This window comes from Pseudoclavibacter endophyticus (assembly GCF_008831085.1).
GTDB lineage: Bacteria > Actinomycetota > Actinomycetes > Actinomycetales > Microbacteriaceae > Pseudoclavibacter > Pseudoclavibacter endophyticus.
Genome location: NZ_WBJY01000001.1, coordinates 1,774,757 through 1,887,932, shown reverse-complemented (window position 1 = coordinate 1,887,932; position 113,176 = coordinate 1,774,757). Strand labels below are relative to the sequence as shown.

At 69.8% G+C, this 113,176-nt stretch carries 109 protein-coding genes, 1 tRNA gene and 1 pseudogene (2 of these 111 cut by a window edge); 42 read left to right on the top strand and 69 right to left on the bottom strand.

Features of this window, described 5'->3' with window-relative positions:
- Both paaK and F8O04_RS08495 read right to left on the bottom strand, forming a co-directional pair.
- Window positions 1-757, bottom strand: the 5' portion of a protein-coding gene (paaK, locus tag F8O04_RS08500) for a phenylacetate--CoA ligase PaaK (protein ID WP_158029171.1). 512 nt of this gene lie to the left of the window's left edge; 757 of the gene's 1,269 nt are visible here — the first part of the coding sequence; its start codon is at window positions 755-757; its stop codon lies off the left edge, out of view.
- A 184-nt stretch (window positions 758-941) separates the two neighbouring features.
- A complete protein-coding gene (locus F8O04_RS08495; RefSeq protein WP_158028803.1) occupies window positions 942-1,421 on the bottom strand; it encodes a hotdog fold thioesterase in 480 nt (159 codons plus the stop codon).
- 315 nt (window positions 1,422-1,736) lie between these two features.
- On the opposite strand from F8O04_RS08495, the gene paaA reads away from it, so the two are divergent.
- From paaA to F8O04_RS08465, 6 genes are all read left to right on the top strand, one after another.
- The gene (gene paaA / locus F8O04_RS08490; protein ID WP_158028802.1) at window positions 1,737-2,759 is read left to right on the top strand and encodes a 1,2-phenylacetyl-CoA epoxidase subunit PaaA; all 1,023 of its coding nucleotides are present in this window, start codon (window positions 1,737-1,739) and stop codon (window positions 2,757-2,759) included.
- Window positions 2,756-3,115 carry a 1,2-phenylacetyl-CoA epoxidase subunit PaaB gene (gene paaB / locus F8O04_RS08485; RefSeq protein ID WP_158028801.1) on the top strand — a complete coding sequence of 120 codons (360 nt, stop codon included), beginning with the start codon at window positions 2,756-2,758 and terminating at the stop codon, window positions 3,113-3,115. The genes paaA and paaB overlap by 4 nt, the downstream gene beginning before the upstream one ends.
- Window positions 3,112-3,963: a 1,2-phenylacetyl-CoA epoxidase subunit PaaC gene (paaC, locus tag F8O04_RS08480; RefSeq protein WP_158028800.1), complete on the top strand. Its 852-nt coding sequence runs from the start codon at window positions 3,112-3,114 to the stop codon at window positions 3,961-3,963. Before paaB ends, paaC begins: the two co-directional genes overlap by 4 nt.
- 5 nt (window positions 3,964-3,968) lie before the next feature.
- On the top strand, window positions 3,969-4,556 hold the full coding sequence (gene paaD / locus F8O04_RS08475; protein WP_158028799.1) for a 1,2-phenylacetyl-CoA epoxidase subunit PaaD: 588 nt from the start codon (window positions 3,969-3,971) through the stop codon (window positions 4,554-4,556).
- On the top strand, window positions 4,556-5,797 hold the full coding sequence (gene paaE / locus F8O04_RS08470) for a 1,2-phenylacetyl-CoA epoxidase subunit PaaE (RefSeq protein ID WP_263971333.1): 1,242 nt from the start codon (window positions 4,556-4,558) through the stop codon (window positions 5,795-5,797). Before paaD ends, paaE begins: the two co-directional genes overlap by 1 nt.
- A gap of 77 nt (window positions 5,798-5,874) precedes the next feature.
- On the top strand, window positions 5,875-6,657 hold the full coding sequence (locus F8O04_RS08465) for an enoyl-CoA hydratase/isomerase family protein (RefSeq protein WP_158029170.1): 783 nt from the start codon (window positions 5,875-5,877) through the stop codon (window positions 6,655-6,657).
- Between the two features lie 13 nt (window positions 6,658-6,670).
- On the opposite strand, the gene F8O04_RS08460 is transcribed toward F8O04_RS08465, so the two are convergent.
- From F8O04_RS08460 to F8O04_RS08450, 3 genes are all read right to left on the bottom strand, one after another.
- Window positions 6,671-7,972 carry a M20 family metallopeptidase gene (locus F8O04_RS08460; protein ID WP_188726196.1) on the bottom strand — a complete coding sequence of 434 codons (1,302 nt, stop codon included), beginning with the start codon at window positions 7,970-7,972 and terminating at the stop codon, window positions 6,671-6,673.
- Window positions 7,973-8,073: 101 nt separating this feature from the next.
- Entirely contained in the window at window positions 8,074-9,264 is a 1,191-nt protein-coding gene (locus tag F8O04_RS08455; RefSeq protein WP_158028796.1) for a M24 family metallopeptidase, read from the bottom strand.
- 175 nt (window positions 9,265-9,439) lie between these two features.
- Window positions 9,440-10,951 carry an Hsp70 family protein gene (locus F8O04_RS08450; protein WP_158028795.1) on the bottom strand — a complete coding sequence of 504 codons (1,512 nt, stop codon included), beginning with the start codon at window positions 10,949-10,951 and terminating at the stop codon, window positions 9,440-9,442.
- Between the two features lie 214 nt (window positions 10,952-11,165).
- Here F8O04_RS08450 and F8O04_RS08445 point away from each other — a divergent pair, with 214 nt between their 5' ends.
- From F8O04_RS08445 to F8O04_RS08430, 4 genes are all read left to right on the top strand, one after another.
- Window positions 11,166-11,612 (top strand): hypothetical protein, encoded by a 447-nt coding sequence (locus F8O04_RS08445; protein WP_158028794.1) that lies wholly within the window; start codon window positions 11,166-11,168, stop codon window positions 11,610-11,612.
- A 1-nt stretch (window position 11,613) separates the two neighbouring features.
- On the top strand, window positions 11,614-12,342 hold the full coding sequence (locus F8O04_RS08440) for a M50 family metallopeptidase (RefSeq protein WP_225734921.1): 729 nt from the start codon (window positions 11,614-11,616) through the stop codon (window positions 12,340-12,342).
- A 144-nt stretch (window positions 12,343-12,486) separates the two neighbouring features.
- Window positions 12,487-13,611 (top strand): hypothetical protein, encoded by a 1,125-nt coding sequence (locus F8O04_RS08435; RefSeq protein ID WP_158028793.1) that lies wholly within the window; start codon window positions 12,487-12,489, stop codon window positions 13,609-13,611.
- Window positions 13,608-14,354: a hypothetical protein gene (locus F8O04_RS08430; protein WP_158028792.1), complete on the top strand. Its 747-nt coding sequence runs from the start codon at window positions 13,608-13,610 to the stop codon at window positions 14,352-14,354. Before F8O04_RS08435 ends, F8O04_RS08430 begins: the two co-directional genes overlap by 4 nt.
- A gap of 10 nt (window positions 14,355-14,364) precedes the next feature.
- Here F8O04_RS08430 and F8O04_RS08425 read toward each other — a convergent pair whose 3' ends face one another.
- From F8O04_RS08425 to F8O04_RS14825, 3 genes are all read right to left on the bottom strand, one after another.
- Complete coding sequence (locus tag F8O04_RS08425; RefSeq protein ID WP_158029168.1) at window positions 14,365-15,012, bottom strand: cation diffusion facilitator family transporter; 648 nt, start codon at window positions 15,010-15,012, stop codon at window positions 14,365-14,367.
- Window positions 15,009-15,368: a Cd(II)/Pb(II)-sensing metalloregulatory transcriptional regulator CmtR gene (gene cmtR, locus F8O04_RS08420; RefSeq protein WP_158028791.1), complete on the bottom strand. Its 360-nt coding sequence runs from the start codon at window positions 15,366-15,368 to the stop codon at window positions 15,009-15,011. The genes F8O04_RS08425 and cmtR overlap by 4 nt, the downstream gene beginning before the upstream one ends.
- A 163-nt stretch (window positions 15,369-15,531) precedes the next feature.
- The gene (locus tag F8O04_RS14825; protein WP_188726197.1) at window positions 15,532-15,711 is read right to left on the bottom strand and encodes a hypothetical protein; all 180 of its coding nucleotides are present in this window, start codon (window positions 15,709-15,711) and stop codon (window positions 15,532-15,534) included.
- Between the two features lie 58 nt (window positions 15,712-15,769).
- On the opposite strand from F8O04_RS14825, the gene F8O04_RS08415 reads away from it, so the two are divergent.
- Window positions 15,770-16,147, top strand: a complete 378-nt coding sequence (locus tag F8O04_RS08415) for a MarR family winged helix-turn-helix transcriptional regulator (RefSeq protein ID WP_188726198.1) — start codon at window positions 15,770-15,772, stop codon at window positions 16,145-16,147.
- Between the two features lie 139 nt (window positions 16,148-16,286).
- Here F8O04_RS08415 and F8O04_RS08410 read toward each other — a convergent pair whose 3' ends face one another.
- Together F8O04_RS08410 and F8O04_RS08405 are read right to left on the bottom strand one after the other, a co-directional pair.
- Window positions 16,287-16,826 carry a Clp protease N-terminal domain-containing protein gene (locus F8O04_RS08410; RefSeq protein ID WP_188726199.1) on the bottom strand — a complete coding sequence of 180 codons (540 nt, stop codon included), beginning with the start codon at window positions 16,824-16,826 and terminating at the stop codon, window positions 16,287-16,289.
- Window positions 16,826-17,032, bottom strand: coding sequence for a helix-turn-helix domain-containing protein (locus F8O04_RS08405; protein WP_158028788.1), 207 nt, complete (start codon window positions 17,030-17,032; stop codon window positions 16,826-16,828). Before F8O04_RS08405 ends, F8O04_RS08410 begins: the two co-directional genes overlap by 1 nt.
- Before the next feature lie 157 nt (window positions 17,033-17,189).
- On the opposite strand from F8O04_RS08405, the gene F8O04_RS08400 reads away from it, so the two are divergent.
- Both F8O04_RS08400 and F8O04_RS08395 read left to right on the top strand, forming a co-directional pair.
- The gene (locus F8O04_RS08400; RefSeq protein WP_188726200.1) at window positions 17,190-18,089 is read left to right on the top strand and encodes an AraC family transcriptional regulator; all 900 of its coding nucleotides are present in this window, start codon (window positions 17,190-17,192) and stop codon (window positions 18,087-18,089) included.
- Window positions 18,086-18,490, top strand: a complete 405-nt coding sequence (locus F8O04_RS08395; RefSeq protein WP_188726201.1) for a VOC family protein — start codon at window positions 18,086-18,088, stop codon at window positions 18,488-18,490. Before F8O04_RS08400 ends, F8O04_RS08395 begins: the two co-directional genes overlap by 4 nt.
- Before the next feature lie 21 nt (window positions 18,491-18,511).
- Here the strand turns inward: F8O04_RS08395 and F8O04_RS08390 are convergent, their stop codons facing one another.
- On the bottom strand, window positions 18,512-20,914 hold the full coding sequence (locus F8O04_RS08390) for an ATP-binding cassette domain-containing protein (RefSeq protein ID WP_158028785.1): 2,403 nt from the start codon (window positions 20,912-20,914) through the stop codon (window positions 18,512-18,514).
- Between the two features lie 147 nt (window positions 20,915-21,061).
- Window positions 21,062-22,954 (bottom strand): FAD-binding monooxygenase, encoded by a 1,893-nt coding sequence (locus tag F8O04_RS08385; protein ID WP_158028784.1) that lies wholly within the window; start codon window positions 22,952-22,954, stop codon window positions 21,062-21,064.
- Window positions 22,955-23,194: 240 nt separating this feature from the next.
- Here F8O04_RS08385 and F8O04_RS14820 point away from each other — a divergent pair, with 240 nt between their 5' ends.
- On the top strand, window positions 23,195-23,374 hold the full coding sequence (locus F8O04_RS14820) for a hypothetical protein (protein WP_188726202.1): 180 nt from the start codon (window positions 23,195-23,197) through the stop codon (window positions 23,372-23,374).
- Between the two features lie 74 nt (window positions 23,375-23,448).
- On the top strand, window positions 23,449-23,919 hold the full coding sequence (locus F8O04_RS14815; protein WP_188726203.1) for an SRPBCC family protein: 471 nt from the start codon (window positions 23,449-23,451) through the stop codon (window positions 23,917-23,919).
- 20 nt (window positions 23,920-23,939) lie between these two features.
- Here the strand turns inward: F8O04_RS14815 and F8O04_RS08375 are convergent, their stop codons facing one another.
- Together F8O04_RS08375 and F8O04_RS08370 are read right to left on the bottom strand one after the other, a co-directional pair.
- On the bottom strand, window positions 23,940-24,578 hold the full coding sequence (locus F8O04_RS08375; protein WP_158028782.1) for a riboflavin synthase: 639 nt from the start codon (window positions 24,576-24,578) through the stop codon (window positions 23,940-23,942).
- 2 nt (window positions 24,579-24,580) lie between these two features.
- Window positions 24,581-25,387: an SDR family oxidoreductase gene (locus F8O04_RS08370; protein ID WP_158028781.1), complete on the bottom strand. Its 807-nt coding sequence runs from the start codon at window positions 25,385-25,387 to the stop codon at window positions 24,581-24,583.
- Window positions 25,388-25,459: 72 nt separating this feature from the next.
- On the opposite strand from F8O04_RS08370, the gene F8O04_RS08365 reads away from it, so the two are divergent.
- Complete coding sequence (locus F8O04_RS08365) at window positions 25,460-26,449, top strand: glycerophosphodiester phosphodiesterase family protein (protein ID WP_188726204.1); 990 nt, start codon at window positions 25,460-25,462, stop codon at window positions 26,447-26,449.
- 94 nt (window positions 26,450-26,543) lie between these two features.
- Window positions 26,544-26,909: an RNA polymerase-binding protein RbpA gene (locus F8O04_RS08360; protein ID WP_158028780.1), complete on the top strand. Its 366-nt coding sequence runs from the start codon at window positions 26,544-26,546 to the stop codon at window positions 26,907-26,909.
- Window positions 26,910-27,010: 101 nt separating this feature from the next.
- On the opposite strand, the gene lnt is transcribed toward F8O04_RS08360, so the two are convergent.
- From lnt to F8O04_RS08305, 11 genes are all read right to left on the bottom strand, one after another.
- Window positions 27,011-28,663 (bottom strand): apolipoprotein N-acyltransferase, encoded by a 1,653-nt coding sequence (gene lnt, locus F8O04_RS08355; protein ID WP_225734920.1) that lies wholly within the window; start codon window positions 28,661-28,663, stop codon window positions 27,011-27,013.
- A gap of 41 nt (window positions 28,664-28,704) precedes the next feature.
- The gene (locus tag F8O04_RS08350; RefSeq protein WP_158028779.1) at window positions 28,705-31,143 is read right to left on the bottom strand and encodes a DEAD/DEAH box helicase; all 2,439 of its coding nucleotides are present in this window, start codon (window positions 31,141-31,143) and stop codon (window positions 28,705-28,707) included.
- A complete protein-coding gene (tatC, locus tag F8O04_RS08345) occupies window positions 31,143-31,907 on the bottom strand; it encodes a twin-arginine translocase subunit TatC (RefSeq protein WP_158028778.1) in 765 nt (254 codons plus the stop codon). The genes F8O04_RS08350 and tatC overlap by 1 nt, the downstream gene beginning before the upstream one ends.
- Window positions 31,908-31,981: 74 nt before the next feature.
- Window positions 31,982-32,365 carry a twin-arginine translocase TatA/TatE family subunit gene (locus F8O04_RS08340; RefSeq protein ID WP_158028777.1) on the bottom strand — a complete coding sequence of 128 codons (384 nt, stop codon included), beginning with the start codon at window positions 32,363-32,365 and terminating at the stop codon, window positions 31,982-31,984.
- Window positions 32,366-32,374: 9 nt separating this feature from the next.
- Window positions 32,375-32,731, bottom strand: coding sequence for a hypothetical protein (locus tag F8O04_RS08335; RefSeq protein WP_158028776.1), 357 nt, complete (start codon window positions 32,729-32,731; stop codon window positions 32,375-32,377).
- An 11-nt stretch (window positions 32,732-32,742) separates the two neighbouring features.
- Complete coding sequence (locus tag F8O04_RS08330) at window positions 32,743-33,705, bottom strand: helix-turn-helix transcriptional regulator (protein WP_158028775.1); 963 nt, start codon at window positions 33,703-33,705, stop codon at window positions 32,743-32,745.
- The gene (locus F8O04_RS08325) at window positions 33,702-34,820 is read right to left on the bottom strand and encodes a helix-turn-helix transcriptional regulator (RefSeq protein WP_158028774.1); all 1,119 of its coding nucleotides are present in this window, start codon (window positions 34,818-34,820) and stop codon (window positions 33,702-33,704) included. The genes F8O04_RS08330 and F8O04_RS08325 overlap by 4 nt, the downstream gene beginning before the upstream one ends.
- 67 nt (window positions 34,821-34,887) lie before the next feature.
- Window positions 34,888-35,829: an FKBP-type peptidyl-prolyl cis-trans isomerase gene (locus F8O04_RS08320; protein ID WP_158028773.1), complete on the bottom strand. Its 942-nt coding sequence runs from the start codon at window positions 35,827-35,829 to the stop codon at window positions 34,888-34,890.
- Window positions 35,830-36,846, bottom strand: a complete 1,017-nt coding sequence (locus F8O04_RS08315) for a hypothetical protein (protein ID WP_158028772.1) — start codon at window positions 36,844-36,846, stop codon at window positions 35,830-35,832.
- Entirely contained in the window at window positions 36,843-37,949 is a 1,107-nt protein-coding gene (locus F8O04_RS08310) for a tRNA (adenine-N1)-methyltransferase (protein WP_158028771.1), read from the bottom strand. Before F8O04_RS08310 ends, F8O04_RS08315 begins: the two co-directional genes overlap by 4 nt.
- Complete coding sequence (locus tag F8O04_RS08305) at window positions 37,946-38,617, bottom strand: HAD family hydrolase (RefSeq protein WP_158028770.1); 672 nt, start codon at window positions 38,615-38,617, stop codon at window positions 37,946-37,948. Before F8O04_RS08305 ends, F8O04_RS08310 begins: the two co-directional genes overlap by 4 nt.
- A 165-nt stretch (window positions 38,618-38,782) precedes the next feature.
- Between F8O04_RS08305 and F8O04_RS08300 the strand changes: the two genes are divergently transcribed.
- Window positions 38,783-40,231: a PAC2 family protein gene (locus tag F8O04_RS08300; protein ID WP_158028769.1), complete on the top strand. Its 1,449-nt coding sequence runs from the start codon at window positions 38,783-38,785 to the stop codon at window positions 40,229-40,231.
- Between the two features lie 10 nt (window positions 40,232-40,241).
- On the opposite strand, the gene mshC is transcribed toward F8O04_RS08300, so the two are convergent.
- Window positions 40,242-41,570: a cysteine--1-D-myo-inosityl 2-amino-2-deoxy-alpha-D-glucopyranoside ligase gene (gene mshC, locus F8O04_RS08295; protein ID WP_158028768.1), complete on the bottom strand. Its 1,329-nt coding sequence runs from the start codon at window positions 41,568-41,570 to the stop codon at window positions 40,242-40,244.
- Window positions 41,571-41,715: 145 nt separating this feature from the next.
- Complete coding sequence (locus tag F8O04_RS08290) at window positions 41,716-42,558, bottom strand: undecaprenyl-diphosphate phosphatase (RefSeq protein WP_158028767.1); 843 nt, start codon at window positions 42,556-42,558, stop codon at window positions 41,716-41,718.
- A 301-nt stretch (window positions 42,559-42,859) separates the two neighbouring features.
- Here F8O04_RS08290 and F8O04_RS08280 point away from each other — a divergent pair, with 301 nt between their 5' ends.
- Window positions 42,860-44,557, top strand: coding sequence for an HNH endonuclease signature motif containing protein (locus tag F8O04_RS08280; RefSeq protein ID WP_188726205.1), 1,698 nt, complete (start codon window positions 42,860-42,862; stop codon window positions 44,555-44,557).
- A 62-nt stretch (window positions 44,558-44,619) separates the two neighbouring features.
- On the opposite strand, the gene F8O04_RS08275 is transcribed toward F8O04_RS08280, so the two are convergent.
- Complete coding sequence (locus tag F8O04_RS08275; protein ID WP_158028764.1) at window positions 44,620-45,951, bottom strand: M20/M25/M40 family metallo-hydrolase; 1,332 nt, start codon at window positions 45,949-45,951, stop codon at window positions 44,620-44,622.
- 194 nt (window positions 45,952-46,145) lie between these two features.
- Between F8O04_RS08275 and F8O04_RS08270 the strand changes: the two genes are divergently transcribed.
- Window positions 46,146-46,231 (top strand) — tRNA-Leu (locus tag F8O04_RS08270).
- A 138-nt stretch (window positions 46,232-46,369) separates the two neighbouring features.
- Here the strand turns inward: F8O04_RS08270 and F8O04_RS08265 are convergent.
- The 3 genes from F8O04_RS08265 to F8O04_RS08255 all read right to left on the bottom strand — a co-directional run bounded on the left by F8O04_RS08265 (window position 46,370) and on the right by F8O04_RS08255 (window position 50,362).
- Window positions 46,370-47,266 carry an NAD-dependent epimerase/dehydratase family protein gene (locus F8O04_RS08265; protein WP_158028763.1) on the bottom strand — a complete coding sequence of 299 codons (897 nt, stop codon included), beginning with the start codon at window positions 47,264-47,266 and terminating at the stop codon, window positions 46,370-46,372.
- Between the two features lie 92 nt (window positions 47,267-47,358).
- Window positions 47,359-49,176 carry a DEAD/DEAH box helicase gene (locus tag F8O04_RS08260; RefSeq protein ID WP_158028762.1) on the bottom strand — a complete coding sequence of 606 codons (1,818 nt, stop codon included), beginning with the start codon at window positions 49,174-49,176 and terminating at the stop codon, window positions 47,359-47,361.
- On the bottom strand, window positions 49,169-50,362 hold the full coding sequence (locus F8O04_RS08255; RefSeq protein WP_158028761.1) for an acyl-CoA dehydrogenase family protein: 1,194 nt from the start codon (window positions 50,360-50,362) through the stop codon (window positions 49,169-49,171). The genes F8O04_RS08260 and F8O04_RS08255 overlap by 8 nt, the downstream gene beginning before the upstream one ends.
- A gap of 33 nt (window positions 50,363-50,395) precedes the next feature.
- Between F8O04_RS08255 and F8O04_RS08250 the strand changes: the two genes are divergently transcribed.
- Window positions 50,396-51,430, top strand: coding sequence for an SGNH/GDSL hydrolase family protein (locus tag F8O04_RS08250; protein ID WP_158028760.1), 1,035 nt, complete (start codon window positions 50,396-50,398; stop codon window positions 51,428-51,430).
- Here F8O04_RS08250 and F8O04_RS08245 read toward each other — a convergent pair.
- Both F8O04_RS08245 and F8O04_RS08240 read right to left on the bottom strand, forming a co-directional pair.
- Window positions 51,409-52,035 carry a hypothetical protein gene (locus tag F8O04_RS08245; protein WP_158028759.1) on the bottom strand — a complete coding sequence of 209 codons (627 nt, stop codon included), beginning with the start codon at window positions 52,033-52,035 and terminating at the stop codon, window positions 51,409-51,411. The genes F8O04_RS08250 and F8O04_RS08245 overlap by 22 nt on opposite strands.
- Window positions 52,032-52,865, bottom strand: a complete 834-nt coding sequence (locus F8O04_RS08240) for a TrmH family RNA methyltransferase (protein ID WP_225734994.1) — start codon at window positions 52,863-52,865, stop codon at window positions 52,032-52,034. Before F8O04_RS08240 ends, F8O04_RS08245 begins: the two co-directional genes overlap by 4 nt.
- 121 nt (window positions 52,866-52,986) lie before the next feature.
- Between F8O04_RS08240 and F8O04_RS08235 the strand changes: the two genes are divergently transcribed.
- The gene (locus F8O04_RS08235) at window positions 52,987-53,979 is read left to right on the top strand and encodes a Sir2 family NAD-dependent protein deacetylase (protein ID WP_225734919.1); all 993 of its coding nucleotides are present in this window, start codon (window positions 52,987-52,989) and stop codon (window positions 53,977-53,979) included.
- Window positions 53,980-54,106: 127 nt separating this feature from the next.
- Here F8O04_RS08235 and F8O04_RS08230 read toward each other — a convergent pair whose 3' ends face one another.
- On the bottom strand, window positions 54,107-55,186 hold the full coding sequence (locus tag F8O04_RS08230) for a glycosyltransferase family 4 protein (RefSeq protein WP_158028758.1): 1,080 nt from the start codon (window positions 55,184-55,186) through the stop codon (window positions 54,107-54,109).
- Window positions 55,183-56,154 carry an alpha/beta fold hydrolase gene (locus F8O04_RS08225; protein ID WP_158028757.1) on the bottom strand — a complete coding sequence of 324 codons (972 nt, stop codon included), beginning with the start codon at window positions 56,152-56,154 and terminating at the stop codon, window positions 55,183-55,185. Before F8O04_RS08225 ends, F8O04_RS08230 begins: the two co-directional genes overlap by 4 nt.
- A 69-nt stretch (window positions 56,155-56,223) precedes the next feature.
- Between F8O04_RS08225 and F8O04_RS08220 the strand changes: the two genes are divergently transcribed.
- On the top strand, window positions 56,224-56,910 hold the full coding sequence (locus F8O04_RS08220; protein WP_158028756.1) for an exonuclease domain-containing protein: 687 nt from the start codon (window positions 56,224-56,226) through the stop codon (window positions 56,908-56,910).
- Between the two features lie 167 nt (window positions 56,911-57,077).
- On the opposite strand, the gene F8O04_RS08215 is transcribed toward F8O04_RS08220, so the two are convergent.
- The 3 genes from F8O04_RS08215 to F8O04_RS08205 form a co-directional block, all read right to left on the bottom strand.
- Window positions 57,078-57,338, bottom strand: a complete 261-nt coding sequence (locus tag F8O04_RS08215; protein ID WP_158028755.1) for a type B 50S ribosomal protein L31 — start codon at window positions 57,336-57,338, stop codon at window positions 57,078-57,080.
- A gap of 215 nt (window positions 57,339-57,553) precedes the next feature.
- Entirely contained in the window at window positions 57,554-58,003 is a 450-nt protein-coding gene (locus F8O04_RS08210; protein ID WP_158028754.1) for a hypothetical protein, read from the bottom strand.
- Window positions 57,993-59,432 carry a DUF6177 family protein gene (locus tag F8O04_RS08205; protein ID WP_158028753.1) on the bottom strand — a complete coding sequence of 480 codons (1,440 nt, stop codon included), beginning with the start codon at window positions 59,430-59,432 and terminating at the stop codon, window positions 57,993-57,995. Before F8O04_RS08205 ends, F8O04_RS08210 begins: the two co-directional genes overlap by 11 nt.
- Window positions 59,433-59,545: 113 nt before the next feature.
- Between F8O04_RS08205 and F8O04_RS08200 the strand changes: the two genes are divergently transcribed.
- From F8O04_RS08200 to F8O04_RS08190, 3 genes are all read left to right on the top strand, one after another.
- Window positions 59,546-60,598, top strand: a complete 1,053-nt coding sequence (locus F8O04_RS08200) for a hypothetical protein (protein ID WP_158028752.1) — start codon at window positions 59,546-59,548, stop codon at window positions 60,596-60,598.
- Between the two features lie 119 nt (window positions 60,599-60,717).
- Entirely contained in the window at window positions 60,718-62,193 is a 1,476-nt protein-coding gene (locus F8O04_RS08195; protein ID WP_158028751.1) for a WXG100 family type VII secretion target, read from the top strand.
- A 72-nt stretch (window positions 62,194-62,265) separates the two neighbouring features.
- The gene (locus tag F8O04_RS08190; RefSeq protein WP_158028750.1) at window positions 62,266-63,234 is read left to right on the top strand and encodes a hypothetical protein; all 969 of its coding nucleotides are present in this window, start codon (window positions 62,266-62,268) and stop codon (window positions 63,232-63,234) included.
- A gap of 39 nt (window positions 63,235-63,273) precedes the next feature.
- On the opposite strand, the gene F8O04_RS08185 is transcribed toward F8O04_RS08190, so the two are convergent.
- Entirely contained in the window at window positions 63,274-64,059 is a 786-nt protein-coding gene (locus F8O04_RS08185) for an ABC transporter ATP-binding protein (RefSeq protein ID WP_158028749.1), read from the bottom strand.
- Window positions 64,060-64,110: 51 nt separating this feature from the next.
- Window positions 64,111-65,295 carry a glycogen synthase gene (glgA, locus tag F8O04_RS08180; protein WP_158028748.1) on the bottom strand — a complete coding sequence of 395 codons (1,185 nt, stop codon included), beginning with the start codon at window positions 65,293-65,295 and terminating at the stop codon, window positions 64,111-64,113.
- Between the two features lie 47 nt (window positions 65,296-65,342).
- Here glgA and F8O04_RS08175 point away from each other — a divergent pair, with 47 nt between their 5' ends.
- Both F8O04_RS08175 and serB read left to right on the top strand, forming a co-directional pair.
- A complete protein-coding gene (locus tag F8O04_RS08175) occupies window positions 65,343-66,584 on the top strand; it encodes a glucose-1-phosphate adenylyltransferase (protein ID WP_158028747.1) in 1,242 nt (413 codons plus the stop codon).
- Window positions 66,581-67,306: a phosphoserine phosphatase SerB gene (gene serB, locus F8O04_RS08170; protein WP_158028746.1), complete on the top strand. Its 726-nt coding sequence runs from the start codon at window positions 66,581-66,583 to the stop codon at window positions 67,304-67,306. The genes F8O04_RS08175 and serB overlap by 4 nt, the downstream gene beginning before the upstream one ends.
- Before the next feature lie 189 nt (window positions 67,307-67,495).
- Here serB and F8O04_RS08165 read toward each other — a convergent pair whose 3' ends face one another.
- From F8O04_RS08165 to F8O04_RS08150, 5 genes and pseudogenes are all read right to left on the bottom strand, one after another.
- Entirely contained in the window at window positions 67,496-67,978 is a 483-nt protein-coding gene (locus F8O04_RS08165) for a hypothetical protein (protein ID WP_158028745.1), read from the bottom strand.
- Between the two features lie 420 nt (window positions 67,979-68,398).
- A pseudogene (locus F8O04_RS15060) lies at window positions 68,399-68,587 on the bottom strand (SDR family oxidoreductase); the annotation flags it as partial.
- A gap of 8 nt (window positions 68,588-68,595) precedes the next feature.
- On the bottom strand, window positions 68,596-69,123 hold the full coding sequence (locus tag F8O04_RS15055) for a hypothetical protein (RefSeq protein ID WP_225734918.1): 528 nt from the start codon (window positions 69,121-69,123) through the stop codon (window positions 68,596-68,598).
- A 108-nt stretch (window positions 69,124-69,231) separates the two neighbouring features.
- A complete protein-coding gene (locus F8O04_RS08155) occupies window positions 69,232-69,747 on the bottom strand; it encodes a hypothetical protein (protein WP_158028743.1) in 516 nt (171 codons plus the stop codon).
- A gap of 2 nt (window positions 69,748-69,749) precedes the next feature.
- Complete coding sequence (locus F8O04_RS08150) at window positions 69,750-70,460, bottom strand: beta-ketoacyl-ACP reductase (RefSeq protein ID WP_158028742.1); 711 nt, start codon at window positions 70,458-70,460, stop codon at window positions 69,750-69,752.
- A 151-nt stretch (window positions 70,461-70,611) separates the two neighbouring features.
- Between F8O04_RS08150 and F8O04_RS14810 the strand changes: the two genes are divergently transcribed.
- The 3 genes from F8O04_RS14810 to F8O04_RS08135 are packed head-to-tail and all read left to right on the top strand — an operon-like array spanning window position 70,612 to window position 72,040.
- A complete protein-coding gene (locus tag F8O04_RS14810) occupies window positions 70,612-70,923 on the top strand; it encodes a DUF3099 domain-containing protein (protein ID WP_188726206.1) in 312 nt (103 codons plus the stop codon).
- Entirely contained in the window at window positions 70,920-71,183 is a 264-nt protein-coding gene (locus F8O04_RS08140) for a hypothetical protein (RefSeq protein ID WP_308420184.1), read from the top strand. Before F8O04_RS14810 ends, F8O04_RS08140 begins: the two co-directional genes overlap by 4 nt.
- Window positions 71,180-72,040, top strand: coding sequence for an SURF1 family cytochrome oxidase biogenesis protein (locus F8O04_RS08135; RefSeq protein WP_158028740.1), 861 nt, complete (start codon window positions 71,180-71,182; stop codon window positions 72,038-72,040). Before F8O04_RS08140 ends, F8O04_RS08135 begins: the two co-directional genes overlap by 4 nt.
- A gap of 174 nt (window positions 72,041-72,214) precedes the next feature.
- On the opposite strand, the gene F8O04_RS08130 is transcribed toward F8O04_RS08135, so the two are convergent.
- From F8O04_RS08130 to F8O04_RS08120, 3 genes are all read right to left on the bottom strand, one after another.
- Window positions 72,215-75,187, bottom strand: a complete 2,973-nt coding sequence (locus F8O04_RS08130; protein ID WP_158028739.1) for a fibronectin type III domain-containing protein — start codon at window positions 75,185-75,187, stop codon at window positions 72,215-72,217.
- Window positions 75,188-75,373: 186 nt separating this feature from the next.
- Complete coding sequence (abc-f, locus tag F8O04_RS08125; RefSeq protein ID WP_158028738.1) at window positions 75,374-76,975, bottom strand: ribosomal protection-like ABC-F family protein; 1,602 nt, start codon at window positions 76,973-76,975, stop codon at window positions 75,374-75,376.
- 102 nt (window positions 76,976-77,077) lie between these two features.
- Entirely contained in the window at window positions 77,078-77,713 is a 636-nt protein-coding gene (locus tag F8O04_RS08120; protein WP_158028737.1) for a TetR family transcriptional regulator, read from the bottom strand.
- Window positions 77,714-77,854: 141 nt separating this feature from the next.
- Here F8O04_RS08120 and F8O04_RS08115 point away from each other — a divergent pair, with 141 nt between their 5' ends.
- Genes F8O04_RS08115 through F8O04_RS08105 form a run of 3 tightly spaced genes read left to right on the top strand, consistent with a single transcriptional unit; the run spans window position 77,855 to window position 79,889 of the window.
- Entirely contained in the window at window positions 77,855-78,553 is a 699-nt protein-coding gene (locus F8O04_RS08115) for a biotin transporter BioY (RefSeq protein WP_158028736.1), read from the top strand.
- A complete protein-coding gene (locus F8O04_RS08110) occupies window positions 78,550-79,296 on the top strand; it encodes an energy-coupling factor ABC transporter ATP-binding protein (RefSeq protein ID WP_225734917.1) in 747 nt (248 codons plus the stop codon). The genes F8O04_RS08115 and F8O04_RS08110 overlap by 4 nt, the downstream gene beginning before the upstream one ends.
- Window positions 79,293-79,889, top strand: coding sequence for an energy-coupling factor transporter transmembrane component T family protein (locus F8O04_RS08105; RefSeq protein WP_158028735.1), 597 nt, complete (start codon window positions 79,293-79,295; stop codon window positions 79,887-79,889). Before F8O04_RS08110 ends, F8O04_RS08105 begins: the two co-directional genes overlap by 4 nt.
- Window positions 79,890-79,974: 85 nt before the next feature.
- On the opposite strand, the gene F8O04_RS08100 is transcribed toward F8O04_RS08105, so the two are convergent.
- The 8 genes from F8O04_RS08100 to sufB all read right to left on the bottom strand — a co-directional run bounded on the left by F8O04_RS08100 (window position 79,975) and on the right by sufB (window position 87,410).
- On the bottom strand, window positions 79,975-81,003 hold the full coding sequence (locus F8O04_RS08100; RefSeq protein ID WP_188726207.1) for a carbon-nitrogen hydrolase family protein: 1,029 nt from the start codon (window positions 81,001-81,003) through the stop codon (window positions 79,975-79,977).
- Between the two features lie 83 nt (window positions 81,004-81,086).
- Window positions 81,087-81,974, bottom strand: coding sequence for a helix-turn-helix domain-containing protein (locus F8O04_RS15225; protein WP_188726208.1), 888 nt, complete (start codon window positions 81,972-81,974; stop codon window positions 81,087-81,089).
- 86 nt (window positions 81,975-82,060) lie between these two features.
- Entirely contained in the window at window positions 82,061-83,146 is a 1,086-nt protein-coding gene (locus tag F8O04_RS08090) for an NADH:flavin oxidoreductase/NADH oxidase (protein WP_158028732.1), read from the bottom strand.
- A gap of 118 nt (window positions 83,147-83,264) precedes the next feature.
- Window positions 83,265-83,597, bottom strand: coding sequence for a metal-sulfur cluster assembly factor (locus tag F8O04_RS08085; protein ID WP_158028731.1), 333 nt, complete (start codon window positions 83,595-83,597; stop codon window positions 83,265-83,267).
- A gap of 20 nt (window positions 83,598-83,617) precedes the next feature.
- Window positions 83,618-84,418, bottom strand: coding sequence for a Fe-S cluster assembly ATPase SufC (sufC, locus tag F8O04_RS08080; protein WP_158028730.1), 801 nt, complete (start codon window positions 84,416-84,418; stop codon window positions 83,618-83,620).
- Window positions 84,415-84,753, bottom strand: coding sequence for a non-heme iron oxygenase ferredoxin subunit (locus F8O04_RS08075; protein ID WP_158028729.1), 339 nt, complete (start codon window positions 84,751-84,753; stop codon window positions 84,415-84,417). Before F8O04_RS08075 ends, sufC begins: the two co-directional genes overlap by 4 nt.
- The gene (gene sufD / locus F8O04_RS08070; RefSeq protein ID WP_158028728.1) at window positions 84,750-85,988 is read right to left on the bottom strand and encodes a Fe-S cluster assembly protein SufD; all 1,239 of its coding nucleotides are present in this window, start codon (window positions 85,986-85,988) and stop codon (window positions 84,750-84,752) included. The genes F8O04_RS08075 and sufD overlap by 4 nt, the downstream gene beginning before the upstream one ends.
- 3 nt (window positions 85,989-85,991) lie before the next feature.
- Window positions 85,992-87,410: a Fe-S cluster assembly protein SufB gene (gene sufB, locus F8O04_RS08065; protein ID WP_158028727.1), complete on the bottom strand. Its 1,419-nt coding sequence runs from the start codon at window positions 87,408-87,410 to the stop codon at window positions 85,992-85,994.
- Between the two features lie 267 nt (window positions 87,411-87,677).
- Here sufB and F8O04_RS08060 point away from each other — a divergent pair, with 267 nt between their 5' ends.
- Window positions 87,678-88,694, top strand: a complete 1,017-nt coding sequence (locus tag F8O04_RS08060) for a COX15/CtaA family protein (RefSeq protein ID WP_225734916.1) — start codon at window positions 87,678-87,680, stop codon at window positions 88,692-88,694.
- Window positions 88,695-88,794: 100 nt separating this feature from the next.
- Here F8O04_RS08060 and F8O04_RS08055 read toward each other — a convergent pair whose 3' ends face one another.
- Complete coding sequence (locus tag F8O04_RS08055) at window positions 88,795-89,685, bottom strand: heme o synthase (protein ID WP_158029160.1); 891 nt, start codon at window positions 89,683-89,685, stop codon at window positions 88,795-88,797.
- A 253-nt stretch (window positions 89,686-89,938) separates the two neighbouring features.
- On the opposite strand from F8O04_RS08055, the gene tkt reads away from it, so the two are divergent.
- The 6 genes from tkt to pgl all read left to right on the top strand — a co-directional run bounded on the left by tkt (window position 89,939) and on the right by pgl (window position 98,215).
- Window positions 89,939-92,047 (top strand): transketolase, encoded by a 2,109-nt coding sequence (tkt, locus tag F8O04_RS08050; protein ID WP_158028726.1) that lies wholly within the window; start codon window positions 89,939-89,941, stop codon window positions 92,045-92,047.
- 82 nt (window positions 92,048-92,129) lie between these two features.
- On the top strand, window positions 92,130-93,245 hold the full coding sequence (gene tal, locus F8O04_RS08045; RefSeq protein ID WP_158028725.1) for a transaldolase: 1,116 nt from the start codon (window positions 92,130-92,132) through the stop codon (window positions 93,243-93,245).
- Between the two features lie 2 nt (window positions 93,246-93,247).
- Window positions 93,248-94,852: a glucose-6-phosphate isomerase gene (locus tag F8O04_RS08040; protein ID WP_158028724.1), complete on the top strand. Its 1,605-nt coding sequence runs from the start codon at window positions 93,248-93,250 to the stop codon at window positions 94,850-94,852.
- Window positions 94,853-94,935: 83 nt separating this feature from the next.
- Complete coding sequence (gene zwf, locus F8O04_RS08035; protein ID WP_158028723.1) at window positions 94,936-96,477, top strand: glucose-6-phosphate dehydrogenase; 1,542 nt, start codon at window positions 94,936-94,938, stop codon at window positions 96,475-96,477.
- A complete protein-coding gene (locus F8O04_RS08030) occupies window positions 96,474-97,415 on the top strand; it encodes a glucose-6-phosphate dehydrogenase assembly protein OpcA (protein ID WP_158028722.1) in 942 nt (313 codons plus the stop codon). Before zwf ends, F8O04_RS08030 begins: the two co-directional genes overlap by 4 nt.
- 2 nt (window positions 97,416-97,417) lie before the next feature.
- Window positions 97,418-98,215, top strand: coding sequence for a 6-phosphogluconolactonase (gene pgl / locus F8O04_RS08025; protein ID WP_188726209.1), 798 nt, complete (start codon window positions 97,418-97,420; stop codon window positions 98,213-98,215).
- A gap of 68 nt (window positions 98,216-98,283) precedes the next feature.
- Here the strand turns inward: pgl and F8O04_RS08020 are convergent, their stop codons facing one another.
- The 10 genes from F8O04_RS08020 to uvrB all read right to left on the bottom strand — a co-directional run bounded on the left by F8O04_RS08020 (window position 98,284) and on the right by uvrB (window position 111,452).
- Complete coding sequence (locus tag F8O04_RS08020; RefSeq protein ID WP_158028720.1) at window positions 98,284-98,649, bottom strand: RNA polymerase-binding protein RbpA; 366 nt, start codon at window positions 98,647-98,649, stop codon at window positions 98,284-98,286.
- Between the two features lie 2 nt (window positions 98,650-98,651).
- Window positions 98,652-98,906, bottom strand: a complete 255-nt coding sequence (gene secG, locus F8O04_RS08015) for a preprotein translocase subunit SecG (RefSeq protein ID WP_158028719.1) — start codon at window positions 98,904-98,906, stop codon at window positions 98,652-98,654.
- 120 nt (window positions 98,907-99,026) lie between these two features.
- Entirely contained in the window at window positions 99,027-99,812 is a 786-nt protein-coding gene (gene tpiA, locus F8O04_RS08010) for a triose-phosphate isomerase (RefSeq protein ID WP_158028718.1), read from the bottom strand.
- Window positions 99,806-101,017 (bottom strand): phosphoglycerate kinase, encoded by a 1,212-nt coding sequence (locus tag F8O04_RS08005; RefSeq protein WP_158028717.1) that lies wholly within the window; start codon window positions 101,015-101,017, stop codon window positions 99,806-99,808. The genes tpiA and F8O04_RS08005 overlap by 7 nt, the downstream gene beginning before the upstream one ends.
- 43 nt (window positions 101,018-101,060) lie before the next feature.
- Window positions 101,061-102,062 (bottom strand): type I glyceraldehyde-3-phosphate dehydrogenase, encoded by a 1,002-nt coding sequence (gene gap, locus F8O04_RS08000; protein ID WP_158028716.1) that lies wholly within the window; start codon window positions 102,060-102,062, stop codon window positions 101,061-101,063.
- 216 nt (window positions 102,063-102,278) lie between these two features.
- Entirely contained in the window at window positions 102,279-103,256 is a 978-nt protein-coding gene (gene whiA / locus F8O04_RS07995; protein ID WP_158028715.1) for a DNA-binding protein WhiA, read from the bottom strand.
- A 67-nt stretch (window positions 103,257-103,323) separates the two neighbouring features.
- Window positions 103,324-104,211 carry an RNase adapter RapZ gene (gene rapZ, locus F8O04_RS07990; protein WP_158028714.1) on the bottom strand — a complete coding sequence of 296 codons (888 nt, stop codon included), beginning with the start codon at window positions 104,209-104,211 and terminating at the stop codon, window positions 103,324-103,326.
- 34 nt (window positions 104,212-104,245) lie between these two features.
- Window positions 104,246-106,285, bottom strand: a complete 2,040-nt coding sequence (gene uvrC / locus F8O04_RS07985) for an excinuclease ABC subunit UvrC (RefSeq protein WP_158028713.1) — start codon at window positions 106,283-106,285, stop codon at window positions 104,246-104,248.
- Between the two features lie 2 nt (window positions 106,286-106,287).
- A complete protein-coding gene (gene uvrA / locus F8O04_RS07980) occupies window positions 106,288-109,209 on the bottom strand; it encodes an excinuclease ABC subunit UvrA (RefSeq protein ID WP_158029159.1) in 2,922 nt (973 codons plus the stop codon).
- A gap of 179 nt (window positions 109,210-109,388) precedes the next feature.
- Window positions 109,389-111,452, bottom strand: a complete 2,064-nt coding sequence (gene uvrB, locus F8O04_RS07975) for an excinuclease ABC subunit UvrB (protein ID WP_158028712.1) — start codon at window positions 111,450-111,452, stop codon at window positions 109,389-109,391.
- 99 nt (window positions 111,453-111,551) lie between these two features.
- On the opposite strand from uvrB, the gene F8O04_RS07970 reads away from it, so the two are divergent.
- Window positions 111,552-112,274 (top strand): IMPACT family protein, encoded by a 723-nt coding sequence (locus F8O04_RS07970; protein WP_158028711.1) that lies wholly within the window; start codon window positions 111,552-111,554, stop codon window positions 112,272-112,274.
- Here F8O04_RS07970 and coaE read toward each other — a convergent pair.
- Window positions 112,262-112,894 carry a dephospho-CoA kinase gene (gene coaE / locus F8O04_RS07965; protein ID WP_158028710.1) on the bottom strand — a complete coding sequence of 211 codons (633 nt, stop codon included), beginning with the start codon at window positions 112,892-112,894 and terminating at the stop codon, window positions 112,262-112,264. The genes F8O04_RS07970 and coaE overlap by 13 nt on opposite strands.
- Window positions 112,895-113,038: 144 nt before the next feature.
- On the bottom strand, window positions 113,039-113,176 hold the 3' end of the coding sequence (gene rpsA, locus F8O04_RS07960) for a 30S ribosomal protein S1 (protein ID WP_158028709.1). 1,320 nt of this gene lie beyond the right edge of the window; 138 of the gene's 1,458 nt are visible here — the last part of the coding sequence; the start codon falls outside the window, past its right edge — the gene reads right to left on this strand; its stop codon occupies window positions 113,039-113,041.

Here is a 113,176-nt window from a genome sequence, read left to right as displayed (position 1 = left end):
AGTGGTCCTCCCAGATCGTCGAGCCGTTCTGGTGCTCGAAGGACTCGCCGGCGACGCCGGGCCCGATGACCTCGCTGAGGCCGTAGATGTCGCTCGCCGTGAGGTCGAGGCCCTCCTCGATCTCGGCGCGCATCTGCTCGGTCCACGGTTCGGCGCCGAGCACGGCATACTTCAGCGAAGTCGCACGGGGGTCGAGGCCCTTCCGACGCATCGCATCGAGGATCGTCAGCAGGTATGTCGGCGTACAGGCGATCGCCTGGGGCTCGAAGTCCTGAATGAGCTGGATCTGGCGTTCGGTCTGCCCTCCGGACATGGGGATCACGGTGGCCCCGAGTCGCTCGATCGCGGCGTGCGCCCCGAGCCCGCCGGTGAAGAGGCCGTACCCGTACGAGTTCTGCACGAGCATCCCGGGGCGAACGCCCGCGAGCCGGAAGCAACGCGCGCCGACGGTCGCCCAGTTCGCGAGGTCCCGTTCGGTGTAGCCGACGACGGTGGGGCGGCCGGTCGTTCCCGACGACGCGTGCACGCGCCGCACCTGCTCCATGGGCACGGCGAACGTCTTGAACGGGTAGTTCTGCCGCAGGTCCTCCTTCGTCGTGGTGGGGAACCGGCTGAGGTCACCGAGCTCGCGCAGGTCGTCGGGATGCACGCCGTGCGCGTCGAACTTCTCGCGATACATGGGCACGTTCTCGTAGGCATGCCGCACGGTCCACTGCAGCCGCCGCAGCTGCAGCGCCTCGAGCTCGTCGCGGCTCATGCGCTCTTCGGGATCGAGCAGGTCGTCGTCGTGCTGCGCCGCCTGGATGCCGTGCGTCGTCGTCACTGTCGTCTTCCTTCTCCGGTCGGCGGGTGCCGGCCGATCGCGTTGTCGTGGGTGCGTTCGTGTGTGGGGTTCGCCGGGTGCGGTGTGCGGTGCAGTCTGGAGCGAGGGATGGATGCCGTCAGGTTTCGTCGGCCGGCCTCGGGACGGTGCGGCTGCGGCCGCGGAACAGGGCGACGCGCCGAGGCTCGCGCTCGCCCGGGCGCTGGGCCAGGACCTGGACGTCGTAGACGCCGCTGCGCGCGTCGTGCACCTGCGTGCCGATGGCCGTGAGCGTGTCGCCCTCGCGGGCGGGGCTGAGGAAGGTCACGTCGGCGCCGGAGGCGACCGTCATGGTGTCGGTCCGTTCGGCGTGGTTGCTGGCGAGCTCGAAGGCGGTGTCGGCGAAGGCGAAGATCATGCCGCCCTGCACCGTGCCGAAGCCGTTGAGCATCTCGGGCCGCACGGCCATCTGGATGACCGCATCGCCGCGGGTCGCGCGCACGACGTGCACGCGCATCCACTCGGCGAGGAGGTTCTCGCTGAGCGAGTCGTGCACTGCGGCGAGGTCTCCGAGCGATGGGGGCGTCGCACCATCAGCGAGGGGTGGGGGGGTCTCCATGGCACTCCCTTGTGCGTGCGTGTCGTGCGAGCGGCGGACGTATTTCCCGACCGCTCATGCAGAAAATACCAAACGTCCGACATTGTCAAGCTGATCGGTGGATCCGCGGTGGCTCCGAACGTCGAGATGGGGTGAGGATTCGACTCCCGTCGTCGCGCGCGAGGCTTGACCCTGCCGCGGCACCCACATAAACTGAACGCAAGGTCGGTAAATCGATGTACATCGATCAATACTTCGGCTGCGCCCAGCGTGGGGCGCCGATATCGACACCACTTCCCGCGGGCGAGTCCGGCGGAGCGAAGGAGGAGCAGCGACATGACCGAGAACGTGACGAGACTGCGCGGCGACGCGTCGTCGCGCGAAGCGCGTGAGGCCGCCGATGCGGTGTTCGACACCGAGGCAGCGCAGGCCTCCTTCGATGCGATCATCGAGCAAGACTCCCGCATCGAGCCGCGCGATTGGATGCCGGAGGGGTACCGCAAGACCTTGACGCGGCAGATCTCACAGCACGCGCACTCCGAGATCATCGGCATGCAGCCGGAGGCGAACTGGATCACGCGCGCGCCGTCGCTGAAACGCAAGGCGATCCTCATGGCGAAGGTGCAGGATGAGGCCGGCCACGGGCTTTACCTGTACTCGGCTGCCGAGACCCTCGGCACGCCCCGCGACGTCATGTTCGAGCAGCTCATGAGCGGCAAGGCCAAGTACTCGTCGATCTTCAACTACCCGGCGCGCTCGTGGGGCGACATGGGCGCGATCGGCTGGCTCGTCGACGGTGCCGCCATCTGCAACCAGGTGCCGCTGTGCCGCGCGTCGTACGGGCCATACGGTCGTGCGATGGTGCGCATCTGCAAGGAGGAGTCGTTCCATCAGCGTCAGGGCTGGGAAATCCTCTACGAGCTCTCGCACGGCACGCCCGAGCAGAAGCAGATGGCGCAGGACTCGGTCAACCGCTTCTACGGGCCGGCCCTGCAGATGTTCGGCCCGCCCGACGACGAGTCTCCGAACTCGCAGCAGTCGACGGCCTGGAACATCAAGCGCTTCTCGAATGACGTGCTGCGCCAGCGCTTCGTCGACATGATCGTTCCGCAGGCCGAGGCGCTCGGGCTCACGCTGCCCGACCCCGACCTAAAATGGAACGAGGAGCGCGGCCACTACGACTTCGGCGAGCTCGACTGGGACGAGTTCTTTGGCGTCATCAAGGGCAACGGCCCGTGCAACGCCCAGCGACTCGAGCGCCGCATCGAGGCGCACGAGAACGGCGCATGGGTGCGCGAGGCCGCGGCCGCCTACGCGCGCAAGCAGGCGGAGGCGGCGGAAGCGCAGGTGGCCTCGTGAGCGAGCAGCACCGCGACGCACCGGCCGGGAGCGCTGCGGGCCCAGACACGACCGCGTCGGGCGCTCCGGCATCCGACAACGAATGGATGCTGTGGGAGGTGTTCGTGCGTTCGTCGCGCGGCCTGAGTCACGTGCACGCCGGCTCGCTGCACGCACCGGACGAGGGCATGGCGCTGCGCAACGCACGCGACCTCTACACGCGCCGCAATGAGGGCGTGTCGATCTGGGTCGTTCGAGCGACCGACATCGTCGCCTCCGACCCCGACCACAAGGGGTCGTACTTCGAGTCGCCCCAGGGCAAGAACTACCGCCACGCCACGTACTACACGAAGAGCGAAGGGGTGAAGCACCTGTGAGCGGCCCGGCTGACGGCGGCGGCGGCTTCGGCTCCGCCACGCTGATCTCGGCGGGCTACGCGCTCACTGCCGAGGAGATCGCCGAGCGCGCGGCCGCCGGGGAGGCGCCCGGCGAGGACGTTGCGCAGTACGCCCTGCGCCTCGGCGACGACGCCCTGATCCTCGCGCAGCGGCTGAGCTGGTGGATCTCTCGCGGTCCCGAGATCGAGGAGGACATCGCCCTCGGCAACGTGGCGCTCGACACGCTCGGTCACGCGCGCGTGCTGCTCTCCTACGCCGGCTCGGCGTGGGGGAAGTCGGAGGACGAGCTCGCATACTTCCGCGACGAAGAGGAGTTCCGCTGCGTGCACCTCGTGCAGCTCGAGAATGGCGACTTCGGCCAGACCATCGCCCGACAGCTCGTCTTCAGCGCGTACGCGTACGAGCTGTACTCGCGGCTGCAGGCATCGGGCGACGCGACGCTCGCGGCGATCGCGGCGAAGGCGGTCAAGGAGGTCGAGTACCACCTCGACCACGCGACGCAGTGGGCCCTGCGGCTCGGCATCGGCACCGAGGAAGCAAATCGCCGCCTTCAGGCCGGGCTCGACACCGTGTGGGTGTACCTCGACGAGCTGTTCGAGGACGAGGGGCTGCACGACCGCCTCGAGGGAGTCGCCGTGCGGCCTTCGACGCTTCGCGAGCCGGCGCTCGAGCGCATCGCCGGCGTGCTCGAGGCCGCGAACCTGCGCGTGCCCGAGGTGAAGCAGGCGCGTACGGGGGGCCGCCGCGGCGAGCATCGCGAGGCGCTCGGCTTTCTGCTGGCCGAGATGCAGGTGCTGGCGCGCAAGCATCCGGGCGCGTCCTGGTGAGCGTGATGGCTCACGCTCGACCCGGCGCCGCCGCTCGAACCGCCCTCGAAACGCGGGCCGCTGACGACACGCGGGCCGCGGGGGCGTCGACGCGCCCCGAGGGCGACGAGGACGCGCGGGTCTGGGACGTTGCGGCCACGGTGAACGACCCGGAGATCCCCGTGCTCTCGATCGCCGACCTCGGCATTCTGCGCGGCGCGCGGGCGGACGGCGACGACGGGGCGGTCGTGACGATCACGCCGACCTACTCGGGGTGCCCCGCAATGGACACCATCACGGCCGACGTCGAGCGCGCGCTCGCCGCGGCGGGGTATGTGCGGATCGCGGTCGAGCTCTCGCTGTCGCCCGCATGGACGACCGATTGGATGACCGCGGAGGGGCGCGAGAAGCTCGAGCGCTACGGCATCGCGCCCCCGACGGGGCGCGCAGCCGCGAGGCCAGCTGGTCCGGTTCGCCTCACGATCAGCGTGCGCTGCCCGCGATGCGGCTCCTTGCACACCCGCGAGCTGAGCCGCTTCGGCTCGACCTCGTGCAAAGCCCTGTACTCCTGCCTGGACTGTCAGGAACCGTTCGACTACTTCAAGGTGCTCTAGTGACCGACGAGACGAGCCAGACAGCTCTCGACGCCTCCGCCGACGCCGCCACGGACCCCGTCGACGCCGAGCCCGGGACGAGGACCAGCGACGAGACGGGTGCAGGGCGGCGCCGCGTCACGTTCCACCCGCTCACGGTGGCCGCGGTCCGCCCGCTCACCGAAAAGGCGATCGAGGTCACGTTCGAGGTGCCCGAGTCGCTTCAGCCCGAGTTCGATTACCTCGCCGGCCAGTACGTGGCGCTGCGAACCACCGTCGGCGGCGAGCAGGTGCGTCGCAGCTATTCGATCTGCGCCGAACCGACGCCGGGGGAGCTGCGCATCGCGATCAAGCGCGACCTTGGCGGGCTCTTCTCGAACTGGGCCAACGACAACCTGAAGCCCGGCGACGTGCTCGACGTCATGAACCCGCAGGGTGCCTTCGTGTCGAAGCACCGGCTGACCAGCCTGAACCGGCCGGGCGAGCTCACGCGTGAGATCCGCGAGCAGGGCGAGCAGCACTTCGTCGCCGCAGCGGCAGGCTCGGGCATCACGCCCGTCATCGCGATCGCCCGCACCGTGCTCGCCGAGCCCGGCACGACGTTCGATCTCATCTATGCCAACCGGGCGGCGAGCGACGTCATGTTCCTCGAAGAGCTCGCCGATCTGAAAGATCGCTACCCGACCCGACTCGCGCTCCACCACGTGCTGTCGCGCGAGCAGCGCATCTCGCCGACGCACACGGGTCGCGTCGACGCCGAGAAGCTCGCGCAGCTGCTCGACCGCGTCATTCGCGTCGACCAGGTCGACGAGTGGTTCCTCTGCGGCCCATTCGAGCTCGTGCAGCTGTTCCGCGACGAGCTCACGGCGCGCGGAGTGTCGAGCGACCATGTGCGCTTCGAGCTCTTCTCGACCGGTCAGCCGGGCGAGGGCGCCAAGGGCAGCGCGGGGCGCCCCGTCGTGGTCGACGAGGACGGGGACAACATCGAGATTCAGTTCTCGCTCGACGGATTGTCGGGCCAGGTCAAGAGCCCCAAGAGCGCGCACGAGACGATCCTCAACGCCGCGCTGCGCGTGCGCGGCGATGTCCCCTTCGCGTGCGCGGGAGGCGTGTGCGGCACCTGCCGCGCGAAGCTCGTCACGGGCGAGGTCGACATGGCCGAGAACTACGCGCTCGAGCACGACGACCTTGAGCGCGGCTACATCCTCACCTGCCAGGCGCGCCCGAAGACGGAGCTCGTCGCCGTCGACTACGACGCGTAGGCGCACGCGGCCCGACCGACCGACGCGACTCGACCGACGCGACTCGACCCAAACGAGAGGATGCTCGCATGGCGGGAATGATCGACGTCACGATCGACGGCGGAGTCGCCGAGATCGTGCTGAACGCCCCGGGCAAGCTCAACGCGCTGGGCGCCGACGATCTTCGCGATCTCGACGCGGCCTATGCGGAGGCGGAGGCCGCCGCCGCGGCGGGCGACGTGCGCGCCCTGCTGCTTCGTGGTGAGGGACGAGGGTTCTGCGCCGGCCGGGACATCGCGGGCGTCGACCCGGCGACGGACGACGTCACCGGGTACCTCGACGGGCTCGTCGCGCCGCTCATGCGACGCATGAGCTGCTTCCCCGCGCCGACGTTCGCGGCGGTACACGGGGCCTGCCTCGGCGTGGGGCTCGGGCTCGCGATCGCGACCGACGTCGTGTACGTCGGCGAGCGCGCCAAGCTGGGGTCGCCGTTCGCGAACCTCGGTGCGGCCCTCGACTCGGGCGGTCACGCGCTCTTCGTCGAGCGTCTCGGTGCGCACCGGGCGCTCGACCTCATCTTCACGGGCGAGCTCATGAGTGGGGCCGAAGCGGTCGCGCAGGGGCTGTTCAGCAGGGCCGTGCCCGATGACGAGTTGCTCGAGTTCACGCGCGAGCGCGTGGGGCGGGCGGCTCAGGGCGCGACGCGGGCGTTCGTCGCCTCGAAGCGTCTCGTCGCGCAGGTGCGCGACGAGCGGCTTGGCTTGTGGGCGTCGATGGTGAACGAGAGCGCGACGCAGGCCGAGCTGCGCGACACCGCGGACTACCGGGAGGGCTTCGCGGCGTTCCAGCAGAAGCGCACGCCTGCGTTCAGGGGGCGCTGACCGGGCCGTGGCCTCACGGCGACGAGCTCAGTGAAGGCGTATCGACCGCATGCGGGGGCGGGACGTCGGGCGCGCCGCCGAGGTCCGCGTGGTGACCGACGCGATCTGCGAGAGCGGCGGCGAGGCGCACGTAGGCCTCGGCCGCCGCGTCGAGGTCGCGCAGCGCGACGGACTCGTCGGGCTGGTGCGCCTCGGTCGTGACGTCACCAGGACCGAGCACGATCGTCGGGGCGCCATGCTGGCGTGCGAGGAACCCGCCCTCGCAGGCGGCGGTCCATCGCCGGATCCGGGCATCCGGGATGCCAGAGGCCCGCACCGCATCGAGCGCGAGCCGGGGGAGCGGGTCGTCCTCGTCGGTGAGGAACCCCGGCATGCTCATGTCCAGGCGCCCCGTCACGGTGATCGTGTCCGACGTGATACCGGCGTCGTCGATGGCCGCGAGCAGATCTCGGAGGATCTCATCCGGCTGCTCGTGCGGCATCATTCGACGGTCGACGTCGATCGCGCAACGATCGGGCACGATCGACGTGCCGTGGCCGCCGTCGATGCGCCCGACGTTCCACGTCGGCGCCCAGCTCGTCTCGCCCGCCCGCTGCGCCCAGTCTTCGTGCTCCGCCTGGAGCAGCGCGACAATGCGGCTCGCCGCCACGATGGCGCTCGCACCGTCCGCGGGCCGGCCAGCGTGGGCCGCAACGCCCGCGATGTCGAGGTGCAGATTCGCGGCGCCGCGGCAGCCGACGACGACGTCCAGGTCGGTCGGCTCGGCGACGATGCACGCCACGAACTCGCGGTCGGGCACCTCCTCGAGGTAGCGGCGCACGCCCGTGGCGTAATCCTCTTCATCGACGGTGACGATGAGCTCGACCGGATGCGCGAAGCCGGTGTCTCGCGAGAGCACGTCCATCGCGGCGATCGCGGCGGCGAGCCCGCCCTTCATGTCCGTCGCCCCGCGGCCGTAGAGGCGGCCGCCCTCGACGACGGGCACGAACGGATCGCGCGTCCACCCCGCCCCGGCCGGCACCACATCGCTGTGGCCGAGGAACACGACGGGAGCGGCGGGCCGGTCGCCCGCCGCCACGATGTGGAGGTTGTCGCGGCCGGGGGCGACGGGCTGGCGGGAGACCCGGAAGCCGAGCGCGGTCGCCTCGCGCTCCAGGGCATCCACCGCCAGCAGCTCGAACCAGCCGTCGGGGTCCGGGTTCTCGCTGGGCGCCGCGATGAGGCGGGCCGCGAGCGACGCGAGGCGATCACCCGCCCAGTCTCCCGGCACCGAGGGCGCCGTGCCGGGCAGCGTGATCGGGCCCGTCGCGGGCATGGCCGGTGGGCGGGAGCGAGCGGTCGCCGCGGGCGGTACCCCGGGCAGTACCGCAGGCCGCTCGACATGGCGCCCTGGCCGCGGGGGAGTGGCGTCCGTCGTCATCGCGACCCCGGCCGCCTGATCAGTTCGCGCGGCGCATCCGTGAGCACTTCGACCCCGTCGTCGGTCACGCGGATCGACTCGCTCACCTCGCACCCGTAGCCGCTCATCCACATGCCGGCGATAACGTGCAACGTCATGTTGGGCTGCAGGACGGTCGGGTCCTCCGGCCGGATGCTGATGGTGCCCTCGCCCCAGTCGGGCGGGTAGCCGACGCCGATCGAGTAGCCGAGGCGCGAGTTCTTCTCGAGCCCGTGCCGGCGCAGCCACGACCAGTACACGTCGGCGACCTCGCCGGCGGTGCGGCCCGGCCGGATCGCCTCGAGCGTGCAGTCGAGCCCCTCTGACGTGATGCCCGAGAGACGGTCGAGGTCGCGGGGCACGTCACCGATCGCCACGGAGCGGGCGAGCGGCGCGTGATACCGCCGGTGCACGCCCGCGATCTCGACCGACACGATCTCGCCTTCGACGAGCGGGCTCGCCGTCCACGTGAGATGGGGGGTGTCGCCCGCGCCGCCCGTCGGGAGCATCGGCACGATCGCGGGGTAGTCGCCGTCGACCCCCGGCAGGCCGGCGATCTGAGCGTGCCAGATCGCAGCGACGAGCTCGTGCTGCGGAACACCCGCAGCGATCATGTCGACCGCGACCGCCATGGCATTCGACACGATGCGGCCGGCACCCCGCATGAGCGAGATCTCGGCGTCGGACTTGATCACGCGCAGCCAGCTGATGATGCGATGGCCGTCGGCGAACTCCCACTCGGGCAGCCCATCGCGCAGCGAGAGGTAGGAACGGACCGAGAAGAAGTCGGCGTCGCCCTCGATCGCGACGCGGCCGCCCGCGAACCGCTCGGCCCAGCCGCGCGCACGCAGCTCCTGCGCCGCCCACACGAACGGGTGCGTGTCGCGTCGGTGCACCGTCGACTCGGGGTAGCCGAGCACCTCGTGCGGCTCGAGCATCGCCGTGCGGTGCGCGCCCTTCGCATCCATCTCACGCGCCACGAACAGCACCTCGGCGGTCGTGGCATCGATCACGAGCACCTGCGGCATGTAGAAGGACCACGCGTTGTAGCCGGTGAGGTAGTGCAGGTTGGCCGGGTCGGCGACGACGACGCCGGCGAAGCCCTCACCCCGAGCCGCGGCGGCGGCTCGGGCGATCCGCGCGCGGTGCTCGGCGGGGGGAAAGGTCATGGTGCTCCTCACTCGCCGGCGGTCGCGGCTGCGCGTCGCTCCCCGCCGGACGCGTTGTCGTCGCCGGTGCGTTCGGCCACAATATGGCACCGATCGCCCCAAACTGAACAGGACCCGGGCGCGGATCCCCGCCGTCGCGGCGTCGTCGACGCGGCACGGTCGACGATCCGGGCCTTCAGGCCGTGGGCGCCCGCTGCCCGTCGAGCCGTGCGTCGACGTGGTACCCCGTGTCGATGTCCGTGATGCGGATGTGCACGACGCGGTTCGCGTCGATGCGATATCGCTCCTCGATCAGGGGCCCGCCGTCGGTGCGCCGCGGCTCGAGGGCGGCGAGATCTCGGCCATCGCGCAGGGCTGCGTCGAAGGGGACGTCGATCTCGGTGAACGGGGCGATATCGCCCTGGGGTGCCCCGCGCTCATCGACCCCGGACACCTCGACGAAGCGGAACCGACCGAGGTCATGCGCCGCGCGGTACCTGCGGGTGATCTCGAGGGAGCTGCCGGGCTCCGGCAGCCGTGCCGAGCCGCCGACGACGAGGTCGAACACGATCGATCCGCCGGCGTCGCCCTCGCGGAACACCCCGATACCCCGCGTGAGCCGGTCGAAGAGGCGATACCCCGACTCGGGGTCGGCCGCGATCGCGAGACCGATGGCGGTGGATGCGCTCGGATGCGGTGAGCGATGCACGCGTCGTCCGAACCGTTCGCGCAGGGTGCGCGGCACGAGCGGCAGCCCGCTCGCACCCCCGACGAGGTAGATGCCGGCGAGGTCGGTGTCGGAGGTGGAGTCGAGTCCGCTGCCTGCGAGCAGCGGCTCCATGACGTCGAGCGCACGCTCGACGAGCGGGCCGCACGCCCGATAGAAGTCGTCGAGCGCGACTGTGGCGGGCGCACCGTCGACCTCGATCGTCACCCGCCGGGTCTGCGGCGAAATCTGCTCCTTCACCGCACGCGCCTCATCGAGCAACTCCGCGCTCGGCGACCCGGCGCGACCGGCCGTTCGCAGGGCGGCGCCCGCGAGCACCTCGTCGAAGTCGTCGCCGCCGAGCCTGGGGTCGCCGACCGAGCTGAGGACGCGGTGCTCGCGGCCGTCGACGCGCACGAGCGAGGTGTCGAAGGTGCCGCCGCCGAGGTCGAACACGATGACGTCGTTGCGCCGCGACGTGATCGACCTCGGATAGCGGTGCGTGTACTCGAAGGCGGCGGCGCTCGGCTCGTTCATCATGCCGAGCACCTCGAAGCCCGCGCGCGCGAACGCCTCGAGCGTGAGCATCCGCTGACCGGTCGGGGCGTGCGCCGGGACGCCCAGCACGGCCTGGAGCGCCTCGTCGCCGGTTTCGCCAGCCAGGTTGGATGCCGTGCGAATCGCGCTCTCGAGCGAGGAGGCGAACCCGGCGATGAGGTCGACGAGCGGGAGCGTGACCGCGCCGACGCGGACCGTGTCGTCGAACGAAACGCCCGGGTCGGCGAGGTGGCGCTTGAACGAGCGGGTGACCGGCGCGCCGCCCGCGGCGGCGGCGAGGGCGTCGAACCCGTAGCGCATGACGCCGTCGCGCTCGGCGGCGATCGTTGGAACGTAGTCGACGGCGTCGCCGTTGTGGTCGTCGAACGAGATGGCCGGGTAGTTGCCGCGATCGACGAGGGCCACGACCGTTCGCGTCGTGCCGAAGTCGATGCCGATGCGCATAGGAGCGACGCTAGCAAGCGCCGGCGGCGCCTCGATAGACGGGCGTGTCGGTTCTGGACGCAGGTGGGCTGCGGCGTGTCGGGCGCGGCGACGGGCGAGCGCGGCCGCGAGCGAGCATCGCGACACGCCGAACGCTGCGCCTCACGCACGCCGCGAGGCGGAAATTCGACGATCGGAGGGCGCGGGGCGCGCGAATGTCACTTAGCCTGGTCGAATGGCACCGCTCGACTGGGATCACCTGTTCGTCGACGCTTCCAGACTCGATATGGAGCGCATCGTCGAACCGTGGAACGGTCTCGTGCACGGTCCCATTCGTCCGATCGGGATGTCGATGTTCGGCGACGTGTACTTCGACCGCTCCGACGGTGTCGTGGCGCGCATCGATGTACTCGAGGGTGGCGTCGTCCCGGTCGCTGATGACCGGGCGCACTTCAGGCGCCTCATGAACACGCCGGAATGGGCGCGCGACGCGCTGCTCATCGAAGGAGTCGCCCTGCTTCACCAGCGCGGCATCGTGCCGGGCGCGGGGGAGTGCTACGCCTTCGCGCCGCACCCCATCTTCACGGGCTCGATCAACTGGGATCACGTCATGCTCCTAAGCCCCGTCGTGTGGCACTCGATCTGCGCCCAATCGCTGCGCGCCAGTAGCCGCGCGTCATAGGGTGGCGATCTTCGAGGAGCCCTGGCTCCGAGAACTCTGGGCACGCACCGCGCCGACCGAAGGCGGCGTTTCGCTCGACCCGGCGATCCTGTACGTCGTCCTCGGCGTCGCGGCCGTCGGCATCGGCGCGCCGCCGCTTTGGCGGGTGCTACGCGTCGCCATCACCCTCGTGCACGAGCTCGGTCACGCGCTCGTTGGCGTCCTCGTCGGTCGCAAGTTCACCGGGTTCGTCGTCCGCGGCGACATGTCCGGCCACGCCGTCACGAAGGGTCCGGCGCGAGGCTTCGGGCGGGTGATCACGACCTGGGCCGGCTACCCGGCGCCGGCGGTCGTCGGGGCCGGTCTCGCCTGGCTCGGTGCGAACGGCTGGGCGGCGCCCGCCATCGCGGCGTGCCTCGGCGTGCTCATCGTCTCGCTCGTGCGGGTCCGCTCACTGCTCACGGCGCTCGTCATGTTCGCGGCGATCGCCGCGACGGCCGCCCTGTGGTGGTTCCGTGACGACGCGCTGCAGGCGCCCGTGCTTCTCGGCGCCGGCACCGTGCTCGTCGTCGGCGCCTGGCGGCACCTAGCGGCCGTCTGGGGGAGCGGTGGCCGCTCGAGCGATCCTGGCGTGCTCGCGCAGCTCACCCGCGTGCCGGCGTTCCTGTGGAATACGACGTTCGCCCTGGTCTGCCTCGCCGCCTCCGCCGTCGTCGGTCTCGAGTTCTGGACGGTGCTCCGGCCCTCCTAGCATCCGCGACGGGTGACGACCAGGACCAGCGAATCCGGGTGGGGAGTTCTCTCCATTCCCCGAGACGGGGGATGCGGATAGCGTCACGGTGATGCGCCGCACGGTGGGTGCGCCTCTGAATCGGGGCTTGATGGGGGAGTGACGATGCCGTTGGCGATGTACGGTGCCGACACCGAGGTCTTGCGCGCGATTGCCAGTGAAACGAATCGCATCGCGGCGAGCATCGGGGTTTCGGAGTCCACGGCGACGACGAGTGTCGCTGGCGTCGAATGGACCGGCCCCGATGCGACGCGGTATCACAGCGACTGGGCCGAAACGGCCGGGCGGACGCGGGCGCTCGCCGATGTCGCCGCGGCGTTGGCCGGCGTGTTGCGCCGCAACGCCGACGAGCAGGACCTCGCGAGTGCGGCGGGCGGAGGCCCGAATGGACCGGGGACGCCGCCGTCGCCGGGGGAGGATGGTTCGGGCGAACCGCGCGACCGCGGGCCGCAGCCGGACGATGCCCACGAGCGCAATTGGTTCGATCGCACCGTCGAGGATCTGCTCGACGATGGACGGGTCACCTGGTGGCAGTCAAACAACGGGGAGTGGACGCTCGAGAGCGGTGTCCGCACCATCGGCGGCTTCAGTTTCGGCGCGAACGGCAACCTCTGGGACGGGCAAGAGGCGCGCTGGGACATCTTTGGCGATCAGCGTGGCGGCCGAGTCGGTCCGAAGGACAATGAGGCCTTCCTGATCGGCGAGGGCGCCCTCGGCGTGGGCCTTGACCTCGCGCGCATGGACTACGGAGGGTCAATGGTCGGCGGCTCGGCCGCCGTGACGGCTGAGGCCGCCGCCGCGGCATCGGCGCGCGTGGGCACGGGCGGCGCCGACGCGCGGGTCGGCGTCAGCGCGTTCGCCGGCGCGAAGGCCTCGCTCTCCGCCGCCGAACCGATCCCGATCATCGGCGACTACGTGTCGATTCAGCCCGGGGTCGATGGCCGGGCGGGCGCCGGGGTGGGCGCCAACGCGCGTGTCGGATACAGCGACGGCAACGTCTACGGGGGCTTCCGCGCCTACGCGGCGTGGGGGCTCGGCGCCGGTGTCGACTTCGGGGTCAATGTCGATGTCGCCCGGATCGGGGAGGACGCGTACTCGTTCGCCGAGGGGGTCGCCAACGATGCCGGATGGGGCGACGAGTTCGAAAGGGTCGTCGACATCGGTTCGGGCGTGATCGATGGCGCGGGCGAGGCGATCGGCGACGTCGGTGAGCGGCTCGGCGTGAAATGAGCACCGCGTCATCCGCCGAGGGGGATCGGCCCGCGCCCGACACGGCGCCGGGCACGCCGGCGCCCGACACGGCTCGGGTGCGGTTGACGCATTTCGAGCTGCTGACGATCACCAGAGGCCCCGGCGGATCGGATCTCGAACCTGGTGCGTGGTTGACGATGGAGGCTCTCGGGTACGACGACGCCGACGATGATCCCGCCGTCGCCGATCGGCTCGCGCGCGCCGGCGTCGGCATCCTCTACACCCGCGGCCTGGTCGCCGTGGGCGGGGACGGCGGGCTCGTGGTGACGGGCCTGGCCGCACGGCTTGGCGCGGTGCTGCGCTCGGCGCGCTTCTGGGTGCGCGTGGCGGTCAGGGGAGGGTCGGCGCCTCGCAGCGCGCTGTTCACGCAGACCGAGGACGCATTCGTGCTCCTCGACGCCGACCTCGCCGACACGTGGCGGGTGTACCTGTCAGTCGCACCCGAACTGCCGCTCGCCGGTATGGTCGGCCGCTACGGAGCCACGCTCGCCGACATGCCCGAGTACGAGGAGGTGTCGGTCGACGTGCTCGACGATGATGGCGGGAGCCACACCCGGTTCGTGCGCGATGACCGTGGTGGGTATCGGGAGGCGCCTCCGGACGGGCCGACCGGTGGTGCCGCCGACGGCGCCTCCGCCGATCAGGAGAAGTGTCTCCGGGCAGGCGACATCGAGGCTCGCGTGGGCGCGTTTGTCGAGACGGCGCTCGGCGCGGGTCGCTGACGCGCGTCGATCAATCCTCGTTCCCCAGGTCTTCCAGCACCTCGAAGGGCGATTCGACGTCGCCGCGCCAGGCCTCTATTCCCTCGCGGACCGCGAGGGCCGCGACGACGAGCGCAGCCGCCGAGTCGGCCCACCACCAGCCGAAGAGGCTGTTGAGGATCAGGCCGATGAACACCGCCCCGGAGAGGTAGATGCACAGGATGAGCTGCCTGGCATCTGCCATGACACTCTTCGAGTCGAGCGCGCGGCCCGTGCGCACCTCGAACCAGGCGAGCAGCGGCATGACGACGAGGCTCAGCGCGGTGATCCCGAGACCCAGCGGGCTGTGCTCGGGGCCTTCTTGGGCAACCAGAGCGAGCACGGCATCCACGGTGACGTAGGCGGCCAGGGCGAAGAAGGCGACGCCGATCGCCCGCACCGTGATCTTCTCCCAGCGCTCCGGATCCGCGCGGGTGAACTGCCACGCGATCGCGGCGGCGGACAGCACCTCGACGACCGAGTCCAGCCCGAACCCGATCAGGGCCGCCGAGGAAGCCATGGCGCCGGCCCACAGGGCCACGATCGCCTCCATCACGTTGTACGCGATCGTGAAGGCGACGATGAGGCGCACGCGGCGGTGCAATGTTGCGCGGCGCTCGTCCGTGAGGGATGCGGTCATCGCGTCGTCGCCGCCGCGCAGCAGCCCGGCACCGTGCACGCGGCATCGATGCACGCCGCGTTCTCGTCGACGGCGAGCGTCACGTCGACGAGCGCGGTGAGCGCGGCCGCGAGGTGCGGGTCCGAGATCTCGTAACGGGTCCGCCGCCCTTCGGGCTCGGCGACCACGATGCCGCAGTCGCGCAGGCACGTCAGGTGGTTGGACACGTTCGATCGGGAGAGCTCCAGTGACCGCGACAGGACAGCCGGATAGCTCGGACCTTCGAGGAGCGTCATGAGGATCCGCGAACGGGTGGGATCGGCCATGGCTCGGCCGAGCCGGTTCATCACGTCGATGCGGGAAGCACGTGTCAGCACGGAGTGACTATACAGCCTTGGATGAACTGATGCTCTGCTCGTCCGCAGTGAGGGAGGGCGGCTTCGGAGCGCGACACGGTCGACATCAAACTGTATTGTCATAATGTGCATTATCGGATGCGCCGGGTCGCGCGGGAGCGGGGCGTGCGGTCCCACTTGCGCGTCAGCGCTCGCCTGGACCGTTTGCGGGTGGCTCTGTCGCCGGAGTCGCCTCGGTGTCGGGCGTCTCGGCGCGGAACGTCTCGGAGTCAGCGTCGATGAGCGTCGTTGCACGAGCGCGGATCGTGTCGAGCGCCGAGACGAGCTGTGCGCGGTCGTTCGCCGCCAGGTCTCGTTCGAGCACCAGCCTCAATCGCTCGACGCGTCGTGTGGCTGCCGCATGCTGTGTTGTGCCGACCGCGGTGAACGAGACGCGCCTGCAATCGCGCCTCGCCGAGATCGGCGCGACGGGGTGCGAGATGCGCGTCGTGGCGGTCCTCGACGAGCAGGGACCGATCCCCCAGGTCGGCATCGCCGGCCTCGCCGACATTGACCGCGCCGATCTCTCGACAACACTGGACCGGCTCGAAGCCGGCGGATACGTCACGCGCGAGCCCGACCCCGACGACGGCCGGCGCAAGCTGGTGACGCTGACCGAGGACGGGCGCGCTCGAGCCGCCCAGCTCGCAACCGTCGTCGCCGCGGTGCAGGCCGCCGTGCTGGCACCGCTCACCGACCATGAGCGCGAGCAGTTCGTGTCGCTCCTCCGGCGCCTGCAGCCGGGCGCAGACGACCCCTGACGGCGCTGCGGGGTATTCATCAACCTGGGCCGGCCTACCCGCGCAGGCTGGGCGGGTCCTCGACCTTGCCGGCGCGAGGGGCGAGAGTGCGCGGCACCGGCGCCAATCACTGTGCTCTGCATTCTGGTCCCTCGCCCGGTCACGCGTCCCGTGATCCGGAGGCGTCCGGCTCGTCCAGTGCGCGGCGGAGTTCGTCGAGGTCGACGCCCCGGTCGCTGAGCGCGTCGCGGCCAGGGCCTGCTGCGCGGATCATGCCGAGCAGCAGGTGTCGACCGCCGATGGTCTTGTGTTTGAGGCGGAGCGTCTCGCGCAATGCGAGCTCGAGCGACTTCTTTGCGTCTCGGGTGAACGGAATGTGACCGGAAGCGTGGCCGGCGCGGTCGAGCGCGCCAGGGCCGAAGGTGGCGTCTGCGTGGCTGCGGATGGCGGCGAGGTCGATGCCGAGGCTGGACAGGGCTTTCTGGTCGAGTCCCTCAGTGTTCAGCTCCGAGCGCAGCGCCATGGTGAGCCCGTCGACGTCGACCCCGGAATCGCGCAGCGCTCTGGCCGCCGTGTCGTCGCGCTCCGCCAGTGCCACCAAGAGGTGTCGCGGGTCGATGGTGTGCGACCCGGCCTCACGGGCCACCTCCTGCGCGCCGATGACCGCTTCGCGGGCCTCGCGGGTGAAACGTTCGAACATCAGACTCTCCTGCCGTGCTTTTTGTGGACTGCCTGCCGGGTGACGCCGAGCGCGTCCGCGATCTCCTGCCATGACCAGCCGAGGTCGCGGGCGCGCCTCACCTGGAGGGCCTCGATGCGGTCCGCCAGTTCGCGCAGCGAACCGACCGCCCGGAGGCCGACTCCCGGGTCGTCGCTGGCGGCCGAGTCGACGAATGCGTGCTCCATGTGTCAATGGTGGTTGACACGGTGCGAGTTGTCAACCCACTTTGACATCTCGCGGCGTCTCGTTGAGTTCGTGACGCTGTTGCGGCGCCTGCGGCGCCTGCAGCCCTGCACCCCTGCAATCCTGCTGACGCGGACGTGGCGAGGCTACGCTGAGCCCATGTCGGTGGCGGAACGGCGTGTGCATCCTGGTCTGCGGGGCATCCTCGCGGGTCCGATCGTCGGCTACGACCTCCACGTCGATCGTCGTGCTGTGCACTTCGGCTTGCCGAGCACCACCGCCACGGTGATTCTGGCATTCGACGAGCCGCTCGACACGGGATGGGCCGCGCAGCCCGAGCGCTCGACGCCGTTCTGGCGTCTCGCCGCAGGCCTCCACTCGCGCCCGTCGCTCGTGCACACCCACGGCCGGCAGCACGGCGTGCAACTCGCGCTCACGCCCCTCGGTGTCCGCGCGATTTTTGGTCTTCCCATCGCCGAACTCTCCGAGGGGCTCGCGCACCATGACGAGCTGTCGGCGGGGATCCCCGCGGGCCTCCATGAACGCTTGGCCGACGCGCCCGAGTGGCATGAGCGCCTCAACCTGCTCGAGCGCTGGCTGCTCGCGCGAGTCAAGAACTGGCGAGCGGACGGACATCGCCCGCAGGCGCGCCGAGTTCCCGGGCCGCATTCGCCCGGATTCGACTCGCCCGACCTCGCGCGGGCATGGGCGCTGCTGACCGGCACGCGCGATCGCGTGGAGGCCGTCGCGGACGAGATCGGATGGAGCCGACGGCAGCTCGCCAGACGGTGCACGCAGGAATTCGGACTCAGCCCCAAGCGACTCGTACGGGTGGCGCGCTTCGAACGGTCATGGCGGTCGGCCGCTTCCGGCACTCCCCTGGCCGACGTCGCGGCGCTCGCGGGATACGCGGATCAATCGCACCTCGCCAACGAGTGGCGCGAGCTCGCCGGGCGTCCCCCGCTCGCCGCGCTCGGCGATCCGTTCCCCGTCCGCGCGGATCCCGTCCCATTCCTGCAAGACGCGACCCGCCCGCATCCGGAACCATCGACGTCATGACCACACCACAGCTCTTTCTGACCGTCATGTACCGCGACGCCGACGCCGGCTTTGCCTTCCTCCGGGCTCTCGGGTTCGAGGAGGTGCTCGTGGTGCGCAATCCCGACGATGAGCGTCTCGTCGAGCACTCCCAGTTCCGCTGGCGCGACACGGGCGGCCTCATGGCGGGCTCGGTGCGGGAGGGCGCGTCCCACGCCACCGACGACGCCGTCGGCACAGCGAGCGCCTACCTCGTGGTCGAGACCGACGCCGAGGTCGACGCGGCGCACGAGCGCGCGCTCGCTGCGGGCGGCACGTCCTTCGCGGCCCCCGTCGACGAGCCGTACGGTGGCCGGGGCTGCACGGTGCGCGATCCGGAAGGCAATACGTTCAGCATTGGCTCGTACGCCGGGGAGGCGTAAGACGGAGCGCCGTGTCCACCCCTACTCCCCCACGTACGCCGCGAGGTGCTGCCCGGTCAGCGTCGAGGGGTCGAGCACGAGGTCACGGGGCGCGCCCTCGAAGACGATGCGCCCACCGTCGTGGCCGGCGCCCGGCCCGAGATCGATGATCCAGTCGGCGTGCGCCATGACCGCCTGGTGGTGCTCGATGACGATCACGGTCTTGCCGGCATCGACGAGCCGGTCGAGCACGCCGAGCAGGTTGCCCACATCGGCGAGGTGCAGGCCGGTCGTTGGCTCGTCGAGCACGTAGACGTCACCGTCGCCGCCGAGGTGCACGGCGAGCTTGAGGCGCTGGCGCTCGCCGCCCGACAGGGTCGTGAGCGGCTGACCGAGCTTGATGTAGCCGATCCCGACGTCGACGAGTCGCGCCAGCACCTTGTGCGCGGCGGGTGTGCGTGCCTCGCCCTCGCTGAAGAACGCCGCGGCCTCGGCGACCGACATCGCCAGCACCTCGCTGATGTCGCGCCCGCCGAACCGGTACTCGAGCACCGACGCGTCGAAGCGCCGGCCCTCGCAGACTTCACACGGCGTCGACACCGTGTCCATGAACCCGAGCTCGGTGTAGATGACGCCGGCGCCATTGCAGGCGGGGCACGCGCCTTCGGAGTTCGCGCTGAACAGCCCGGGCTTGACCCCGTTCGCCTTCGCGAACGCCTTGCGGATCGGGTCGAGCACGCCCGAGTAGGTCGCCGGGTTGCTGCGTCGCGAGCCCTTGATGGCGCCCTGGTCGATCGTGATGACCTCCTCTCGCTCGCCGAGGGCCCCATGGATGAGCGAGCTCTTGCCCGACCCGGCGACGCCCGTGACGACCGTGAGCACACCGAGCGGGATGTCGACGTCGACGTTCTGCAGGTTGTTGTCGTTGGCGCCGCGGATCTCGAGGGCGCCGGATGGGCTGCGCACGGCATTTTTGAGGCGCGCCCGGTCATCGAGGTGGCGGCCTGTCAGGGTGCCGCTCCGTCGCAGCCCCTCAAGGGTGCCCTCGAAGCAGATTTCGCCGCCGTCCGAGCCGGCGCCCGGCCCGAGGTCGACGACGCGGTCGGCGATCGCGATCGTCTCGGGCTTGTGCTCGACGACGAGCACGGTGTTGCCCTTGTCGCGCAGGCTCAGCAACAGCCGGTTCATGCGCTCGATATCGTGCGGGTGCAGCCCGATCGTCGGCTCGTCGAACACATACGTGACGTCGGTGAGCGATGACCCGAGGTGGCGGATGAGCTTGATGCGCTGCGCCTCGCCGCCAGACAGCGACCCGGCCGGTCGCTCGAGCGACAGGTAGCCGAGACCGATCTCGGTGAACGAGTCGAGCAGGTCCTGCAGCCCCGTCACGAGGGGCCCGAGGCCCGGCGCGTCGATGCCGCGCACCCACGCCGCGAGTTCATCGATCTGCATGCGGCAGCAGTCGGCGATGCTCTTCCCGTCGATGAGCGACGTCCTGGCGTGCTCGGCGAGCCGCGTGCCGTCGCAGTCGGGGCAGCGGCCGAAGGTCACGGCACGCTCGACGAAGCGGCGAATGTGCGGCTGCATCGCCTCGACGTCTTTCGAGAGCATCGACTTCTGGATGCGCGGGATCAGGCCCTCGTACGTGAGGTTCGTGCCGTCGACCTTGAGCTTTGTCGGTTCCCGGTAGAGCAGGTCGTGCCGCTCGCGCTTCGTGAACCTGCCAACGGGCTTGTTCATGTCGAAGTAGCCCGAGCCGCCGTAGATGCGGCCGTACCAGCCGTCCATCGAGTAGCCGGGCACGAGGATCGCCCCATCGGCGAGCGTCCGCGAGTCGTCGATCACCGCCGCCAGATCGAAGTCCTGCACCGACCCCGTGCCCTCGCATCGGGGGCACATGCCGCCGATGCGGTTGAAGGTTGCCTTCTCGGCGATCGTCTTGTCGCCTCGCTGCACCGTGATGGCGCCACTGGCGGACACCGATGGGGTGTTGAACGCGAACGCGGTCGGCGGCCCGACCTGCGGGTCGCCGAGTTTGCTGAACAGGATCCGCAGGTATGCGTTCGCGTCCGTCGCCGTGCCGACGGTCGAACGCGGGTTGGCCCCGAGCCGTTCCTGGTCGACGACGATCGCGGTCGTGAGGCCCTCGAGCAGATCGACGTCGGGGCGCGCGAGCGACGGCATGAAGCTCTGCACGAAGCTCGTGTAGGTCTCGTTGATCATGCGCTGCGACTCGGCCGCGATCGTCGCGAAGACGAGCGAGCTCTTGCCGGATCCCGAAACACCCGTGAACACGGTCAGCCGGCGCTTCGGCAGTTCGATGTCGACGTCGCGCAGGTTGTTCTCCCGTGCGCCGTGCACGCGGATCGTGTCGTGGGCGTCAGCCGGATGCGCGGCGTCTGCGTGGTCGAGGGTGGTCGTCGTGGCGTCGTCGCTTTGGCCCATGCCGATCACGGTAACGCGATGGCCGGATGCGTGGGCCGATCTCTCGGAATCGGTCAGGATTCGAGAAATCAACCGGGGCATCCGGCCGTGGGCGTTCACGCCGCCGGTTCGGCGGCGCCGGCGCTACCGGCGGTCGAGCAGACGGCGTTACCGGCGGTCGAGCAAGAAGGCGCGGAAGAACGTGGCAAGCTCATCGGTCGCGGTGAGCGGCACGATGTTCGCGACGTACTGGTCGGGGCGGACGACGATGACGCAGCCCTCGTCGGAGATGCCGCGCTCGTCGTAGAAGTTGCCGGTGCCGAAGCCCGTCGCGAAGACGCTGTTGAGGTTCACGAGCTGGAACGGCCCGCCCGCCGGCTTGAACGCGTCGGGCGCGTGGGCGAGCTCGACTTCGGCGTAGTCCTGCTGGTAGACGACCTTGACGTCGAACAGGCTGGGGATGTCGTCGCCGGCCGGCGTGTGCACGTTGAGGGGCGACTCCGGATCGTTCGACCACCACTCGGCCCAGTCGGCCAGCGTGCCGGGCTGTCCCGGCGCCTGCGCGCCGGGGAACACGTACACGCGCCAGCGGCCGTCGGCCTCGTGCAGGTGGCCGAGGTGCTGGGGTGTCGAGTCGCAGATGCGCACGACCTCGGCCGACTTGAAACGCTTGCCGACGGGGAATCCGGTCGCGAGGTGCTGGTGCGTCGCCTCGCCCGTGATCATCGACGGTTCGTACTGCGTCATAAAGCCCGCGGGAAACTCGAACGTGCTCGTGTAGAAGTCCTCGAGCTCGGTCGGCGTCGCGAACTCCTCGGGCCGCTTGGCCATCATCGCCGACCACTCCATGTCGAAGTCGATGAGGTTCTGCGCGATGACCTGGCGCTCCCCTGTGTAGGTGCGCAGCAGCGAGGCGGGGCTGCGGCCATCGAGCACATAGGCGAGCTTCCACGCGAGGTTGAAGCCGTCCTGCATCGAGACGTTCATGCCCTGGCCTGCCTTGGCGGAGTGCGTGTGGCACGCGTCACCGGCGATGAACACGTGGGGGTCGAGGTGGGCGCGGTCCTCCGAGATGTCGTCGAAGCGGTCGGTGACACGGTGGCCGACCTCGTACACGCTGTGCCACGCGACGTTGCGCACGTCGAGCGTGTACGGGTGGATGATCTGGTTGGCGCGCTTGATGATCTCCTCGACCGGCGTGCGGCGCACCGCGTGGTTGTCGTCCTCGGGGACCTCACCGAGATCGACGTACATGCGGAACAGGTACCCGCCCTCGCGGGGGATGTGCAGGATGCTGCCGCCGTCGTTCGACGTGATGGCGCACTTGAGTCGGATGTCGGGAAAGTCGGTGTTGGCCGTCACATCCATGACGCCCCAGGCGTGGAACGCGACCTTGCCCTGACGCTTCGCGCCGATCGACTCGCGAACGCGAGAATGCGCGCCGTCTGCGCCGAGCACGTACTTGGCCCGGACGACGCGCTCTTCGCCCTCGCGCTCCCCCGCCACGTGCTTGACGGTCACCTTGACCGGGTGCTCGGCGCCATCCTCGATCTCGAGGCCCTGGAACTCGATGCCGAAGTCGGGCTCGATGCGCCCGGGCTGGCGGCGAGCGAACGTCGCGAAGTAGTCGAGGACGCGGGCCTGGTTCACGATGAGGTGAGGGAACTCGCTGACCCCGGACGGGTCGTCCTTCTCGCGTGCCGAGCGCACGATGTGCTCCGGATGCTGCGGGTCGGGCTTCCAGAACGCCATCTCGGTCAGGTGGAATGCCTCATTGATGATCTCGTCGGCGAAGCCGAACGCCTGGAAGGTCTCGACGCTTCGCGCCTGGATGCCGTCAGCCTGACCGATGGCGAGGCGGCCGGGCCTGCGCTCGATGATTCGCGTCGTGATGTTCGGGAACGCCGACAGCTGTGCCGCCGTGAGCATGCCGGCCGGGCCGCTGCCGATGATCAGCACATCCATCTCGTCGGGCAGCTCCGCCTGGCGGTCGATCCCGGTGCCCGCCGCTGGCTTGATGCGCGGGTCGGTTGACACGTATCCGTGGTCGTGGAACAGCACGGCCTCTCCTCTTCTCTGTGGCGCTCTTCGCTGTAGCGCTTGGACGTCGATGTCGCGGGGTGACGACATTGTCCGTGCAAGATCGGAATCTTGCTGATTCGATATTCGAACATGCTGTTCCAATATCACTCTGAGTATAGGGCGTCGGCGTGCCGCCGTCCATGTCCGGGGCCGGGCATCCACTAGGCTGGGTCGCACCTGGGCGTTTCGCCCCCGTACGACTGCCGAGGAGTTCCGACTGTGAGCGCGTTGATCGCCATCTTCTGCATCGCCATCTTTGTGGCGGGTCTCTGGTGCTACGGCCTCGCGTTCCAGGTCGATGGCGACACCCTCCGCCTCCTGGTGTTTCTCTCGGGCATCCTGCTGAACTCGCTCGCGATCTTCATCCCGACCCAGATCCTCGGCCACAGCCGCAAGTAGCGGTCGAGATCGCGCGGTGTCCGCTGTTCGTGACGACTTCCGGGGCCAGACTCCCGGCTCACGAGGCTGACGGCGTGCACACCCCCTCGCTCGACATCTCCGTTCGCGTCACGACGCGCATCGACCTGGTCTGGCACGCGATCGTCGACCCGGATGTCCGGACCCGGTGGTGGCCGGGGCACGACTTCCAGGCGGTCGCCGGCGCCACCATCGAGGCGATCTCCCCACGACCGGGACGAACCCCGGCGCGACGCGTGCGCGGCGACATCACGGCGATCGATCACGAGGGTCGCGAGCTGCACGCTTCGTGGACCTCGACGCCGGGCAACTACACGACGACCTTCCGTCTCCTCGTGAGCGAGGGCAAGCACGGCACGAAGATCCGCGTCATCGAGACGGGATTCCCTGACGACGTGGCCGATGCTCAGCAAATCGTCGCGCAATCCCGCGAGGGATGGCGCCGGCTGCTCGGCGATCTCGTCGACTTCCTCGGCAGCGACGAGAACGTCCGCGCCATCGAACACGCCCATCGCATCGGGCGATAGGGCTCTCGCCTCCTCGACGGCTAGGCCGGCGACGCCGAGTCGGGGTTCCGGGCACCGAATGCGAGGAGCCGCTCGACGTGGCGCGCGACGAGGTCGGTCTCCAGATTGACCAGCGCGCCCGACCCAACCGCGCCCAGCGTCGTCTCGCGCAGTGTGGCGGGGATGAGACTGACCTCGAACCACTGCGCTGGGGCCGTCGCCGGCGTCACCGCGGAGACGGTCAGCGAGACGCCGTCGACCGTGATCGAGCCCTTCTCGACGACGAGCGGTGCCGCCGGGGCCGGCAGCTCGAAGCGCAGCACGCGCCACTCCCCTTCGTCGCGGCGCTCGACGAGCGCCGCGGTCGCGTCGACGTGACCCTGCACGATGTGCCCGCCGAGGCGATCGCCGAGCGCCATGGCCCGTTCGAGGTTCACGGCTCCTCCCTCGGCGACCGCCCCGAGCGACGAACGGTTCAGCGTCTCGCCGATGACGTCGACGGCGAAGGCGCCGTCGCCCGGCAGCTCGGTCACCGTGAGGCACACGCCGCTCACGGCGATCGAGTCGCCGAGCGACGCGCCGCCGGCCGCGACGGGGCCGTGGATGCGCAGGCGAACGAGATCGCCCGCGCGCTCGATCGCCACGACCGTGCCGACCTCTTCGACGAGCCCCGTGAACACCGTTACGCCTCCTGCGCCTCGGGCACGACGGTTCCCCCGCCGATGAAACTCGACGTGTCGCCGACGAGACGCAGGTTCCCCTCCGGGATCGGATCGACGGCGGCCCTTGCGACCTCGGCCGCGAACTCGGCGACGTTGTAGAGTCGGCCCGCCTCCTCGCGGCGGGCCTCGAGCGCCCCGGGCGAGAGCCGGTTGAGCAGCGTCGCCGTCACGGTTCCCTCGATCATGTCGCCTGAGACGACGACGAAGCCGATGCCGCGCTCGGTGAGCCGCGGCACGCGTTCGAGCAGGGCGATCTCGCCGGCCCGCTTGGAGCGGGCCACGGGCTCGTACTCCGGCATGGTCGGGGTCGTGTCGATGAAGTGGGCCTGGTGGCTCGTGACGAACACGACGCGAGCTCCGGGGTCCATGAGCTCCACGGCCCCATCGAGCGTCGCGACCTGGGCGTCGCGGTTGAGGCGAAGCGCGTAATCGTCGCCCATGTCCTTCTCCATGCCGCCCGACGCGTTGAGCACGAGCAGGTCGAGCCCGCCGTACGCCTCGCGGATCGTCGCGAACATCGTGGCGCGCGACTCGGCATCAGTCAGGTCGGCGCCGACGGCGATGGCGCGCCCGCCGTCCGCCTCGATCTGTGCGGCGAGCTTCTCGGCGCGGGGAGCCTTGCTCCGGTAGTTGATGACGACGCTCGCGCCAGCCGCGGCGAAGTAGCGCGCGGTGTCGGCGCCGATGCCACGCGACGAGCCGGTGACGAGTGCACGCGTGCCCTCGAGGGCGTCAGAACCGAGCGGATTGGTGGAGTCTGCAACCATGCCGCGAGTCTAGTGGCCGGCCCGGGCGGGATCCTCCGGCACGGCCAGCCCGTGCCGCGATACGCTCGGCGCGTGACCAAGAACGCCGACGCCGCCGACGCACCCGGCGCCGAGCTCGCGTACTTCTCGCCACCGCCCCCGCGGATTCTCGCCCATCGCGGCTTCATCCGTGATGCGTCGCCGCGCGCGGCCGGCGGCGTGCCGCGCGGCGGTCGCTCCCCCGGCGCGGGCGAAGTCGGGACGAGTTCGTTCGGCGATCTCAGCCCCGTCGAGAACACGCATGCGGCGTTCGCCGCCGCCCTCGCTCTCGGCGCATCCCACCTCGAGACCGACGCGCATGTCACCGCCGACGGCGTCGCGGTGCTGTGGCACGACCCGACGCTGGAACGGTTCGATGGGAGCCGGCTCACGATCGCCGACGAGCGCTGGCCCGCGCTCGCGAAACGGCGCTCGCAGGGCGCTGAGCTCATGACGCTCGCCGATGCGCTCGCTGAGTTCCCCGGAGCCCGCTTCAACATCGACGTGAAGACCCCGGCGGCCGCGGAGCCCGTCGCGCGCGCGGTCGTCGCCGCCCGGGCGAGCGGGCGCGTGCTCCTGACCTCGTTCACCGAGGCGAACGCCCGCGCAGCGTGGCGCCACGCGCCCGATGCCGCCCGCGGTGCGACGCGAGAGCGGATCGCGGCCGCGCTTGCCGCCATCGAGGTCGGAAGCGATCGGATGCTGCGCCGCGCCCTGCGAGACATCGACGCGGTGCAGGTGCCGGAGCGTGCGCTCGGACTTAGCCTCGTCCATCCGAAGCGGCTGCCTCGCCTCCGGCGGCATGTCCGGGAGGTTCACGTTTGGACGGTCAACGATGAAACCGCTATGGTTCGGCTCTGGCGGGCCGGTGTCGACGGCATCGTGACCGACCGCACGGATCTCGCCGTGGCGGCACGGGCATCCATCGCGGCGACGGCATCTTCGTTCGCGGACGGCTCGCCGCCTCCAGCCGTGTCGGCTCCTCGCCACCCGGATACACCAGAAGCAGACGCAGCGGGATACGAGGGCCGCCCCCGCGTCTGAACATCGCCCGCGAGCATCCCGCGCCGCGGTCGAACCGTCACCGCGCTCCCTGGTTGACGCGGTAGACATGGGCCCATTGAGGAAGGAGGACGCGATGGCAGATCGTAGCCTGCGCGGTATGCGTCTCGGCGGCCAGAGCCTCCAGAGCGAAGAGGGCGTTGTGCTCGTCGACCGGCAGTACCGCTCGTACGTGACCGACGACGGCGAGCGGTTCGTCGTGACGTTCGCAGCCGACGCCGAGGTGCCCGAGGTGTGGTACTCGCCGAAGTCGGGCAACGAGGGTCGCCTGCTGGACGATGAGGGGGCCCCCGTGCCCTACGAGGCCCCGCCCGAGAAGCACCAGCGCACGCACTGGGACATGCTGCTCGAGCGTCGTTCGCGCGAGGAGCTCGAAGAGATCCTGGACGAACGACTGCGGGTGCTTCGGGCACGACGCGGTACTGCGAACAAGGACCGATAGTCGCGCGCCGGCTGGCGGGTCGCGCTCCAGCGTGACCCGGCACCCGGGGCGAGACCGGAAACGGCGCCCGATCGCAGCTCGGAGACGAGCGCGATCGGGCGTCACTCGTTGCCCGAGCGCCTTCGGCGCGGCATCGCGGCAGCGCCTCGCGCCCCGAGCAGCAGGGCGAGCCCGGCTCCGGCCAGGAGCCATTCGATCGCCCGCCCGAATGCGACGGCCGGCGTTGTCGTCTCGGAGAGCGGAACGTCCACCACCATCGCGCCTGGCACGTACTGCGTCAGGGAGGCGAGCTCGGTCCCATCCGGCCCGTACGCGGCACTGTTGCCGACGGTCGAGACCTGCACGATCGCGCGCCCCGTCTCCATGGCTCGCAGCCGAGCGAACGCGAGCTGCTGGTCGAGTTCGTCGGTGCGCCCGAAATCGGCGTTGTTCGTGGGCGCCAGCAGCACCGTGGAGCCGGCCGTGACCGCGTCGTGGATGACGCCATCGTCGACGATGTCGTAACAGATGAACGTGCCGGCGCGAACCCCGGCGACGTCGAGCACGGCGGGCCCCTCCCCCGGTGTATAGCCGCGCTGGACCAACCCGATGAGGTCGGGGGCGAGCGGGTACCAGAAGTCGCGGTCGGGAATGTACTCGCCGAACGGGATCGGATGCTGCTTGTCGACGGTCTGGCCCGTCCAGCCCGGCGCGGACGGCGCCGAGCCGTCCCAGACGAACTGGGTGTTGAAGTACTGGTCGTCGCCCTCGGACTCGCCAGGCCGGACGGTGACCGTGTTCGCGAGGATGGGGACGCCGTACCTGGCGCTCAGGATCGACAGCTCGCGGGCCACGTCGGGGTTGAAGAGCGGACTGCTGCTCGACATCGACCCCTCGGGCCACAGCAGGAGGTCGAGGTCGGCGTCGAGGGCGATGAGCCCGGTCGCGAGGGCGTGGGCGTCGAACACGTCCCGGCGCTCGTTGGGGATGAAGTAGGCGGCTTCGGGCGTGGCGCCCTGGACCGCTCCGATGCGAATCGTGCCCGTCTGCGTGACCGGGAAGGTCGGTACGGCCGCGATCAGCGCGACGGCGCACGCCGCGATGGCGGCCGAGGCGGCCGACCTGGCTCGCGACTCCCTGCGGGCCCGCGGGGTCGTGGCGATGGGCGCGAGCGCCGGTGCTGCGTCACTGCGCCACCGGGCCGCGTGGAGCCCCCACTCGACGGCCAGCGCGGTGAGGGCGACGAGCACGAACGAGAGCCCCGAAAGGCCGAGCCAGCTCACGAGGTCGCCGAACGGACTGGCGGACTGCGACTGCGCCACCCGTCCCCACGCGAAGCCTCCGTACGGCCAGGTGCTCGCGACGGCCTCACGAAGCGTCCACAGCCCGGCGACCGCGATCGGCAGCGCGACGAGCCTGCCCGCACGGCCTGGCCACCTGCGCGGTAACCACCGGTAGGCGCTCGAGATGAGCGCGGCGCCGATCGCGACCCAGATCGCCATGAGCACGGTGAGCGCCCCGTAGGGCACGGGGCCGAGGAACAGGGTGGCCCACGAGATGAGATCGCCGTAGAACGCGAGTCCGCCGGTGAACCCCACGGCGAGCGCGCCCCTCACCGTGCGTCCCACGAGCGGCAGCAGCATCCCCGCCACCCCGATGGGCGCCAGGAACCACCAGCCCGGTGCGGGGAACGCCCACGAGAGGACGAAGCCGGCGAGCGCTGACATCGCGACGGCCGTCGCGATGCCGATCGGCGCACGCGGCTCACCCGTCACGGCGCCGGCTCCTCTCGCGGTGCTGCGCCGGATCGCGACCGTCACTCGCTCACGCTCGCGTGGGCGACGATTCCGCGCCGGACGAGCGCGACAGCGTCGTGCGCGCGCGTGCGCATGCCACCGGCCGACACCTGCTGCAACTGGTCGAGCAGGTCGAGCACCTGCTTCGACCAGCGCACGAAGTCACCGGCCGCGAGCCCTGCGCGGGCGAGCACATCGTCGAGCCGGCCGCCCCGCGCCCACAGGTGCATCGCCGGCACGAGCCCCAGCACGAGGTCGCTGGAGGTCGCGACGCCGTGCCGCGCCTCGATCTCGTCGAGGGTGTCTCGCAGCTCGCGGGTGCGGGCGATCGCTTCGCGGAAGGCACCCTTCGGCAGTGCGCGCTCGGGCGGGTCGTCCTCCTCACGGCGGGCTTCGTACACGAGCGCGGCGGCCATGGCGGCGAGCGACGCGGGGTCGAGCTCGCGCCACACCTCGCGGCGCAGGCACTCGGCCACGAGCAGATCGCGATCGCCGTAGATGCGCTTGAGCAGGTGCCCGTGGGTCGTCAGTTCGGGCCCCTCGTCACCCTCGCGCACGTAGCCCATCTCGAGCAGCAGGCCGGTGAGACGATCGAAGCGGGCGGCGACGGCGCCCGTGCGCGACTCGATCTGCCGCGTGATCTTCTCGTTCTCGCGGCGCAGGCGCCAGTACCGCTCGGCCCAGCGGGCGTGCGCCTCGCGATCCGGGCACGCGTGGCACGGGTGCCGGCGCAGGTCTTCGCGAAGCTGGGCGAGCTGGTCGTTTCGGCGTGCCCTGGCCTCGACCGGCCGCGGCTCGTCGCCGGGCACGCGCTGCTTCTCGAGCTCGGTGAGCCGGCGCCGGACGCTCGAATACTCCACGAAGTCGCCCACGTGGCATGTCATGGCCTCTTCGTAGCCCCGCATCGACTCGCGCTGCTCGCGCGCCGTGCGCGCGAGATCGACGACGGCGCGGTCGGCCTGGAACTGCGCGAAGCTCGACTCGAGCACGGTGCGAGATCGCTCGCGGCCGAAGCGGTCGAGCAGATTGACGGTCATGTTGTAGCTGGGGCGGAAACTCGAGTTGAGCGGATACGACCGCCGCGAGGCGAGCGACGCGATGCCCTGCGGATGCAGGCCCTCGCGCCACTGGACGACGGCGTGCCCCTCGACGTCGATCCCCCGTCGCCCCGCTCGTCCCGTGAGCTGCGTGAACTCGCCCGGGGTGATCTGCACACGCGACTCGCCGTTGAACTTGTCGAGCCGCTCGAGCACGACCGTGCGCGCCGGCATGTTGATGCCGAGGGCGAGAGTCTCGGTCGCGTAGACGACTTTGACGAGCTTGCGCTGGAAGAGCTCCTCGACGACCTCCTTGAAGGCCGGCAGCAGGCCGGCGTGATGCGAGGCGACGCCGCGCTCGAGGGCGTCGACCCACCCGGCGAACCCGAGGGCGGCGAGGTCGCCGTCGGGAAGCCGCCTGCAGCGCTCCTCGACGATCCAGCGGATCTCGTCGCGCTCCTCGGCGGTCGTCAGCGAGATCCCGGAGCGCAGCACCTGCTCGACCGCGTCGTCGCAGGCGGCCCTGCTGAAGATGAAGCAGATCGCCGGCAGCATGTCCGCGGCGTCCAGGAGCTCGACGATCGCTGCTCGGCCGATCCGCTGGTGGGCAGCGGCGCGCTGGTCATGCCAGCCGCCGCCCCGGCCGCGCTGGCCCCGCATCCGGTCGCGGCCGTCTGACCGTCGCCCGCGCACCTGCGTCGCGCGCACGAGGTCGGGGCTGACACGGTCGGCGGCGTCGCCGTCCTTGGTCGAGAACAGGTCGTAGAGGCGGCCGCCGACGAGCACGTGCTGATTGAGCGGAGTCGGTCGCTCCTCTGACACGATGACCGCCGTGTCGCCCCGGACGGCCTGCAACCAGTCGCCGAACTCCTCGGCGTTCGAGACGGTCGCGCTGAGTGAAACCATCCGCACCTCGCTCGGCAGGTGGATGATGACCTCTTCCCACACCGCGCCGCGGAACCGATCGGCGAGGTAGTGCACCTCGTCCATGACGACATAGGCGAGGTCGCCCAGCAGGTCGCTGTCGGCGTACAGCATGTTGCGCAGCACCTCGGTGGTCATGACCACGATGCGCGCCTGGGAGTTCACATTCGTGTCGCCCGTTAACAGGCCCACCTCGCCCTGCCCGTACCGGCGGACGAGCTCGAGGTACTTCTGATTGCTCAGCGCTTTGATCGGCGTCGTGTAGAAGATCTTCGCGTGCGGCTCTCGCATCGTGAGGTACACGGCGAACTCTGCGACGACGGTCTTGCCAGCACCCGTCGGGGCGGCGACGAGCACGCTGTCCCCCGCCTCGAGGCGCTCGCACGCGGCGAGCTGGAACGGGTCCAGATCGAACGACAGTTCGCTGCGGAACCAGTCGAGCTGGGGAAATCGGCCGCGTTTGGCGCTGGCGGCGTACCGCTCGGCTGGTGACGCCATCAGCTCGACAGCTCCGACTCGATTTCGGCCTCGGCGGCGGCCTGCCGCTTGCGCCGACGACGGTCCACGATCAGTGAGATGCCCACGGCAAGAAAGTACAGGCCGATCATGGGGATCATCAGGAGAAACATCGACAGCACGTCGGCAGAGGGCGTCGCGAGGGCCGCGAAGAGTGCGACGAGCAGCACGGCGACGCGCCATCCCTTCAGGATCGTGCGACCCTCGAGCACGCCCGCGAGATTCAACAGCACGAGCAGAACCGGCATGACAAAGGCGATGCCCACGGCGAGGCACAGCTGCAAAACGAACGAGTAGTAGTACTTCGCGTCGAGGTAGATCGCGTCCTGGGACGGCGCGAACCCGGCCATGACCTCGACGATGCGAGGCATGAGCATCCACCCCACCGCGCACCCCGCGAGGAAGAGCGGAATGGCGGCGCCCACGAACCCGAGCGCATAGCGGCGCTCCCGCTTCTTCAGCCCCGGCATGAGGAACATCCAGACCTGGTAGAGCCAAACGGGCGACGAGATCACGATGCCGAGCGTGAGAGCCATCTGGAGCCGAATGTCGAACCCGGTCGTGACATTCGAGAAGTTCAGCACGGCCCCGCCGGTGCGGACGGCGGCGAGTTCCGTGATCGGTACGCGGATCGCGTCGAAGACGACTTCGGTGAGCAGGAATCCGCCGATCATGCCGAGCACGACGGCGATCGCGGAGATGATGAAGCGATTGCGGAACTCGACCAGGTGGGCCATGAGCGGCATGCGCGCCTCGGGATTGCGCGATCGTTTCGTGCGTGACCTCCCTGGCCGTGGCGACGAGGCGGCGGCCATGCCGGCTACTGGCGCGGCGGGGCGTCGCCCGGGTCGTTCGGCCCGGCCTGGCCGGAGCCGGTCGCCGGCGGTGCAGGCTGTTGCTGCGGTGCGGGCTGCTGCGGTGCGGCGGGCTGCTGCGGTGCGACGGGCTGATCGGCCGCCGGTTGCTGCGGCGCCGACGCATCGCTGGACCAGGTCGCGGCGCCCGCGGTCCCCGGGACATCGCCCGGCATTCCGTCCGAATCGCGCTGAACGCCGGCATCGCCGTCGCGGCGGACTTCGCCCTTCAAGATGCGAAACGACTGGCCGAGGCTGCGTGCGAGGGCGGGAAGGCGGGGGGCGCCGAACAGCAGCAGGATGATGACCAGCAGGATGACGAAGTGCCATCCGGTCAGGTTCTGGAACATGGAGCGGGACTACTTCCTGCGCGCGAGAAACGCGAATTGCATCGGGTCGGCCGTCGTCAGCAGTCTACCGCGCTGAAGCCTCGCCGCCCGGCGCGCATCCTTCCGGCGATCGATCCTGCGACGCAGGGATCGCCGCTCGTCCGCGACCTCATCAAGGCCGCGAACGATCGCCGGCCTCACTGGTTCGGGGCGTTGCACGAGGGCGTCGGCGCGCTGCTCGAGCTCGGTGAGCAGCTCTTCTAAGCGCTCGAGCTCCGCCTGCAGGGCGAGCAGCTTGCGATACAGGGTTCGCGCCACGAGCAGGAGCATGCCGACGAGGATGAGGACGAGCCCCACCCAGATCAGGATCCACGACCACCACGGCATAGGAATCGAGCCTACAGGCCGGCCGCGCCCGCGGCTGCGAGCCCTCGGCGCGCCCAGTCGGCGACGGCGTCGCGCGCTTCGCCGGGGGCGATGACCCGGATGCGGCCGGCGTTCGCGCAGGCGAGTCTCGCGAAGTGCTCCCACGTGCCGGCGTGCACCTCAACGACGTAGCGGCCGTCCGCGCCCGGCGTCAGCGGGCGATCCCGCTCGGGCAGGTACTCGCGCACGATCGGCAGCGCCGACGCGGCGACGTCGAGCGTGACCACCGGATCGGCGTCGCCTGGCCGGTACAGGGCACCGTCCGCGGTGGGGGTGGCGTGCGTTTCGGACGCCTCGTCGAGCATGCGGGCACCGCGCATGCGGTCGAGCAGGAACAGCCGCTCGTCGTCGCGGCCAAGGCACCAGGCGCGCAGGTACCACGTGTCGTCGAGGGCCTCGAGGCGTATCGGATCGACCGTGCGCTCCGAGTCGCCCGAGGTCGGGCTGCGGTACGCGAAGGTGACACGCCGTCCTCGCTGCAGGGCATCCTGCAGCACGGGGAGCGCTTCGGTCGCCGACGCCGTGTCGACCGTGATCGGCGCAGCGCCGCCGCGCGCGAGTTTCGCGATGAGCCGGTCGAGCACCTCGCTCGACGCGAGCGACGGCAGCTGGCGCAGGTAGTGCAGGCCGCCGATGATCGTGGCCGCCTCGAGCGGCGAGAGGTTCGGTGGCTGCTCGAGTGCGACGAACCGCGTCACGACGATCTCGTCGTCGTTCTCGAGCGCATCCCAGTCGATGTCGAACAGGTCGAGGTCCTGGTACGTGCCCGACTCGCCTGGCTGACCCGACACGGCGATCTGCTTCACGGCTCCGCGGATCTGCCGCTCGGGCACGTCGAAGTGGGCGGCGGCATCCGTGACCGAGACCGGCTCGCCGAGCGCGTGCAGGTAGGGCACGAGCGAGACCAGCAGTGCGAGGCGTTCGCCGGTGCTCATAGCGGGCTCCCATCGTGGTGTCGTTCCGCGGTCGGCTCACCGGTCGCGTGCTGCGCGCGCACCGGCCGGTCGAACGCGGCCGGTTCCTCATGGTCGTCGAGCACGCGACGGAGGCGTTCCGCCACCGCGTCGCGAAGCTCGGGGGGCTCGCGCACGACGAGCTCGGGGCCGTAGCCCGCGAGCTCGTCTGCGAGCAGTTCGAGATCGGCCATCTCGATCGTGAGCTGCACGGAGGCGCCCGCTGCGGCATCCGCGCGCCCCGGCTCGTTGCTGGCGACGGCCCGACGTGCGAGACGCAACTCGGCGTCGCCGCCCCGGCGCACCTCGACGATGACGGGGTGACTCGCGGCGAAGCGGTGCAGGTCGGCGAGCGACTCGGCGCCGATGTCGCGGCCGCTCCTCGCCGCGGCACGTGTCTCGTCGACGCGCCCGACGGGGGCGATGCTGCCGTCGCGCACGCGCCGCAGCAGGAAGCGGCGCTCGGCGCCGCGGTCGAGATCGTAGCCGACGAGCAGCCACCGACCCCCGTACTGCACCAGGGCGAGCGGCTCCACGCGGCGCCGCTCACTCAGCGCCGCGCCCTGCTTGACGTAGTCGAAGGCGACGGCACGGCCCGCGGCGATGGCTCCCGTGAAGGCATCGAACTGCGGTTCTCGCCCGCGAAGGCGCGGCGCGATGCTGGGAGCGTCGCGCAGCCGTTCGACGCCGCGGGACCGCAGCTTCATGAGGCCGCGGCGCGACTCGCTTGAAAGGGCCCCCTCGCGCCACGCGGCCGCCGCGAGCGAGAGGATGGCGGACTCGTGCGCGTCGAGGTCGAGCGGTGTTGATCCGCCCTCGGCGCGCACGCGGTAGCGCGTCAGCTGATTGTCGCCAGGCGCGGATGGATCCTCGAGCGTTTCGATGTCGATGCCAATGTCGCGCAGGTCTTCCTTGTCGCGTTCGAACTTGCGCTCCAGCGCCGGCGTGATGCCGGAGGCGTCGCTCGTCTGGCGGTACCCGTCGACGCTCGTGAGGACGTCGGCCTTCGTGAGGCCGCGCTCGCTGCACGCGAGCGCGAGCAGAAGCGCGAACTGGCGGTTCACGGGAAGCGTTGGGTCGTCACCCGATGTGCTCATGTCCGTTGCCCCCAGCTGCCGATCGGGTGGCCGGTCACTGCGTCACGAGCGGCCCCCGTGGAGCACCCTAGACGACGGCGAGGATGTCGATGACGAAGACGAGCGTCGAGCCACCGGGAATGGGGCCGCTGTCACTCTCGCCGTATGCCTGGTCCGGCGGGATGATCGCGACCACCTGCGAGCCGACCGTCTGGCCGACGATCGCCTGGCCGAAGCCGGGGATGACACCGGATGTCGTCAGGGTCGTCGGCTGGCCGCCCTTCGACCACGTGCTGTCGAACTCTTCGCCCGTCGCGAAGAGCACGCCGCGGTACTGCACCAGCACGCTGTCGCCCTCGGCGACGACGTCGCCATCGCCCAGTTTGCGGACATCGAGGACGAGCTCGCTGGGCGGTTCGGCATCCGCCGCGATCTCGAGGTGGGGCTCGCCGTCGTCGCCGTCGGTCACGGTGACCAGCTCCTGCGCCGGCGCCTGCTCTTCGCCCCAGGCCGCGAGGCCCGGTACGACACCGATGTCGGCGATGATCACGGCTGGGGACGACGCCTCCGTGTTCTCGGGGAGCTCCTGGCCTGAGACCGTCTGGCCGGACTGCTCGACCATGAGATCGCCCGGCACGATGACGAGCACGCGAGATCCGGCCGGGACGCCCACGAAGATGTCGGAGAAGTATGCGGGGAGCTCCTCGTCGCCCGGTTCGAAGATCTGCCCGACCGGTTGGTACGGCACCTGCGGCTGCTTCGTTGCGCCGTCGTACACCACCATGCTGGCGTTGATGTGGCTGTCGGTTGTCGTCTCGGGCCCGTCGCCCTCGAGGAGCACGGTCCTGGCCGACTCGGCGCCGAGGCCGGAGAGGTCTCCGATGGTCACGAGCGGTTCGGCGCCGTACTCGCCCGAGACCTGCACCTGGGTGAGGGGGTCGGGAGCGGGTGATTCGCCGGCGCACCCGGCGAGGAGGGCCAGCGCGGTGAGCGCGGCGGTGACGGTGGCGATGCCTGCGTTGCGGCGCATCTATGCTCCTGCGTTCTCGGGGTCGGCGGCGAGCACGTCAATGACGAGCACAATGGCGCCCTGCCCCTCGTTGATGCGGACGGGGCCGGCGAAATCGCCGGCCTGCTCCGGCGGCACGACGACGATCACCTGCGAGCCGACGGGCTGTGCGATGAGCGCCGACGTGGCGCCGAACAGACCGTCGTCGCTCGGTTCCGGCTCGGCGACGAGTTGCAGCACCGAGTTCGATGGATCCCACGAGGAGCCGAGCTCGGTTTTCGAGGTCCACGAGAACACCGAGACGTGCAGCGTGAGCTGGTCGCCGGCGGCGATGTCGTCGCCGAAGCCGCGCACCCGGAGGGCGCTGCGCTGCTCGGACGGCGCGGGCTGCTGCGGCATGGTGACGCCCGGGCGACCGCTCGGGGCGGCGACGACCGCCGGCATTCCGTCGGTCGGCGGCAGCACGACACCGGACGCGCTCGACGCGTAGACGCGTTGCACATCGGTCACGGCAACGATCGTCGCCGAGGGATCGTCGAGCCCGCTGGCCCCCCGCTCGCCGAAGAGGTCGGTGGCGGGCATGACGGCGACCACGCGTTCGCCCGCCTGCGCGCACTCGAGCGCGGCGGCCAGTCCTGGGAGCGTCGCCGTCACCGATTCCAGCGTGGCGGGTGCGACGTCTCCGTCCCGGTCGGTGCGGAGGGGCGCGTAGCCGCCGAGTGCCTCGCCGGTCGTGGCGTCGAAGAGGCGCATCGAGGCCGTGAAGACGCCGTGCTGCGTGATCGGGGCGCCGTCCCCGCTGCCGCTGATGGCGACATCGAGAGATGCGGCCCGCAGCGGCGTCGCGAAGGTCGCGTCGGCGTCGCCGCCGAATGCGCCGGTCGTGGCCACGGCGCTCGAAACGCCGCCGGTCGGGGCGATGGGCGTGCAGTCGCTCGGCGAGACGCTGCTCTCGGCGAGCTGCGTGCAGGCCGTGAGCCCCGCTACGAGGGCGGTGGCGAGGGCGATCGCGCCCGCGGCGCGGTGCGTGCGACTCATGCGCGGTCCTCTCGGGTGTCGGCGTCGGAATCGAAGCTGGGCTGCGCGGTGTCGGAGGCGGTGTCGCGCTGTCCATCCGTCTCGGGATGCTCGTCCGTCTCGGGATGCTCGCCGTTGCGAGTCCGGTCGGTGCGGCCGGCCTGCAGGGCGAACTCGGCCCCGCGCTGGGCTCGCCTGGCGCGCTTGCGCAGCACCTTGTCGCTCACGCCGCGGTCGCCGAGAGCCCCCGGGGTCCACAGCTCTACGTCCTCGGCGGAGTACTCGGTCTTCGACGCCCGCTGCTTCTTGGCGGGCAGCACCGCGCCGGGGGCGAGCCTGCGGCAGGTGAGGAGGAACGCGGTGTGCGCGACCATGCGGTGGTCGGGCCGCACCGCAAGGCCCTCGACGTGCCAACCGCGGACGATCGTCTCGTCCGACGTCGGGTCGGTGAAGTGCCCCGTCGCGCGAATCGCCTCCGCGAGCCGGCTCAGCTGCGTGACGGTCGCGACGTAACAGGTCAGCACGGCGCCCGGCGCCAGGGCCTCCGCGACGACGTCGACGCATTCCCACGGGGCGAGCATGTCGAGCACGCAACGGTCGGCCGTTCCGGCGGGCACGGCATCCGGCAGCACGTCGATGAGGTCGCCGATGTGCAGGTCCCAGTTCGCGGGGCGCTCCCCCATGACGCTCACGACGTTTCCGGCGGCCACGTCGGCGAACTCGTCGCGCCGTTCAAACGACACGAGCCGACCGGAGCCCGCGAGGGCGCGCAGAAGCCACAGCGACAGCGCGCCGGAGCCGACGCCCGCCTCGATGACCGTCGCCCCCGGGCGGATGTCGGTCTTCGCGAGAATCTGCGCGGCATCCTTCGGATAGATGATGGCGGCGCCACGCGGCATCGACATCACGACATCGGTGAGCAGCGGCCGCAGGCACAGGTACTCGCTGCCGTCGCTGCCGTGCACGACCGAGCCGTCCTCCAGGCCGAGGACGTCATCGTGCGGCACCGCGCCACGATGCGTGTGGTACACCTCGCCCGGCTGCAGGTGGATCGTCGAGACACGTCCCTTCGGACCGGTCAGCTGCACGCGCTCGCCCGCACGGAAGGGGCCGTGCAGGCTCATGCCGACACCGCCATGACGTGGTCGAACAGGTCGTTGGCGCGCACGCCGGCGAGTGTCGGCAAGAGGACGTCGGCATCGGCGCTCGTCAGCCGCGCGCCGTGCGGGATGCCGACGGTGGTCATGCCGGCGGCCGCGCCGGAGCGCAGGCCGTGCGACGAGTCTTCGATGACGACGCATGCCGACGTCGGCGCGACGCCGAGTCGCTCCGCTCCGAGCAGGTACGGCTGCGGGTGCGGCTTGCCGCGCGTAACGTCGTCGGCGCCGACGATGGTCGCGAAGGTCCCGGCCGGTAGCCCCTCGACAACGAGCAGCGCCATGTCGCGCGGCGAGTTCGTCACGAGCGCGAGCGGGACGCCCACCTCGTGCAGCTCTGCGAGCAGTTCGACGGCGCCGGGGCGCCAGTCGAGCTCGTTCGGGAGCCGAGAAGCGACTCCCTCGACGACGAACTCGACGATCTCCGTCGCCGAAAGCGGCACGCCGGCACGCTGGAACAGCATCGCGGTCTCGTGCATGCCGGCGCCGACGAGCGCCTCCTCGGAGATTTCGTCGAACTGGGGAAGACCGAACTCCGCCAGCAGGGCACGCTGCGCGTCGACCCAGAGCGGTTCGGTGTCGACGATCGTTCCGTCCATGTCCCACAGGACGGCCGTCGGCAGGTGTGCGCTCACGAGGGGCAAGTCTACGTGCGCGCGGCAGCGGGGGCGTTCGCTGTCGGCGCTGCGCGGGCGTCGGCGACCGCGGCGCAGCCGGGTCGTCTGGCCGTATTGTTGGGCGGAACCCTTCGCTGAGCACGCGCGGGGGTGGGACGACGGCAGAGTGACGACGGGGGTTTCGTGCACGACGAGACGAACGACACGAACGGTGAGGCCGCGGCGCGGCCCTTCTCCGACGGCCGCATTCTCGTGGTCGCGATGAAGGGCAGGAACGACGCCGGTGAGGCCGCGAGCTCGGCCGTCACGACGCTCGCCGCGTCGCTCGGCCTCACCAACAGGGTCGCCGTCATCGACGACGAAGCGTTCTTCGACTATTCGATCAACCGGCCGCACACGGTGCGCACCCGGACCGGTCGTCGCCGCATCGTATGGCCGCACGTCACGCTGCTGAGCCCGAGCGGCGACGGGGAGCCGCTCGACCCGGACATGGACCCTGATGACCTGGCCGCTCGTCTGGACGAGGTCGACGACTCCGACCTCGTTGACGAACCGGGCGACGTGCCCCTGTTCTCGCTCGATGCCGAGCGCGAGGCCACGAGCACGGGCGAGCGCGAGGAGGGTGAGAGCGGGCGCGACGACGGGCGCGATGGTGGCGGCGAGCGTGCCGGCGGCGCCGGAACCGGCGGAGAACGCAACCTCGCGGGCGACGCCGAGCTGCGCGTCACCGGCGCCAACGGTGCCAATCTTCTGGTGTTGTTCGGCCACGAGCCCACCCTCCGGTGGCGCGGATTCATGGAGCGGGTGCTCGAGCTGTGCGAGCAGTACGGCGTCACGCGAATCCTGCTCGTCGGGGCGCTCCTCGCCGACGTGCCGCACTCCCGCCCGATCGGCGTCTTCGTCTCGAGCGAGCATCAGCCGTTCCGAGACGAGTTCGGCATCGGCCGCAGCGAGTACCAGGGGCCGACGGGCGTGCTCGGGGCGCTCGGCGACTTTGCCGCTCAGCGCGGCATCCCCTCCGTTTCGGTATGGGCGTCGGTGCCGCACTACGCGAGCCAGCCTCCCTCGCCGAAGGCGCAGTTGGCGGTCGTCGACAAGCTCGAGGAGCTGCTCGACGTCACGATTCCGCGCGCCCAGCTCATCGAGCGTGCCGAGCGGTGGGAGGACGAGGTCGACGCCGCGACGGGCGACGACAACGAGATCGCCGAGTACGTCGACTACCTCGAACGAGCCCACGACATGGTCGAGGCGCCCGAAGCGTCGGGCGAGGCGATCGCGAAAGAGTTCGAGCGCTTCCTGCGCCAGGGCGACGGGCGGGGCGAAGGTCCCCGCGGCGGCCAGCCCGGCCAGGGCGCCGGTCCCGGAGCGTGGACCGGGCCGGTCTCGAAGCCCGGCGGCGCCGGGCGTGCCGGTGAGCTCGGCACCGGCACGGGCGACGCAGGCCGCGGCGAGTCAGGCGACGACGCCGCTCGCGGCGCAACGGCCGAGCCCGGTGACGGGTCCGGGGTTGAGCCCGGCGATGCGTCCGCCGATGAGCGCGACGCGCAGCGCGGCGATACGTCGGGTGATGAGCGAGGCGACGCACCGCGTGACGAGCGATCCGGCGATGAGGCGCCCGGCGACGAGACGTAGCCCCGGCGACTTACAGCCTGATGCCGAGCAGCGCGTCGACGAGGTCGATGACGGCGGGATCGTGATCCCCTGACGCCGCCCAGCCGTCGACGTGCGCGAGCGCGAGGGGCGTGTTGAGGTCGTTCGCCACCGCGCGGCGGATCTGGGTCACCCGCGGTGAATCGACCGGGTCGATGCCATCGATCTCGGCCGTGCTCTCAGCGGCGCTCGCGGCCGTGCCGTCGGCGGCCGCGCGGTCCCTCACCTCGTTCGCGTGTGCCCGCCAGCGGCGCAGTTGCTCCTCGGCCGCGGCGAGGCCGGTGTCGCTCCACTCCCAATCGTCGCGGTAGTGGTGCCGCAGGATCGCGAGCCGGATCGCAGCCGGGTCGTGTCCGTCGGCCGTGAGCTTCGACACGAGCACGAGGTTGCCGAGCGACTTCGACATCTTCGTGCCCTGGTAGGCCACGAGACCGGCGTGGGCGTAGTGCTTCGCGAAGGGTTCGCCGGTCATCGCGCTCGCATGCGCTGCGGAGAGCTCGTGGTGCGGAAACGTCAAGTCGCGCCCGCCGGCCTGCACTGTGACGGTGACCCCGAGCGTGCCGGTCGCGATGACCGCGCACTCGACGTGCCACCCGGGCCTCCCGGCGCCGACCGGGGTCGGCCACGATGGCTCGCCCGCGCGGGCAGCGCGCCACAGCAGTGGATCGTACGGATCCCTCTTGCCGTCGCGATCGGGGTCTCCCCCGAACTCGCGGAACGATTCGGCCATGCGTTCGGGGCTGTACCGCGACGACTCGCCAAGCGTCCAGGGCGTGAGTCGCTCGGCGGCGCGCACGTCGAAGTAGATATCGGCGGCGTGCTGGTCGACGGGCGCGGGCGAGGCGTCGGACCCGATCGCGACGCGATACGCCGTGCCGTTCTCGAGCATCCGGCTCACGGCATCCGCCGTCTCGTCGATGACGTCCTGCACCCGCACGTAGACGTCCGGCGGCACGATCCGGAGGGCTCGCATGTCTTCGCGGAACAGGTCTGTCTGCTCCTGCGCGATGTCGCGCCAGTCCCGACCCGACGTGGCGGCCCGCTCGAGCAGCGGGTCGTCGACGTCGGTGATGTTCTGGGCGTACAAGACCGGCACGCCGGCGTCGCGCCACGCGCGACCGAGCGTGTCGAAGGCGACGTACGTGGCCGCGTGCCCCAGGTGGGTGGCGTCGTACGGCGTGATGCCGCAGACATAAAGCCGGGCCTCCTCGGGGTGGACCGGTTCGACCACCCCCGTCGCCGTGTTGAAGAGCGAGACGGGAACACCGGGACCTGCGACCTCGGGAACCTCGGGAGCTGGCCAAGAGGGGACGGACTTCACCGCACCACCCTATCGCCGTCGTCGATGGCACGACGTCGGCCACGGCATCCGCCCGGTGGCCCGCGACGATGCGACTGCGTCCGCCGGCTCCACGGGGTGGCCCGCTGCGCGGGGTCGCTTCCAGGTGGCCGGCTCCGCGGGTCGGCTACACGGGGCCCGAGTTCGGGTCCATCAGCCCGAACGACAGGAGGATGAAGATGAGCGTTCCGAGCCCGATGCGGTAGAGCACGAAGGGCATGAACGACCTGGTCTGGATGTACTTCATGAGCCATGCGATGACGGCGTAGCCGACGCCGAACGAGATGAGCGTGGCGATGATGGTGCCGGCCCACGGGGTCGACGTGGTCCCGTCGTCGCGCAGCGCGTTGAAGAGCTCGTAGAGGCCCGAGCCGAAGACGGCCGGGATCGCGAGGAGGAAGGCGTAGCGGGCCGCGGCGGGGCGGTCGTAGCCCATGATGCGGCCGGCCGTGATCGTTCCACCGGAGCGGCTGACGCCCGGGATGAGCGAGAGGGCCTGCGCGAATCCATAGACCAGGCCGTCGCGAATGTTGAGCCGCTCGAGCGTCTTCGTATTGCGGCCGAGCACGTCAGCGATGCCGAGGATGACGCCGAACACGATGAGGGTCGTCGCGACGATGTAGAGCGAGCGGAACTGGTCTCGGATCAACGACTGCAGCAGCACGCCGAGCACGACGACCGGCAGGGTTCCGATGATGATGAACCAGCCCATGCGGGCATCGGGATCGCTGCGCGGGACGGTGCCGCGGAGCGATTGGAACCAGCGCGTGATGATCCGCACGATGTCGCGCCGGAAGTACAGCACGACGGCGGCTTCGGTGCCGATCTGCGTGATTGCGGTGAAGGTCGCGCCCGGGTCTTGTGCCCCGATCCACTCGCCGACGATGCGGATGTGCGCTGACGACGAGATCGGCAGGAACTCGGTGAGGCCCTGGACGATGCCGAGGACGATGGCCTCGAACCAACCCATGCTGTCTCCGTCTCTGTACGCGCCGAAATCGTGCGCTCGAGGTGTCGCGTGCCTCGTGCGGGGTTCGCACGAGCCGGTCGAGTGTACGCCAGCGACGATGTGCCGCCGTTTGCAACGCCGCGGGTGGTTGCGCGAACCGCTCGGCACCTCGGTGGAATCCCGGCAGGGGTCGTCCCCGTCGTTCTCGGCGTCCCGGCGGCTCGCGAATCACGCCGCATACATGGACGGCGCCATGCCCTGATCCCCTCTTGTATCTCGAAGAGATATTCGATAAAATTGCGGTGCTGGGGGGGTGATTGCGGTGACGGTGGGAGACGAGCTTCGAATCATATGCGGCGCGTCGCTCGCGCGAGTGGCGGTCGCGCTCGCGGACGACGAGTTGCGCGAGGCGACGAATCACGAGCTGTTCGAGACCCTCGCGATCGCGGGCGAGGTGATCCGGCGGGCCGGAGCCGTCGTCGTCGAGGCGGTCGCGCAGGTCGAGCAGCGCTCCTCATCGCCGGTGCGTGCCGAGCGCGCCTCCACGCAAGCGGGGTGCGCGTCGGTGACCGAGTTGGTGCAACGGTGCACCCGGGTGTCGCGGCAGACGGCCAAGGGGTATCAGGCGGCCGCGTCGGCTATCACGCGTGACGTGTCGATCACGACCGGCGAGGTGCTGCCGGCGCGGTTCCCCGCGCTCCGCGAGGCGATGATCGCGGGTGAAGTCGGCGTCGATGGGATGGATGCCGCGGTGCGGCCGATCCGCGAGGCCGAGCCGCGCCTCTCGGCCGAGGAGCGCCTCCAGGCCGATGCGCTACTCGCCGCCCACGTCCGCGGCATCTTCGGGGCCGGTGAGCGCGGTGACGATGGTGGTGACGACAGTGGTGACGGCGGACGGCTTGGCGCCTTCGCGATCGGGCCCCTCGCGACGTCGGCTGACGGGGTGCGGCGGCACGCGAAGCTGATTGCGATGTACCTCGACGAAGACGGCGCCGAGCCGCGCGAAGCGCGCGCGATGCGCAAGCGCGGTCTCACGATTGGTCGGGAGAGAGATGGGCTCGTGCACGTGCGCGGCAACCTCCTCCCGGAGACCGCGGCCCAGCTTCAGCTTCTCCTCGATGCCCACCTCAACCCGAAGCGGAAGGGGCCCCGGTTCGTGCCGACGCCGAGCGCGCCGGCTCACCCTGAGGCTGCCGAGCGCGCCGAGCGCGACCGCGGCGCAGGCCGCGACGGCGCGAATAGCGACGGCACGAGGAGGCGCGGTGTGGTGCGTGACGACGCGAACGCGGACGACACGAATGGCGATGTGGAGGACACGAGCGGCGACGGCACGAGCGAGGTCGCAGGGGTCGGCGAGGACGGCGGCGAGTATCGGCTTGTCGGCCCGGATCCCGATCATCCCGAGCTGTTCCGCGTCGACGACCGAACGAGGCCGCAAGAGCAGCATGACGCGCTCGCGGGCATCCTCGCCACGGCGGCTCGGCACCATGAGACACCGGCCATCGGCGGTTCCGCGCCCACGCTGCTCGTGACCGTCGACGCGAACGACCTCGCCGCGAACCGCGGCTGGGCCACGATCGACCGCACGAAGGAACCCGTTTCAATCAGCGTCGCCCGGCACATCGCCTGCACGGGGGTCACGCAGCGCCTTCTTCAAGATCGGAACGGGCGGATCCTGGCTCTCGGCACGAGCGACCGTGTCTTCAACGCGCACCAGCGCCGCGCCATCCTCCATCGCGATGGAGGCTGCATCATCCCTGGCTGCACCGTGCCATCGACCTGGTGCGAGATTCACCACGTCCACGAGCACGCGGCCGGCGGCGCAACCCACACCGATAACGGGGTCGCGCTGTGCTGGCATCACCATCGCACGCTCGATACGAGCGGCTGGAGGGTCCGCATCCGCGGCGGCACGCCCGAGGTCCACGCCCCGGCGCACTGGGACCCATTCGGGACATGGCGCCCGGCGAGGAGCCGAGACCGGCCGCCGCGTCACTCGCATCGCCGGCACGCCGGATGAGGCGCCCTGCGCCGCGACGGCGCTGCTGCTGCGCGACTCCTCCGTAGGTCAGTAGAACGGACTCAGTACGTGAGCAGGAAGTCCTTCAGCACCTCACGGCCGAACACGAGCGCGTCGAGCGGAACCCGTTCGTCGACGCCGTGGAACATGCCGGGGAAGTCGAGTTCCGGGGGAAGCTTGAGCGGCGCGAAACCGAAGCCGGCGATGCCGAGCGTCGCGAGCGACTTGTTGTCGGTGCCACCCGAGAGGAAGTACGGCACGACCCGCGCCTCGCTGTCGAAGCGGCGCAGCGATGCCGCGGCGGCGGTAACGATCGGGCTCGCCGGGTCGGCTTCTGTGCCGATGTCCTGCTGGGTGATCTCGAACTCGATGTCGGGCCCGGCCAGTTCGCGAAGACGGTCGAGGGTCTGCTGCTCTTCGCCCGGAAATGGCCGCACGTCGATGGCGACCGTGGCCGATTCGGGGATGACGTTGTGCTTGTACCCGGCCTGCAGCATCGTCGGGTTCGAGGTCGTGCGCAGCGACGCGGTCAGGAAGCCGGCGCTCTTGCCGGTCGCGAGCACGAGCTCGTCGGGAGCGGTCTCGACGGGGTCGACGCCCATGATACCGGCGATCGCCTCGACCATCGCGGTCGTCGTGCGGTTGAGCTGCACCGGCCACTCCTGCTGCGCGATGCGCGCGACGGCCGCGGCGAGCCGGGCAACGGCGTTGTCGTGCGGAGCGATCACCCGCGAGCCGTGCGCGGCGCGGCTGCGGGCGTGGAGCTTGATCCAAACGATCGCCTTCTCCCCCGTCTGGACGAGGTAGGCACGCTGATTCGCGACCGTGATCGAATAGCCGCCAACCTCGCTGATGGCCTCGGTCGCGCCGGCGAAGTACTCGGGGTGGTCGCGAACCATCGGTCTCGCGCCATACACGCCGACGTTCTCCTCGTCGGCGAAGAACGCCACGATGAGCTCGCGCTCCGGCTGCTGACCGGCCGCGTGCAGGTCCTCGAGCGCCGTGACGATCATGGCGTTCATGTCCTTCATGTCGACCGCTCCACGCCCCCAGAGCATCCCGTCGCGGATGACGCCCGCGAACGGGTCGACGCTCCACGCGGCAGGGTCGGCCGGGACCACGTCGGTGTGGCCGTGGACGACGAGCGCTGGCTTCGCCCGGTTCCGGCCCGGCACCCGCGTGACGATGCTTCGCCGACCCGGCTCGGTGTCGTACCGGATGACGTCGAGCCCCATGGCCTCGAGGCGACCCGCGAGCAGCTCGGCGGCGGGCTCCTCCCCCTTTGACCGGCCCTCGCCGTAGTTGGTCGTGTCGATGCGAATGAGCTCCTGCGTGAGCCGCACGGTCCGGTCATTCGACAGGTCGGTCTGCTGGGTCACTGCGCCGTCGGTCATGGCGACAACCGTACTCGGAGGCGTGTGCCTCGGAGTGTTGGATGCCACTGCGTGACCGCGTCTCCGAGCACCGATCTTCGGTGCCCGGGGCCCGGCGTGCCGACGCGCCGAGCGCGTGGGGATTTTGCTCGGTCGTCAAACCTGGTAATGTTCTTCCTCGTGCCAGCGCGCCGCAAGGCGCACCGGTATCGCCCGCGCGGATGGCGGAATTGGTAGACGCGCTAGCTTGAGGTGCTAGTGCCCGTATTAGGGCGTGGGGGTTCAAGTCCCCCTTCGCGCACGCACTGCGGAACGGCCCCCTGCACGACCGAATCGGTCGTACAGGGGGCCGTTTCTCGTGACCGGGCCCGCTGCGGCACGGGGGCCATGGACTGTCGCGACACCCCGCCGCGACGGCCCGCCGCGGCAGCCGGCCGCGTCAGTTCCTCGAGGCCCGCTCGTCGGCGGCCAGGATCTGCGTGATCTCGGTCGCGTCGCCGTAGATGACCGGCGAGTCGTAGGGGCGGTCCGGGAATGCCCCGTACTCGAGCGCGATATCGAGCCCGTGCTCGGCGATGAAGGCCTCGACCTGCTCGCCCAGCGACACCGGCGTGCCGGTCGACACGTTGATGACGCCCGTGACCTCAGACTGCGATGCGGCGACCGCGATCTGCCGCCCGAGCTCTTCGACACGGATGAAATCGAACTTTCGCGTTCCCGTCGTGAATGGGAACGTCGTCTTGCCCGCGTCGGCCGCCTCGAGGAGTTTCGTGAAGATCGACTGGTTGTTCCGGTCGTCGCCGTAGATGTAGTACGCGCGGAGCCAGAGCAGCTCGGTGAGCTCGCCGAGGGACGCGAAGACGGAACGACGAAGCGCATCCTTGGCGATGCCGTACAGCGAGAGCGGATTCGTGGGCGTGTCCGCCGTGATCGCGCCCTCGTGATAGCCGACCTCGTGCATGGAGCCCAGGACGGCCAAGCGGCCGACCCCCGCCTGGGCGGCGTGGCGCAGCACACGGTAGTGGTCGCTGAGGCGAAGCAAATGCTCTGGAGCGGCGTGCGCGAAGCCCTTCTCCCACGCGAGGTGGATGAACGCATCCGGTGCGCCGCCATCGCCGGGGCCGGCGGCCTCAAGCAGCGCGTCCAGATCGGTCTCGGGGGCGAGCACGTCGAGCTCGACGGCCTCGACGGATCCGGCTCGCTTCGGGGCAGGCACTCGCTCCGCGCTGCCCGGCCGGACGACAGCCGTGACACGGTCTCCCCGATCCGACAGTGCGTTGACGACGTGGCGGCCGATATAGCCGGCCGCACCGGTGACCAAGACGTGTTGTGGCATCGGGCTTCCTCCTGCAATCCTCCCCGAGCCTAGTCCGAGCCCGGTCGCGCCCGGGTGCCCGGGGCGAGGGCCTGTCCCGTCGGGGCGCGGGCCTACCCTCGCATTCGCTGTCTGAGCAGATCGATCCGCTGCTGGAGCTGGTGCACCGTGGCTTGCCCGACGGCGGGTCCGCCGCACGCGCGCCGCAGCTCGGCGTGCACCATGGCGTGCGGCTCCCCCGACTGCCGCGCGTAGGCGCCGACCAGGCTGTTGAGCAGCTTGCGTTGCTCGGCCAGCGTTCGGTGCAGCGGTGCGGGCGGCTCGGTCGCATCCGGTCCCCCGCTCCCCCCGACCGTCGCGGCGCCGGCTCGGGACCTGCGTGCCTCTTGGATGCGGCCCTGCTTCGCCTGCCGCTGCGACAGCAGGCTTCGCACCTGGTCGGGTTCGAGGATGCCGGGCAGGCCGAGAAACTCGAGCTCCTCCTCGCTGCCCACCTCGGCCGTGTACCCGAAGTCGCCGCCGTCGTAGAGCACCCTTTCGAACACGGCCTCCGACGCGAGGGCCTGAAAGCTGTAGCGTTCGAGCTCGTCGCTGGCCGTGTCGCCCTGTTCCGCCTGCTCGAGCAGCGCATCCTCCAGGCCGGGCTCGGCGTCACCCTCGCCGGTTCGCCGGTCGAGGGCGTGATCGCGCTCCAGTTCGAGCGCGTTCGCGAGCGCCGTGAGCTTGGGAACGCTGGGCACAAAGATCGTCGCGGTCTCGCCTCGCCGCCGCGCCCGCACGAAGCGGCCGATCGCCTGCGCGAAAAACAGCGGAGTCGACGAGTTCGTCGCGTACACGCCCACCGCGAGGCGTGGCACGTCAACGCCCTCCGACACCATGCGCACGGCGACCATCCAGCGTTCGTCCGACTCTGAGAAGGCCGAGATGCGGTCGGATGCGGCGGGATCGTCGCTGAGGATGAGCGCCGGCCGTGCGCCCGTCAGACGTTCGAGGAGAGCGGCGTAGGCGCGGGCGGCCGAGTGGTCGGTCGCGATGACGAGACCGCCGGCATCAGGAATCCCCGCGCGGACCTCGGTCAGGCGCTTGTCGGCCGCGGTGAGCACCTGCGGCATCCACTGGCCCTCCGGGTCGAGGGCGGTACGCCACGCCTGCGACGAGATGTCCTTCGTGTTGTCGTCGGCGAGCCCGGCCGCCATCTCGTTGCCGCTTGTGTCGCGCCAGCGGACGCTACCCGCGTACTGCATGAAGAGCACGGGCCGAACGACGCCGTCATGCAGGGCGCGCCCGTAGCCGTAGTTGTAATCGGTCACCGAGGTGCGGATGCCCTCGTCGTCGGGTTGATAGGTCACGAACGGGATCGGTGCCGTGTCCGATCGGAAGGGCGTCCCGGTCAGCAGCAGCCGGCGCTCGGCGTGCTCGAACGCCTCCCGCATCGCATCGCCCCAGCTGAGGTTGTCGCCGCCGTGGTGCACCTCGTCGAGGATCACGAGCGTCGGCCGGTCCGCCGTGAGGTAGGCATGCGCTTTCGGCTTGATCGCCACCTGCGCGTACGTGACGGCGACGCCGTGGTAGCCCCGCGCCTGGCCACCGCCCGTGTTCGAGAACTTCGGGTTGAGCTGGATCCCCACGCGCGCCGCGGCGGCCGCCCACTGGGTCTTGAGGTGGTCGGTCGGTGCTACGACCGTCACGCGCTGCACGGTTCCCCGTGCGAGCAGCTCGACGGCCAGGCGGAGCGCGAAGGTCGTCTTTCCGGCGCCGGGGGTCGCGGCCGCGAGGAAGTCGCGCGGTTCGCGTTCGAAGTAGGCCTCGAGCGCCTCGGCCTGCCACGCGCGCAGCTTGCCGCTCGTGCCCCACGGGGCACGCTGCGGAAATGCTGGCGGGAGGTGCTCGGCGGCGTAGGTGCCGACCGCGTGCGGGTCCCGTTCAGTCATCGGCCGCCCGTTGGGCGTCGGGGCGGTTGACGGGCCCGAGCAGCCAGTTGGCGAAGGTGCGGCGCACGGATCGCTGCTGCGATGGGTGGAAGATGCTCGCGAGCACGTCGCGCGAGAGTCGGCTCAGCTCGTGGCTCGAGCGGTAGCCCGCGCCGCCGACCAGGTCGAGAGCGCCCTCGACGCTGCGGCGCGCGACCGTGGTCGCCTGCAGCTTGGCGGCCGTGAGGCGGGGAAACCAGGCCGAGCCGTGCGCGGCCTGCTCGTCGACGTCGCGCGCGGTCGCCTCGAGCTGCACGAGCGCTGACAGGTGCGGAATGCCGAGCTCGGCGACGTCGCTGCGCACGAGCTCGTCGTCGCTGAGCGGTGCGCCGCCTGCGACGAGGCTCGTACGCTGCTCGACCGCGTCGATCGCGATTCGCAGCGCGCGCTCGGAGACGCCGAGGTAGGCAGCGCCGATGAGCAGCAGGAAGTTGGCGAACACGGCGAACGTGAACGGCTCGGCGTTCGGACCCACGGGAAGCGTGGCCAACACGCGCGAAGCCGGGACATGCACGTGGTCGAAGGTCGTCGAGCAGCTGCGCGTCGCGCGCATGCCGAGCGTGTCCCAGTCGTCGTGGATCGTGATGCCCGCGTCGTCGCGTCGCACGACGCCGTGCACGAGGCGGGGATGCTCGGGGTCGCTGTCATCCCGCCCGAAGACGCACAGCCTCGTCCAGACGGGCGAGAGCGAGGTGAAGATCTTGGTGCCGCTCAGGCGGTAGCCGCCATCGCCGTCCGGCTCGGCTCGCACGGTCGAGTCGAAGAGCACCGCGTCGTTGCCGGCCTCTGAGATGCCGAGCGCATAGACCTCACCGTCGACGATCTCGCGCAGCACCCAGTCCATCGACGCGTCGCCGCGCTCGTGCGTCGTGCGGGCGATGCCCGTCACGACCTGATGCATGCCGAGCGCGAGGGCGGTCGCGGGCGCCGCCGTTGCGAGGCGCTTCTGCACGTGCACGAGCTGTTCGAGCGTGAGCCCGCCACCCCCGAATTGCCGTGGAACGTGCAGCCGCAGGTACCCGAGCTCCCGCAGATCCTCGAGATCGCCGAGCGGGAAGGCGTTGTCGTCGTCGGCCGCGATTGCGCGGTCGCGCAGGGCAGCGAGCACGTCGTCGTCCAGAATGGTGCGGGGACTCGTGGCGGACATGCCTCCGAGGGTACCCCCGAGGGCGGGAGAATCATGGCGGACGCGGAGCGGTACGAGGGCGACCTCGAGGCAGCGGGCCGGCACGGCGTCGAGACCGACGACGACCGGCTTCCGGGGATCGAAGCCCCAGGCCTCTACGTCCGGCATCCGTGGCTCCGGTTCGTCGCCCTCGGCGACTCGTTCACAGAGGGCGTCGGCGACCCGGAGCCGACCTCGCCGAACGGCGTGCGCGGGTGGGCTGATCGAGTCGCCGAGGAGCTCGCGGAGGACGCCCCAGGCTTCGCGTACGCGAATCTGGCGATCCGCGGCCGGTTGCTCGACCAGATCCTTGCCGAGCAGGTGGAACCCGCTATCGCGCTGCAGCCCGACCTGATCACCATCTCGGCGGGCGGGAATGACATGATCCGGCCCGGCGCCGATCCCGACGCGATCGCAGCCAGATTCGAGCGGGGCGTCGAGCAGTTGCGCCGGACGGGCGCGACCGTGGTGATTTTCACCGGCGTCGACACGCGCTTCCAGCCCGTGTTCGCATCCATGCGGGGCAGGATCGCGATCTACAACGAAAACCTGCGTGCCGTCGCCGCCCACCACAATGCGATCGTCGCCGACCAATGGGCACTGCGGTCGATTCAGCGCCCGGCCATGTGGACCGACGACCGCCTGCACCTGAACCCGTACGGCCACCACGAGGTCGCGCGCATGGTGCTCGACGCCCTCGCCGTCCCCAACTCGCTGCGGCCCATGGCTCCCGAAGCGGTTCGTCCCTCGCGGTGGCGTGATGCGCGCGTGCGCGACATCGTGTGGGCGCGCGAGCACCTCGTGCCGTGGGTCGTTCGCCGCATCCGCCACCAGTCGTCGGGCGACCGCATCTCGGCGAAGCGGCCCTTCGCCGAGCCGCTATTCCGGCCGGGCGAGCTCGACGAGACGGTCGCGGGCGCCGTGCCGGGCGATTCCGCCCTCGAGACGGGCGGCGGGTCGAATGCACCGCAATCCCCGTCGCCGCTGTCGTCGCCGGATCAGTTCCCGCTGGATCAGTCGTCGCCGGATCAGTCATCGCCGGGCGCGTAGTCGACCCCCGGAACGATCTCATTGCCGCACACGTACGGCAGTAGCTGCAGCAGCAGCGCGGACGCATCGGCTTGCTGGTCGCGCGTGCCGTCGAGCCACACGGTGTCGAGGCGCACCTCGACCGTGCGACGCGCGCAGACCCAGCCCGCCGTCACGAGGTCGCCGGGCGAGCCGATGAGGTAGCCCTCCCCCGTCACCCCGAGCGGATTCTCGAGCTGCACGCCGCCGTCGCCGCGCCACGCCTCGAGTCGCTGCGCGCCCTCGTCGGCGGCCGTGGCGTGCGGCCGCTGCGTCACGTCGACGACGACGTGGCCGTGGATGCCGTTGACCTCGCACGTGAAGGGGTCGGCTTCCAGGTCGGTCCATTCGCCGAGCTGCGTGACGGTGTAGCCCTCGCCGAGGATGAGGTCGATCGTCTGCCGCGACACCCCGTCGCACACCCACGGCTCGGTTGGTTCGGCGGGGATCTCTTCGCTCGAGAGCGGGGAGCACGCCGCGAGCACGGTCGCGAGCAGGGTGGTGAGCCCGAGTGCCGCGGCCGTGCGTGCGATGCGGCGCGACGGTCCCGGTCCGGTTGCGGAGGGAGGCCGGCGCTGCGGCGTCACGCGCCCTCCTGCAGGGCGTAGAGCGCGACGGCGCTCGCGGCGGCGACATTGAGCGAGTCGACGCCGTGCCGCATGGGGATCATGACGGTCGCGTCGGCGTGATGCAGGGCTCGCCGCGACAGGCCGTCGCCTTCGGTGCCGAGCACAAGCGCGACCCGCTCGGGTCGGTGGGCCGCGTAGTGGCGCAGGCTCACGGCGCCATCGTCGAGGGCGAGGGCGGCGATGCTGAAGCCGTGCTCGCGCAGCACGGCGGCCGACGCGTCCCAGTGGGGCAACCGCGTCCACGGCACCTGGAGCACCGTCCCCATGCTCACGCGCACGCTGCGGCGGTAGAGGGGGTCGGCGCACCGCTCGGTCACGAGCACGGCGTCGGCACCGAGCCCGGCGGCGGCGCGAAAGGCGGCGCCCACGTTGGTGTGGTCGACGATGTCTTCAAGCACGAGCACCGTGCGCGCGTCGCGCAGCAGGTCGGCAGGCTCCGGAAGCTCGGGCCGGTGCATGCTCGCGAGGGCGCCGCGATGCATGCGGAAACCGGTGAGCTGCTCGAGCAGGGCGCTCGAGCCCACATAGACGGGGAGGTCCGGGAATGCTTCGAGCGTCGGCGCGAGGCCGTCGAGCCACTGCTCCTGCAGCAGCACGGATCGCGGCCGGTGACCGGCCGCGATCGCGCGCGCGATGACCTTCGGCGACTCGGCGAGATAGAGCCCGCCCTCGGGCTCGAGCCGGCGGCGCAGCGCGACGTCAGTGAGTCCGACGTAGTCGGAGAGGCCGGGGTACGCGGGCCGTTCGCCGTCATCGAACTCGTCGGCTCCGAGGTTGCTGATGGGAATGACGCGCACCGAACAATGTTGACAGAGACGCGTAACGTCATGGAACGGCCGCATCGCGGCGGCCGGCCCGGGCCGCCACGACCCACGATGCCCCACCGCCGCTGCCACGAAAGGACACCACGTGACCACCCCGACCGAGTCGATCGGCGAGCGCGCTGCGCGCACCCCCGAGTCGGTCGCGCGGGCCGTCGACGCCCTCGAGCGACTCATCGACGGTCGACGCGTCGCCGTGCTGACCGGTGCTGGCCTCTCGACCGATTCCGGCATCCCCGACTACCGCGGCGACGGATCGAAGCCGCGCCGCACGCCAATGACGGCGCAGCGATTCGTGAGCGACGAGGCCGACCGCAAGCGGTACTGGGCCGGCTCGGCGCTGGGGTGGAAGCGGATGCGCGACGTGCAGCCCAACGCGGGGCACGTCGCGCTCGCGCGCCTTGAGGCGGCGGGGGTCGTCGCCGGGGTGGCGACGCAGAACGTCGACTCGCTGCACCAGCGGGCGGGCACGAAGCGGCTCATCGAGCTGCACGGGCACCTGCGCACGGTCTCGTGCCTGCGGTGCGGCACGCCCGAGACCCGCGAGTCGCTTGACGCGCGCCTGCGGCAACTCAACCCGTGGCTGCCGGCCGACCTCGACGAGGTGCCATTGAACCCAGACGGTGACGCCGAGGTCGCGCGCGTCGACGAGATGGTCGTTCCCGCGTGCCTCGTGTGTGGCGGGATGCTCAAGCCCGACGTGGTCTTCTTCGGCGAGTTCGTGCGCCCAGAGAACCGCGAGGCCGCCGAGGCGCTCGTCGATGACGCCGACGTGCTCCTGTCGGTCGGGTCGAGCCTCGTCGTCAACACGGGCCGTCGTCTCATCCACCGCGCGCGCCGGGCGGACAAGCCCGTTGCGATCATCAACCGGGGCCCGACGGCCGCCGATCACGAGGCCGAGCTTCGCGTCGAGGGCGGCACGAGCGAGGTGCTCGCGGCGCTCGCGGCGCGGCTCCGGGTGCCCGCCCCGGCCCGGCCTGACCTCGCCCGGCCCGGGCAAGCCCCCGCCCCGGCCCGGCAAGACCCCGCCCCGGCCCGGCAAGACCCCGCCCCGGCCCGGCAAGACCCCGCCCCGGCCTGACCTGACCCCACCTCGCCATTCTGAGTGCACACGTCGCACGTGGCTCGAGATGAAAAGGGGCTCTCGCCGCAGTTGGTGCACTCAGAAAGGCACGCGCGCGCGCACGCACGCCGCCCCCACCCACGTACTACTGAGGGTGGCCGTCCGCGACCTCACGGCACGCCGCGAGGAGCACCTCGGCCGAGGCGTCCCAGGTGAACGCTTCGGCACGCGCGATGCAGGCCGCCGAGCGGGCGGCCCACTCGCCCGGCTCGGCGAGCGCCAGGGCGCCCGACGCGAACGACGACGGCGACGACGGGTCGGCGTAGACGGCCGCGTCTCCCCCGACCTCGCGGAAGATCGGCAGATCGCTGCACAGCACCGGCGTGCCCGCCGCCATCGCCTCGATGAGCGGCAGCCCGAAGCCCTCGTTTCGCGACGCCGTCGCGAGGGCCGTCGCCCCCGCGAGCAACTCGCGGTACTCCTCATCGCTGACCCCGTTGTGCATCTCGATCGACCCAGCTGGCGCCAGTTCGAGCAGCCTGACCCGCGTGTCGTCGTCGATGCGCGAGCACAGGTGCAGCGTCCAGCCCCGCAGCTCGTGCATCGCCCGGGCGAGCGTCTCGACGTTCTTGTAGGGCAGGAACGCGCCCATGTAGACGAGGCTGGGCCGCTCCGACGGCGCCTGGCGCGGCGCGTCGGCGCGGAAGGCGTCGTCGGGGGCGTTGCCGACGATCGGGATGGGAGCATCCGTCAACCGGTGCCGGCGCATGAGATCGCGCGTCGTCGCCGAGACCGCCGCCACCTGATCGGCGCCGCGCAGGAGCAGCCGCTGCGGCCAGAATGACAGGTGGTACAGCCGCCACAGCAGGCGGAGCACGGGCGAGAACTGCCGCGGCGGCATGCGATTCTCGTAGTAGATGAGGTCGTGGATCGTGAGGATCAGGCCGTAGCGCCGCCCGAGCTGGCCCATCGTCTGCATCGGCGAGAACACCACGTCGGGTCGCAGGGCGTTGACGCGGAGCGCGACGAGGGGTTCGAGCATGCTCGTCGGCGCCGTGACCTTCGCCCACGGCAGGTCGGGCAGCATCGCCAGCTGCGCCCGATCGCTGATGAGCATCGTGACGGGGTGCCGCTTCGCGACGGCGCGAACGAGCTCGGCAGAGAAGCGCGAGATGCCGTCGTGGCGGTCGGTGCGCACGTAGCGGCAGTCGAAGACGAGCTTCATCGCGGCGACTCCCCCGTCGATGCGGTGCTGTTGGCGTGAGCGCCCCACTCGTCGATCGCCGCGCGGATCAGTCTCGCCGCGGCGGCGGGAGTCTCGTAGTGCACGAGGTGGCCGACCCCGTCGATGACGCGCAGACTGGCCTGCGGGGCGGCCTCGGCCAGGGCAAGCTGCGCCTCGATCGGCGCGATCGCGTCGCGCGCCCCGGCGATGAGCGACGTGCCGGCGGGCAGTTGGGCGGCGTGCGCGAGCACCGAGTCGGACACCGACGCGCGGAACGCCTCGAGCAGCGTGTCGCGGTCGTGGAAGCTTGAGAAGTGGCGGTCGTGCTCGCGGTGAATCCAGGCCCGCAGGGCGCGGGAACGCGTCACCGCCATGACCTCGCTCATGACGCGCGTGATGAGCCGGTTGCGCAGCAGTGCATTGCCGAGGCCGACGGGGAGCGCGGCGCCGAGCCAGTAGTAGAGGATTGCGAGCCGAGTGCCGACCGCGGCGGTGCCCTCAAGGGCCGGGGCCGCGATCGGATTGACCAGCAGGATGCGCCTCGGTGCGAGCATCCGGACGTCCCGCGCCACGATGAGCGAGCCGAACGAGTGGCCGAGCACCACCGCGCTGCCCGCGGGATCGACGTGCTCGAGGAACGCGGCGAGCCAGGCCGCGTAGTCGTCGAGCGAGTGTCCAGCCGGAAGCGGATCGCTCTCGCCGAAGCCGGGCAGGTCGGGGGCGATGAAGCGGATGCTCTGGTTGCGATCGCCTGCCGCGTGAGGAGAGTCGGGCGCGAACTGCGCCACGACCGGAAGAAGGCCGTGGTGCGTGCCGCGGAATCCGTGAACGAGCACGATCGTCGTCGTCGCGTCGTCAGGACCGGCCTCGTACGACCAATATCGTGTTCTCGAGCCCGCGACCTGCGCGGCGGCGTCGGCGACACGCATCCGCGCGAGCCGCTCGTCGGTGGGACTGTGGATGCGCATCGTGGAAGAGTGTACGAGCGATCGGCTGGGCCGCTCGTCCCGACCGATCCGAGCACCGGAGGAACCCTCATGACCTGGGCCGAGCGCGTCGCCGTCTTCGATCTCGAGACCACGGGCGTCGACCCGACCACGTCGCGGATCGTGACGGCCTTCATCGGTCTGCTCGACGCCGACGGAGAGCTGGAGCGCGGCACCGACTGGCTCGCCGATCCGGGCGTCGAGATTCCGGAGCAGGCCGCCGTCGTGCACGGCATCACGACCGAGGTCGCTCGCGCGGAGGGAGCCCCCGCCCCGCTCGTGATCGCCGCCATCCGCGCCGGTCTCGACTGGATCGGCCGGCACGGGGTACCGCTCGTCGTCTACAACGCGCCCTACGACCTCACCCTCTTCGCCGCCGAGTGCGCGCGGCACGGCGTCGAGCCCATCTCGCTCGGCGAGCAGGTCGTCGACCCGCTCGTGATCGACAAGGCCGTCGACCGCTACCGCCGAGGGAAGCGCACGCTCGGCGACGCCTGCATCGCCTACGGCGTCGAGCTCCTCGACGCCCATACGGCCGGCGACGATGCCGTGGCCGCCGGGCGACTCGCGCAGGCGATGGCCGCCAAGTTCCCCGACGAGGTCGGGTTGCGCTCGCTCGCGGAGTTGCACCGCGCACAAATCGCGTGGTGCGACGAGCAGGCCGACGACTTCGAAACCTACATGCGGCGCGAGCGCGACCCGGCGTTCACGGCGCAGCGGGGGTGGCCGCTCCGGTGATCGGGCCGCGGCGCCCCTGAACGGTCGGCCGCAGGCTGCGCATCAGGCGTCGGCCGGCCGTGCCGTCGTCGGCGCACGGCCGGGGACGACGAAAGCGGTGGCGCATCCCGGCGATCGCAGACGGATCGGTGCGGGATGCGCCACCGCTTCGGCGACGCGCGGGTCGACTATTTCTTGCCGCCGAACTTCGCGTAGCGGTTCTTGAACTTCTCGACGCGACCGGCCGAGTCCATGATGCGCTGCTTGCCCGTGTAGAACGGGTGCGAGGCGCTCGAGATCTCGACGTCGATGACGGGGTACATGTTGCCGTCTTCCCACTCGATGGTCTTGTCGGTGATCTTGGCGGTCGAACGGGTCAGGAACTTCTCGCCCGAGGAGAGGTCGTTGAACACGACGGTGCGGTACTCGGGGTGGATGTCGCTCTTCAAGGCGGGCCTCCGGGATGTCTGGTGATCGGGTCAGCGGCGTCAGGCGGCATTCGACCGAGAATCGACGGACCGCTGAAGACGGGCAGTGCACTCGGCACGGCGCGCCGGGTGCAGGTGTCAGCGAGGTGCAGCATGCGATGCGCAGGATGCTCTAGGCACCTGCGCGTGACGCGCCGTTCGAGCGCACGGAAACCCGTGCAAGCCAAAAGTCGATGCTAGCACGGTGCGCGCCCGCGTTCGAGGGTCGTCCCTGGCGTGTCGTGCAGGGGCTCCGCTGCGCCCGGACCGGCCGGCGGGCGGACATCGGTGTCGGGCGAGCCGTCGAGCGGCAGGAGGCGCGCCCCGATCGTGCGGGCGATCGCGGTGGCGAGCTCTTCGCCGAGCCCGCGATCGCGGTTGCCGATGAGCACCTCGTGCACGAACGCCGGTAGGTCGATCGCGTCGGCGGCGCTCGGGTAGACGCGAACGAGGTCGTCGATGACGTCGACCCGGAACGGCGCGTAGATCGAGACCACGGGTTCGCCGTCCGGACGGCAGATCGACATGGCTCCGCCGCCGTCGGTCTGCTGCGCCATGAGCGGTTCGCCGCCGCGCCGCTCGATCACGCGTTCCACCATGCGCGGGATCAGCGGCTCGGCCGCCGCGATGAGCGCCTCATAGGGCATCGCTTGCCTCCTGCTCGCTTACTGACTGTCCGCTTGCTGCCTGCTCGGTGGATGCGTCGGTGTCGTCGGTGTCAACGCCCGTTTCGTCACCGGCGTCGTCACCGGCCTCGTCGCCGGCGTTGTCACCATCACCGTCGCCGCCCTCGTCAGCGTCGCCCCCGAGGTCGGCCATGACCTCGGGCCCGAGCCGGTTGAGCGCCGCCGCCGCGATGACGTCGCGCCATTCCGTGCCGAACATGACGACCGGCATCATCTCGCCGAGCCCGGCTGCCACAGCGTCCGCGCCGATGGCGCCGAGCAGCGCCGCGAGCTCGTCCGCGTTGTCCGGGTGCGGTCGCTCCCCCAGCTCGGCCACGAGCGATGGGCGCCGCCCGCTGCCGACGAACTCGACGGCGAAGTGCGCCTCGAGCGCTGCGCGGCGGCGAGCGATCGAGAAGCGGGCCACGCCCGCCGCGCCGATGAGCAGCGAAACGGGGATCGACGGGGGTCGCAGCCACGGCCAGATCGATAGGTCGGAGACGCCGTAGTCGGCGGTCGCGGAGGTGTAGAGCGGCAGCCCGATTTCGGGCAGCTCGGTGAGCGCCTCCGTGACCGCGAGCCAGCGTTCGGTCGTGGCGGCGTCGCCGGCCGGTCCGAGGTCGACGCGCAGCGAGTACGCCTCTTCAGCGCCGACGCGGCGCGGGCGGATCCGCACCTGACCGACGGCGAGCCGCCCGTCCTCCCCGCTCCCCGCGATGACGACCGACGGGCCTCGGTGCGCCCGCGCCCGGAAGAACTCGGCGACCTCGTCGCCGTCCCACGGCGTGACGACCGGCTCGCGCACGCCCCAGTCGAGCGCCGTCTCACCGAGCACCGCCTCCGCGAGGTGTCGGAGGGATGCTCCGAAAGGCGCCGCCGAGACGTTGCGGTGCCGAACGGTTGCGTTCACGACGAGCACCTCGCGTACGTCGCCGGGGTCCACGGCGATCGCCGCGTGCTCCTTCGCGAGCCGCGGTTGCTCGGCCTCCCCGTTCCTGTTCCGGCTCCCGGCGCCACGATCGCCGTCGGCGCCACCAGTGCGACTGGCACCGCCGCGGGCGCGGGGCACGGCGTCTTCGATGCGCGCGAGCCGCTGCCCCGTCGCGGCGTTGCGCAGCCCGGCCTCGGTGTGCACGACCCAGACGCCACCGAGCGTCGTGAGGGCGTCGTGCATGGCGGGCGTCAGGCGCGCATCACCTTGCGTGAGCAGCACGACGTGTCGCTGCTCGGTAGCCGAGAGGCCGAGCAGCCGGGCGCGGGCGCCGCTGAGGTGCACGATGGGGGCCGTCGACGTCGTGAGCACGAAGCCCGGCCCGATCGCGTCGATCGCGGGGCTCTCGCTCCTCGGCCGCACGGGCGCGGGCCGGTCGGGCAGGTGGTAGCCACTCGGTGCCGTCGCGTGGTCGCTCACGCGCGCAACCCTACGTGAGCATCCCATCGTGAGCGGCCCGCCGTGAGCATCGCGCCGTCACCCGCGGTCGGTAGTCTCGACGTGCTCGCCGCACCTCGACACCGGGAGTCGCTTTGTCGATCGAAGACCTCGCCGTCCATCAGCGCGCCATCGTCGACGCGTGGTGGGAGGCGATGCCCCGCAGCGGCTGGGTCATGTCGTACATCACCTGGGCCCGCGTCGTCAACGCGACGTCGCGCGACCTCATCGCCGTGCGCGACGACGGCAGCGAGGTGTACCTCGCGTTTCCCGAGCCGCTGTCCGAGCGCATCGCCGCGTACCGCGAGGCGCTGTCCGACCCCGAGGGCGGCTGGCCGATCGCGATCGAGATGCGCATGGATGCTCATGGCAGCGCCCAGATGCGCGTCGTCTGGAACGACCGCGTCTGGTTCGGTCTGCACCCGGGTGCGCCGCTGCAGCCGAACCCCGACCCGACCGTGCCCGAGGTGCCGAACGCCGAGATGTGGCGGCTCGAGCTCGAGCTCCACCCCCGCGCGGCGGATCGAGTGCCCGACTGGTGGCGATCGCTCATCGAGCTCGGCGACGCCGACAACTCGGTGCCCGGGCCATTGCAAGCGGGGCAGGCCGAGCAGACGGAGCAAGCCGGGCACTCCTCCGCCGATCCGGGCGCGGCGTCCGCCCCGGTCCCGCCGCTCGCGGTCGACGACATCGACGGCGCGCTCCGCGCTCCCGTGACGCTGCCGGCCGCCCACCGCATCATGGTCGGCGCCTGGGGCTGGGATGTCGTCTACGAGCAGGTCAACGAGACGGTCGTCGAAACCTTGCGCGGCCTCGGCGACGAGGCGCGGGGCTCGCTATTCGGCGCCGACGACGATCGGCGGCGGGATGCTGTCGACGCGGTCATCGACGCCGCCGACGACCGCGTGCGCACCGAGTTGCGTGAGGAGTGGTTCGCGGCCACGCCGATCCGCCTGCTGCGGGAGTGGAACGAACGCCACGGCCAGCCCGACCCGCAGGGCCTCGGGGCTGTCGATCCCGCGGCGCGCTTCGCCGACGAAGTCGTGCGCAGCTACCCGCTGAAGCAGGCGGAGGCACGGCTGAACGAGCTGGTGCGTGAGGTCGTCGAGCGCAACCTGCGCGATCGGCTCTTCGGCGCGGGCGCATAGCAACGGCCGCGCTCTCCCAGCGCCAGCCCGGCAGACGCCCTTCGACCGATGGGGAGTCCTCCCCACTGACAACATGCAGTCTCCCTCGTAGGCTGACCACGCCGACGAGAGGGGTCCCCATGGCCACGGGTATGTTCGGCGCCAATGTCGAGGCGCTGATGGACATCGCTCGCGACTTCGATGGGCGCTCAGAGGTACCCCGGTCGTCGGGCGGCAACGTCGAGCGAGCGATCGCCGACGTCGATTGGATCGGCAACGACGCCGACGCCTACCGCTCGTCGTGGGGCGCTTCGCTGCCCCAGCAGCTTCGCGATCTCGCCGATCTGACGTGGGACTATTCCGATCAGCTCGAACGGCATGCGCAGGAGCAGGAGGACGCGTCGAAGGCGGGCGACGGCGGCTGCCTCGAAGCGACCGGCGACTTCTTCGGCGGACTCTGGGGCGGAGCCGTCGACTTCTTCCGCGGCTTCGTGGTCGATGGACTGTGGGGCGACATCAAGGGCATCCTCGGCCTCATCGGCATGAACTTCGACGACGGCTTCTCGTGGACCTTCGGCAATTTCCTGGAGAACTGGGGCGGGCTGCTCAGCGGCCTCTCCGGCCTCATCGGGCTCGACACCGGCACGTGGAGCTTCAGCTGGGACACCTTTACGAGCTCGTGGGGCGGCATGCTCGGAGAGTTCTTCGCCGTCGACATGTGGGGTGACGACCCCTGGGGCGCGCTCGGCAAGGTCGTCTGGAACGTGGGATCCCTCTTCATCCCCGGGTACAACATCGCGAAGGTCCTCAAGTTCCTCAAGCACGCCGATGTGCCGACCCCGCACGTCGATGCCCCATCAACGCACCGCGGCGGCGACGCCGACGCGCCCACGAACCGTGGCGACGCGGACGGCCAGAGCAACCGCGGCGATTCAGACACCTCGACGACGCCGAACGCGTCCTCGACGACGCCGCCGGCGTACCGCTTCGATGATGACGGGAACATGCTCGGTCGCGGGGACACCGATCTTGCTCAGCGGACGGACATCCAGCGGGGTGACGCGTCGCTGAATCGCGACGTGACGGATCGCGGCTCGACGTTCGACCGCAACACGGTGTACGAGACGACGGATGGTCAGCGCTTCGTCACGAACGAGAACGGCCAGGTCGAGTACTCGTCGATCACGCGGACGGGTGACGACCTTTCCGGGAGCGATCGCTCCGGGATGGGCACCTCATCCCGCGACTACTGGGACCACGACCCGGGCGACCAGCGCGGACACCACAACCCCGCCTTCATGGGGGGCACGAACGACAACGTCAATCTCACCCAGCAGTCGCCCGGTGCGAACGCCGGCTCAGGTCGCGGGCTCAGCTCCGAGAATCCGCAAACGCACCAGAACATCATCGAGCAGCGCACCCAGCAATACATGCAGAACAACCCGACCGAGCCGGTCACCTGGGAGCGGCATACCGTCTATGGCCCCGACGGCCACGCAACCGGCTACAACGTTCGTGTGACCGACGACGCCGGCACTCCGATCGATGTCACGAACCGCGGCGCCGACCCGCATCTCACACCGGACGGCGACGGTTGGGTCTACATCGCCGACTAGCGTTGGTGCCGGACGTTTCGTGACTGTGCGACCGACGCCTCGCGACGGGGCGAACCATCGATCGGGAGGGCCATGGCAGGCGTAGACGGGCACAACGCACGAGACGAGGAATACCGGCGGTTGACGGTCGGGGTTCGGCAGGAGCTCCTCGCGGCGCTGCCGCCGACGAGCGAGTGGGATAACGTCAGCGTCGAATGGACGCACGTCGGCGGGACCGAGTACGTCACACCGATCAATGTGCTCGGATACGGACGGGCCTGGTCAGTCGCGACGCCGTCGGGACTCTCGTCGCGTCTGCTCGCGCTCAAGCGGTTCCTCGCGACGCCCGATCGCGGCGCGCCCGTCGCGCTCGCGGTGTTCGTATCGTCGGAGGGCGTCGACGCCGGGATCGACATGAACTTCGACCGCCGCGTGATCCTCGACACGACCGGGGCGCCCGCCTACAACCGTCCGCTCGGTGCCGAGGAGGTTCGCCCGACTCGAGACGAGTGGGTGCGAGAACTCGAACTGCACCCGCGCTCCGCCGATCGGGTCCCCGACTGGTGGCGGAGCATCCTGGCGGGCGGAGACACCGGTACCCGACCGCAGCTGCCGGACTGGTTTGGTGATCCGATGCCGCAGTCGCTCGAGGAGGCGGAATCGTCACCGCGCGTCATCCTGCCGAAATTCGAGAGGCTGCTCGAGCGCGAAGGGTACGCGGACATCGTCGACGATCTGGTCGCGGCGATCCACGCGGAGGCGCGCGCGCTCCCTGCCACCGAGCTCGACGCGATCTTCGGCCGGAACGGGCGTGCCGCGCAGACCCAAGCGCAGCAGCGCCTTGCTGAGGCCGCGACCGAAGCCATCAGCCCGCGACTTGCCGAACGCAGCGCCGACGAGGCGGCTGGGATGATTCGCTCGTGGCACAAGATCTCGCGAGCGAGCGGGCCAGATCCGGACCTCGACACGGGGGCGCAGTTGCGGGTCGCGGTCGCCGGGTTCGCGGGCCGGATCATCATGAGGCGCTTCGGCACCCTGCCCAAAGACTGGCACGTCGCCTAGCTTCGCGGGAAGACGTTCGCCGAAGCTTGCTGGGCGGCCCTAGGTCGCTCGCGCGGAGTAGCGGCCGTCTTCGTGGGCGGTGACGTGCAGGTTGACGCCGAACGTTTCGGTCAGGTTGACATCGGTGAGTGTCTCGGCGAGGGGGCCGGCCGTCACGACCGCGCCGTCGCGCAGCAGCATCCCGTGCGTGATGCCGACGGGGATCTCCTCGACGTGGTGCGTCACCATCACGACCGCCGGCGCGTAGGGACTCGATGCGTAGGACGCGAGTGAGCGCAGCAGGCGTTCGCGCGCGCCCAGGTCGAGCGAGGCGCTCGGCTCGTCGAGCAGCAGTACCTCGGGGTCGGTCATGATGGCGCGGGCGATCTGCACGCGCTTGCGCTCACCGTCGGAAAGCGTGCCGAAGGTGCGCTCCGCGAACTCCTCGAGGTGCCAGTCGTAGAGCACGTCGTGCGCTCGCTTCAGGTCGGCGTCCTCGTAGGACTCGTTCCAGCGGCCCGACACGGCGTACGAGGCCGTCATGACGGTGTCGAGCACGGTTTCGCTGCCAGGAATGCGCCGGTCGGTGGCGGTCGACGCGAAGCCGATACGCGGGCGCAGCTCGAAGACATCGGTGCGGCCGAGCTGCTCGCCGAGCACCGTCACGGTACCCCGGGTGGGATGCAACTGCGCCGCCGCGAGCGCCAGCAGCGTCGACTTGCCTGCGCCGTTCGGACCCAGCACGACCCAGCGCTGCGAAGCGTCGACCTCCCACGTCACCCCGTCGAGGATGGGACGCGTGTTGCGGACAACGGAAACGTCGGAGAGCGACAGCACATCAGCCATGACGGAAAGGGTAACGACGCCGACCCGTGCGACACGAGCGGCGCGCGGTGCTCAGCCCACGAGATCGCGATAGACGGCCTGCACGTCGGCCGAGATTCGCGACCACGTGAATTCCGTCTCGACGCGCGCCCGGCCCGCCTCGCCGTAGCGGCGGGCGCGTTCGGGATCGCTGACGACCTCGGTGAGGGTCGCCGCCAGGTCGTTCACGAATCGGTCGGGATCGATGGGGGTGCCCGTGCCGTCCTGCACCTGCTCGATCGGCACGATGCGGCCGGTGACGCCGTCATCGACGACCTCGGGGATGCCACCGGTGCCAGACCCCACGACGGCGACGCCGCACGCCATGGCCTCGAGGTTCACGATGCCGAGCGGCTCGTACACCGACGGGCAGACGAACACGGTCGAGGCGCTCAGCGCGGTCATGATCTCGGGTCGCGACAGGTGCCGGCTCAGCCACACGACGCCGTCGCGCTCGCCGCGAAGCTCCTCGACGAGGCCGGTCACCTCGCGTTCGATCTCGGGCGTGTCGGGTGCGCCCGCGCACAGGATTAGCTGTACCTCCGGCGGCAGCTGCCGAGCCGCGCGCAGCAGGTACGGCAATCCCTTCTGGCGCGTGATGCGGCCAACGAACACGACGGCCGGCCGGTCGGGGTCGATGCCAAGCTGGCGGGCTTCGTCTGGCTTGTCGCGCCGGCTCCAGACGTCGAGGTCGATGCCGTTGTACACCGTGACGACCTTCTCCGGATCGAGATTGGGGTAGGCGCGCAGGATGTCGGCCCGCATGCCGTTGCTGACGGCGATGACGCGGTCCGCGTGCTCGTAGCTGACCTGCTCCATCCAGCTCGAGAGCCGGTAGCCGCCGCCCAGTTGCTCCGCCTTCCACGGGCGCAGCGGCTCGAGCGAGTGCGCCGTGATGACGTGCGGCATGCCGTGGAGGAGCTTTGCGACGTGCCCCGCGGTGTTCGCGTACCAGGTGTGCGAGTGCACGAGGTCGGCCCCGCCGCAGTCGTTCGCGATCTCTAGGTCGGCCCCGAGGAACCCGAGGGCCGGGTTCGACTCGCGCAGCGGCTCCGGCGTCTCGTACGCGAAGGTGCTCGGCTCATCGCGTGGCTCGCCGAAGCAACGCACGACGACGTCGATGTCGCGTCGCATGGCCTTCACAAGCTCTGTGACATGCACCCCCGCTCCCCCATAGACGGCGGGCGGGTACTCGCGGGTGATGACATCGATGCGCACGGCAGCCACGCTAGTCCAGCCTCATGTTCAACCTCTAGGGTGGCGGCATGGCGCAAAAGAAGATCTTCGGAATCGTCCTAGCTGGTGGCGAGGGCAAGCGCCTGATGCCGCTGACCGCCGACCGCGCGAAGCCAGCGGTCCCATTCGCCGGGCAGTACCGACTGATCGATTTCGCCCTCTCGAACCTGGTCAACTCGGGCCTGACGAAGATCGTCGTGCTCACGCAGTACAAGTCCCACTCGCTCGACCGCCACGTGTCCGAGACGTGGCGTCTCCCGGCCATGCTGAACTCGTATGTGGCCTCGGTGCCCGCCCAGCAGCGCCTGGGAAAGCGATGGTTCTCAGGCTCGGCCGATGCGATTCGGCAGAGCCTGAATCTCATTTATGACGAGAAGCCCGACATCGTGGTCGTGGTCGGCGCCGACCACGTCTACCGCATGGACTTCGCCCAGATGGTCGACTCGCACATCGAGTCCGGCTACGGCGCGACCGTCGCCGCGATTCGCCAGCCGCTCGAGATGTCGACGTCGTTCGGCGTCATCGACATCGACCCCGACAATCCCCTGCACATCCGCGACTTCCTCGAGAAGCCGGAGAACGTGACCGGCCTGCCAGACTCGCCGGGCGAGATTCTCGCGTCGATGGGCAACTACGTGTTCGACGCGGACGCCCTCGTCGAGGCGGTCGTGCGCGACTCCGAGAATGAAGGCTCATCGCACGACATGGGCGGTGACGTCATCCCCGGCTTCGTGTCGCGAGACGACTGCGGCGTCTACGACCTGAGCCGCAACGAGGTGCCGGGCTCGACGCCGCGGGACCGCTACTACTGGCGGGACGTCGGAACCCTCGACTCCTTCTTCGACGCTCACATGGACCTGATCTCGACGCTGCCGGTCTTCAACCTCTACAACGACCGGTGGCCCATCTACTCGCAGCAGCTCAACTCGCCGCCGGCGAAGTTCGTGCGCGACGGCCGGGGCACGACGGGCACCATGATCGACTCGATCATCTCGCTCGGCGCAGTCATCTCCGGCGCCCACGTCGAGCGATCGGTGCTCGGCCCGTGGTCCCGAATCGACTCAGGATCCCTCGTCGCCGACTCCATCCTCTTCGACCGCGTCAACGTGAAGGCGGGCGCCGTCGTACGCCGCGCGATCCTCGACAAGAACGTCATCGTGTGCGAGGGCGCCTCGATCGGTCTTGACCGTGAGCACGACCTGCGCCGCGGGTTCACCGTGACCGAATCGGGCATCACCGTCGTCGAGAAGAACCGCGTCGTCGAGGCATGACGGGCTCGCAGCATCCGGGAACCGGGCTGCCGGGAACCACACTGCCGACACGGCCCGCGAACAGTGCCCCGCCACGCACGACGACGCTGCCGGCGCTCGTCGTCATGGACGTCGACTCGACGCTGATCGAGAACGAGGTCATCGAGCTCGTCGCTGACTACGCGGGCGTCACCGCTGAGGTGGCCCGCGTCACGGAGCAGGCGATGCGTGGTGAGCTCGACTTCGAAGGGTCGCTGCGCGCCCGAGTTGCACTGCTCGAGGGCGTGACACTCGAGCAGGTCGGAGAGGTGCGGCGGCGCATCACGGTCAGCCACGGCGCCCGCGAGCTCATCGACGGTGTACAGGCGGCAGGCGGGCGCGTGTGCGCCGTGTCCGGTGGTTTCCATGAGGTGCTCGACCCGCTTGCGGCCGACCTCGGGCTCGACAACTGGCGCGCCAACCGCTTCGAGGCGGTCGACGGTGTGCTCACCGGCCGCGTGTCGGGGCCGATCGTCGGCCGCGAGGCCAAGCGCGACACGCTCCTCCAGTGGGCGCGCGAGTACGGCATCGACCCCCGCGCCACGGTCGCGATCGGCGACGGCGCCAACGACCTCGGGATGATGGAGGTCGCGGGCCTCTCGGTCGCCTTCTGTGCCAAGCCGATCGTCCGAGAACGGGCCTCCGTGTCGATCACCGAGCGCGACCTCTCGCGCGTGCTGCCGCTGCTCGGCCTTCGCGGCTGAGCGGCCAGAGGGCTAGGGGAGCTCAGGGCCAGAGGCTGACGAGGTCGATGAGTGCTGGCGACGCGGCGCAGTCCGTGAGTAGAGCGGCGGCGTCGGCGAGAAGGACGAAGGAGATCACGGTGCTGTTTCGTATGCCGCCAGCATGACGGGCCAGGGTGAGCGCCGCATTGGGCGCCCATGACGGAGCTCTTATTCTGCCGTGTCGACCTCGTGCCACGACCTCGCGAGTTGCCACAGCGCATCCTGGAACGCCTCGTCCGGCTGCTCGCCACACCGGTTCAGCGACAGCGAGTACGACTCCCCGGTCGACAGCGTGTAGCCGACGTAGCCGGATCCGGACCCGGGCGGGCACGGGCTCGCCTCGTCCGTCTCGACCTCGTAGTCGCCGACGATGAAGTACTGCGACAGCAGGTCGCGGAGCGCGGCAATGCGCTGCGGGTCGTCGGAGGAGAACACCGAGTCGTCGAAGTCCGGCGTCGACTCGTAGAGCCGGTACTCGAGGCCGACGATCGTCAGATCGTCGGGCGAGGCCGTCGCCGTCGGCCGGCCGTCGTCGTTAGTTCCCTGGCCCGCGGCCTGCGCGCATGCGGCCAGGGCCGCGACGGACATCACGACGACGACGCCAGCGAGGAACGCGCGGATCGACCAGGAGAGCATGCGGTGGAGCGTCATGTCCCGACCATACGGCCGGTCCTGCGCGGCGGCGTCGCACGTCGGTGTCACCGGGGCTCCGCCCGGTGGATGAGTGCCCCTCCCCCGTGCGCCACCCGGTTACGAGCGCGGCGAGTTCGGCCTCGAAGGTCGTCTCCCCCTCGCACGAGTTCGCCATGATCGACACCGCGTCGGTCTCGTACGTCACCAGGTCGTCAGGCCGCCCTCGCAGTCGACGTGGTCGAACAGGCGCCGACGACACCGTATGCCGCGAGCAACTCTCGGAGCGCCAGGATGTCCGCCGGGTCGGCCGAGGCACAGCCCGCGAGCGTGACGGCGGCGAACGCGAGCCCCACTGCGGCCGCGACCGGGATCGCGAACCGACGCCCACCCGGGACGAGGCGCGGAGCGGGCGCCGTGCCCCGAGCATCCGAGCCATCGTCAGTGCCCCATGCCGAGACGGCCGTCGACCGGGATCACGGCGCCGGAGATGTAACGCGCGTCGTCGCCGGCGAGCCATGCCATGACCTTGGCGACCTCGTCGACGCGCCCGAAGCGGCCGGCCGGGACCGCGCCGAGGTACTCGGCCCGCGTCTTTTCCGGCAGCGTGGCCGTCACGTCGGTCTCGATACGAGGGCTCAGGGCCAGAGGCTGACGAGGTCGATGAGCTCCTGCTCGAAGGCGTTCGGGCTGCAGACCTCGATCTCGATTTCGAGCTCGCCGCCGTTCTCGAGGCTCGCGTCGACGTCGACCTCCCAGTCGTCGTCGCAGTCGTCGTCGCGGTCGTAGTCGCCGACGACGCCGTGGCGCTCGAGCAGTGCCGTCAGGTCGGCGATGTGGGCCGGGTCGGTGGTCGTGCGATCGTCGTCGTCATCGGGCTGCCCCGGCGCGTCGATCTCGTAGTCGATCGAGACGATCGGTGAGGGCAGCGCGCCCTCCCCGGTTCCGCCGCTCCCACCGGCACCGGCGGTGCTCGCTCCGTCGGTCGAGCTTGGCATCGACGCGGCGGGCATCGTCTGCGACGGCGTCGAAGCGCCTGGCGTGGCGGGGGTGTCGATCGTGAGGCCCGGTGATTCGCTTGCCGGGCCAGGCGACTCGGCGCAGCCCGTCAGGAGGGCGGCGGCGCCGGCGAGGGCGATGAAGGCGGCTGTGCTGCTGTTTCGCATGCCTTCAGCATGACGCGTCAGCGTGAGGCCGACATGGGGCGCGGATGAGCCCGTTCTCATTGGAGCGTTTCGGCCTGGCGACATCGGAGGGATCGACCGCGGGAGCGCCTAGACCCCCGTGCGCCAGCCCGTGACGAGCGCCGCGAGTTCGGATTCGAATGCCGTCTCGCCCTCGCATGAGTTCGCCGTGATCGTCACCTCGTCGGCTGCATCGGTCTCGTACGTCACCCAGGTCGTCAGGCCGCCCTCGCAGTCACTGTGGTCGAACCTGAAGTCGCCCGTGATGCCGTACTCGGCGAGCACCTCGCGCAGCTCTTCGATGTCGTCGGGATCATCGGTCGTGTGCGCCGACTGGTCGAAATCGGGCAGTGCCTGAGACTGCTGCCACGTGAGCGACGCGATCTCGGGCACCTCGTCGATGGGCACCGGCGTCATGCCGCTATCGGCGGTCGGGCCCGGGCTCGTCGTCGGATCGATCGTGGGCTCGGGATCGGCCGAGGCGCAGCCCGCGAGGGTGAGGGCGGCAAGCACGAGCCCCACTGCGGCCGCGACCGGGACCGTGAGCCGGCGCCCGCCCCGGGACGAGGCGCGGACCGGGTGTCGTGCCCTGAGCGTCCGGGTCATCGTCAGTGCCCCATGCCGAGGCCGCCGTCGACCGGGATAACCGCCCCGGAGATGTAGCCGGCGTCGTCGCCGGACAGCCAGGCGGTCACCTTGGCGACCTCGTCGACCCGACCGAACCGGCCGGCCGGGATCGCCCCGAGGTACTCGGCCTGCGTCTTCTCTGGCAGCGCGGCCGTCATATCGGTCTCGATGAAGCCGGGCGCGACCACGTTGGCCGTGATGCCTCGGCCGCCGAGCTCGCGCGTCAGCGAGCGGGCGATGCCGACGAGCCCCGACTTCGCCGCCGCGTAGTTGACCTGACCCGGCGAACCGTAGAGCCCCACGACCGATGAGATGAGCACTACCCGGCCGAATCTCGCCTTCAGCATGCCCTTGGACGCGCGCTTGATGACGCGGAAGACGCCAGTGAGGTTGGTGTCGATGACCTGCCCGAAGTCGTCCTCCGTCATGCGCAGCAGCAGGGCGTCCTTCGTGATGCCGGCATTCGCGACGAGCACCTCGATGGGGCCGAGCGCCGCCTCGACCTCGCTGAACGCGCGGTCGATGGTCGCCGCGTCGGTGACATCGGCCTGCACCGTGAGCGCACCGTCCGGCCCGCCGTCACCCGAGCGCGACGTCACGGCCACTCGATGACCGTCGGCGATGAACTGTTCGGCGATGGCGCGGCCGATGCCGCGATTTCCGCCGGTGACGAGAACGGTGCGAGTGGTCATATGGCTCCTTGACGGCATGGCCAGGTCGCTGACGGCATGGACCCGGGTCGACGGCACGCGACTGGGCGCGAAATCAACATCCTATGGGTGGCGGGCCTCGAACGACCATGGGTGGGAGTATCCTGATGGGCAGATACCAGGAGGCCCGACCGTGGCGAGGACACACGCGACGAACATCACGTCGATGCCGCAAAGCATCGAAGATGAACGCCGCTCACGCATGGTCAAATACCTCATCCTCATGGGCATCCGCGCCGCCTGTCTCATCGCGCTCATCTGGGTCCGGGGGCCATGGATGCTCGTGGTCGGCGCCGGCGCGATCTTCCTGCCGTACTTCGCGGTCGTGTTGGCCAACGCGGTCACGCCACGCCGCCGCCCGAAAGTCGACCGACCTAACGTCATCACCCCGCTGCACGCGCCGCGCGAATCCGATCGGGACGAGTCGGAGCGGCAGGCATCGTGAGTGAATTCGACCTCCTCTCTCGACTGCGCGCGGGCAAGCCGGCCTTCGACGAGCCCGTCTGCTCGAGAGCCGACTGCACGGAAGCGGCGACCCACCGGGTGGAGTGGCGCAACCCGCGCATCCACGAGGCGGGGCGCATCAAGATCTGGCTCGCCTGCGATGACCACCTCGAGTTCCTCAGCGGCTTCCTCCGGGCCCGCGACTTCCCCGTCCGGGTGCATCGCGTCGGCGACGACCTCGACGAGGCCCCGGTTCGATGAGCGGTGCTGGCAAGTGGAGGTTTGCGCTCACACGCCGATGGTTCGGGTACCTCGGCTTCGTCATCGTGTTCGCGATCGCGTGCGGGTTCCTGAGCCACTGGCAGTTCGATCGGCGCGACGAGCGGGTCGCCGCGAACCAGCACATCGAGCAGAACTACGACGCGGCTCCGGTGTCGCTCGATACGGCACTCCCCCGCCTCGACGCGTGGGATGACGGCGAGACCTGGCAGCCCGTCGTCCTGCACGGGCGATACCTTCCCGACGAGCAGGTGCTCGCGAGGGCCCGCCCGATGGACGGGATGCCGGGCTTCGAGATCCTGGTGCCGTTCGAGACGACCGACGGCACGATCTTCATCGTCAACCGCGGCTGGCTGCAGACGGGCAACGAGCAGGACCTGCCGGACGAGATTCCCCAGGCTCCGAGTGCCGAGATGACCGTCGTGGCACGCCTGCAGCCGGGCGAGCCCCAGGTGCCCGGCCGAACGGCCCCCGAGGGACAGATCGCGACGATCCACCTGCCGACCTTCGCTGATCGGCTCGGCGAGGACCGCGTCTACACGGGCGCGTACGGCCTCCTGGCCGCCGAGGAGCCACCGGCGCCCGCGGGAAAGCTGCCCACGAAGCCGGCCCTCGACGAGGGAAACCACCTGTCGTATGCGTTCCAGTGGATCATCTTCGCGGTCATCGCCGCGATAGGTCTGGTGTGGGGCGTCCGCAACGAATACCGCCACCGCAATCCCGACGACCCGGAGGTCAGGGCGGCCAGGGAGCGCGCTCTGGAGCGGGCCAGGCGCCGCGGCCCGACCGATGCCGACGAAGAGGATGCGCTGCTCGACGAGGTCGAGCGGGTGCGGTAGCCGCCAGAGCGACACGCCCGCGCGGTAGGGAGCGCGCCCGTGAGTGGACAGTTGTGCCCGGAATGGCGCGCCAATCCGGGCACAACTGCCCAGCCGGGGCGATGCGTGAACACGCCCGGGCGTGTCCGCTCACGGTGCCGTCGCCGACTGGCGGCGACGGCACCGCGGCGCCGACTACGCTCGCCGGCGTCGGGCGAGGAACAGCGCGACGCCGGCGACGAGCAGGGCGCCCGCCACGGCGACGAACGGGGCGACGGAATCTCCGCCGGTCGCGGCGAGGTCGTCACTGTCGGCCGACGGGCCTGCCGTCTGGCCAGGCTCGCCCGTCGCACCGGGGTCGCCAGTCGCACCGGGGTCGCCCGTCTCACCGGGCTGCTCCGACTCGCCGGGTCGGCCAGGCCCGTCGGTTTCCCCAGGCCCATCGGTCTCGCCGGGCCCGTCCGTTCCGTCCGTCGGCGTCGGCGTCGGCGCGCCAGTCACGGTCACGGTCGCCGTGCCGCTCGCCGTCGTGTACTCCTCGCCGTCAATGACGCTCACGAACACGGCGCGGTACTGCGTTGTCGTGGCAGGCGCGACTTCGATGGTCGCCGATGCGGTGAGGTCAGCGTTGATGGCCTTGCCCGGATCGTCGAGTGGCGCCCACTCGCCGCCGGGTGTTCGCGACTCCCAGCGCACATCGGCCGCCGGAACCGCCCAGGCGCTCGCGTCCAGCGTCGTGGCGTCGCCGTACTCGAGCGTCGAGGGCTCAGGCGAGGTCAGCACGCGGGGCGCTTGCCAGCGACCGATGACGACGATCGGGCTCGGCTCGCCCGCGCCGCTGACGCCGTAGATAAGGCCGCGGGCGGGCTCGACGGCGATCGAGCGCAGGTCCTGCCCGAACTCGGCGTCGTCTTCGCGCGTCACTTCACCCGTGCGCACGTCGACGACGCTGATGCCGCCCGACGTCTCGCCCGCGTGGCTGACGTACGCGAGCCCGGCATCCACGTCGATATCGACGCCGCTCGCGCCGGCCTCGAGCGCGATCACGTCGATCTGGGTCGGTTCTGCGCCCCTGGACGAGATGATGTGAAGGTCGCTCCGCTCACCGTCATCGACCACGACGTAGAGGTTGCCCGTGGCCTCGTCGATGCGCAGGCTGCGGATTCCCGGGGCGACCGGAATTTGCCCCGCCAGCGCGCCGGCGTCGACGTCGACGGCCGCGATGGCGCCGATGTCCAGGGCGAAGTACGCCATGGCGCTGCCACCGTCGACGCCGGCACCCACGATGCGCGAGGGCATCGGGATGTGGTCGTCGAGGTATGGGGTACCGAACGATGACGGGTTCGTCGAGTAGCCGTTGGCGCCGAAGCCGGTCTGCTCGTCGCCGAAACCGATGACGAGCAGCCCACCCTCCGCCGAGCTGTACGACATCGCGGTCACCGGGGCGCCCACCTCGAACGAGCGGACGACCTCGTCGGTATCGACGTCGATGGCCTCGATACGGCCGGCCTCGGTGCTGCGGGCGACGTAGAGGACGCCGTTGGCGGGGTCGAACGCGCTGGCGGCAAGCTCGGCGGGCGCGGTCGCGTCGAGCGAGCCGACGACACTGTGCCCCAGCGGGGCGTCAGCGGGCTCCTGGGCTGGCTCCTCCTCGATCGGCTCCTCAGGGTCGACCGGCGTGGGCGCGTCGTCCTCACCGGGAACCGCGACACCGTCCTCCGTGACGTACTTCGTGCCGTCGTCGCGCTTCGTGATGGTGAAGGCGTCGAGCACGCCGCCGACGGGAACATCCGTCGTCGACGCTTCCTCGCCGTTCCACTTTGCGGCGACGACCGATTCATAGCGCAGCGTGTCACCGTCGACCGTGACGCCCTGGAAGGTGGACGTTTGTCCCGCGCGCGCGACCTGCGTTGCGCCATTCTGGGTCCACACGTTGTGGCCTTCGGGCTGCTGGTCGTAGTACTTCGGGCCGGCGACCGACACGGCGTAGACGGGGCCGGTGGTTACGCCCGGCGTGCTCGTGGCGTCGGTGTTCACGTAGCCGCGGGCGTACGTGTGGTCGTGCCCCATGAGCACGAGGTCGATGTTGCGGCTTTGGAACACGGGCAGCCACGCCTCGCGCAGGTCACGCTCATCACGGCCGATCGCGGTCGAGAAGACCGGCTGGTGGAAGGTCGCGACCGACCACTTGCCGGGATTCGTCGCGAGCACCTCGTCGAGCCACTGACCCTGCATGTCGATCCACAGCTGCGTGGGGTTGGGACAACCGATGAGGCACGCGGGCAGATTGTCCGGCGTGAACAGGTCACGAGCCTGGCTGCGGCTCGCGTTGAGGGTGATGAACCGCACACCCTGGTAGTCGATGAAGTAGGCCGTCTCGTCGATCACCTCGGCCATGTGGGCGAGGTAGGCCGCCTCCTGGCGCTCAGCGGCGGTCGTGCCCTCATTGCCCGACCAGGTGGGGCCGTTCGGCGGGTACTCGAAGTTGCTCTTCCAGTGGCGCAGGAACGAGTCGTCGCTGTACTCGTGGTTGCCCGGCGCGGCGATCACGTTCGTCGTCTGCGTGTAGCCGTCCATGCCGTCGAACCACTCTGTCCACTCCCCCATGTTGGAGTGATTGATGAGATCGCCCGCGTTGACGGTGCCGACCGCGTCGGGGTAGTGCTCGTAGGCGGCTTCGACGACCGGGCGCCAGGTGGTATCGAGCTCGTTCTGGGCGTCACCGAAGTAGAGGAACGTGAACGGGTCGGCCGATGCCGAGGCGGTCGTGAACCGCCACGTCTCGCTCTGAGCGTCGGCGTTGCCGACGTAGTACTCGTACTCGGTGGCGGGCGTCAGGTCGTGCACGGTGACCGAATGCGTCCGCACGGGCACGCCGTCCTCACCGTCGAGCGGCTCATTCGTGTAGCCCTCGTGCACCTGCCAGTCGTCGCTGCTGCCGGCGGGGCGGAGGTGGACAGCGCCATCGATCACGTCGGCGCCCGTGCGCCACGTGAACGACTGGCCGGTCGAGGGGTCCTGCGGAGGAGTGAGGACCAGGTGGTCGGGCTGTGCGTCGTCGGCCGTTTCGGCCGCCGCGGCGGGCAGTGCCGTGCCGAGGAACAGCCCTGCGGCCACAGGAACGGCCAGCAGCGCCGCGCCAGCGCGTCGGAGTTGAGTTGAGGACATTCTGGCGATCTCCCGAGCAGTGGAGGAAGGGAAGGGTCCTGTGCACCTTCCCGGTCGCCGATGTCCGCTGGACGGTTCCCCGGTGAACCCGACATGAACCGGATGCGCGTGGCGCCCGCGAGCGCGCCGCGCGCCACCGGCAGCGTCACGTCTGAAATGCGCTGCAGCGGCTCGCGAGCACGCTCGCTAGTTCATGGCGATGAGATCGGCGTAGTCCGGGTTCCAGTGGTCCTCGACGCCGTCCGGCATGATGAGCACGCGTTCGGGATGCAGCGCCTCGACCGCGCCCTCATCGTGGCTGACGAGCACGACCGATCCCTCGTAGTGGCTCAGCGCGTCGAGGATCTGCTCGCGGCTCGCGGGATCGAGGTTGTTCGTCGGCTCGTCGAGCAGCAGCACGTTTGCGCTCGACACCACGAGCATGGCGAGCGCGAGGCGCGTCTTCTCGCCGCCGGAGAGCACACCGGCGGCCTTGTGCACGTCGTCGCCCGTGAAGAGGAACGAGCCGAGCACCTTGCGCGCCTCGGTCTCGGTGAGGTGCGACGAGACGCTCACCATGTTCTGCAGCACGCTCCGTCCGACGTCGAGCGTCTCGTGCTCCTGGGCGTAGTAGCCGATCTTCAGGCCGTGGCCCGGCTCGATCTGCCCCGTGTCGGGGTCATCGACGCCGGCGAGCATCCGCAGCAGCGTCGTCTTGCCCGCGCCGTTGAGGCCCAGGATCACGACGCGGCTGCCGCGGTCGATGGCGAGGTCGACCGATGCGAAGATCTCGAGCGAGCCGTACGACTTCGAGAGGTTGCTCGCGCGCAGGGGGGTGCGGCCGCAGGGCGCCGGGGTCGGAAAGCGCAGCTTCGCGACCCGGTCGGCCTGACGAACGTCCTCGAGGCCGGAGAGCATCTTCTCGGCGCGGCGCTGCATCTGGTGCGCGGCGGTCGCCTTCGTGGCCTTCGCGCCGAACTTGGCGGCCTGCTGCTGCAGCACGGTCGCCTTCTTCTCGATGTTCGCGCGCTCCTTCTTGCGGCGCTCCTCGTCGGCCTCGCGCTGGCGCAGGTAGTGCTTCCACCCCATGTTGTAGATGTCGATGGCCTGCCGATTCGCGTCGAGGTAGAACACGCGGTTCACCGTCTCGCCCACGAGCTCGACATCGTGCGAGATCACGATGAGCCCGCCCGAGTAGCCCTTGAGGAACTCGCGCAACCACGAGACCGAGTCGGCGTCGAGGTGGTTCGTCGGCTCGTCGAGCAACATCGTGTCGGCGCCCGAGAACAGGATGCGCGCGAGCTCGATGCGGCGCCGCTGGCCGCCCGAGAGCGTCTTCAACGGCTGGTCGAGGATGCGGTCGGGCAGCGCGAGGTTGCTCGAGATTGCGGCCGCCTCCGCCTCGGCCGCATAGCCGCCGAGCGCGTGGAACCGGTCGTCGGCCCGCCCGTACGCCTTCATGGCACGATCGCGCTCGGCGTCGGTCGCGGCCTCCGCCATGGCCTCGCCGGCCTTGAGCATCTGATCGCGCGCCTCGCCGAGGCCGCGCGCGTCCAGGATGCGCGTGCGCGCCGTCATCTCCGGGTCGCCGGTGCGGGGATCCTGCGGGAGGTAGCCGATCTCGCCCCCGCGGTCGATCGTGCCGCCCGAGGGAACGCCCTCGCCGGCGAGCACCTTCGTCATGGTCGTCTTGCCGGCGCCGTTGCGGCCGACGAGCCCGATCTTGTCGCCGTCGGCGACGCGGAAGTTCACGCCCGACATGAGCGTGCGCGCGCCCACGGTGATCTCGAGGTCATGAACGGCCAGCACGGAAACTCCTCGTGGACGACTGGTCTCGCGCGAAGGCGCGGTGACGGGCTGACGGTGAACGGCGCTGCGCGGTCGCCTTCGGAATGGCGACGCGCAACCTCCCTAGTCTACGGCAGGAGGGTTGGGCTCGGCGTCGTGAGCCAGCGCACCGTCGAGGAGCAACCGCAGGCCCTCGAGGAACTCGGCGCGCTCGTCGGCGGGCGAGCGCTCGATGAGCTCGAGCCGCTCGGCGAAGCGACGCTGCTGCCAGTGCTGCGTGTGGCCGAGCAGGTACGTCGTGATGGTGCGCGCGGCGATGGCATCGCGTTCCGTCGCCCGTCCGCCGTTGACGAGCGCGGCGCGGATCGCGTCGTCGGGACGGCGGTCCCCCAGGTCAAGCGCGAGCGTGCTCGCGACCACCTCCGCGCCGTCGGTCGTGGCCAACAGCGCCTCTCGCAGCGTGAGGGCGGCCGTCTCGGCACGCTCGCGGCGCGGCTGGCCGCTCGCCGCGGCAGCAACGCTCCGGTCCGGAGGTTCCGCCCGTTCGAGGATCGAGTCGGCGACCGCGGCCAGGATCGCCTGTTTGTTGGGGAAATGCCAGTAGAGCGCGCTCGGCTGTACGCCGAGGGTCGTCGCGAGGTTGCGCATCGTGAGGCCGGCAAGGCCGCCCTCATCGAGCAGGCGTTCCGCGACGGTGACCACGTCGACGCGCGACCGGCGGGTCTCCGAGTGCGGCGTGCGCGCTGATCGTGTGGGCATCGTGCTCGTAAGCGTAGGTGTTCGCGAGCGTCCGTGCTCGGCGGTGTATAGAGTGTTGGCACGCACCTGAACACTGTTCAGGTGCGTCCGCCCTGCAGCCGCCGTGGGCGGCCCGCCAGAACCGAATGAGACCCGACCGACGTGACTGCAGCATCCGCCCCATCGACTCCAACCCGTTCGCCCCGACGCCGGCGCAGCTTCGAGGCGAGCGACCTCACCCGCATCGCCGTCTTCGCCGCCCTGATCGCCGTGCTCGGGCTTCCGGGTCCGATTCCGCTGTTCGGCGGGGCCGTGCCGATCACCGCGCAGACGCTCGGCGTCATGCTCGCGGGAGCCGTGCTCGGCCCGTGGCGCGGCGCCGCGTCGATCGCGACCGTGCAGGTGCTCGTCGCCGTCGGCCTGCCGATCCTCTCCGGCGGCCGCGGCGGCCTCGGCGTGTTCGTCGGACCGACCGCCGGGTACTTCATCGGCTGGCTGGTCGGCGCCATCGTCATCGGACTCATCGCACGCGCCGGGTCGACGAGGCCGCGATGGTGGCGCACGGCGATCGCGGGCGTCGTCGGCGGCATCGGCGTCATCTACCTGTTCGGCATCCCCGTGCAGTCGCTCGTCACGGGACTCGGACTCGGCGAGACCGCGCTGTCGTCGCTCGTCTTCCTGCCGGGCGACCTCGTGAAGGTCGTCGTCACCGTCGTCGTCGTGCAGGCCCTCTGGCGCGCCTATCCGCGGGCGTTCGGCGAGGTCGCACCGAGCGCCGCCCGCGGCGCGGGCGCGCGCGAGCGCAGCGGCACGACCCCTGGTGGCCACGACCCGGGTCCACGCGGCGAGGCGCGGGTGTGACGGCGGGCCTGCTTCGCCTCGACGCGAGGGAGCTCGGGCTCACGGTCGGCGAGGCGACGATCCTGCGGGATGTCACGGCCTCGGTCGAGGCGGCCAGTATCGCCGTCATCGGCGCGAACGGGTCGGGCAAGACGACGTTCGCGCGCCTCGCGACAGGTCTCGTTGCGCCGACGCGGGGTTCGCTTCGCGTGGCGGGCTTCGACGCGGTGGATGATGCAGCGTCGTTGCGACGCGCGAGCGGACTGCTGTTCAGCAATCCCGACGTGCAGATCATCATGCCGACCGTGGCCGAAGACGTCGCTTTCACGCTCAAGGGACGCGGCGTTCACCGGCGCGAGATCCCGGTGCGTGTCGACGACGCCCTCGCCCGTGTCGGGATCACCGAGCTGCGAGACGCAGCGGCGCACACCCTCTCGGGCGGGCAGAAGCAGCTGCTCGCCGTTGCCGCGGTGCTCGTCGCCGAGCCGACCTTCCTCGTGGCCGACGAGCCCACCGCCTATCTCGACGGCGCGAACGCCAGACGGATCGCGCGCCTGCTGCTCGACCCGGCCACGCCACCCGTCGTACTCGTAACCCACGACCTGGCCCTCGCGGCCCGCTGCGACGTCGCACTGCGCTTCCGCGGCGGCACCCTCGCCTCGGTCGGCGACCCCGCCGCCGAGATCGCCGCCTACGAGGCGGAACTCGATTCGATCGACGCCCACCAGCATCCTGACCGTGGCGGAGACGGCGGCGGCCCGTGATCGCCCTCTACCGGGCCGGCACCTCGCCGCTCCACCGCTCCCCCGCGTGGGTCAAGCTGGCTGGTCTCGCGGCGATCGCGGTCGCGATCTCGTTCTTCGGTGCGTGGTGGCCGGGGCTCGGCGGGGCGGCGGCCGCAGTCGTCGTCGGGTTCCTCGTCGCGGGACTCGGCTGGCGCGAGCTCGGTCGGCAGATGGTCGGCATCCGATGGCTCGTGCTGCTGCTGGTTGCCTCGCAACTCGTGTTCCTGCCGATTCCGGAGGCCCTCGCGAATACGCTGCGCGTCACCCTGGTGGTGCTGCTCGCTGCACTGCTGACCCTCACGACGCCGATGAGCGAACTGCTCGACACGCTGACTGCCATGCTCTCCCCGCTCGAGCGGATCGGGGTGCCGACCGCGCAGGTCAGTCTCACGATCGCGCTCGCCGTCACCACGATCCCCGTGCTCGCCTCACTGTCGCGGCAACTGCTGGATGCGCAGCGTGCGCGAACCGGGAGGCTGCGGCTTCGCGCCTTCGTCGTTCCCATGCTCGTGCTGAGCCTCAAGCACGCCGACGAGCTCGCCGACGCGCTGCGCGCCCGTGGCGTCGCATAGCAACACCGCCTGAGGGCGCTTCCTTGAGGGCGCGCTCCGACGGCACCGCCGCGACCGTCCGACGAAAACGCGGGCGGCAAAGGCCTCAGTCGCGAACGCTGAGGACGCGCCCGATGGGTTCGGCTCCGTGGTCGGGCTCTCTCGTGAGAGGCTCGACATTGGCGACCGACTGATTCGTGAGCGGGGTCTGCGGCGTGCGGTCAATGCCGAAGCGGAAGACATCCGGTCGTGCGTAGTGGCCCGCACCGTCAGCGAAGAACTTGGCGAACGGGATGATGCCAAGGTCAAGATCGCCGAAGACAATGGCCTCCGTGTCGCGGTGCGGATCGTTGAGCCACTGACCGTTCGGTCCGATGAATCCGCTGAGGCCACCGCCGAGCGTCGGCGCCTCCGGTCCGTCCGGAATCTCGAGCGTGTCGATGATCTCCTGCGTGATCATGCCCTGTGAGACGACGACGTAGGTCTGCGCGCAGATCGCATGTGCCTGTGCGAGCGTCGTGGAGTAGTGATCGAAGTCACCGGCGTTCGGGTCGGCGTGCGTCGCGTTGATCGCGGGCCACGACGCGACGTGAATCTGCTCGCCGAGGGTGGCAAGGGCGTACTTCGCGAGATCCATGCTGTGCTCGAAGCAGATCAGGCCGCCGAGGCGAGCGAAACCCGTGTCGACGACGAAGACGTCGCGCCCATCACCGCGCCCCCAGACGGTTCGTTCGGCGTTGGTGGGGTGCAGTTTCCGGTGACGCGCCACGAGGCGTCCGTCTGGGCTGAAGTACGCCTGGGTGTTGTACAGCGTGCCGCCGTCGCGTTCATCGGTGCCCAAGACGACCCAGACACCCGCTTCGCGGGCGGCGTCTCCGATGGCGCGCGACTCGGGACTCGGCAGTTCGAGCGCGTTCTCGAAGAGGCGAGCGAAAAGGGGTGCCGCATACTTCGGGGTGTGCGACCAGATCCAGTGGGGATAGCCCGGAAGGAAGGTCTCGGGAAAGACGACGATCTTGGCGCCTCCCCGGCCGGCTTCGAAAATCGCCTCTCGGGTCTTCTCGAGACCCGCGGTCAGGTCGAGGAAGGGGGCTGCGGCGTGCACTGCGGCGACGCGAACGATCTTGTCATTCATGAACTGCACGGTATGCCAGACGCCCGGCCGGACCGGTGCTGTCGTGCGGGGTGGTGGTCGGTCGTGCGGATCCGCACGCATCGTCAAGCTTCGCCAATGATCTCCCGGCATCGAGACGGTGCCACTCCGAATTCCTCGTGGAAGGCCCTGCTGAAGTGGGCCGGGCTTCGAAAGCCGCAGGCCGCCGCAACCTCTGCCACGCTGAGCATCGCGTCGCCGTGGCGCGTCAAGAGGTCACGTGCAACGTCGAGGCGGCGGTGCCTGATCACGGAGGCGACGCTGCGTCCATCGCGAGCGAACGCGTCGTAGAGCGTCCGCCTCGAGACGCCGAGCGCGTCGGCGATCTGCTCGGGGTTCATGGCCGCGTCACCAAGCCGATGTTGAATCAGCCGATCGGCTTGCGCGCGAAGGCGCGTGTGTCGCTTCGAGTCCGTGTGGGAGCGCGAGGCAGTCCGCAGCGTGACGAGCGCATCGAGCGCACGGTCCCGATCGGTCTCCGCAACCTCACCCGCTGCAGCTCGCAGGAGCGTCGAACGGATGCGCGGCAGCTGCTCCCCCGACAAGCGAGTCGCCGAGAGCTCGTCGATCTCCGACTCATTGAGTGGCGTCGCGTCGACGGGGAGCATCACGATCGCCAGATCGACCGGGCCCTCGCTCCCGATCTCATAGGGACGGTTCGTGCGGTACAGAGCGAGTTGCCCCGGCCGGAGCCTGACCCGTCTGCCGTCTTGACGCAACGTGACGGGTCGCCGGATGGGGATCGCGAACTTGAGCTGTGGCGTGGGCCCCGTGGACGTGAGCTCCGGTGTTCGGACTGCGTCGTGCGCACTCGCTCGGACGCGACAGAACGTGATGCCCGCCGTGCGGACGGCCCAGATTGTGCCGTTGACCGTCTCAGTGAATGAACTGATCCGCAACGGGACCAGGAACCGGGCCGTCGCCTCGGCCCAGGTCGCAAGTCGTTCGGTCAATGGAAGCCGACCGGCGTCGAGCCGTCCTAGCTGTCCGGTTTCCCCAGGAGCGTCCGCCGCGTGCGCCATGGTGACATCATCTCGGGTTACCGGATCGCGCGGAAGAGCTGGGGCGGGCGGATCGCGGCGACGTCGGCGCGTAGCTCACCGGCCCACGTCAGTGCCAGGTTGGGATCGCGGAGCCACTCGCGGGCGACGATGACGACATCCGCCTGCTCAGTCGTGAGCAGCGTCTCGGCCTGCCAGGACTGCGTGATCATGCCGACCGTGCCGACGGGGAGGCCGGCAGCACGCACGACCGCCGCGAGCGGGGCCTGATAGGCGGGGCCAACAGGGATCTGCGCATCGGGCGTGTTGGCGCCGCTCGACACGTCGATGAAGTCGGCGCCGTCCTCGCGCAGCCAGCCCGAGACGGTGGCCGTGTCGTGGGCGGTGATGCCGCCGTCGACCCAGTCGGTCGCCGAGACCCGCACGAACACGGGTAGATCGGGATGCGCGGCGCGGATGCCGCGGACGACTTCGCGAACGAGGCGCGCGCGCCCCGCGAGGTCGCCGCCGTACTCGTCCTCACGGGCATTGCTCAGCGGGGACAGGAACTCGTGCAGGAGGTAGCCATGAGCCGCGTGCACCTCGACCGCGTCGAAACCGGCGCGCACGGCTCGTTCGGCCGCGGTCACGAAGGCGTTCACGATACCGGGCAGCTCTTCGGCCGCGAGCTCGCGCGGCGTGTCGTAGTCGCCGAACGCGAGCGCCGATGGTGCGACCGCGCGCCACCCGCCGTCGCTCTCGGGCACGGAGCCACGCCCGCGCTCGAACCCGGGCAGCATGGGCGGCGTCGAGGCCTTGCGGCCGGCGTGCGCGAGCTGAATCGCGGCAGCGGCGCCGAGCCCCTTCACAAGGGAAGCGATGCGCGAGAGCCCCTCGACGTGCCCGTCACTCCAGATGCCGAGATCGCGCGGCGAGATTCGGCCTTCCGGTGTCACGGCCGTCGCCTCCACGATGACGAGGCCTGCTCCTCCCCTCGCGAAGCCCGGGTAGTGCACGAGGTGCCAATCGGTCGCGCGCCCGTCCTCGGCGTCGCACGCGTACTGGCACATGGGCGACACCCAGAGCCGGTTGCGAAACGTCGTGTCGCGCAGCGAGAGGGGGGCGAAGAGCTTCGGAGTTGCCACAGGGTCCTTTCGATTGCGTCAGCTCGAGAACATCAGGTCGAGAACGTCAGACGCGGGGGCAAACGTCACGCGGCCCGCCGGTGTTCCGGCGGGCCGCGTGAGCGCGAACGGGCGCTACCTAGATGTTGAAGCCGAGGGCGCGCATCATCTCGCGTCCGTCGTCGGTGATCTTGTCGGGGCCCCACGGGGGCATCCAGACCCAGTTGATTTGGAAGCGCTCAACCGCGCCGTCGAGGGCTTTCGCCATCTCGTCCTCGATCACGTCGGTGAGCGGGCACCCTGCAGACGTGAGGGTCATCGAGACGACGAGCGCGTCGAGCTCGTCTTCCCATGCAAGGTCGTAGATGAGGCCGAGATCGACGATGTTGACGCCGAGCTCGGGGTCGACGACGTCTTTCAACGCCTCTTCGACCTCGTCGTACCTGGTCGGTTCGAGCGTTTGCATTGCCATGGTGAAAACCCTACTGGTGCCTAGGCCTGCTGGACAGCGTCAGCCTGCTGGACAGCGTCAGCCTGCTGTGCTCCCGCGAGGTAGCGGTCGTAGCCCTCGTTCTCGAGGCGCTCGGCGAGCTCCGGACCACCCTCATCGACCATGCGGCCGGCGACGAAGACGTGCACGAAGTCGGGCTTGATGTAGCGCAGGATCCGTGTGTAGTGCGTGATGAGCAGGACGCCGAGGTTGGTGTTTTCCTTGACCCGGTTCACGCCCTCCGAAACGATGCGCAGCGCGTCGACGTCGAGGCCGGAGTCGGTCTCGTCGAGCACCGCGAACGTCGGCTTCAGCAGCTCGAGCTGCAGGATCTCGGCACGCTTCTTCTCACCGCCGGAGAACCCCTCGTTGACGTTGCGCTCCTGAAAGACCGGGTCCATGCGGAGCATCTCCATCGACGAACGGACGTCCTTCAGCCACGGACGGAGGGCGGGCGCCTCGCCCGAGACGGCCGTCTTCGCGGTGCGGAGGAAGTTCGACATCGTCACGCCGGGAATCTCGACGGGGTACTGCATCGCGAGGAACAGGCCGGCCTTCGCACGCTCATCGACCTCCATCTCCAGCACGTCTTCACCGTCGAGCGTGATCGAGCCGCCCGTCACCTCGTACTTCGGGTGCCCGGCGATCGTGTAGGCGAGCGTCGACTTGCCCGAGCCGTTCGGGCCCATGACGGCGTGGATCTCGCCCTGGTTGATCGTGAGGTCGACACCGCGAAGGATCTCCTTGGTGCCCTGGTCGGTCTCGACGCTCACGTGGAGGTCGGAAATCTGCAGTGTGCTCATGGTGTGTGCTGTTCCTCGTAAATCGGGGTGGGATCGATGTAGATGTCGCCGTCCTCGATCTTGACCTTGAAGACGGGCACCGGCTCGTAGGCCGGAAGATTGAGCGGCCAGCCGGAACGCAGCGAGAACATGGAGCCGTGGGCCCAGCACTCGATCGTGTCGTTCTCGACGAACCCCTCGCTCAGCGAGATGTCGCCGTGGGTGCACGTGTCGCCGATCGCGTAGACCGAGCCGGCCGAGTCGCGCACGACCACAATGGGGTTGCCCTGGAGCACAACGCGGTGCGGGGTATCGACCTGCACCTCGTCGGTCGGGCAGACCAGCTCGTACGTCACGAGGCCCCCAGCAGGCGACCCGTCGATTGGTACAGCTCTTGTTCGATGATGGCGTTGAGCCGCTCGGCAAGCTCGTCGTTGCCGATCTCCTGCACGATCTCGTTGAGGAAGCCGTGCGCCACCATGCGGCGGGCCTCGGCCTCTGCGATGCCGCGCGACATGAGATAGAAGAGGTGCTCGTCATCGAATCGGCCCGTCGCCGATGCGTGGCCCGCGCCCTCGATGTTGCCCGTCTCGATCTCGAGGTTCGGCACCGAGTCGGCGCGCGCCCCGTCGGAGAGCACGAGGTTGCGGTTCTGCTCGTAGCTGTCCGTGCCGTCGGCGTTGGCGCGAATCAGTACGTCGCCGATCCACACCGAGCGGGCGCCTTCTCCTTGGAGCGCGCCCTTGTAGTTGACGCGGCTGCGGGTCTTGGGTGCGTTGTGGTCCATGAAGACCTGCTGCTCGAGGTGCTGCCCCGCATCGGCGAAGTACAGCCCGAACAGCTCGCCGTCGGCACCGGGCGCGTTCAGGTGGGCCGACGAGTTGAGCCGCACGATGTCACCGCCGAGTGAGACGACGACGTGCTTGAGGTAGGCGTCGCGCTCGATCGCTGCGAAGTGACTCGACAGGTGGCGGGCCCCGTCCTCCCACTCCTGCAGTGAAACCACGGTGACCCGCGCGCCCTCGCCCACGAGGAACTCGACGTTCTCCGCGAGCGCGGCAGGGCCCGTGTGGCGCAGCACCAGGAGCGCCTGCGCGTGCGGCTTGATGTCGACGATCGTGTGCGCTGCGGCCGGCGTGTTTCCGAAACCGCTGCGGTCGATCAGCGCGACCTTGTCGTCCTCCCCGGACACCTCGATCACGAGCGCCTCGCCGAATGAGGCGAAGGCGTTGGCCGACGCCTTGTCTTCGGGGATGCCGGCGGTCCCGATACGGGCGTCGTCACGCGACACCCGTGAGATGGTCACGCCCTCTACACCCGGGTCGTCGATCCGCTCGTTGGCGGGAGCGAGTTCACCCGAGATGAGGTCGTGCAGCTTCGCGACCGGGCTGTACTTCCATTCGGCTTCGCGACCGGTCACGTCGGCGAAGTCGGCGGGGTTCGTGGAGGAGGGCCGCTCGGAGCGGGTCTGCACCGGGACGAAGGGGTCCCGCCCATGGGCGTGGGCGTTCTGCCCGAGGGCGTTCCGCTGCTCCCCCGGAGCCGCGCCCGACTGGGCGGACGAGGCGGTGGTCGTGGTAGGCGTCGTCATCTTCTAGCCGACCGATCCTTCCATGTTCATCTCGATGAGCTTGTTGAGCTCGAGGGCGTACTCCATAGGCAGCTCGCGCGCGATGGGTTCGATGAACCCGCGAACGATCATGGCCATGGCCTCGGTCTCGGGCATGCCGCGGCTCATGAGGTAGAACAGCTGCTCCTCGGACACCTTCGTGACCGTCGCCTCGTGGCCGAGCTGCACGTCGTCGACCCGAATGTCAATCGCGGGATACGTGTCGGAGCGCGAGATGGTGTCGACGAGCAGGGCATCGCAGATGACGCTGTTCGACGAGTGGTGAGCGGCCGCGTCGATTCGCACCTCACCGCGGTAGCCGGCGCGTCCGCCACCGCGCGCGATGGACTTCGACGTGATGGCCGACTGCGTGTACGGCGCGGAGTGGACCATCTTGGCGCCGGCGTCCTGGTGCTGGCCCGGGCCCGCGAACGCGACCGAGAGGGTCTCGCCCTTCGCGTGCTCGCCCATGAGGTAGATCGAGGGGTACTTCATGGTGACCTTCGAACCGATGTTGCCGTCGACCCACTCCATGGTCGCGCCCTCCTCGGCCACGGCACGCTTCGTGACGAGGTTGTAGACGTTGTTCGACCAGTTCTGGATGGTCGTGTAGCGCACGCGGGCGTTCTTCTTCGCGATGATCTCGACCACGGCCGAGTGCAGCGAGTCGGACGAATAGATCGGCGCCGTGCAGCCCTCGATGTAGTGCACGTACGAGCCCTCGTCGGCGATGATGAGCGTGCGCTCGAACTGGCCCATGTTCTCGGTGTTGATGCGGAAGTAGGCCTGCAGCGGAATTTCGACGTGCACGCCCTTCGGCACGTACACGAACGAGCCGCCCGACCACACTGCCGTGTTGAGCGCGGCGAACTTGTTGTCGCCGGCCGGGATCACGGTGCCGAAGTACTCTTCGAAGAACTCCGGGTGCTCGCGAAGCGCCGTGTCGGTGTCCATGAAGATGACACCCTGCTTCTCGAGCTCCTCGTTGATCTGGTGGTAGACGACCTCCGACTCGTACTGCGCGGCGACCCCGGCGACGAGGCGCTGGCGCTCGGCCTCGGGGATACCGAGGCGCTCGTACGTGTTCCTGATGTCGGCGGGCAGGTCTTCCCAGGTCTGGGCCTGCTTCTCCGTCGAGCGCACGAAGTACTTGATGTTCTCGAAGTCGATGCCGCTGAGGTCGGCGCCCCACGTCGGCATCGGCTTGCGCTCGAACATCCGATAGCCCTTGAGGCGGGTCTTCAGCATCCACTCGGGCTCGTCCTTGATGCGGGAGATTCCCTCGACGACGCCCTCGTTGATCCCGCGCACAGCGGTGGAGCCAGCTTGGTCAGGGTCTGCCCAGCCGAACTCGTAGTGGCCGAGGCCATCAAGTTCCGGGCGATCGATCAGTACGTCTGACATCTCAACCTCTTTTCCTCGTCGGGCCGCGCATGGGAGTGGAACGCACATCGCGGCGTGTCGTGCCGGCGATCGAATGCCATTCGACGCCTCGTAGAATGAAACGCAGACCAACGTGATTGTGTTCCCGCGGAGCTGCTCCCGAAGCAACCTCAAGGCTGTTCCCGAGGCCAGCATCTCGGAACGAATCCCTGCTGTCCCAACGCGCATCAGCGCGTTCGACGGCCAAATCCCCATCCTACGCCAGATTCGGCCAATCGAAAGGTCAACGTGTCATCCCAATCGTCCGCCTCGTCCTCCTCTGACCTGCGCACGCTGCGGAAGGGGCTCATGCCGCAGCGCGTCACGCGGTGGACGCGCATCATGGCCTGGGCGAGCGTCACCGTCCACATCCTCATCGTGACGACCGGAGGGCTCGTACGCCTCACTGGGTCGGGGCTCGGATGCCCGACCTGGCCGATGTGCACCGAGGACTCGCTCGTGCCGACGCCGGAGATGGGATTCCACGGAATCATCGAGTTCGGGAACCGAACCCTGACGGGGCTGCTGTGTGCCGTCGCGCTGCTCATGTTCCTGGCCGTGTGGAATACGCGGGGCAGCGGTATGCGCCTCGTCACGCCCGCGCTGTGGATCGGCATCCTGACGATCGTGCAGGCCGTCGTCGGCGGCGTGACCGTGTGGCTCGAGCTGCATCCGGCCGCGGTCGGCATCCACTTCCTCATCTCGGCCGTGCTCGTGACCATCGCGTCGACGCTGCTCGTCCGTGTGCTGCGCGCCGAGCCGGTGCCCGCCAGCCCGCTCGGCGCGTCGCTCTCGGGCCGCGGGCTCGTGCTCGTGCTCTCGCTCGTCACCGCCGTGTGGGTCTGGGTCACGGTTTACGTCGGGTCGCTCACGACGGGTTCGGGTCCGCACGCCGGCGACGAGGCGAGCGCGCGCAATGGGCTCGATCCCGAGCTCATGCAGCACCTGCACTCGTACCCCGCCTACATCCTGCTCGTGTGCGCGATCGTGCTCGTGTGGCTGTCCGTGCGGTCGCGCATCCCCGGCGCCGGCGCAACCGCGATCGGCGTGCTCGCGCTCGTCGTCGCGCAGGCCGTCATCGGCGTCTGGCAGTCCAACACGGGCCTGCCGATCGGCCTCGTCTCGGCGCACATGACGCTCAGCTGCGTGACGATCGCCGTCATGACCGCCAACCTCGTCGTCGTGCGCCGCGGCGTTGCGGCGTCCCGCGTCGAGTCGTCCCCCGCGGGAGCCGGCTCGCGCTCCGGCGTCGCGCCGGTGCGGTAGCTCGGGTCGCGTCCGCGTCCGGCGGCTCGCGCCGTCGGACGGGGACCCGCCTGGTGGCCCGCCGTCCGCCCGTCGACAGCAGGCGAGCGACCCTCGGCGGTTACGTCAGCAGCGGGTCGATGCCCACGGCGAGGAACAGCAGCGTCAAATAGGTGATCGAAAGATGGAACACCCGCATGGGCTTGGGGTTCTCCCCCTTGATCGTGCGGTGGTACAGCACGTGGCTCTCCCAGAGGAACCAGCCGCCCGCGAGCACCGAGACGACGGTGTAGAGCCAGCCCATCGGCGCGACCGGCACGAGGAGGAGCGAGCAGACGACGGTCGCCCACGCGTAGAGCACGGTCTGCAGGCTCACGCTCGTCTCGCCCTCCGTCACCGAGAGCATGGGCACCCCGGCCGCGCGGTAGTCGTCGCGGTACTTGACGGAGAGGGGCCAGTAGTGCGCCGGCGTCCACAGGAAGATCACCGCGAACAGGATCAGGGGCTCCCATGAGAGCGAGTTCGTGACGCCGGCCCAGCCGATGAGCACGGGCATGCACCCGGCGATTCCGCCCCAGATGATGTTCTGCTCGGTGCGGCGCTTGAGGATGAGCGTGTAGAAGACGACGTAGAGCAGGATCGCCCCGACCGAGAGTCCGGCCGTCAGCGGATTGGCGACCAGCCAGAGGATCACCGTCGAGGCGGCGCCGAGGAGCCAGGCGAACACGAGGGCCTCGCGGTCGCTCACCTCTCCCGTCACCAGCGGCCGCTTCTCGGTGCGCTTCATGAGCCGGTCGATGTCGCGGTCGAAGTAGCAGTTGAAGGCGTTGGCGCTCGCGGCCGAGACGGCTCCGCCGACGAGCACGCCGAACATGAGCCACAGATCGGGCACGCCTCGTGCGGCGAGGAACATGGTCGGCGCCGTCGTCACGAGCAGGAGCTCGATGATTCGCGGCTTCGTGAGCGCGACGTACGCCTTGAGCTTGCGTTTGACGCCGATTCCCCTCGCCACGGCGGGCGAAGAAGCGACTCCGACGAGCTCGTCAACCGACACAACAACCAACTCTCAGACGATACGAGGCCCGATCGAGGGGGCGTGGCCTCACGGGATAGCCTCAGTAGATTCTATGCCACGTAGAAGGCGGGTGGCACGCGATCCATGTCACCGGCTGGTCGCCGTGCGGTGAAACGTTCGTCACGGTCGCGAAGCACCCCCCGCGCTAGGGTTGACGTCGACTCTTCCCTGCGAACGCGAAGGATGCGGCGTGCCAGCTCTTGAATGGACCGAACTGGATGATCGTGCGGTCGACACCGTCCGGGTCTTGGCGGCGGATGCCGTCGAAGGCGCGAAGGGCGGTCACCCTGGAACGGCGATGAGTCTCGCCCCGGCCGCCACGCTTTTGTACCAGCACGTCATGCGGGTCGACCCGAGCGACCCCGCCTGGATGGGTCGCGACCGCTTCATCCTCTCGGCCGGCCATTCCTCGCTCACGCAGTACTGCCAGCTCTACCTCGGCGGCTTCGGACTCGAGCTCGAGGACCTGCAGCAGCTACGGCAGCTCGGCTCGCGCACGCCGGGGCACCCGGAGTACGGCCACACCGACCACGTCGAGATCACGACGGGCCCGCTCGGCCAAGGTCTCGCGGCCGCCGTTGGATTCGCGTACGCGCAGCGCTACGAGCGCGGCCTGTTCGACCCCGAGACGGAACCGGGCACCAGCCCGTTCGACCACTTCACCTACGTCATCGCCGGTGATGGCGACCTGCAGGAAGGCGTGACGAGCGAGGCCGCGTCGCTCGCGGGTCACCAGCGGCTCGGTTCGCTCATCGCCATCTACGATGCGAACCAGATCTCGATCGAGGACGACACCGACGTGGCGTTCACGGAGGACGTCGCCGCCCGTTACGAGTCGTACGGCTGGCACGTGCAGACCGTCGACTGGCGCGCGGGCGACGGCTCTGGGAACGACTACCGGGAAGACGTGCCGGCCCTGCACGAGGCGATCCTCGCAGCGCAGGCCGAGTTGTCGAGGCCCTCGCTCATCATGCTCCGCACGATTATCGGTTGGCCGAGCCCGACCAAGCAGAACACGGGCACGATCCACGGCGCGGCGCTCGGTCCCGATGAACTGAGCGCGGTCAAGGAACTGCTCGGCTTCGACCCTGAGAAGACCTTTGAGGTGGCTCACGAGGTGCTCGAGCACACGCGTCGCCTCGGCGAGCGGGCCAAGGCCGCGCGCGACGACTGGCAAGACGCCTTCGACGCCTGGGCCGAGGCCAACCCCGAGCGCCGTGCGGTGTTCGACCGGCTCATGGCTGGCGACCTGCCGGACGGCATCGAAGACGCACTCCCCGACTTCGCCGGAGTCGAGAAGGTGTCGACGCGGAAGGCCTCCGGGCAGGTCATCAACGCCGTCGCCCCACTCATGCCAGAGCTCTGGGGCGGGTCGGCAGACCTGGCCGGCTCGAACAACACCACGATCACGAAGGCCGCCTCCTTCATCCCCGAGGAATACTCGACGAAGGCGTGGACGGGGAATCCCTATGGCCGAGTGCTGCACTTCGGCATCCGCGAGCACGCGATGGGGGCGATCCTCAACGGCATCACGCTGCACGGCCCGACGCGGGCCTTCGGCGGAACCTTCCTCATCTTCTCGGACTACATGCGCCCCGCGGTTCGTCTCGCGGCACTCATGGACATCCCCACGATCTACGTGTGGACGCACGATTCGATCGCGCTCGGTGGCGACGGTCCGACCCACCAGCCGGTGGAGTCGCTGACGGCGCTGCGGGCGATCCCGAACCTGACCATCGTGCGCCCGGCCGACGGACCCGAGACGGCGATCGCCTGGCTCGAGACCCTCCGCCGCCGCGGCGGCCCGATCGGCCTCGTCCTCTCGCGGCAGGATCTCCCGGTCCTCGAGCGCGGCGACGGGGACGCGAGCGGCGACACCCTCGCGTCGGCTTCGAACGCCGCCAAGGGCGCATACGTGCTGGCCGAAGCGGCGGGCGGCACTCCTGAGCTGATCATCCTCGCCACAGGTTCCGAGGTGCAGTACGCGATCGAGGCCCGCGAGCGGCTGCAGGCCGAAGGCACCGCCACCCGCGTGGTCTCGGTTCCGAGCTTCGAGTGGTTCGCGGAGCAGGACGCCGGCTACCGGGAGCACGTGCTGCCCGCCGACGTCACCGCCCGCGTGAGCGTCGAGGCCGGCCTCTCGCTGACGTGGCTGCCGCTCATCGGGAGCAGGGGCCGCTCGGTCTCGGTCGAGACGTTCGGGGCTTCGGCCGACGGCGGCGTGCTCTACACGGAATACGGCATCACGACCGACGCCGTGGTCGAGGCGGCCCGGGCGACGCTGGCCGCCGACGCCTGACCGACGGCATACTGCAACGCGCAATCGCAACGACTGCAATCGCAACCAGCAACCGCAACGTTAGCAACCGCAAAGGAACCTCATGTCGAACCCCAACACACAGGCCCTGAGCGAGGCCGGCGTCAGCATCTGGCTCGACGACCTGTCGCGCGAACGACTCGCGGGCGGCTCGCTGCAGTCGCTCATCGACGAGAAGAACGTCGTCGGCGTCACGACGAACCCGACGATCTTCGCGAGCGCACTCGCCAACGGCGCGGCCTACGAGGAGCAGGTCTCGCAGCTCGCCTCGTCGGGGGCCGATGTCGACGAGGCGATCTTCCACATCACGACGACCGACGTTCGAAATGCCTGCGATCTCTTCGCGAGCATCCACGAGTCGACGGGGGGCCGTGACGGCCGCGTCTCGATCGAGGTGAGCCCCAAGCTCGCGCGCGACACCGACGCCACGATCGCCGAGGCGAAGCGGCTGTGGGATTCGATCGACCGGCCGAACGTCATGATCAAGATCCCGGCGACCGTCGAGGGGCTGCCGGCCATCACCGAGGCCATCGCCTCGGGCATCAGCGTCAACGTCACGCTGATCTTCTCGCTGCAGCGCTACCGCGAGGTCGTCAACGCCTACCTCACGGGCCTCGAGTTCGCGAAGGAACGCGGCCACGAGCTGTCCAGCATCCACTCCGTCGCATCCTTCTTCGTCTCCCGCGTCGACGTCGAGATCGACAAGCGTTTGGCGCTCATCGACGGGGATGACGCGCTGGCGGTCCGCTCGCAGGCGGCGCTCGCCAACGCCCGGCTCGCCTACCAGATCTTCACCGAGTCGTTCACGTCCGAGCGCGCCAAGGTACTGCTCGACGCGGGCGCCAATCGGCAGCGGCCGCTGTGGGCGTCGACGGGCGTGAAGGATCCGAGTCTGCCCGACACCCTGTACGTGACCGAGCTCGTCGGCCCGGACACCGTCAACACGATGCCCGAGAAGACGCTCGACGCCCTCGCCGACCACGGCGAGGTGCGCGGCGATACCGTCAGCGACGCGGCGCACGATGCGAACATCTTGCTCGACCGGGTCGCGGGGCTCGGCGTCGAATACGCCGACGTCGTCGGCCAGCTCGAAACCGAGGGCGTCGACAAGTTCATCGCCTCGTGGGACGAACTCCGCGCGACCGTTTTGGGCGCGCTCGAGGCCGCGAAGGGAGCCTGACGATGCAGCGCCTCACCGTCTCGACCTCCGGCGCCGCGAGCGACGCCGTGCGACGCCACCTCCCGCCGCTCGTCTCCGACGGCGTCGCCGGGAAGCTCTTCGCGAAGGACCACACGCTGTGGGGCGAGGCCGCTGAGGAGGAGTCGAGCAAGCGCCTCGGCTGGACCGACGCGCACGACGTGTCGCGGCCGCTCGTCGACGAGGTGCTCGCGCTGCGCGACGAGTTCCTCGCCAACGGGGTCGATCGCGTCGTGCTGTGCGGCATGGGCGGTTCTTCGCTCGCCCCGGAGGTCATCGCCCGCACCGCCGGGGTCGCGCTCACCGTGCTCGACTCCACGGACCCGGCCCAGGTCGCCGCCGCGCTCGCCGATCGGCTCGAGCGCACAGCGGTGGTCGTCTCATCGAAGTCGGGTTCGACGATCGAGACCGATTCGCAGCGGCGCGCATTCGAGGCCGCCTTCCGCGAGGCCGGCATCGACCCGGCCAGCCGCATCGTCGTCGTCACCGACCCCGGCTCGCCCCTCGAGGCGGCCTCGCGTGCCGCCGGTTATCGCGTGTTCCTGGCCGACGCCACCGTGGGCGGGCGGTTCTCGGCGCTCACCGCCTTCGGGCTCGTGCCGACCGGCCTGGCGGGCGTCAACGTCGCGGCGCTGCTCGATGAGGCACGGGCAGCCGCCGACGTGCTGGCCGTCGACGCCGACGAGAACCCCGGACTCGTGCTCGGTGCCGCGATCGCCGGCGGCGAGCCGATAAAGACCTACCTCGGCATCGTCTCCGACACGACGTCGATCGAGGGCTTCGGCGACTGGGCCGAGCAACTCATCGCCGAGTCGACGGGCAAGGACGGCCGGGGGCTCCTGCCGGTCGTGCTGCCCATCGATGCTCCCGAGATCGGCGCCACGCTCCCCGACCTGCAGGTCGCGCGGCTCGTCGCCGACGCGGCCGACACCCCGGCCGTCGGCGACGAAATCGCGGTCTCCGGCCCGCTCGGGGCACAGCTCCTGCTCTGGGAGGTCGCCGTCGCCGTCGCCGGCCGCATCATCGGCATCAACCCGTACGACCAGCCCGATGTCGAATCGGCGAAGCTCGCGGCGCGTGGCCTCCTCGACGAGCAGCCGGCACCGACGCCGGCGGCCTTCGCCGAAGGCGGAATCGAGGCGCGGGGCACTGACGACGTCGTGGAGGGCAGGACGACGGTCGCGTCAGCCGTGGATGCACTGCTCGCGGCCCTGCCCGAGGGCGGCTACGTCAGCGTGCAGGCGTACGCCGACCGCACAAGGCTCATGGTCCTCGAGGCGCTGCGCGATCTCCTCGCGGAGCGTTCGCGCCGGCCCGTCACGTTCGGCTGGGGCCCCCGCTTCCTGCACTCCACGGGCCAGTTCCACAAGGGCGGACCGAAGGTCGGCGTCTTCCTGCAACTCACCTCGAAGGAGGACATCGACATCGAGGTGCCGGAGCGGCCCTTCTCGTTCGGTTCGCTGATCGCGGCGCAGGCCACGGGCGACGCCCAGGTACTGGAAGCCCATGGCCGACCGGTCCTTCGCCTCGAGCTCACCTCGCCCGACCGCGACGCGACCGCGCTGCTGGAGCTGCTCCGCGCCATCTGACCCATGGCGGCGGCCGGCCTCGTCGCCCAGCAGAGGCGCACCTGCGGCATACGCGTGAACCCGGTCACGAACGAACGGAATCCATGTCTCCCGTCGAACTGTCAGCATCCTCGAACCCGTTGCGATCGCGAGGCGATCGCCGACTCAGCCGCATCGCCGGCCCCGCTGCTCTCGTCATCTTCGGGGTGACGGGCGACCTCGCGCGCAAGAAGCTGCTGCCGGCGATCTACGACCTCGCGAACCGTGGGCTCCTGAGCCCGTCGTTCAGCCTGGTCGGCTTCGCCCGCCGTGACTGGGACGACGAGGCGTTTCGCTCGTTCGTGCTGGAGCATGTGCGAGCGCACGCCCGGACCGAGTTCTCGGAGTCGGTGTGGCGCGAGCTCGCCAAGGGCATGAGGTTCGTACGCGGCGAGTTCGACGACGACGAGGCATTCGACACCCTGCGCGAGACGCTGCACCGGCTCGATGGCGAGCGAGGCACGCGCGGCAACCACGGCTTCTACCTCTCGATACCGCCGCGTTCGTTCCCTGCCGTCACGGCGCAGCTCCGGCGGGCGCAGCTTGCTGACCAGCGAAACGGCAGCTGGCGCCGGGTCATCATCGAGAAGCCCTTCGGCGAGAATCTGAAGACGGCGCGCGAGCTCAACGGCATCGTGGAGTCGGTCTTCCCGGGTGACTCGATCTTCCGCATCGACCATTACCTCGGCAAAGAGACCGTGCAGAACATTCTGGCGCTGCGATTCGCCAACCACATGTTCGAGCCGCTGTGGAACGCCAACCACGTCGATCACGTGCAGATCACGATGGCCGAGGACATCGGAGTGTCCGGGCGCGCCGGCTACTACGACGGCGTCGGCGCCGCACGCGACGTGATCCAGAACCACCTGCTTCAGTTGCTCGCGCTGACCGTCATGGAGGAGCCGCTCTCATTCGGCGCCGCCGACCTTCGTGCCGAGAAGGAGAAGGCCCTCGCCGCGGTGCGGCTGCCGAGCGACCTGTCGATCGGCACGGCCCGCGGCCAGTATGGTTCCGGCTGGCAGGGAGGCGAGTACGTGCGCGGTTTCCTGGAAGAGGACGGGATGAGCCCGGGGTCAACGACCGAAACGTACGCGGCGCTTCGACTCGAGGTCGACGCGCGCCGCTGGATGGGCGTGCCGTTCTACGTGCGGACCGGTAAACGCCTCGGTCGCCGCGTGACCGAGATCGCGATTACGTTCAAGGACGCACCCTCCTACCTGTTCTCACCGTCGCAGCGCGCGGCGCTCGGATCGAACGCGCTCGTCATCCGCGTGCAGCCCGATGAGGGCGTCACGATCCGTTTCGGAGCGAAGGTGCCGGGGCCCGGCCTCGACGTGCGCGACGTGACGATGGACTTCGGCTACGGCCACGCGTTCACCGAGTCGAGCCCCGAAGCCTACGAACGCCTGATCCTCGACGTGCTGCTGGGCGAACCGCCCCTGTTCCCGCGGCACGAGGAGGTCGAGCTCTCATGGCAGATCCTCGACCCCGTCGAGGAGTATTGGGCGGAGGCCGGTCGGCCGGAGACCTATAAGCCGGGAAGCTGGGGCCCCGATTCGGCGATGGCACTGCTCGCACGCGATGGACGAAGCTGGAGGCGACCGTGATCATCGAACTGAGCGACACGACGACGAGCGCGATCTCGAAGCGCCTCGTCTCGGTGAGAGAGGAGGGCGGGGTCGTTGCGCTCGGCCGCGTGCTCACCCTCGTGATCTCGACCACCGGCCGGGCCAACGACGAAGCGATTCACGCCGCCAACATGGCGTCCGGCGAGCATCCCATGCGCGTCATCGTCGTCAACTTCGTCGATCCCCGGTCGGATCGCGCGCGCATCGACGCCGAGATCCGGGTCGGTGGTGATGCGGGAGCGAGCGACGTCGTCATCCTCCACGTCTCGGGTCCGGCCGCGAACGATCCGGAGACGCTCGTGCAGGCGCTCCTGCTGCCCGACGCGCCCGTGGTTGCCTGGTGGCCGGATGGTGCCGTCGAGTCGGTCAGCGAGCAGGCGTTCGGGCGAATCGCCCAATTGCGGATCACCGACGCCGGTGAGAGCGGTGACCCGTTCGAGGCCCTCGCCCTGCTCGCGCGCGGCTACCGGCCGGGCGACAGCGATTTCGCGTGGACGCGTCTAACGGTGTGGCGGTCCCAGCTTGCCGCCGCCCTCGATCAGCCGCCGTACGAGCCAGTGGAGTCGGTCGAGGTGTGCGGACGCAAGTCCTCCCCCGCCACGATCCTCATGGCCGCGTGGCTGCGGTCGCGGCTCGACGTTCCGGTGTTGCTTCCCGACGAGTTCGACGACTTCGAGGCCACCTCGGGCCTCCACGCCGTGCGCTTGCATCGCCCCTCAGGCGCCCTCGAATTCGAGCGCCTGAGCGAATCGACTGTCCGACTGTGCCAACCGAACCAACCCGCGCAGTACATCCCGATGCACCGGCGCGACCTGACCGAAGTGCTTGCCGAAGAGCTGCGTTCGCTGGCGCCCGACGGCGTCTACGGTGACGTGCTCGTGAATGCCGTGCCGCTGCTGGCGGCGGAGATCGGATGACCATGACTCCTCAATCAGCCTTCCAGACCCTCATCGTCCCCGACTCGGCGGCAGCGGCCCACGAGACCGCAGAACGCTTCGTCGAACTTGTGCGCGAGCGCGGGCTCATCGGCGAGGGAGCGGATGCCCCGCGTGGCGAAGTGCACATCGCCGTGTCGGGCGGTTCAGTCGCGACGTCCGTCGTGCCCGCGATGGTCGCGGCCGGTGAATCGGCCGGCGTCGACTGGTCGCGGGTGCACGTGTGGTTCGCCGACGAGCGATTCGCTCCGCGCGGGCACGAGGACCGGAATGCGGTGCCTATCGTTCAGGCGCTGCGCGAGGCCTCGGGCTTCGACCGCGCGAACCTGCACACAACGCTCACGAGCGACATGATCGGCATCGATGTCGCGGAGGCGGCGCGCGCCTACGAGCAGGAGCTGAGCGAGACCGTCGCCGCGCTCGACCTGGTCCTGCTCGGCACCGGCCCCGACGGCCACACCGCCTCGCTGTTCCCCGGCCACCCGCTCGTCACGACTCCGCCGCCGGGGAGGTCGGTGGTCGAGATCCTCGACTCGCCGAAGCCCCCGCCGCAGCGCGTGACGCTCACGCTCGAAGCGATTCGGGCATCCGGGGCCGTCTGGGCGATCGTGACCGGCGACGACAAGGCGGATGCCGTGGCAACGGCGTCCCGCGCGGATGTCGCCGACAGCGACTCGCCGCTCGCGGCCGCGCTGCGATCCCCAGGCAGGGCACCGGACGAGATCGCCGGGAGCCGCCTGCTCATCGTCGACGAGCGAGCGGCCTCACCGCGAGAAGGTTAAACCAGGGCTGGAACGCTCCCCCACCCGGATTCCCCGGCGCGGGCGAGTGCGGCGGCCGTGAGTGTCGACTACTTCGTCGCCGCGCCGCCGCGTCGCGCGCGCAGACGCTCGAGGGCGTCGGCCAGGATGCGCTCGGCCTCTTCCTCGGTGCGGCGTTCTTGCACGTACGCGAGGTGCGTCTTATAGGGAGTATTCGTCAGCGGAGACGGCGGGTTGTTCTTGTCGCGTCCCGCCGGGAGCCCGCTCATGGGGGCGTCGATGACATCTGGGATGTCTTCCTCGGGGACGTCGGCCGAGTAGTGCCTGACCGTTTCGTTGCCGAGCGAGTCCCAGTACGACACGGTGACGCGCCGTGCGCGAATGCCGTGATCGAGCTCTCCCATCGGCCCGGCACCGACGCGCGAACCCCGGATTGCGCTGCCACCCTGTGCCATTGCTACACCACCGGGTTCTGGAGCTTGAAGATGACGCCCATGGCTATGATGCAGAGCACCCAAATCACGGCGAGCCACACGGTGATGCGGTTGAGGTTCTTCTCGGCGACGCCGGATGACCCGATGTTGCTCGTGACGCCGCCGCCGAACATGTCGGACAGGCCACCACCGCGCCCTCGGTGCAGGAGCACGAACAGAATGAGCAGGACGCTCGTGATGGTGAGTAAGACCTGTAGGACAACGAGGAGGATATCCACGAGCCACCTTTCGGTGCGGACGGACAGCCGGAACCGGCATCGGAAGCGACCGAGGCGCGCCCGGCCAACGTTCAGTCTAACCGGTACCGCGCGGGTCGCGGTCCCGCTCACGCACGCGTTTCAGCTCCCGACGTGCTGCCGGTACCTGACGATCGCCGAGAATTCGTCGATCTTGAGGCTGGCGCCGCCGATGAGGGCGCCGTCGATGTCGGGCTCGCGCATGAAGCCGACGACGTTGGAGGCCTTGACCGATCCGCCATACAGCAGGCGCGTGTCGCCGGCCATGTCGTCGCCCCGGAGCTCGGCCAGCGTCTCGCGCAGCGCGCGGCACACGGTCTGCGCTTGTTCCGGCGTCGCCGCCTCTCCCGACCCGATGGCCCACACCGGCTCGTAGGCGATCACGAGCTCGGTCACGGCATCGTTGCCTTCGAGCGCGGCACGCAACTGCGACACGGGAACGGCTGCTGCGCCGTGCGCCTCGAGGTCCTCACTGGTCTCACCGACGCACAACACCGGGACGAGGCCGCTGCGAGCGGCTGCCGCCACCTTGTCGCGGCAGATCTCGTCGGTCTCGCCATGAAGCGTGCGGCGCTCCGAGTGGCCGACGAGCACGTAGCGGCAACCCAGCGCCGAGAGGAATCGCCCAGAGATATCGCCCGTGTAAGCGCCGCTCTCGTGCGGCGAGAGGTCCTGCCCGCCGTAGGCGATCTTGAGCTTGTCTGCATCGACGAGGGTCTGCACGCTGCGAAGATCGGTGAAGGGTGGGAAGACCGCGACCTCGACGGCGCCGAAGTCGTGCTTGCCGTCCTTCAGGGTCCATGCGAGCTTCTGCACGAACGCAATCGACTGCAAGTGGTCGAAGTTCATCTTCCAGTTGCCCGCCATGAGCGGCGTGCGCGTCACCATCCCAGCACCTCCAGGCCGGGCAGGCGCTTGCCCTCGAGCAGTTCGAGGCTCGCGCCGCCGCCGGTCGAGATGTGGCCGAACTGGTCGTCGCTGAAGCCGAGCGTTCGGACGGCGGCCGCCGAATCGCCGCCGCCGACGACCGAGAGGCCGCCGATCTTCGTGAGCGCTTCGGCGATGGCCCGGGTGCCCGCCGCGAACTGCTCGAACTCGAAGACTCCGGCTGGACCGTTCCAGAAGACGGTCTTGGCGTCGGCGATCGCGGCCGCGAAGGCGTCCGCCGATGCCGGACCGATGTCGAGCCCGATGCCCGACGCGCCGAAGCTCGATGACTCGATCGCGTCGGCCGGTACGTGCTCGTAGGCCGCGTCGGCCGCGAACCGGTCCGCGACCGTGATGTCGACGGGCAGCACGAGCCGGACGCCACGGCGCTCAGCCTCCGCGATCTGGGCCTTCACCGTCTCGATCTGATCTCGCTCGAGGAGCGACGACCCGACCGCGTATCCCTTGGCGGCGAGGAAGGTGAACACCATGCCGCCGCCGATCACGAGCCGATCCACGCGGGGTAAGAGGTTTTCGATGACCCCGAGCTTGTCTGACACCTTCGAACCGCCCAGCACGACCGCGTAGGGGCGTTCGACGTCGTCGATCAGACGCGCGAGCACCTCGACCTCGGCCTCGACGAGCTGTCCGGCTGCCGCCGGGAGCTGCTTGGCGAGGTCGTACACCGACGCCTGCTTGCGATGCACGACCCCGAAGCCGTCCGAGACGACCGCGTCGCCCATGGCGGCGAGCTCAGCCGCAAACGCTTCGCGCTCCGCATCGACCTTGCTCGTCTCGCCGGGGTTGAAGCGCAGGTTCTCCAGCACCACGACGCGACCTGGTTCGAGGGCCGCGACGAGGGACTTTGCGCTCGGCCCCACCGTGTCGTGGGCGAGCGGCACGTCCTGCCCCAGCAGCTCGCCGAGCCGCGCGGCCGCGGGGGCAAGCGAGAACTGCGGATCCGGCTCGCCCTTCGGCCGCCCGAGGTGCGAGATGACGACGACCTTCGCGCGCTGCTCGAGCAGGGCGCTGATCGTGCCGAGCGACGCGCGCACGCGGCCGTCGTCTGTGATCACCCCGTCCTTCAGCGGGACGTTGAGATCGCAGCGCACGATGACGGTCTTCTCGGCGAGCGGGCCGAGCGATGCGATGGTGCTGAGCGGCATGTCGAGTGTGCCTTTCTTTCGGTGACTGGAGCGGCGGCGCGACTCAGAAGAAGCTGGCGACGTACTCAGTGAGGTCGACGAGTCGCACGGTGTAGCCCCACTCGTTGTCGTACCAGCTCGACACCTTCACCTGATTGCCGATGGCCTTCGTCAGCGGCGCGTCGTAGATGGACGAGTGGTTCTCGCCAATGATGTCGCGCGAGACGATCGGGTCTTCGTTGTACTTCAGGATGCCCGCGAACTCGCCCTCGGACGCGGCCTTGAACGCCGCGTTGACCTCGTCGACGGTCGCCGCCCGTTCCAGGCTGACGGTGAGGTCGGTGAGCGAGCCGGTCTCGACCGGCACTCGGAGCGCGAACCCGTCAAGCCGGCCCTTCAGGTCGGGAAGGACCAGACCGATCGCCTTCGCCGCACCGGTTGATGTTGGCACGATGTTGAGCGCTGCCGCGCGCGCACGTCGAAGGTCACGATGCGGCGAGTCCTGCAGCACCTGATCGGCCGTGTAGGCATGCACGGTGGTCATGAGACCCGTCTGAATGCCGAATGCGTCGTGGAGCACTTTGGCGACCGGTGCGAGGCAGTTGGTCGTGCACGACGCGTTCGAGATGACGTGATCCGTCGCCGGGTTGTACGTCTCATGGTTGACGCCGTACACGAACGTGGGGGCGTCGCCCTTGGCAGGCGCCGAGATGATGACCTTCTTCGCGCCCGCGTCCACGTGCGCCTTCGCCTTCTCGGGGTCGGTGAAGCGGCCGGTGCATTCGAGCACGATGTCGACGCCGAACTCCTCCCACCGCAGCTGCGACGGGTCGGACTCGCTCGTGGCGTGCACCCGTCTGCCGTCGATGGCGATGAAGTCGTCGTCGTGCTCGACCGTGTTCGGCAGCACACCGGACGTCGAGTCGTACTTGAAGAGGTGGGCGAGTGTGGCGTTGTCGGTGAGGTCGTTGATGGCGACCAGTTCGAGGTCGTTGTCGTTGTCCAGCAGGGCGCGGGCGTAGCCGCGGCCGATGCGGCCGAAACCGTTGATGGCGATCTTCGTCACGAGGAGCTCCTCAGGTGGGTGTTGTGCGCTGCGGTTGAAGCGACTCGGCCCGGCGTCAGGGCGCACCGCGGTCGGCAACGTGCTCCTGGTCGGACCGGACACCGCGATCGTGATGCGGATCGCGGCGTCCAGACCAGCCTACTGACATCACGCCTGGTCGAACCCGGCAGATTCGCACGTCACCGGCCGCCGATCAGCGCGGCCGCCGCGGTCGGCTCACAGCTCGTCGTCGGCGGGCAGGTTCGCTTCCGTGCCAGGGATGCCCGCCGTCTCGGCGTGCTTGTCGGCGAGCGCGAGAAGCCGCCGGATTCTGCCGGCGACAGCGTCTTTCGTCATGGGCGGGTCGGCCTTGCGGCCCAGTTCATCGAGTGAGGCGTCGCGGTGGTCGAGGCGAAGTCGCCCGGCGTACTTGAGGTGGTCAGGTGCGTCGTCGCCCAGAATCTCGAGTGCCCGTTCGACACGCGCGCATGCCGAGACGGCGGCCTGCGCGGAGCGTCGCAGATTGGCGTCATCGAAGTTCACGAGCCGGTTCGCCGTCGCCCGCGTCTCACGGCGCTGCCGCATCGCCTCCCAGCTCGCAACGGTCTCGCTTGCGCCGATGATCTTGAGCATGGCGGCGATCGACTCGCCCTCACGGATAACGACGCGGTGCACGCCGCGGACCTCACGAGCTCGCGACGCAACGCCCATTCGGCCCGCCGCGCCCACGAGCGCCATGGCCGACTCACTGTTGGGGGTCACGACCTCCAGGGCGCTCGACCGCCCCGGCTCCGTCAGCGATCCGGCCGCGAGGAAGGCGCCCCGCCAGATGGCGGCGAGATCCTCGCGCGTGCCGGTCGTCAGCCGGTTCGGGAGGCCGCGGACCGTATGGCGTCGAGCATCCATCAGCCCGGTCTGCCGCGCGAGCGTCTCGCCCGCCTCCAGCACTCGCACGAGATAGCTCTCCTGCCCGCGCCCGTGGGCGCCCGTCGCCGACGTGATGCGGGGCCGCACTCCGTAGAGTTCGCCGAGCTCGTGGCTGAGGCGGCGCGCGAGGCGCTCCGAATCGACCTGTGCTTCGACGGCGATCCGGCCCGAGATGAGCTGCAGACCGCCAGAGAACCGAAGGATCGATGTCACCTCCGCTGCTCGTGCTTGCGTCGACTTCGCGCGAAGCCGCAGCAGCTCAAGTTTGACGTCGGCGGTGAGTGACACCGGATACCTCCTGGGGAAGTCGCTGGGGGCGGTGGAACAGTGGTGTGGCGCCGTGAGGCGGCGCCTCCTACTCGCGACCCAGATCTCGGTGGCGCACCGTGACCGAGAGCTCTGGATTGCCGCGCAGCAGCTGCGCGAGATGTTCGGTCATGGCCACCGAGCGGTGCTTCCCGCCCGTACAACCGATCGCGATGGTCGCGTGGCGCTTGTTCTCCCGCTCGTACCCGTGAAAGACGGGCTCGAGTGTTTCGACGTAGGCGTCCACGAACTCCTCGGCGCCCTCCTGGGCGAGCACATAGTCTGACACCTGCTTGTCGCGGCCCGTGAATGCCCGCAGGTCGGGCTCCCAGAACGGGTTCGGCAAGAAACGGACGTCGGCGACCATGTCGGCGTCGGTCGGCATGCCGTATTTGAACCCGAAGCTCATGACGGTGACCGCGATGCGGTGCTGGTCGGGCTCGCCGAAGCGCTCGATGATCCGCTTCGCCAGCTGGTGCACGTTGAGGGCGGACGTGTCGATGATGATGTCGGCCGACTCCCGCACCTCGCGCAGGCGGGCGCGCTCGAACTCGATGCCCTCGAGGATCGTGCCGTCGCCCTGCAGCGGATGCGGCCTGCGCACCGACTCGAAGCGCCGCACAAGCGTGTCGTCGGTCGCGTCGAGGAAGATCACGCGCACGTCGTGCGACTGGCGCAGCTTCACTACGAAGCTCGTGAACGACTCCAGCAGCCGCCCTCCGCGAACGTCCATTGCGACGGCCAGCTTGGGGAGCGAATCGCGCGCCTTGCCGGCCACCTCGATGAGCGGCGTAATCATCTCCGGCGGCAGATTGTCGACGACGAACCAGTCGAGGTCTTCGAGCGCCTTGCACGCGGTCGAACGGCCCGCCCCCGACATGCCCGTCACGATGAGGAGTTGCTGGCGCTCGTCGGTCAGGCCTTCGTCGTCAGTCATCCTGCATCCCCTCCGTGCGCCTAGCGAAGCAAGCCTACCGAAGCGGCGAATCGAAGCTGACCGCTCCCCCGTCTGCGAGATCCCGATCGTCGGTCGCGGCGCTCGCGTCATCCACGCCGGCGCTCGACGGAGCGAGTGCGCGCAGGATGCCCGCGGCGGTCGTCGGCCCGACACCCGGGACCGCCCCGAGCTCCGCCTCGCTCGCGGCGCGGAGGCGGGTCACGGAACCGAAGTGCCTGAGGAGCGCACGGATGCGCGCGGGGCCGAGACCGGGCACCTCGCTCAGCACGGTCGCGATGTCGCGTTTACGCCTGGCGCGCTGGTGGGCGATGGCGAAGCGATGCGCTTCGTCGCGGAGCCGTTGCACGAGGAAGAGGGCCTCGGAGCCGCGCGGCAGGATCACCGGGAACGAGTCGTCGGGGAGCCACAGCTCTTCCAATCGCTTCGCGATGCCCGCGACGGCGATGCCCGTGAGCCCGGACTCGTCGAGGGCACGCTTCGCCGCCGCCACCTGGGGCTGACCGCCGTCGACGAGGAGCAACTGCGGCCGGTAGGCGAACCGCGCGCTGGTGCGGTCGTGCACGACCGGCGCGTCGCCGCTCGCATCCGGCGCCCCCGAAGGGGTTGCACCGACGTCGGCGACGGCGGCCGCCGCCGCTCCTGCCGCACCCTCGGTCTCTGCCGCCTTCAGGTGCGCGAGTCGCCGCGTGAGCACCTGATGGATGGAGTCGGTGTCGTCGCGAGTCTCGGCGATGTTGAAGCGCCGGTAATGGGGTTTGCGGGGAAGCCCGTCCTCGAAGACCACCATCGAGGCGACGACCCCAGTGCCCTGCAGGTGCGAGACATCGAAGCACTCGATGCGGAGGGGCGCCTCGTCGAGTTCGAGCGCACGTTGCAGCTCGGCCAGGGCGTCCGCGCGTGCCGCGTAGTCGGCGGTTCGCTTGAGCTTGTACTGCCCGAGCGATTCGGTCGCGTTGATCGCCGCGGTGTGCAGGAGGTCGGCCTTCGGGCCGCGCTTGGCCGTGCGGAGCCTGACTCGTCCGCCGCGGCGCTCTTCGAGCCACTCCTGCAGTGCCTCGGCCTCCTCGGGCATCGTCGGCACGATCACTTCGTTCGGCGGTCGCTCGCCGTCGCCGTCGACCCCGCCGTAGACCTGCTGCATCGACTGCTGGATGATCGTGCCCTCGTCGAGGTCGAGCTCGGTGTCGAGCACCCAGCCCCGTACACCGCGAATGCGACCCCCGCGCACCGAGAACAGCTGAATGGCCGCAGACAGCTCATCGGTCGCTATCGCGAACACGTCGAGCTCGGTGTCGTCGGGCAACACGACGGCGCTCTTCTGGAGCACGTTCTCGACTGCGGCGATCCGGTCCCGGTACTTCGCCGCCTCTTCATACCGCTGGGCAGCCGCGGCCTCGCGCATCCGCCGCTCGAACTCGCCGATGATCGAGCGGTCGAACCGCTCCATGAAGCCGATGAAGTCGTTGATGGCGACACGGTGCTGCTCGATCGACTGTCGCTGTGAGCACGGCCCTCCGCACCGACCGATCTGCCCGGCGAAGCACGGTCGCCCCGACTGCATGGCTCGCTTGTAGTTCGCGTCGTTGCAGGTACGAATCGGGAAGACGCGCACCATGAGGTCGATGACCTCGTTGACCGACCACACCTTGGGATAGGGACCGAAGTACCTGGCGCCCCGGATCCGGTGGTTGCGGGTGACCATGACGCGGGGCGACTCGTCGGCGAGCGTGACGGCGAGGTACGGGTAGCTCTTGTCGTCTTTCAGCCGCACGTTGAAGGGCGGCTTGTGCTGCTGAATCCACGTGTACTCGAGCTGCAGCGACTCGCGTTCGTTCTGGACGACGGTCCATTCAACGGAGGAGGCGGCCGTCACCATGTGGCGCGTGCGCTCGTGCAGCGTGTCGAGCGGTGCGAAGTAGTTGCTCAGGCGCTGGCGGAGGCTCTTCGCCTTGCCGACATAGAGGATCCGGCCGTTCTCGCCGAGGAATCGGTAGACGCCCGGCGAGTTCGGGATGTCACCGGTGCGCGGTCGGTAGGGAACGTGGGTGGCCACGGCTACGCGGCGCCGCCGGCGTTGACCTGGCGACCGGCGACGGATGTGCCATCGCGGGGGCCGAGGACCTCCGCGAGGAAGCGGCCGGTGTGGCTCTCGGCGACCCGCGCGACCTCTTCGGGCGTGCCCGTCGCGACGACCGTGCCGCCCCCCGAGCCGCCCTCCGGCCCCATATCGATCAGGTGATCGGCGGACTTGATGACGTCGAGGTTGTGCTCGATCACGATCACGCTGTTGCCGCGATCGACGAGGCTCTGCAGCACGATCAGCAGCTTGCGGACGTCCTCAAAATGCAGCCCCGTGGTCGGCTCGTCGAGCACGTAAATGGTTCGGCCGTTGGAGCGCCGTTGCAGCTCTGTCGCGAGCTTGACGCGCTGCGCCTCGCCGCCCGAGAGCGTCGTCGCCGACTGGCCGAGCCGCACGTAGCCGAGCCCGACCTCCACGAGCGTCTTCAGGTAACGGTGGATCGCGGTGATCGGCTCGAAGAACTCGGCCGCCTCGGCGATCGGCATGTCGAGCACCTCGGCGATGTTCTTGCCCTTGTAGTGCACGCTGAGAGTTTCACGGTTGTAGCGCGAGCCGCCGCAGACCTCGCAGGGCACGTAGATGTCGGGGAGGAAGTTCATCTCGATCTTGAGCGTGCCGTCGCCCGAGCACGCCTCGCACCGGCCGCCCTTCACGTTGAACGAGAACCGGCCCGCCAAATAGCCCCGGGTCTTGGCCTCGGGGGTCTCGGCGAAGAGGTTGCGGATGCGGTCGAAGACCCCGGTATAGGTGGCGGCGTTCGAACGCGGTGTGCGACCGATGGGCGCCTGGTCGACGTGCACGACCTTATCGAGGTGCTCGAGGCCGGTGACCCGTGTGTGCTTGCCCGGCACCATGCGGGCGCGGTTGAGCTTCGTCGCGAGCACGCGGTAGACGATGTCGTTCACGAGGCTCGACTTGCCGGAACCGCTCACACCGGTGACGGCGACGAACACGCCCAGCGGGAAGGCGACGTCAACGCCCTGGAGGTTGTTGGCCCGGGCACCGACGACCTTGAGCTGGCGCTTGCGGTCGACCTTCCGCCGCTTCGTCGGCACCTCGATCTCGCGACGCCCTGCCAGGTAGTCGCCCGTGATCGAGCTGGTGTTGGCGACGAGCTCGTCGAAGCCGCCCGAGTGGACGACCTCGCCGCCTCGCTCGCCGGCTCCAGGGCCGATGTCGACGAGCCAGTCGGCCGTGCGGATCGTGTCTTCGTCGTGTTCGACGACGATGAGGGTGTTGCCGAGATCGCGCAGCTTCACGAGTGTCTCGATGAGACGGCGGTTATCGCGCTGGTGCAGGCCGATCGAAGGCTCGTCGAGTACGTAGAGCACGCCCGTGAGGCCGGAGCCGATCTGCGTGGCGAGGCGGATACGCTGGGCTTCGCCACCCGAGAGGGTTCCGGCCGACCGCGCGAGATCGAGGTACGACAGGCCCACCTCGACGAGGAACGAGAGTCGGGCGCGGATCTCGCGCAGCACCTGCTCGGCGATCATCGCCTCGCGCGTCGTGAGCTGGACGCCGTTGACGAACCGCAGGCAATCGTCGATCGACATGACCGTCAGGTCGGCGATGCTGTGGCCGTGCACCTTGACGGCGAGCACCTCGGGCCGAAGGCGCGCGCCGTTGCAGGCGCCGCAGGGGATCTCGCGCAGGTATTCGCTCCACCGGGCGCGTGCGCTGTCGCTGTCGGCCTCGGTGTACTGCCGTTCGATGTAGGGCATGACGCCCTCGAACCCCGACGAGTAGGTGAGGTGTCGGCCGAATCGGTTGCGGTACTTGACCTTGACGCGGTAGTCGCGGCCGTACAGGATCGCCTGCCGAACGCCCTCGCGGAGCTTGTTCCACGGGGTGTTCAGCGAGAAGTCGAGCTCGTCGGCGAGGCCGACCATGAGGCGCTCGTAGTACTGGTAGAGCTTCTTGCCCTGCGAGGTCCACGGAATGATCACGCCCTCAGCGATCGAGGCGCCCGGGTCGCCGAGGAGCAGCTCCGGATCGGCCGAGAGCTTCGTGCCGAGGCCGTCGCACTCGGGGCAAGCGCCGAAGGGGGCGTTGAACGAGAACGTGCGCGGCTCGATCTCGGTGAGCGCGATCGGGTGGTTGTTCGGGCACGAGAGCGACTCGCTGAAGCTCTCGATGGCGTTTCCGGACTCGCCAGGCTCGTCGCCGCGGTCGACGTACTCGATCTGCACAACCCCGCCCGCGAGCCGCAGCGCGGTCTCGAGCGAGTCGGTGAGGCGGTCGAGGAGATCGGGACCGGAGACGAGGCGGTCGACGATGACGGAGATGTCGTGCTTGTACGACTTCTTGAGCTTCGGCGGGTTCGACAACTGCACGCGCTCGCCGTCGACCATCGCCCGGGCGAACCCCTGGGTGCCGAGCTCGGAGAGGAGGTCGGTGAACTCGCCCTTCTTCTGTTGCACGACGGGGGCCAGCACCTGGAACCGCGTGCCCGTCTCGAGCTCCATGAGGTGATCGGCGATCTGTTGCACGGTCTGGCGGGCGATGACCTCACCGCACTCCGGGCAGTGCGGCACGCCGATGCGGGCCCAGAGCAGGCGGAGATAGTCGTAGATCTCGGTGATCGTGCCGACCGTCGATCTCGGGTTGCGGTTGGTCGATTTCTGATCGATCGACACGGCCGGGCTGAGTCCCTCGATGAAGTCGACATCGGGCCGATCGACCTGCCCGAGGAACATGCGGGCGTAGGAGGAGAGCGACTCGACGTACCGGCGCTGGCCTTCCGCGAAGATCGTGTCGAACGCGAGCGACGACTTCCCCGAACCCGAAAGCCCCGTGAACACGATGAGGCTGTCGCGCGGCACCTCGAGGTCGACGCTCTTGAGATTGTGCACGCGGGCCCCCGCGATACGGATCGACGACATGGGGCCGGTGCCCATCGTGGGCTGGACCGCGCCCGAGGACGTCGGGCGAGGGTGGGAGTGCGCGTCGGCGTCGCGCGGGGCCAGGGCCGTATCTGTCGTCGTCACCCGGGCATTCTAGGCACCACCCGCGGACATTCCCGGTCCTGATCGCCCACGGCGCAGCGCCCTTGGTGGTCGAGACCGGATCCCCGGCGTCACGCGTGCCCGGCCGCCTCCATCGCCCGCAGCTCCTTCTTGAGGTCGGCGAGCTCGTCGCGCAGCCGGGCTGCGAGCTCGAACTTGAGCTCAGCCGCGGCCGCGAGCATCTGCTGATTCAGGTCTGCGATGAGCGCGTCGAACTCGGCCGCGCCCGATGCCGCGATGCCTTCGCGCTTCAGACCCGGCGTCGGCGATGACTTCCGCGACTCTCGGCCCCTGAGCATCTCGGCGGTGTCACGGCCTTCGCGGGCGAGCGATTCGGTGATGTCGGCGATCTTCTTGCGCAGCGGCTGCGGGTCGACGCCGCGCTCGGTGTTGTAGGCGACCTGCTTCTCGCGACGCCGCGTCGTCTCTTCGATGGCCTCGTTCATCGCCGCGCTGCGCTCGTCGGCGTACATGATGACCTGGCCGTCGACGTTCCGGGCGGCACGCCCGATCGTCTGGATGAGTGAGGTCGCGCTGCGCAGGAATCCCTGCTTGTCGGCGTCGAGAATGGCGACGAGCGACACCTCCGGCAGGTCGAGCCCTTCGCGCAGCAGGTTGATGCCCACGAGCACGTCGTACACCCCCGCGCGGAGCTCGCTCAGGAGTTCGACTCGCCGGAGGGTGTCGACGTCGGCGTGCAGATATCGAACGCGTACACCGTTCTCGCCGAGGAAGTCGGTGAGCTCCTCTGACATCTTCTTCGTGAGCGTCGTGACGAGCACGCGCTCGTCGCGCTCGGTCCGCTGCCGGATCTCTTCGAGAAGATCGTCGATCTGGCCCTTTGCCGGCTTGACGACGATCTCCGGGTCGACGAGGCCGGTCGGGCGGATGATCTGCTCGACGACCCCGTCGGCCTGCGACAGCTCGTACTTGCCGGGTGTCGCCGAGAGGTAGACGGTCTGGCCGACCCGATCCTTGAACTCCTCCCAGGTCAGTGGCCGGTTGTCGAGGGCGCTCGGGAGGCGGAATCCGTGTTCGACGAGGGTGCGCTTGCGCGACGCGTCGCCCTCGTACATCGCGCCGATCTGCGGCACGGTCACGTGCGATTCGTCGATCACGAGGAGGAAGTCGTCGGGAAAGTAATCGAGGAGACAGTGCGGCGCCTCACCGGGCTGGCGCCCGTCGATGTGCCGTGAATAGTTCTCGATACCGGAGCAGAACCCGATCTGCTCCATCATCTCGAGGTCGAACGTGGTGCGCATGCGCAACCGCTGCGCTTCGAGCAGCTTCTGCTCCCGCTCGAACTGCGCGAGCCGCTCATCGAGCTCGTCGCGGATACCCCGCATGGCCCGCTGCATGGACTCGTTCGATGCCGCGTAGTGCGATCCGGGGAAGACGCTCACCGAGTCGAGCTCCCGCACGACGTCGCCGGTCAGCGGGTTGAGCGCGGAAAGGGCGTCGATCTCGTCACCGAACATCTCGATCCGGATCGCCAACTCTTCGTACATCGGGATGATCTCGATCGTGTCGCCCCGAACGCGGAACGTGCCCCGCTGGAACGCGACGTCATTGCGGGTGTACTGCATGCCGACGAACCGGCGCAGCAGCTCCTTCCGCGGCACGACGTCGCCGACGCGGAGGGGCAGCATCGCCTCGTAGTACTCCTCGGGCTTGCCGAGGCCGTAGATGCACGAGACGGTCGAGACCACGACGACGTCGCGGCGGCTGAGCAGCGAGTTCGTCGTCGAGTGGCGCAGGCGCTCGACCTCCTCGTTGATCGAGCTGTCCTTCTCGATGAACGTATCGGTCTGCGGCACGTAGGCCTCTGGCTGGTAGTAGTCGTAGTACGAAACGAAGTACTCGACGGCATTGTTCGGCAGCAGGCTGCGGAACTCGGTCGCCAGCTGCGCCGCCAGCGTCTTGTTGTGCGCCATGACGAGGGTCGGCCGCTGCACCTGCTCGATGAGCCACGCCGTGGTCGCCGATTTGCCGGTCCCGGTGGCACCCAGCAGCACGACATCGGCCTCTCCGGCGTTCAATCGAGACGCGAGTTCGCCGATGGCGCGCGGCTGATCGCCCGCAGGCTGGTACTCGCTGACGACCTCGAATGGGCGAACGATCCGCGTCGGTTCCATGGGAACAAGACTACGACCGACCGCGGACACCGGGTGTCCCCTTCGCGGCGGGCGAAGCCCGAACCACCGCGGCGTGGCACCTCCACCTACACTCGCTCCGTGTCCTCCTCAGCCAGACGCCCGACGGGCGGACCCGTCCGCTTCGCCGTCCTCGGGCGCCCGGTCGACCACGAGCTCGAAGTCAAGCGCTCGCGGTTTCTCTGCCGCCTGCGCCGAGTCGCCAGCGAGGAGGCGGCGCGCGACGCGGTCGCGGAGGCGAGGGCCGGTCACCGGCTTGCGCGGCACCACTGTTCGGCCTTCGTGCTCGGGGCCGACCGCCGCGTGCGGCGCTCGAGCGACGATGGCGAGCCGGCCGGGACCGCCGGCACGCCGATGCTCGACGCGCTCGTTCAGCGGGACACCGGAGTCGGGCGCGGCGCCGACGACGCGGGCGGCGCCGACCTCAGCGACGTCGTCGCGATCGTGATCCGGTACTTCGGCGGCGTGCTGCTCGGCGCCGGTGGGCTCGTACGCGCCTACTCCGAGGCCGTCACGAGCGCGCTCGATCGGGCGACGTTCGTCGCGCGCGAGCGCCGACGCATCCTCGCCCTCGACGCGCCTCACGCGGACGCGGGGCGCTGGGAGCACGAGCTGCGCACGGCCGGCATCGTGCTGCTCGACGGCGAATACGGTGCGGCCGGCGTGCGCCTGCGCCTTGCGGTGCCGGACATCGAGTCGGCGCTGGGAGAGGTCGAGGCCCGCGTCGCGGCCCTCACCCAGGGCGCGACGGCCCTGGAGCGGCTCGGCGAGGAGTGGGTCGACGTCGCAGCTCAGGCCCCGTAGCGCTCGTCGGTGTCGGTGAGCGCCGCCGCACTCACGCGGGCCCACTCCCGTTCGACGTGTGCCAACGTCTCGTCGAGCGTCTCGGTCGTGTCGAAGAGCACATCCGCGATGCGCCGCCGCTGCTCATCGGTGGCCTGCGAGCCGACGCGGCGGGCAGCCTCTGCGCGATCGAGGCCGCGTTCGTCGACGAGGCGCTCGAGGCGGACCTCAGCCGGCGCATCGGCGACCCAGATCTCGTCGTAGTCGTAGTTGTGGCGAGCTTCCAGGAGGAGGGGGATGTCGTGCACGATGATCGCGTTCGGGTCGCCGCTGCGCACCTCCGCCTTTGCGGCGAGGGTCAGACGTGCGATCTCCGGGTGGGTGATGCCATTGAGCACGGCGCGCTGTTCCTCGTCGGCGAAGACGATCGCCGCAAGCGCCGGGCGGTCGAGCGAGCCGTCCGGTCGGATGACCCGGTCGCCGAAGTGGGCGCGGATCGCCGCGAGGGCGGGCATCCCAGCGCCGACGGCCATCCGCGCGAAGTGGTCGGCGTCGAGGATCACGGCACCGAGCTCGCGCAGGTGGTTCGCGATCGTCGATTTGCCGGAGGCGATGCCGCCGGTCAGTGCGATGGTGGTCATCGTCGACTCCCCTCAACGGGCCGTGATCGGGCCGTGTCCCTTGCCCGACACCCTAGTCAACGATGCGACGCGGAATGGCCGGCCCCCGAGGGGACCGGCCATTCATGCGCGGATGCGCGCCAGGCGCACCGGGATCCGCAGTGCTTAGCTGCCCGAGAGCTTCTCTCGCAGCGCAGCGAGCGACTCGTCATCGGCGAGGGTGCCGACGCCGTTCGAGTCAGTCGCGAACGACGACGCGCTGACGGGGGTCGTCGTCGGCTCAGCCACCTGCTCGTTCTCGAG

What these genes read in the sequence shown, in the direction of transcription:
- tpiA (WP_158028718.1), bottom strand. Translation starts at nt 99,812, where the DNA reads ATGGTGACGCGCACGCCGCTCATGGCGGGCAACTGGAAGATGAACTTC.
- sufD (WP_158028728.1), bottom strand. Translation starts at nt 85,988, where the DNA reads ATGACGACGCCTACCACGACCACCGCCTCGTCCGCCCAGTCGGGCGCG.
- F8O04_RS08405 (WP_158028788.1), bottom strand. Translation starts at nt 17,032, where the DNA reads ATGGAGCACGCATTCGTCGACTCGGCCGCCAGCGACGACCCGGGAGTC.
- F8O04_RS08400 (WP_188726200.1), top strand. Translation starts at nt 17,190, where the DNA reads ATGTCGGTGGCGGAACGGCGTGTGCATCCTGGTCTGCGGGGCATCCTC.
- F8O04_RS08330 (WP_158028775.1), bottom strand. Translation starts at nt 33,705, where the DNA reads ATGAGCACCGGCGAACGCCTCGCACTGCTGGTCTCGCTCGTGCCCTAC.
- sufC (WP_158028730.1), bottom strand. Translation starts at nt 84,418, where the DNA reads ATGAGCACACTGCAGATTTCCGACCTCCACGTGAGCGTCGAGACCGAC.
- paaA (WP_158028802.1), top strand. Translation starts at nt 1,737, where the DNA reads ATGACCGAGAACGTGACGAGACTGCGCGGCGACGCGTCGTCGCGCGAA.
- uvrB (WP_158028712.1), bottom strand. Translation starts at nt 111,452, where the DNA reads ATGGAACCGACGCGGATCGTTCGCCCATTCGAGGTCGTCAGCGAGTAC.
- F8O04_RS08430 (WP_158028792.1), top strand. Translation starts at nt 13,608, where the DNA reads ATGAGCACCGCGTCATCCGCCGAGGGGGATCGGCCCGCGCCCGACACG.
- tatC (WP_158028778.1), bottom strand. Translation starts at nt 31,907, where the DNA reads ATGCCGCTCATGGCCCACCTGGTCGAGTTCCGCAATCGCTTCATCATC.
- sufB (WP_158028727.1), bottom strand. Translation starts at nt 87,410, where the DNA reads ATGTCAGACGTACTGATCGATCGCCCGGAACTTGATGGCCTCGGCCAC.
- pgl (WP_188726209.1), top strand. Translation starts at nt 97,418, where the DNA reads ATGACTCCTCAATCAGCCTTCCAGACCCTCATCGTCCCCGACTCGGCG.
- F8O04_RS08335 (WP_158028776.1), bottom strand. Translation starts at nt 32,731, where the DNA reads ATGCCGTGGTGGTCGTGGATCCTGATCTGGGTGGGGCTCGTCCTCATC.
- tal (WP_158028725.1), top strand. Translation starts at nt 92,130, where the DNA reads ATGTCGAACCCCAACACACAGGCCCTGAGCGAGGCCGGCGTCAGCATC.
- F8O04_RS08155 (WP_158028743.1), bottom strand. Translation starts at nt 69,747, where the DNA reads ATGACCCGGACGCTCAGGGCACGACACCCGGTCCGCGCCTCGTCCCGG.
- F8O04_RS08320 (WP_158028773.1), bottom strand. Translation starts at nt 35,829, where the DNA reads ATGCGCCGCAACGCAGGCATCGCCACCGTCACCGCCGCGCTCACCGCG.
- F8O04_RS08290 (WP_158028767.1), bottom strand. Translation starts at nt 42,558, where the DNA reads ATGGGTTGGTTCGAGGCCATCGTCCTCGGCATCGTCCAGGGCCTCACC.
- F8O04_RS08220 (WP_158028756.1), top strand. Translation starts at nt 56,224, where the DNA reads ATGACCTGGGCCGAGCGCGTCGCCGTCTTCGATCTCGAGACCACGGGC.
- F8O04_RS08185 (WP_158028749.1), bottom strand. Translation starts at nt 64,059, where the DNA reads ATGGCTGATGTGCTGTCGCTCTCCGACGTTTCCGTTGTCCGCAACACG.
- rapZ (WP_158028714.1), bottom strand. Translation starts at nt 104,211, where the DNA reads ATGACTGACGACGAAGGCCTGACCGACGAGCGCCAGCAACTCCTCATC.
- F8O04_RS08465 (WP_158029170.1), top strand. Translation starts at nt 5,875, where the DNA reads ATGATCGACGTCACGATCGACGGCGGAGTCGCCGAGATCGTGCTGAAC.
- F8O04_RS08085 (WP_158028731.1), bottom strand. Translation starts at nt 83,597, where the DNA reads ATGGCAATGCAAACGCTCGAACCGACCAGGTACGACGAGGTCGAAGAG.
- F8O04_RS08210 (WP_158028754.1), bottom strand. Translation starts at nt 58,003, where the DNA reads ATGCCCTATGAGGCGCTCATCGCGGCGGCCGAGCCGCTGATCCCGCGC.
- F8O04_RS08120 (WP_158028737.1), bottom strand. Translation starts at nt 77,713, where the DNA reads ATGCCCACACGATCAGCGCGCACGCCGCACTCGGAGACCCGCCGGTCG.
- F8O04_RS08395 (WP_188726201.1), top strand. Translation starts at nt 18,086, where the DNA reads ATGACCACACCACAGCTCTTTCTGACCGTCATGTACCGCGACGCCGAC.
- F8O04_RS08315 (WP_158028772.1), bottom strand. Translation starts at nt 36,846, where the DNA reads ATGAGTCGCACGCACCGCGCCGCGGGCGCGATCGCCCTCGCCACCGCC.
- zwf (WP_158028723.1), top strand. Translation starts at nt 94,936, where the DNA reads ATGTCTCCCGTCGAACTGTCAGCATCCTCGAACCCGTTGCGATCGCGA.
- F8O04_RS08460 (WP_188726196.1), bottom strand. Translation starts at nt 7,972, where the DNA reads ATGCCCGCGACGGGCCCGATCACGCTGCCCGGCACGGCGCCCTCGGTG.
- F8O04_RS08260 (WP_158028762.1), bottom strand. Translation starts at nt 49,176, where the DNA reads ATGACTGAACGGGACCCGCACGCGGTCGGCACCTACGCCGCCGAGCAC.
- F8O04_RS08265 (WP_158028763.1), bottom strand. Translation starts at nt 47,266, where the DNA reads ATGCCACAACACGTCTTGGTCACCGGTGCGGCCGGCTATATCGGCCGC.
- F8O04_RS08390 (WP_158028785.1), bottom strand. Translation starts at nt 20,914, where the DNA reads ATGGGCCAAAGCGACGACGCCACGACGACCACCCTCGACCACGCAGAC.
- F8O04_RS08165 (WP_158028745.1), bottom strand. Translation starts at nt 67,978, where the DNA reads ATGACGCTCCACCGCATGCTCTCCTGGTCGATCCGCGCGTTCCTCGCT.
- F8O04_RS08020 (WP_158028720.1), bottom strand. Translation starts at nt 98,649, where the DNA reads ATGGCACAGGGTGGCAGCGCAATCCGGGGTTCGCGCGTCGGTGCCGGG.
- F8O04_RS08250 (WP_158028760.1), top strand. Translation starts at nt 50,396, where the DNA reads ATGGCGGACGCGGAGCGGTACGAGGGCGACCTCGAGGCAGCGGGCCGG.
- F8O04_RS08435 (WP_158028793.1), top strand. Translation starts at nt 12,487, where the DNA reads ATGCCGTTGGCGATGTACGGTGCCGACACCGAGGTCTTGCGCGCGATT.
- F8O04_RS08360 (WP_158028780.1), top strand. Translation starts at nt 26,544, where the DNA reads ATGGCAGATCGTAGCCTGCGCGGTATGCGTCTCGGCGGCCAGAGCCTC.
- F8O04_RS08410 (WP_188726199.1), bottom strand. Translation starts at nt 16,826, where the DNA reads ATGTTCGAACGTTTCACCCGCGAGGCCCGCGAAGCGGTCATCGGCGCG.
- F8O04_RS08310 (WP_158028771.1), bottom strand. Translation starts at nt 37,949, where the DNA reads ATGAGCCTGCACGGCCCCTTCCGTGCGGGCGAGCGCGTGCAGCTGACC.
- F8O04_RS08100 (WP_188726207.1), bottom strand. Translation starts at nt 81,003, where the DNA reads ATGAATGACAAGATCGTTCGCGTCGCCGCAGTGCACGCCGCAGCCCCC.
- F8O04_RS08190 (WP_158028750.1), top strand. Translation starts at nt 62,266, where the DNA reads ATGGCAGGCGTAGACGGGCACAACGCACGAGACGAGGAATACCGGCGG.
- F8O04_RS08005 (WP_158028717.1), bottom strand. Translation starts at nt 101,017, where the DNA reads ATGCCGCTCAGCACCATCGCATCGCTCGGCCCGCTCGCCGAGAAGACC.
- F8O04_RS08195 (WP_158028751.1), top strand. Translation starts at nt 60,718, where the DNA reads ATGGCCACGGGTATGTTCGGCGCCAATGTCGAGGCGCTGATGGACATC.
- F8O04_RS08325 (WP_158028774.1), bottom strand. Translation starts at nt 34,820, where the DNA reads ATGAGCACATCGGGTGACGACCCAACGCTTCCCGTGAACCGCCAGTTC.
- F8O04_RS08445 (WP_158028794.1), top strand. Translation starts at nt 11,166, where the DNA reads ATGGCACCGCTCGACTGGGATCACCTGTTCGTCGACGCTTCCAGACTC.
- coaE (WP_158028710.1), bottom strand. Translation starts at nt 112,894, where the DNA reads ATGACCACCATCGCACTGACCGGCGGCATCGCCTCCGGCAAATCGACG.
- F8O04_RS08425 (WP_158029168.1), bottom strand. Translation starts at nt 15,012, where the DNA reads ATGACCGCATCCCTCACGGACGAGCGCCGCGCAACATTGCACCGCCGC.
- F8O04_RS08230 (WP_158028758.1), bottom strand. Translation starts at nt 55,186, where the DNA reads ATGAAGCTCGTCTTCGACTGCCGCTACGTGCGCACCGACCGCCACGAC.
- F8O04_RS08040 (WP_158028724.1), top strand. Translation starts at nt 93,248, where the DNA reads ATGCAGCGCCTCACCGTCTCGACCTCCGGCGCCGCGAGCGACGCCGTG.
- paaD (WP_158028799.1), top strand. Translation starts at nt 3,969, where the DNA reads ATGGCTCACGCTCGACCCGGCGCCGCCGCTCGAACCGCCCTCGAAACG.
- F8O04_RS08495 (WP_158028803.1), bottom strand. Translation starts at nt 1,421, where the DNA reads ATGGAGACCCCCCCACCCCTCGCTGATGGTGCGACGCCCCCATCGCTC.
- F8O04_RS08455 (WP_158028796.1), bottom strand. Translation starts at nt 9,264, where the DNA reads ATGACCTTTCCCCCCGCCGAGCACCGCGCGCGGATCGCCCGAGCCGCC.
- F8O04_RS08150 (WP_158028742.1), bottom strand. Translation starts at nt 70,460, where the DNA reads ATGACCACTCGCACCGTTCTCGTCACCGGCGGAAATCGCGGCATCGGC.
- F8O04_RS08275 (WP_158028764.1), bottom strand. Translation starts at nt 45,951, where the DNA reads ATGACCGACGGCGCAGTGACCCAGCAGACCGACCTGTCGAATGACCGG.
- F8O04_RS08450 (WP_158028795.1), bottom strand. Translation starts at nt 10,951, where the DNA reads ATGCGCATCGGCATCGACTTCGGCACGACGCGAACGGTCGTGGCCCTC.
- F8O04_RS08130 (WP_158028739.1), bottom strand. Translation starts at nt 75,187, where the DNA reads ATGTCCTCAACTCAACTCCGACGCGCTGGCGCGGCGCTGCTGGCCGTT.
- F8O04_RS08255 (WP_158028761.1), bottom strand. Translation starts at nt 50,362, where the DNA reads ATGTCCGCCACGAGTCCCCGCACCATTCTGGACGACGACGTGCTCGCT.
- F8O04_RS15055 (WP_225734918.1), bottom strand. Translation starts at nt 69,123, where the DNA reads ATGCGAAACAGCAGCACAGCCGCCTTCATCGCCCTCGCCGGCGCCGCC.
- F8O04_RS08135 (WP_158028740.1), top strand. Translation starts at nt 71,180, where the DNA reads ATGAGCGGTGCTGGCAAGTGGAGGTTTGCGCTCACACGCCGATGGTTC.
- serB (WP_158028746.1), top strand. Translation starts at nt 66,581, where the DNA reads ATGACGGGCTCGCAGCATCCGGGAACCGGGCTGCCGGGAACCACACTG.
- F8O04_RS08225 (WP_158028757.1), bottom strand. Translation starts at nt 56,154, where the DNA reads ATGCGCATCCACAGTCCCACCGACGAGCGGCTCGCGCGGATGCGTGTC.
- F8O04_RS08175 (WP_158028747.1), top strand. Translation starts at nt 65,343, where the DNA reads ATGGCGCAAAAGAAGATCTTCGGAATCGTCCTAGCTGGTGGCGAGGGC.
- F8O04_RS08370 (WP_158028781.1), bottom strand. Translation starts at nt 25,387, where the DNA reads ATGGTTGCAGACTCCACCAATCCGCTCGGTTCTGACGCCCTCGAGGGC.
- F8O04_RS08350 (WP_158028779.1), bottom strand. Translation starts at nt 31,143, where the DNA reads ATGGCGTCACCAGCCGAGCGGTACGCCGCCAGCGCCAAACGCGGCCGA.
- uvrA (WP_158029159.1), bottom strand. Translation starts at nt 109,209, where the DNA reads ATGGGCACCGGCCCCATGTCGTCGATCCGTATCGCGGGGGCCCGCGTG.
- F8O04_RS08340 (WP_158028777.1), bottom strand. Translation starts at nt 32,365, where the DNA reads ATGTTCCAGAACCTGACCGGATGGCACTTCGTCATCCTGCTGGTCATC.